Source organism: Caballeronia sordidicola (assembly GCF_000729995.1).
Classification (GTDB): Bacteria; Pseudomonadota; Gammaproteobacteria; order Burkholderiales; family Burkholderiaceae; genus Caballeronia; species Caballeronia sordidicola_A.
In genome coordinates this window covers 173,015-288,357 of the sequence record NZ_JNFG01000214.1, presented here as the reverse complement: position 1 = coordinate 288,357, position 115,343 = coordinate 173,015, and the positions used below count along the sequence as shown (strand labels likewise).

Genomic DNA, 115,343 nt, shown 5'->3' with positions numbered 1-115,343 from the left:
GCATAACCGTGCCTACATCCATGAATGCCGTTGGAAAATCCGAGGACTAGGCCACTCGTAGATGAGAACGACTGCGACAGAGACTGCCCACCGCCAATCTTAAAGTGGACGACGCGGCGGACTTTTCGGTCGATGATCATCACCGGTGTTTTGAGCCGTCGCGTTTGCAATTCCCGATGTAGCTCTTGCGGAATCCAGACGCTTCGGGCTAAACCACCTTTGCCCACAGTGCGATACACAACGCCATCGCTTAGTCCTGCGAATAAGTCGCTGCGCCAAGGACGATTTGCTTCTCGTTGAAGTTCGTCGGCTTCCCGCAATTCATAGAGCTCGGCGGCCCTTAACCCGGCGCGAAAGGCGAGGCGGGTCCCGAGCGCATTTTGAGGTGCCTGACGACTTGCGATCAACTCCATTTCCTGTTGGGAGTATGCGCGACCGGCAGTGATCGTCGGGACCTCTGCCTCAAAATGCGTCAACATCACGCAGAAAATCAGACTCAGCGCTTGGCGATGCTGGTCGACGGTCTTCTGGCGCCAGCGTGCGCTTTCCTGCAGCAGATATTCGTCCAGTTCTGCACGAATTACTGGGGCATCGATGCCTGTGCCTTTGTCGACCCGCCACCTGAGGAACTCAAGCAGGCATTGCTGGAAGCTACGTAAGGTGCCCACCGAGACAATCACGTGTCGAACGAGGGTGCCGAGCGCCGCTTTCGACTGTCCGAGAGCGAGCACCGGCGAGATCAACGCATGCGCCTTCGCTTCAATCGTAAAGGATCTTTTGGTCATTTCGTCTTCTTCCAAGCGAAATCAAGTCCGAGTGTTTTGAGGAAGCGCCACAGGGTCGATTTGTGACCTTTGATCTGAAAGCGGGCCTGAATTTTGTCGGTGAGGAGTTGAAGTGAATAGGCCCGCTTGTCGGCTGCTTTCAACCGAGCGACGGCGAAGCGGCGGATCAAATGAATGATCCTCGGGTGATTCAGCTTTGAGGGTTTGTTGCGTGTGCACACAGTGACCTCCGAATTGGGAGCGCTACATCCACAAGGGGGGGATGCAACCCGCGCGGCCAGAACCGCCGCCGCCCGCGTGGGACGACGGGTCAGATACCTTTGCGGGTTGATGCGGTGCGAGCCCTGACCAGGGGCTACAACTGCGGCGCGGGAGCCATTTCTTGAAAGAGCAGAGCGCTCAAGCATGTCCGTAGACGGATTACGGTCGTCGGGGAAGTCGTGCGGGCGCCAGCGTACAGGCGATGCGACTAAAAGTGCTAGCCCGGACGATTGCTAGCCGGCCACGCCCCAATGCAGTCGCGATGTGTTCGGCGACGCTATGGACTTTAGTGGAGGGCTAGCCCAGACATTCGATCGGATCACGCGTGCAATCTATCTTCGTGGACGAGAACGCTCGCGCCGCTTGAACAAGCAGATGGTCTGCTCGCTCAAGTTGCTTATCCACACGGCAGAGCAGTTGTTGCGTGTTAATGCGAAGCTAAATCTAATGCCCGAAGGGGGCCATCATGCCACGCGGGGTGGCGCTAGTTATATTACATGAAACACTGACGATTGTGTGATTTCGGGTCCAATGTTGGAAGAATATGACAAATTAATTATAAAGGAATACTAAGCATAAAATTAGAAAGCTGCGGCGATGGATAGAGAATGTCACTAAGCAGCGCTTGCGCATCACACCTGGTCTGGGCGTCTGCCTAAGGCGGGGTCATTATCACTGTCCTGCGATGACGAAGTCATGAATCCTGCGAGCGCATTGTCAAAAAATTCAGATCCCAGATCCGCATCAAGCAATCTCCCTTCGTGTGCCGAACCGTTGATGCGGATCGGCGGGCTGGAAGTGGCAAGCGATCCTGTCGTCAGGTTAGTCAGTCCCATTTTCTCTAGCATGGCCCCCAGTTCGGCTAGCCGCTTGATGATGTTTGCTCGCCGCTTCGCGGACGGCTCGACTTGGAGGTATGCGCTCAGGTTGGGTTGCTCGAGTGCGTTGGTCGTGACCTGGATCTTGTGGCTTTTCATCAGCGCGCCCGACAAGCAGATTGTCCTGCGAGCAAAAAGCCGACAGCGTTCGCGAACCGAGGTTGCTCCAGTAGTTTGACATCGCATCCCAAGGTTTTGCAGAGTGCAGGTAAGTAGTAGTGTCCAGCACCACCCGTTGCAAAAATTGTGAGATCCTCGGGCGTGCGGATAATGTTTAGCACCGACCGCGCAATCGGGACGGTAATGTGGAGAGATTCTTCCACAAATGGCCTGAGATCAATCTCTTTGCTGCCGTGCTGCAGGGCGGTGCCGAGCACTATCGCGCGGTCGATGCGGTCCAAATTATTGAAACGGCCCTTGTACTGACGTTGCAGAAGTGCGGCGATTTCCCTCAGCACAACAGCCGCACCACCCGAGAGGCCGCCACAGCGTTGACGATCGATCTTGAACGTGGGCGAAGCGACCAGGACGTCCGTCGTGCCCCAACCCGAATCGACGATCGCGCAGGATGTGCCATTCGAAAAGGCGCTGGGATTCGTCGAGCGAAGGGCTACATAGGCGCCCAAAGGCTGGGGCAACACCGACACGTTGTTGATCGTAACGCGGCCGTATCCAAAGTCGTGGATGCCGCGAAGCCTGCTGATAAGCTGAGAGGCGTAAACCTCGAACGTAAGCAGCGGCAGACCCAAAACCAGTTGGTCGATGTGTCGCAAGCCGCACTTGACCAAGGCCGCACAGATGAGAGCGTAATGCTCGTCGGTAATAGGGAAATCATCATTTTCGGTCCGGATGACGCTTGATTCGACAACGTCGCTATCCGAAGTATCCACGATAAATGAGACGCCATTCACGAGAACCTTAACATCACTCTCGCGTACGCCAAGACCTCCCATGCCGGATATGAAATCAGCTCGGCTCGCGCGCGCGGCGACGGAAGGAAAACTCCTGGTCACGATCGCTCCGTTGTCCACGTGAGCGCTCTTGGTACTTGAAAAACCGACATCGAGACCCAGCGCTACCGGCTCCTTAACAACAAAACTAGGTTCTATAAGCATGTGATCTCCTTGGTTAAGCTGAAAATCGAAAGAGTACTGATGACTCGCCTGAGAGTTGTCATTGGACTAGTCACTGACGTCCCCGTCGTGAACGACTGGCAGGTACCTTGTCCGCCTGTAATTCTCAAGTTGCTTCTGATCTCTGGCCTGCAAGCTGGCTGGCCACGCAACCTCCGAAACTGATACATCTTCATCTCCTGAACGTTGGTCCAGTGGATGCCCCGCAAACTGCCTTGATTGATAGATGGTCGGCTTGACGCCGATGCGCGCCCCCGCAGGGGATGCGACTTGCCGCAACACCGCTTTTCTTTGGAAAGCATCACGCGCGCGGCCTGCGTGCGGGGCTTCAACAGCAATTGGAATTTCGAGGAGGTGTTTTAGTCGCTGCACGGCGGCAGCGGCGTGACGAGCGGAATGCAAAGAGGCTGCATCGCGTCAGAACAGTCGGCGTACACGGATAAGTGTAATCACGCGAGCCGTTACTTTTGGGATTCAGGGCTTCTCTTGGGAGGCACGACGCTCTCTTGTCGAGACGAGGAGCTGTACGCCGGTGGACCGCGCGTGCATTGCGTGGATCGCATCCCGTGCGGGTGTGCGATCAGACGACGATTGCTCTCAGATCGCAGGAACAATCTGGAGGTTCTTAGCTTGATATGAGCGCCACGGCGCTCTTACAACGGTTCTCGATCTGTCGATCGAAAGTCATGCCGGAAACCGGCGGTGTTTCGAGGAGAGAGACTAGCCGATGTTAGCGCGCCATGCAAGCGCGGCAAACACGGGTTTCGGTTGATGTCTCCTATTCGATACATCCGGATGAGGTCCTTGGTTCGCCTTTCGAGCCGGATTCCCAAGAGCAGGTCGGTTTGGCCCATTCCGGCTCCAGTCGCGCGACAACGGATTGCGTCGCGTATAAGTGCGGCGAGGACGTGGCAAGCATCCACATGAGGTCCGGTAGGAAAGGACGTCCCGGTGGCGTTAGGACGGTAGCGTATGCCTGACACAGCCGTTTCTTTAGGCGTCGAGCAGACGTCTGGTCTGGGCTTGTCGATGTTTGACCTTGGGTCAAACATGGATGCGTTGCCGCTCGTTCGCTCTTTATCGTTGCGGCGACGATAGCTAAGTGGCACATAAGTCGTATATGACGCTTTCATCGGCAGGTTTTTTGGGCTTCTATTGGCTCAGGTAATACTTAAGTGGCACTTCCTCGATGGTTATTAGGAAGGCGGCCGAAACGAGGTACCGCCACGGATTCGTGCGTCATCTTTGTCTTGAGCCGCCCTGAGCAGACACGTTTGCACGATACGCCTGAATCCACAGGACCATCCTGCGGCGAATGACACTGCGGGCCGTCCTGGTCAATGGGGCTGATTGACGTTCGTTAATCGCAGCGAGGTATCCATATTCTCCTCTGCGTCGAGTTCACGATCCTTGAGATTTAAGGGAGGCGTGCGTCAGGATGATCACTCAAGACTTGTCATTGCCGTTGCGTCTAAGGACTGCAGTGACACGATCCAGATACCCTCGAAAGGCTTGCTGGATATGGCCGGGCAGCTTCCGACCGCAGTGCAAAACTAGCCCTGACACAGCCGTACCTCTGGACCGAAAATTCATAATTCGAACGGCGACTGGAGCGTTGCTGCAACGCGGACGTAAATCGCCGCGAACCGGTAGAACGATACTCGACGTTCGGAGCCGCTCGGCCACCAACAAGTGAAGAGCTGTTATCTGCGGCTCAGCGTGCCCGGTCCAGCCTCAGGGGTTCAGTCCAACTTTTAGCTCAACTGGGTCAGATTTGCGTCGCTATCAACAGCCACAATTTAGGCAGTTGCGAGCATCTTGCACGCCGACATCACATAGTCGCGAACGCAGTATCCGAAGTCTGTGCTGTTCGCTGTCGGCACCCTCTGCCGGGCAAGCTCGTCCCGTGTGATTAGCGCCGGCCGCGCCCCTGTGGTCAACGGACCGAAAAGCGCGTTTCGTCTCCGACAGCGTCCCGGATGCGTGCGACAACAGCATCAGGTGTCTCATGATCGTAGTACTCGTTCTGTGTCACATTTTTGTGGTCGGACCACTTGGCGAGGTCAAGTTGGCTCAGAAGTACCCGGACATGCCACCCCTGCTGATGATTGACTGACTGCCCTGGGTCGCGCCATTTAAGATCGAAAGGCGGCTTGTTTCGACGCGCACTCGGCGAAAAAGGACAGCAGGTTTCTGGGACTATCCACTATGTTGGCGCCAGTCGCTCGGCGGTCATGTCCTGGAACAAGCGCTGTTGGCGGGGCTCAGATCGAGGCGCCACCAACTGCTCCTTTTTCATGGCACTGAGCCACGGCTCTTCCGCCTCCGCTGAAAGCGCTCGTGCAGGACATGTCGGGCTATCGACAGAGGTTTTGTCGCTCAGTTGGACAAACTGCTATTGATTTATAAGGAAGTTTCTTGTTCGTGCCATTCCGTTCCTTCCAAGGGTCGTAGGGCAAGGGGGTTTGGTCGGGCGATGTCCATATGAAGTTTGCGACAGCCATATCGCTGGCGCTTGATATTCACGAAAGACATTCTGTGGCCGCGATTTGCGTGACGGGTGCCAATCATTCAGGGCGGTTAACCGTCCGGCGTACTTGTTCCTGGAGCACGCCCCTGAGTTCTGATCGCCTTCGCGAGGAACGCCTTTGCTGCAGGCACATCTCGCCTAGCGCTGAGCCGGAAATCAACCGTCCTTCCCGCCCGGTCAACCGCGCGGTAAAGATAAGCCCATTTGCCACGGGTCCTCACGTAGGTCTCATCGATGCGCTATGACTGTCCGGCTGCCATGGCCAGGCGATTCCAGCGTTTGACGAACTCCGGCGTGAAATGCTGCACCCAGCGCATAATCGGAGTGTGCGCCAGCGACAGACCGCGCTCGGCCGTCATTTCAGTGAGGTCTCGGAAGCTGAACTTGTAACGCAGCTACCAACGCACGCAAAGGACGATAATTTCGCGGTCGAAGTGGCGCCCGTTGAACGATTCGTCGATGCCTTTCAACTTACCCATTGGCCCGAGCCCCTCAAAGGCTTGAGCGTAACAGACCGATCATCCGAATTGCACCACAACCCACCAAAGCCCCGAGCGGACTCGCCTGAGCCTCCCAGCTTTTGCACGCTCTCATCCGAGCGTCAGTTCAGATTGCACGGGAGCAAGTCGCCTCTCTTGAGGTTACGCAGGATTGCAAATCAACTAGCGCCCGGAGCGACGCCGCGTCGGCGGCAAGCCTTGCGGGCAGATGGTCGCGCAAGAACTCTATCCACGTACGGATTTTCGCATCCAGATATTGACGCGACGGATATAGCGCGTACACATTCAGGTTCTGCATCGTGTAATTGGGCAACACTCGCACAAGCGTGCCTGCCTGCAGATACGAAAGCGCAGAGGAAGTTGGAAGCACACCGATCCCCATGTTTTCGCGAATCGCTACCGCCATCGCTTCTGCCACGTTTACAGAGAACGGCGATGGTTTCAGATCGAATGTCTCCGGTCCATCGGGTCCGTCGAATACCCACTGGTCGGGCCGCGAAACCGTTGTTATCAACCGAAGGGAAACATGATGAGCCAGATCCGAAGGGTCCTGAGGCATGCCATGTTTTTCGACATAGACCGGAGACGCGCAAGCGATACTAAATGCACTGCCGAGGCGCTGTGACATCAGCCCCGAATCAGGTAGGTCCGGCGCGAGTACGATGGAAACGTCATATCCTTCGTCGAGTAGATCCGGCACTCGCTGCGCGAGCGTCAGATCGACTTGCACAGTTGGATATTGCTGTTGATAACGCGAAATCATTGGCATGACGTAATGCTGCCCGAAACCCGACACCGAATGGACTTTCAGTTTGCCTGACGGCCTGGCGTGCGCGTCGCCAGCTTCCGCTTCCGCTTGATCAACATAAGCCAAAATCTCAAGGCAGCGTCGTAGATAACGTTCACCGGCTTCTGTCAACGCTATGCGACGTGTTGTTCGATTCAGGAGCCGAGCGCGTAAATGTGTTTCGAGTTCAGAGACGGCCCGCGACATTGACGCCGTAGTAGCGTTGAGGTGCCGAGCGGCGGCTGTAAAACTGCCGGCTTCTACGACCCGGCTGAAAATTCGCATGTGTTGTAACGTGTCCATTTCACTTCCAGATAGGTTGGCTGTATTGAGCAAGGAGCGGCATGGCAAGGAGTGAGACACAAGTGCCTGCGAATGAATTTGGCATGTCCCCAAACTTCGCGCTGCACTTTGCTTTTGAGGCCGCCGTGCAAAAGGCAGGCATATAGGGTCTTTAGCGGCCGCGCCGGCAAAGTTATCGGGCGCAATTCGCCTCTCTATGCACCTGGCTAGCGTCAGTAACGGCTGGCGACAGCCCTGGCGTCAGCGGCCAAGTTGGAAACTCGAAACATGCGAATATCAACTGCGTCGCGTAAGACACCGGCCTGCATTCGCTGCGCACACTGCCCTGATAAGTACCGGATCCAGTTGTTGGGTCCGGCATTGAACAGGCCCCGTCAGTGCGGATTGAGGCCATGCGAATGCATGCCTGTTCAGCGTCGATGCAGAACCCTATGGCTATCACGCGGGCGCTCAGCGCACGGCGAGATTTGTACGGGCAAAATGGCGCGCGGCCTGCTATGACGCGTTGCTCAGCGCCTTCCATACAACCTTCGTCGCGGTGCGAAACGCCACGGGGTCGGGAGCGTTTCGACCTGAGCGCCGCAGAAAAACGATCAGACCTTGCCAGTGGGAATAGATGAGAGCGCCGCGCAGACGGCACTCGTCGGGTGCAAGAGCGGGATTGATCTCTGCCACTAGCTTGCTGAAAATCACCTGGAATTCACCACTGACCTTGACCATCAGATCACGTATGGACGGTTGATGCTCGGCGAGACACCAGACCTCGAGTGCGAACGGGCTGACTACGTTGTCGGGGCCAGTCAAGGCCGCAAACGTCTCATCGAGCAACGTCTCGAGTCGCGCCTCTGGAGACTGACGCGCATCATCGGCGAGTAGTTGGAAGCGTCCAATGTACCGCTTGCCCATTTCCTCGATGGTTGACTGCAGCAGTGACTCCCTGCTGCCGAAGTAGTGCTGCAAGGTACTCAATCGAACGCCTGCATCCGCGGCGACTCGCCGCTGTGTAAATCCGGTGTTGCCTTCCGACGCGAATACATGGATCGCGACCTCAAGAATTTCAGGAACCCGGGTCGTCCTGTTGCCACGCTGCTTCGGCGTTCCCTTCGACTCTTTCCCGCTGATTTCATCAGACGTGATGTTCATGATTTCCATCTGTGCCGTCCCTGATTAGTGACTGATCGCGTTGATCTGACCGGATGCGCTTTGGCGCGCGGGTTCGATTAGAAAATTGGTCACGGAACCTATTATATAGGTTAAAAAAGAGCTCATTGCCGAATTGGAGTCGATCGAGGGGAAGTACCGCCCATGGGTATTCACGTAAAGTGTATACCCCGATCGTTGTTGACTTGATAATTGGTCAAGTGACCATTATTATTTGGTCATAGGACCTATAAAGTTGTTCACTCACTACCGGATCCTGTTCGGCACAAACGACGACGAACGGCTTGGGTCTCGGCGCACAAGGAGTTTGGCAATGATCAGCGACGCAACTACATTGCATGGCCTGGTTGATAAGTGGCTTGGGCCGACCGAATCGGCCCCTGCCCGGGTCGTGCGACTGAGCAGCAAGGGCGCGAACCTGACGCGATGCGTTTGCGTCGAAGTGCGCCGGCCTTCGGGTCTGCTTTCGGTTTTGTTCTTTCGCCACAGGGATGGGTCCTGGTGCGTGTTTCCTCCCGCGCAGAACCGGCCGTCGATGAGTGTGGGCCGGTTTGCGGCATGAGCGGCAAGACAACAGCTTCATGGAAATTATTGAGCACGCCTGCTCGCGAGGCGTAGCTTGCCTCGATTGAATACGAGGTCACTAATTGGTAATCCGAAGTAAATATTCGGAGAGTTGTTCCGCCGGTCAGATTTTCAAGTCAGGAGTTGGTACGGGCGTTCTGTAGGAGTCGCATGCCGAGGTAGTGTTGCACCAGCTCCTCATCGCCTGTGAACCCCACGCAACTGCCCATGTGGCATGCCGCGGAGCAGAAAACCAGCGCGTCGAACCACTCACGCTCGATCACTCGGACACCATGCTGTATTGCGGCTTTGATGCGAATGCTGGGTGATTGACCTTGATCGCCGGTGTTCATGATTTCCTCTGTTCGCTCACGCCATGTAGACGCATCGTTTGACTAACTTTGCACCGCAGTCGCTGTTCTAGCTGCCCGGATTTACCCGTCCTTGACAGTCGAATTCGAACGGAGCAGTATTGTGTCAAAGGTTCATCCAATGAAATTTAACAAATTCGACGGATCATTGGTTTGAATCGGGCAAGCAGCGCCAAGAAGACACGTGGAAAACAGGAGAGGTGACGATGAGCAGCGCACTTGAGGGCCTGAAGGTCCTCGACTTTACCCAGATGATGAACGGTCCTTTCGGCACCATGCTGCTTGCCGATTTCGGGGCGGATGTGATCAAAGTGGAGCCCCCGGCGGGAGACACCATGCGTCTGACCGGGGAAACGTTTCTCGGTGACGACGCCGTGTATTTCCTCACGCTGAACCGGAACAAGCGCAGTGTGGTGCTCGATCTGGCGACAGAGGAAGGTCAGCGCATGGCGCAGGAGATGGCGAAGCAGGTGGATATCGTCGTTGAGAATTTCCGGCCCGGCGTGGCCGAAAAGCTCGGCATCAGCTACGAGACACTTTCGTCGCTGAATCCACGGCTGATCTACTGCTCGACGTCCGCCTTTGGCCGCACCGGTCCTGACAGCATCCGGCCCGGCATGGACCCGGTCGTACAGGCCATGTCGGGCATCATGCAACTGACCGGCGACGATCAGACGGGACCATTGAAGACCGGCATGCCGTACGCGGATCTCATCACGCCCTTGCTTTCGACAATCGGCGTGCTGGCCGCAATCCAGGCGCGCAACACGACAGGCCGCGGCCAGCGTATCGACCTGTCGATGCTCGATGCGACCATCTTCAGCATGATTCCCCGCGACGCCTACTATTTCGCGACGGGCGAAACGCCGGGCCGCATAGGTAATGCTCACTGGCAAATCGTTCCGTACAACACGTACCGGACTTCCGATGACCGGCACGTGATGGTCATCGCGCACACCGACAAGTTCTGGCGCGTACTGGCGTCGGCAGTCGATGCACACGAGCTGCTTGCAGACGAGCGTCTCAAGACGAAGGACGGGCGCCTTGCGCATCGCGATATCGTCGATGCGGGTCTTTCCCAGGCGTTCGCCAAACAGCCGCTCGTCTACTGGAACGAGAAACTGCTGGAAGCGCAGGCGATGTTCTCGCCGGTCTTGAACTTCCAGGAAGTGTTCGAGGACCCGCGCGTACAGAAGGACCTCGTGGTGGAACTCGATCACCCGAATGCCGGCAAGTTCAAGGTCGTCACGAATCCAATTCGCCTGTCGGACACGCCGACATCGATATCCCGCCCGCCGCCCACGCTCGGACAACATACCGATGAAGTCCTGCGTGAGTTCGGCCTCGTGTCGCAAGTGTCGCAAGATGCCGCAGCCCTCGGAACCGAATGATGGCAGCCACGAACTCCGTTGCGTACACGCGGGCCGAGAGCGGATTGCCCGAACTCGGCGTACACGAACCGCCCTTGAAAGGCGTACGCGTGCTTGATTTGTCCCGGGTCCTCGCCGCACCGTTCTGCGCGATGATGCTCGCAGACCTGGGGGCCGAAGTGACCAAGGTCGAGCACCCGAAGGGCGGCGATCAGACACGGCACTGGGGCACGGCGATACAAGGCGGTGAGCGCACCTATTATCTGGCCATCAATCGCACCAAGCAGTCGATTGCAATCGACTTCTCGAAGCCCAAAGGCGCCGAGCTCATCAAGGCACTGGCCCGCGACAGCGACATCCTGGTCGAGAACTACCTGCTTGGCACGCTCGAGCGTTACGGGCTTGGCCCGGAGGCGCTGCGAGCGGAAAACCCGAAGCTGATCTACTGCTCCGTCAGCGGCTATGGCCGCACCGGCCCAAGCGCACAGCGGCCAGGCTACGACTCCGTGATCCAGGCAGAAAGCGGCCTGATGTCGATCACGGGCGAGCCCGACGGGGAGGCATCGAAGGCGGGCGTGCCGATCTGCGATATCACGGCGGGCATGTACGCGACCCAGGCGATCCTCGCCGCGTTCGTGCGCATGTTGCGCAATGGCCGCGGGGAGACGATCGACATCGCGCTGTTTGACTGCACGCTTGCCAATCATGTCTCGGTAGCCGCGAACGCGTTATTGCTCAACAAGGAGCCGGGGCGCTTCGGCAACAGTCACGCCGACATTATCCCGCAGGGCCTTTACCACGCGTCCGATGGCCCGATCATGTTTCACGTCGGCAGCGACGCGCAGTTTGCGCGCTTCTGCTCAGATGTCCTGGATATGCCGGGGCTCGCCTCGGACCCGCGCTTCGTCGACAACGACGCACGCCGTGCGAACCGCGACGCGCTTGACGAATTAATGTCCGCACGCCTTCGGACCCGTTCGCGTCACGAGTGGATACCGCTTTTCAGAGGCGCGGGCGTGCCTGCGGGCCTCGTCCAGAACGTGCTCGAGGCACTGAACTCGGCGGAGTCGAAAGCGCGCGGCATGGTGAGCGAAATCGACCACCCGACCGCGGGCCGGATCAGTCTCGTGAACTCGCCGCTGAAGATGCAGGAAAGCTCGCTCGCGCCACCGCTCGCGCCGCCGCTGCTCGGCGAGCACACGGACCGGATTCTGTCCGGGCGGCTCAACCTGGATGCTGCTGCCATTGCCCGCTTGCGGGTCCAAAACATCGTAGCTTGAAAGGAGACCTTTGATGGACGACCTTACCGCCGCTGCACCGGCCTTTCCAATGGGCCGTTGTCCGTTTGCCCCGCCGCCCGAATACGCCGAGATCCGCAAGAACGAGGGGCTTTCCAGGGTAACCATGCCTGACGGTTCGCTTGCGTGGATCGCGACCCGCTACGACGACGTGCGCGCGATTCTCGGCGACGGCCGCTTTTCCACGGTGCCGTCGACGCCGGGTTATCCGTTCATTGCGCCCGCTCGCGCGGCCTTGCTCAAGAACGAATTTCCGCCGACGATCATCCGCATGGACTCGCCCCAGCACACCAAGTACCGGCGGATGCTCTCAAAGGAGTTCATGGTCCATCACATCGAAGCGATGCGCCCTGAATTGCAGCAGACGGTCGATACCTTGCTGGACGAGTTCATCGCCAAGGGGTCACCTGCGGACCTCTTCGAGGATTTCGCGCTGACGGTGCCCACCACGGTCATATCGCGGATGCTGGGCGTGCCTTATGAGGATCGCGACTTCTTCCAGGAGCGCAGCAAGGCCAAGCTCGACCTCACGGCCGACCCGGAGGTGCCGATCAAGGCCGGCGCGGAAATGCGCGAATACCTGGACCGCCTGATCACCGAGAAGATGGCGCATCCGGGCAACCGCAGCGATCTCATCAGCCGCCTTGTGATGAGCCAGGTCGTGCCCGGACACATGACACGCGAAGAAGCGCTCGCGACCATCGAGCTGCTGCTGATGGGAGGTCATGAAACCACCGCCAACATGATCGCGCTCGGCACGCTGTCGCTGCTGACGAATCCCGATCAGAAGGACGCGCTCGTCGCCGACCCGTCACTCGTGCGCAATACGGTCGAGGAGATGCTGCGCTTTCACACGATCGTGCATTACAACGGGCCGCGCGTTGCTTTGGAGGATGTCGAAGTAGCCGGCACGCTTATCAGGAAGGGCGAGGGCGTGCTCGCGCTGATCACGGCGGCGAATCGGGACCCGAAGGCGTTTGATGAGCCTGACAAGTTCGACATTCGTCGCCCGGCGCTGCACCACGTGGCGTTCAGCTACGGCGTGCACCAGTGCCTCGGGCAGCCGCTCGCACGCGCCGAGTTGCAAATTGTCTTCTCGACGTTGTTCCAGCGTCTGCCGACATTGCGCCTCGCGGTCCCCGTCGAAGAAATCAAGTTCCGCTACGACGCGTTCGTCTACGGCGTGGACACATTGCCGGTCGAGTGGTGACCGAGTTGTGGCTGGATAAGCCCGCGCACCCCGTGCGAGCATGAAGAAAGCATCAGGAGACAGACATGAGAATCAAGGTTGACGCGACGAAATGCATCGGTGCCGGGTTGTGCGTGGTGGCCGCTCCGGAAGTCTTCAGCCAGAACGAGGATGACGGCCTTGTCATCGTTCTTCAGGAATATCCGCCGCAACACCTGCATGAGGCCTGCCGTGAAGCCGCGCGACTGTGCCCGGCGCTCGTGATTTCATTCGACGAGTGACACCCGTGATCCCGGCGCTCTTCACATGCGCCGGCGGCGTAACACGTTTGCAAAGGTCGTGACATGAAGGACGCGGGAATCTTGATTATCGGCGCGGGGCAGGCCGGCTATCAGCTGGCTGTGTCGCTGCGCGATGCCGGCTACGAGAAGCGCGTGCTGCTGATCGGTGACGAGCCGGATCTTCCGTATCAGCGCCCGCCGTTGTCGAAGGCGTTCCAGAGCGGCGACTGCGAGGCCGAGCAGCTTACGTTCCAGACGGAAGCCTTTTATGCGGGCCGCGATATTGAACTGATGCTCGGCGTGCGGATACCGCACATCGACCGGGAACGCCGCCAGGTGACGACGGGCGACGGCCGGTGCATTGACTATGAGCATCTCGTCCTGGCGACGGGCGCGCGCAACCGCCTCCTGCCGGGTTGGGACAGCTCGACCACTGGTTTGCTTAGCCTGCGTACGCTGCACGACGCGCGTGGCCTGCGCGAGGCGCTCAACCGCTCGCAGCAGGCCGTGATCGTCGGTGCGGGTTTTCTCGGGCTCGAGTTCGCCGCCGTGGCCGCGAAGCGCGGTGTCTCGGTGCGGGTGATCGAGGCGAGTTCGAATCTGATGAGCCGAGCCGTCAGTTCGCCCGTTGCCGACGCCTTTCGCCAACACCATGAGTCGCTCGGAACCACCTTCAGTTTCGATAGTGGCGTGACCAGCATCCACACGGAGGCGGGTCGGGTCGTGGGTGCACAGACGACCGACGGCACGCTGCATGAAGCCGACCTGCTCGTTGTGAGCATCGGCGTGATTCCGAATGTGGAACTCGCGAAAGAAGCGGGCCTTGAAATCGCGAACGGCATCGTCGTCGATTTGAACCTGGCGACAAGCGATCCGTCGATTTCCGCGCTCGGTGATTGCGCGGCGTTCCCGTCGCGCTTTGCATTCGGCAACTGCCGGATCGAATCGGTTCAGAACGCGGTCGACCAGGCGCGCTATCTCGCGCAACGGCTAACCGGGCACACGCATGGTTTCGAAGCCGTCCCGTGGTTCTGGAGCGATCAGGGCGGCGTGAAGTTGCAGATCGCCGGCGTCGCGATGGGCCGTGCCGACGAGGTGGTCCTGCGCGGCGACCGGGCCGGCCTGAAATTTTCAGCTTATGGCTTTTCGAAGGGACAACTCGTCGCGGTCGAGTCGGTCAACCGCCCAGCGGATCACATGGCCGCGCGGCGCCTGCTCGCCGCCGATGCGCCCGTGACCCCGGCACAAGCTGCCGACCTGCAGTTCGATCTGAAAACATTGCTCCAGCCCGCTGCGGCCCGAACAATCTAGGAGTCTTAAACGATGTCGACAATCTATGAAAGCCTGGGCGAACGAAGCGCGAACTTCATCCGTGGCACGCATCAACTGCTGATCGGTGGCCGCTGGGTCGCGGCGCTGTCGGGCAAAACCTTCGACGTCTTCGATCCGGGCACGGGCGAAATCGTGGCACGCGTTCCTGAAGGGGACGCGGAGGACATCGATCTGGCCGTGCGCGCCGCGCGCCGCGCCTTCGAGACCGGCGACTGGGCGAAGATGAAGCCCGCGGACCGCACGCGCGTGATGTTGCGGCTCGCGGACCTGATCGAACATCACGGAAACGAACTGGCCGAGATCGAAGCGGTCGACAACGGCAAGCCGCTTGCGGTTGCGCGGCGCGGCATTGCGGGCACGGCGGAGATGCTCCGCTACATGGCCGGCTGGGCGACCAAGATGAATGGCGAGTCGGTGAACGTTTCGGTGCCGGGCGAATGGCACGCGTACACCACGCGTGATCCCGTCGGCGTGGTCGGGCAGATCATTCCGTGGAATTTTCCATTGTCGATGGCGATCTGGAAGATCGCACCCGCGCTGGCGACCGGTTGCACTGTCGTGCTCAAGCCCGCTGAACAGACGCCGTTGAATGCGCTGCGGCTCGGGCAGATCATCCAGGAAGCGGGCATACCGGATGGCGTCGTGAATATTGTCACCGGTTTTGGCGCCACGGCGGGCGCCGCACTCGCCGCGCATCCCGATGTCGACAAGATCGCCTTCACGGGTTCGACGCAAACGGGCAAGCGCATCGTCCAGGCCGCGCTGGGCAATCTCAAGAAAGTGTCACTGGAACTGGGTGGGAAGTCGCCCGTATTCGTCTTTCCCGATGCCAACCTCGACCTCGCGACGACGGGTGCGGCGAACGCGATCTTCTTCAATAGCGGTCAAGTCTGCTCGGCCGGATCGCGGCTCTTCGTTCACAAGAAGGTGTTCGATCGAGTGGTCGAGGGCGTGATCGAGCACGGCGACAAGTTGAAAGTCGGTCACGGTCTCGCGCCCGATAGCCAGGTAGGTCCGCTGATTTCGAGCCAGCAGATGCAGCGTGTCAACGCCTATATCCGCCAGGGTGAGGAGGAGGGCGCACAACGCATGGGCAGCAGAGCCGCACCGGATGACGGCGGCTATTTCGTACGCCCTACGGTCTTCGTCGATACGTCGACCAGCATGTCGATCTATCGCGAAGAAATCTTCGGCCCCGTAGTCTGCGCGATGCCCTTTGACGACGAGGATCTCGAGGCCATCGCAGCGGAGGCGAACAACAGCGAGTTCGGCCTGTTCGCCGGGATCTGGACGCAGAACCTGAGCCTCGCGCACAAGCTCGCGCGGCGCATCAAGGCGGGTTCAGTCTCCGTGAACGCCCACATGGTCAATGATCCGGCATTGCCGTTCGGCGGCTACAAGCAGTCGGGATGGGGCCGCGAGCGTGGCCGCGAGGTGCTGGACCTGTACACGTCGGTGAAAAGTATCGCGATCAATCTCGACTGAATGCGCAGAGGGACCACAAGATCAATATGACGACATTCTTTGACTACATCATTGTCGGCGGCGGTTCGGCCGGTTCGGTGCTCGCCAATCGCCTCTCGGCGAATCCAGCCAAGCGGGTGCTGCTCTGCGAAGCGGGCGCCGACTTGCCGAACGACAAGCTGCCGGCGGCGATCCTGGACAGCTACCCGGGCACCGCCTACCTGAACCCGAACTACTTGTGGCCTGACCTGCGCGTGACGACCGTTGCGCCAACCGATGCAACCACGGCGCCGCGCAAATTGCGCAAGTATGAGCAAGCCCGCATCCTGGGCGGAGGCTCGTCGATCAACGGACAATTCTTCAACCGCGGCGCGCCCAGTGACTACGACGACTGGGAAGCGCGCGGCCTCAAGGGCTGGGGATGGGAGAGCGTGCTGCCGTATTTCAGGAAGATCGAGCGAGACATCGATTTCGACGGTCCATTGCACGGCAAATCAGGGCGCATTCCGGTGCGCCGAATTTTTCCCGACGCATGGCCGAAGCACGCCACGGCCATTGCCGCTGCGTTGAAGGAGTCGGGTTACAGCTACTTGCCGGACCAGAATGGCGAGTTCAGGGACGGCTACTTTCCCATTGCAATCTCGAACCTGGACGAACGGCGCGTGTCGGCGTCGATGGGCTATCTCGACGCGCAAACACGCGATCGCCCGAACCTGACGATCTGGACCGATACCGAAGTCGCCGGCCTGCTGTTTGAAGGCACGAGATGCTGCGGCATCCGTATTGAAGCGCCGGATCGGCCCGCCACCGTGCGGGCCGGCGAAGTCATTTTGTCGGCGGGCGCGCTGCAGTCGCCGGCCATTCTCATGCGCTCGGGCATAGGTCCCGCTGCGCATTTGCGCGAGCACGGGATTACGGTTGTCGCGGAGTCGCCCGGTGTCGGGCAGCATCTGATGGAGCATCCGTCGATTGCGCTGGCATCGTTCATACGCAAGGCCGCCCGTGTGAATGGATCAACCCGCAGGCACATCCTGCTCGGCTGGCGCTATTCCTCCGGCATGGGAGGCGCACCGGGCGGTGACATGTTCGTGTCCGTTGTCACGAAGACATCGTGGCATGCCGTCGGCGAGCGCATTGGCACCATGCTGATGTATGTGAACAAGCCGTTCTCCAACGTTGGCGAAGTCAAGCTCGCCTCGGCGGACTGGCGGGTGGCGCCCTCGATCGATTTCAACTTTCTCTCGGACGAGCGTGACCTCGACCGGCTGGTCGACGGCTTTCGCCGGATGGCGGCGGTGCAGGCGCTCGCGGCCGTAAAGGAAGTGACGGCCGATCCGTTTCCGGCGAGCTACAGCGAGAAGGTCAGACAGGTGGCGCTCCTGAGTCGCCGCAACAAGATGATCACCGACGTGCTGGCCGCCTTGCTCGATGGTCCACCACCGCTGCGGCGCTTGCTGATGACGCGAGTGATAGCCGGCGGCGCGACGCTCGCAGACCTCCTCGCCGACGACGCGGCACTGCGCGAGTTCGTGCGTGGCGCGTGCGTGGGCGTGTGGCATCCGTCGTGTACCTGCCGGATGGGCGCGGACGACGATCCGCTTGCCGTGACCGACCATCAGGCACGCGTGCGGGGCGTGCAGGGCTTGCGCGTTGTCGATGCATCGATCTTTCCGCATATTCCGAGCGGCAACATCAACTTCCCGACGATGATGGCCGCGGAGAAAGTTGCCGACATGATGGTCGGGCAGGTCACGGCCGCAGCGGCGCATATGGCCTGATCGCGCCGCTGTGTTTTTGCTGCGCTTACGTTGCGGCTTCCCCAGGAATCAGCACCGCGCGTCCGCGAATTTCGCCAGCCTGCAAAGCGTCGAAGGCGCTCATCGCGTCGCCAAGGGCAAAGCGCGTGACGAGGGGCCGGATCTCCCCGCGCTGTGCGAGCGCGATCACGGCTGCGAGGTCGCTGTAGGTTCCGCCATACGGGCACATGAGGGACACGCCGCGCGGCAACGAATTGCCGGCCGAGCGCGCGACGAACGGATAAGTGCCGCCCGAGAGCCCTACGACACGAATCGCGCCGTACCGGCCGACGAGTGAGGCCGCCAGCTGTAGCGTTGCATCAGTGCCGACGAAATCAAGCACGACATCAGCGCCGAAGCCTTCGGTCATCTCGACGATCCGCGCAGCCAGATCCGGCTGGTCCGAGCGCAGGGTGTCGTCGGCCCATGGTCGCGCCGCATCGATCGCCTCTTGCGAGATGTCCGTCGCCACGATTCGCGTCGCCGTCGTCGCACGAAGAATTTGCGCCGCGAGATTGCCGAGCCCGCCCAGCCCGATGATCACGGTGGTTGAGCCTGGATCTAAGAGGTCGCGGCAAGTCCGGATCGCGTGATAAGGCGTGAGTGCCGCGTCGGTCAGCGTGGCGGCGATTGCGGGATCGAGATCTCCGATTGCAACAAGCGCACTAGCCGGTGCGCTTACGTATTCGGCCATGCCCCCATTTTTTGTCACACCGGGAGTCGGCGGCGGGTTCAGCCTGCCGCCGGTGCGGCGGCAGGCGTTCTGCCGGCCGGCGAGACATGCGCTGCACGCGCCGCACGACCAGCACGGATGAACGACCACACGCTCGCCGCGGCGCCATTGCGTCACGCCTGCCCCGATGTCTTCCACCTCGCCCGCGATCTCATGTCCGAGCGTCGTGCCGTCGGGCGTGCGCGAGTCGGATGCGCTGCGGATGTGCAGGTCGGTCTGACACAGGCCCGCGGCCAGCACGCGCAGCACGACTTCGCCGGCAGCGGCTGCCGGAACGGGGAGCCGGGTAAGCACGACATTACCGGGATCCCGCAACTGCACGCCATGCATGGTGTGAGTGCATTGCATCTTCACGTTTGTCTCCTGATGTGAGCGCCGCCGAGGCATCGACGGCCGGTTTCGATTCTTCAAACAACTCTACAGACGAAGCCCGACGCGGACTATCCAAGGTTAAACCCCGAGCCGAGCTTTCTTGACACCGGGAATCTGACGACCCTATGATAAGCGCAAAGGTTCATCCAATGACAAATAAACCAAGGTCAAGCGATTGACCGAGCGAGTACCCGGAGAAGACATCCATGAACACGTCGAGATGCGCGACACGCTTGAGACCGAATTTGACACCGAAATCCGGCTGGACGAAGGTCGTGGGACTGATCGCAGTGGCGAGCGTCGCCACCGCCATCACGCTTCCTGCGTTCGCCGCCGATCCGATCCTGATTTGTTCGATCGATGACCGCAGTGGTGCGGCAGCGGATACGGGCACCCAGGGTTACCAGGGTGTGATGATGGCGGTCGACGAAGCCAATGCCGCGGGTGGAATCGGTGGTCACCCGTTGAAGGTGATTGCCTATGACGGCAAGACCGACCCGCAATTGACGGCGACCTTTGCCTCACGCTGCGCCGAAGACGACAAGGGGTTGGTGATCATCGGCGGAAATCCTTCGGCGCCGGCTGCGGCGATGATTCCCGTAGCGACAGAAAACAAGATCCCCTACTACATGCTGTCAGCCGGCACGGACACGCTGACTGATCCGCCCGCGACGTATAACTTCCGCTTCGGGCCGGCCAATCGCCAGGATGCGGCGGCGATTGCCGACCTGCTCGCGCAGCAGGGATTCAAGCGGCCGGCGATCATCAACAACTCGCTGCCGTTCGGCACCGACGGCGCCCGCGCGACGACCGCCGCGCTCAAGAAAAAGAACATCGCGGTGGTAGCGCAGCAGACTTACGACGTGAACGCGACGGACTTGTCGCCGCAACTCACGAACCTGCGTGACGCGAAGCCCGACGTGCTGCTCGTTTTCCCCTATCCCGCCGACGGCGCGCGCGTGCTGCGCACTGCGCACCAGCTCAACATTACGGCGCCGATAGTCGTGTCGCGCAGTGCGCTGCTCGACACGATGCGCAAGCTTGCAGGGTCGTCAAGCGACGGCGTGCTGATTCCGAATACCGTCGATCCGTCACGCCCCGACGTGCAGAAGTTCTTCACGGCCTTCAATGCGCGCTTCGGGCCGCACCAGCCGACGCTTTATCCGGTCATCGGCTATGACGCCGCCAAAGCGGCGCTGCAGGTCATCGCGACGCCAGCCGTGCTCAAGGCGATCGACGCCGGCAACATCGAAGAAGCGCGCAAGGCGTTCCGTGACGGCACCGAAAAGCTCACGCAGTTCAAGGGACTGCAGGGCGAGCAGAACGCGAGTTACCACTTTGGTCCGCAACAGCATCACGGCTCGCCTGATCAGAACTGGTACGTCTTCATTCTCGTCGCGGACAACGGGACGCGGCTCGTCAAGCCCGACCTGAGCAAGTTCAAGCCGCTTTAACCGCTTATGCGAGCCCGCAAGGGCCGCAGCGGCGCTTCGCTTTGCCCTCTAAACTGGCATACGCAAATGGATAAAATCAGTGTCTTACTGCTCGCTGGGCTAACCAACGGGAGCGTCTACGGTCTGATCGGACTGTCGCTATCGCTGATCTACGGCACGAATCGGGTCATCAATTTCGCGCAGGGCGATTTCGTGATGATCGGCGCGATGTCGGCGATCCTCTTCATGGTCACGTACAGCCTGCCCACGCCCGTCGCGCTGCTGGCCGTGATAGCAGTGGTACTCATCTGCGCGCTTGCGCTCGAATTCGCGGTGTATCGCCCGCTCGTGCGGCGCGGCGCACCGCCGCTCACGATCATGATCGGGACATTGGCAGCCGCGATCATCGCAAGCGGCATTGCGTTGCTGATCTGGGGTGCGAACCAGCTTTATGTGCCCAACATCCTGCCGCTCGATCCCATCACCCTCGGACCGCTGACGACCAATCTTCAGCAGCTCGCGATCGTGGGCGCTTTCGTCGTCTTTCTGCTTGTCACGTGGTTCTTGTTGTATCGCACGAGCTTTGGACTGTGCGTGCGCGCAACCGGAGCGAACCCGCGCGTCGCGCAGTTGATGGGCATTCGCTCGTCGCGCATTGTCCGCTTCGGGTTCATGTTCAGCGCATTCGTGAGCGGCATCTCAGGCGTGCTGATCGGGCCGCTCCTCGGCGGCCAGGTTTCAATGGGCGTGGCGCTGACGGTCAAGGGCTTCATGGCCGCGATACTCGGTGGCCTTGGCAGCCCGTTCGCGGCGGCGGCGGGCGGGCTCGTCATTGGTTTGCTGGAGACGTTCGTCGCCGGTTACGGCAGCAGCCTGTATGCGGAACCCATCATCTTCCTCCTCATTCTCCTGGTCCTTCTGATCCGTCCTTTCGGACTCCTGGGCGACTTGGAGGCGGTCCGGCGATGACCAACACATCTACCCGATCCCCCGCGTGGCAAGCACGGCTGCCGTTCGTCGCGTTCCTGGTGGTTGCACTTGCGGCGCCGGCGCTGCTTACCAGCGGCTTCCAGTTACGGCTGGTTTCACTGATCTGCATCTACGCAATCCTGAGCATGGGTTTCAATCTGCTCTACGGCTACGCGGGACAGATCGCCATGGGCCATCAGGGCTTCTTCGCTATCGCGGCGTATGCATACGCGCTGTTGCAGCTCAAGGCAGGTTTGCCGGTGCTTGCGGCGCTGCCCGTCAGCCTTGTGATCTGCGCGCTGGTCGCGGTGGTGATCGGCGTACCCCTGCTCAGGCTGCGCACGCACTACCTCGCAATGGCGACGCTCTGTTTCGGGCTCGTCATATCAGGGGTGGCCAATCGCTGGATCGACGTGACGGGCGGCACTGGCGGCCTGCTGATTCCGTCGATCACGATCGGCGATAAGACCGTGGACCGTGTGACGCTGTACTACCTGATCGTGGCCGCGACCGCGCTCGTGCTGGCCTTGCAGAACTTCATCGTATCGAGCCATCTTGGCCGCTCGCTGCAGGCGATCCGCGACGATGACAAGGCAGCAGCCGCGCTCGGTGTCAACGTGGCCGTACAGAAGCTGCGCGTGTTCGTGCTGAGCGCGGTTATCGCTGGATTGGCGGGCATCGGTTTCGCCGTTGTCAGCCGGCAGGTCAGCCCGAGCATGGGCGAATTTCCCGTGCTGGTATCGATGCTTACGATCGCCGTGGTCGGCGGCCTCGGCACGCGTTACGGGCCGATCCTGGGTTCGATCGTGGTCGTGATCGCGCCGCAGTTCCTGACGCGCTTTGGAGAAATGGAGACGCTCATGTACGGCCTGTGCCTGCTCCTGTTCCTGATCTTCATGCCGCATGGTTTGTCGGGGATGATCAAGTCGCTTGCCGGCACGCTCAGGGGCAGGCACGCGCGGCAGGCGCCGACGCGCCTTGCGCCCAAGCACGCCGTCAAGAAAGGAGTGGGACGATGAGGACGCAAACTGCATCGCGAACGCCTATCGAAGCGCCGCAGCTCATGTCGATCCGTGGTGGCATGAAGCGTTTTGGCGGACTAGTAGCCGTCGACGACGTGTCCTTCGATGTGCGGCAGGGGGAAGCCGTCGGGCTGATCGGGCCGAACGGCGCGGGCAAGTCAACGACCTTCAACCTCATCACGGGCGTCGACGGCCTGAGTGCCGGCGAGATCTTCTTCAAGCAGGAAAACATCACGAATACGCCGCTTCATCGTCGAAGCGCGATGGGCATGGCCCGTACCTTCCAGATCGTGCGCCTGTTCAGCGGACTCACGGTCCTCGAGAACGTGATGCTCGGATTTCATCCGCAACTTGTCGACGGTTTCATCCCGTCGCTGCTGCGCTTTCGCAAGGTCGCGGCCGACGAGCGCCGCTGTGCGCAACGCGCGATGGAACTGCTGCAGTTCGTCGGCCTTGCGCCGCGCGCGGACGACCTGATCGCGCATGTGCCGCACGGGCAGCAACGTCTCGTCGAAATCGCGCGTGCGCTTGCGAGCGAGCCCGGCATCCTGCTGCTCGACGAACCGGCCGCGGGTCTGAACGACGAAGAAACGGCGGGTCTCGGCCGCATGCTGCGCCTGCTCAACGACGATGGACTGACGATCCTGATCGTCGAGCACGATATCGGATTCATCATGGGGTTATGTCATCGCATCGTCGTGCTCGATCACGGCGCGAAGATTGCCGAAGGGGACGCCGCGGCGGTCCAGAGTGACCCGAAGGTGATCGAGGCGTATCTGGGAACCGGGGGCGCGCATGCTAAAGATTGAGGGATTGCGTGCCGGCTACAAGGGCACCGAGGCGTTGCACGGCATCTCGCTCGAAATACGCCAGGGAACCATTGTCGCCGCGGTCGGCGCCAACGGCGCAGGCAAGTCCACGCTCATCAACGCGTTGTCGCGGCTCGTCGATGTGAACGCTGGAGCCATCACCTTTGACGGGCAGAATATCGTCAGGATGTCAGCGCCGGAAGTGGTGGAACTCGGGATCGTTCAGGTGCCCGAGGGCCGTCAGCTTTTTTCCGCATTGACAGTCACGGAGAACCTGCGGCTCGGTTTCCACCGGTTGCGACAACGACGCGCTTCGGCGCTTTTTCGCGAGCGCCTCGACTACGTGTATGAGCTCTTTCCGAAACTCAAGGAGCGCGCCGATCAACGGGCCATCACGTTAAGCGGCGGAGAGCAGTCGATGGTGGCGATAGGGCGCGCGCTGATGGCCGATCCGAAGTTGTTGCTGCTGGACGAACCGTCGCTCGGCCTCGCGCCCATCGTGGTCGAGCGCATGTTCAACGTGCTGCAGGTGTTGCGGCGAAGCGGGCTGACCATTCTTCTCGTCGAACAACATGCCGACGAAGCGCTGGCGCTTTCCGACTACGGATACGTGCTCTCGGTCGGCAACATTGCGGCCGAAGGAACCGGCGAGTCGCTACGCAATCACGAATCGATCCAGCAAGCCTACCTCGGTTAAAACCGTATGGAGAACGCATGATGCCGAACGCGTCGCTGAGCGCAGATTTCGCAATCGTCGGAGGCGGACTTGCAGGGCTCGTCGCCGCCAATCGCGCGACGGAACTCGGATGTTCAGTCATCCTTCTGGAAGCGGGTCGAGAACCACTTTATCCTGCCAATTCGCGTTACGCGGGAGGGGTTTTTCATATCGCCTTTCGCGATATCGAGGCCGGGACGGAGGTCTTGCAACAAGCGATCGTCGAAGCGAGTGAGGGCTTGCGCGACGAAGCACTTGCGCACGCAATGGCGAAGGACGGCGCGCGTGTTGTCGACTGGCTGGCGCGGCGCGGCGCAGAGTTCGGGCGCGGCGGCGATTATCCGTTCATGGGCCACATGCTCATGCCGTTCAGCTTGCGGGAGACCGGCTTCCAAAATCACTGGCGAGGCAAGGGCGGTGATCTGCTGCTACAGCGGCTGGAAGCAGCGTTCGCGGCATCCGGCGGACGCTTCATCAGAGACGCGCGGGCGCGCGAGCTTCGAGTGACCGGCGGACGATGTTCGGGCGTGACTGCACAGACCGGGCAGGGTGAAGACCTGCTGATCGAAGCGCGCGCCGTGCTGCTAGCCGACGGCGGTTTCCAGGGTAATGCGGTCATGGTCCGCGAATACATTTCGCCGCGGCCGGAGCATCTGTGCAAGCGAGGTGCGGGAACGGGCATGGGAGACGGCATCCGCATGGCGCAGGCCGTCGGCGCCGCGGTGACGGGCATGGACAAGTTCTACGGGCACGTGCAATGTGCGGGCGCACTGAATGACGAATCGCTATGGCCTTATCCGGTGCTCGACATCGTCGCTTCGTCGGCCATTGTCGTGGACGGTGCGGGAAGACGTTTCACCGACGAGGGCCTGGGCGGCGTCGCGATCGCGAATGCGGTCGCCGCGCTCGATGAACCGCTGTCGTCCTTCGTCATTCTCGATGAAGCCATCTGGTCAGGACCGGGTGGGGCGTTCCTGCTGCCGCCGAATCCCGCCCTTGAGCGACTGGGTGCAACGATTCACCGGGCCAACGACATCGAAACGCTCGCGGCCAAACTCGGCATGCAAGCGCATACATTAAAGCGAACCTTGCGGGAATATAACGAGGCGCTCGCGGGCGGTCGCCTCGACACGCTTTCCCTGCGACGCACGGTCAAACCCGCGACGCTTGCCACCGGGCCGTGGCCGATCAACGGTCCTGGCTATCTCGCCATTGCGCTGTGCGCGGGAATGACCTACACGATGGGCGGGTTGGTTATTGATGCAGACGGGCAGGTGCTTGACGAAGGGCACCGGCCGATACCGGGCCTATATGCGGCCGGCGCGACGACAGGTGGAATCGAGGGGGGCGCTAACGCAGGGTATGTGGGCGGCCTTGCCAAGGCGGCCGTGTTCGGTCTGCGCTCCGCAGAGGCCGTGGCTCGCGGCCTTGAAGTGTCCGCATAGTTTTTTCGTCCAGCAGAAGCAGGCCAATCCAAAGCGCCTGGCCTGCGTCTGCCGAACGATTCAGCTCGCGCGCCTGACCTGCTTGATCTCCGTCTGCTGCAAAAGATAGTGCCGTTGGAGCGCCTTCAGATGCGTTTCCATCTCGGCGGCAGCCTTTTCTTCGTCACGGGCCGCGAGGTATTTGAGCAGGCGCCGGCGTGATGGCATGACCGCGCTGTCCGGCAGCGGCGACACCACTTCCAGCAACTGTTCGTGAATCTCGACGAGCGCATCGGTCAAGATGACCAGCACGGGGTTGCGTGCCGTGCGCGCGAGCAACCGATGGAAATCGAGATTGATCCGCACGCGTTCGTGAACATCACCTTCGGCCACCGCGAGTTCGCTTCGATGGAAATTTTCGCGTAGGGCTTCGAAGTCCGCCTCGGTCCCGCGCTGGCAGGCGAGGCGCGTTGCCGCCACGCTCACGATGAGCCGCGCTTCGGTAAGGTCCGCCGGACGAATTGCGCCAAGCCGGAAAAGGTCGGCGAACCCGGCGATCACGGCGTCGCCCTGGCCTTCGCGCACAAACGCGCCGCCGGTGGCGCCCTTGCGAAACTCCAGCACGCCAGCCATTTCGAGGGAACGCAAGGCCTCTCTGACCGTGTTGCGGCTCAGGCTGAACTGCTCGGCCAACTCGCGCTCGGGCGGCAGGCGATCGCCGGGCTGCAGCGCACCGCTTGCCAACTGGCCCCGGATCTGGTCCGCGACTGCCTCGAACGCACGACGCGTCTGCACAGGCGCGTAGGCGTGCACCGGACGCGCGCGCGGTGGCGCGGCGTCTTCGGAGGCAGCTTCAATCTTGGGCTTGGGCGCGCGGCTGCTGGTGTTGGAGGTTTTCAATGATTAATCCATTCATGTGTTGTCGCTTGATGCTACCTCCGCTCGTTCGATTCATCAAGTAAGCAATACGCAATCAGTCTCACGTAGTCAGTAATCCGCCGCGTACGGGTTCGACGTCCGTATTCAGCTTGCCTGGAAACCTCGCGCTTTCGAGACTTGACATCGCTGTGGATTTTGTAGAGTATGTTTCAAAGGTTCATCCAATGGACCAAAATTTAATTGCCGGATTTTTGTTTGATGCTGCTGGCTGAATGCGCCCGGTACATTGGCCCGCGCCATTGATTGATTCGGGCTGCACAACCCCAAGACCCAAGGACGAGCAATGAGTGACGATCTGAGAGACCTGGTTAAGTACGAAGCGAAAGAAGGCCGTGCCTACATCACGTTCTGCCGTGATGAAAAGCGCAACGCGCTGACTTACGAAATGTTCGACCGGCTGATGGAGCACGTAGAAACCGCCGAACGCGACGACGACGTGCGCGTGATCATCTTCCGCGGTGAGGGGCGGGACTTTTCGACGGGGCACGATCTCGCGCAGGTCGGCGGCGCGGAATATGGTTTTTCGAAAGACCCCGGAGCGCGCAGGCCAAGCCAACGCATCCGGTTGAGTTTCGACAAGCACCACGTAGAGCAGTTTCGCCAGATCCTGTATTGCACCAAGCCCACGCTTTCGCTGGTGCAGGGATATTGCGTCGGGGCGGGGCTGTACATCGTGGAAGCGAGCGATCTGGCGATCGCCGCCGAAGACGCGAAGATCGGTCACCCCGAACAAAAGATGGGCCTCGCGGGCGCTTCGTACATGACGAGCATCAACATTCTCACGATGGGTCCAAAGAAAGCGCGCGAAGTGCTGCTGCTCGGTGAAACGATGAATGGGACTGAGGCCGCGCGCCTTGGGCTTGTGAACAAGGCCGTGCCTGCGAGCGAACTCGCGGCCGCCGGCGAGGACTGGGCCGAACGGATCGTTCGTCTGCCACGTGACGCGATCGCGATCGGCAAGGCTGCCACGCATCTCGCGCTTGACTCGCTCGGCATGACCTCGCAGTTCGTGCACGGTTACGTCATGCATGCGCTCGGCACGAACATCCGTTACGAGCCGGATGAAAGCAACTTCATGAAAGAGCGCAAGAAAAAAGGGGTGACCGGTGCGGCGCATTCGCGCGAAACGCGCTACGGCGGCGAGACGAAAACGGATGAGTAATTCGCGCTCGCCGAGGACGCGAGCGATCGCTCGAATAAAACGGATCTAGAGAAAGGAACAGGAAACAACATGCTGACTGAACTTACCGGCTCATCGGCCGTGGTGCTGGGTGGCACAAAGGGAATCGGGCGGGCGGCGGTCAAGAAGCTCGCGCAAAGCGGCGCGAGCGTGGTGATCCAGGGACGCGACGAGGTCGCGGCGCAAGCGCTGATTGAAGAATGCAGCGCGTTTGCGGGCAAGCGCATTTTCGTGAACAGCGACCTGCTGACTTACGGCGGAATCGAGCGCGCGGTAGAGGAAGCCGTCACGCGATTTGGCAAGGTGGACATTGTGGTGGCGAGCGGTGGTCCGCGGGATCCGAAGCCCAAGTTGTTCGTCGACATGGCGCCTGATGAAGGCATCGCATGCTTGACGAGCCGCCTGATGCCACGCCTGAACGCCGTCCATGCGGCGACGAAATTCATGCGTGATCAGAAGTACGGAAAGATCGTGCTGATCACGACGGACGCCGCGCGCACGCCAACGCCGAGCGAGTCGATGATCGGCGCGGCCGGTGCATCGATCATGTTCCTCACGCGCGCACTCGGCGCGGAACTCGCGCATCTCGGCATTCGCATCAACTCGGTGGCGACCACGCTGACCACGGGTACGCCCGCTCATGATCGCTTTCTTGCCGCGAGGGATGCCGGGTCGCAGGAAGTCATCGTCAAGGCGTTCACGAAGGCCGAGCAACGCGTGAAGTTCAAGCTGAACACCGCCGAGGATCTCGCGGAATACATCCTGTATTTGTCGAGCAAGGAGTCAGATCAGGTTTCGGGATCGACCCTCAGCATCAATGGCGGTCTTTCCTTCCCGGGATATTGATTGTATCGATTGGCCGGGCAAAACAGCATCGACTGACGGAGTGAATATGCGTCTCAATGAAGAGCAGGTTTCGATCCAGGACTCGGTTCGCCGGATGGTCCAGAAGGACATCGTGCCGCTCGTGGCCGGCATGGAAGAGAGCGACCGCTTTCCGTCGGAACTGGTCCCGATCTTCGGTGACATGGGCCTCCTGCAGTTGTGGCTGCCGGAGGAGTACGGAGGACCGGGCGGAAACCTGAAGACCGTGTGTATCGTCAAGGAGGAGATCGCCAAGGTGTCGCTCGCCGCCGCAACCTTGTGCGGAAACAATTCAATCTCGTTCATCCTGCCGATCCTGCATTACGGCACCGAGGAACAGAAGCAGCGGTGGCTGCCGCTTGCAGCCGAAGGGCGTCTCGTCACGGCGATCGCGGTGACCGAGCCGCAGGCTGGTTCCGACGTGTCGTCCATCCGCACGCGAGCAGTGAAGGATGGCAATTCGTATGTCATCAATGGACAGAAGAACTGGATTACGTGGGGTGGATACGCGCATTACGTGCTGCTCTTCGCACGCACGTCGGAGGCGAGCGGATCGGACGGCATCAGCGCGTTTCTCGTTGATACGAAGACACCCGGTTTTCGCCTCGGCCGCCAGGAACACAAGATGGGACGCAACGGGGCGCCGAACCACGAACTCTTCTTCGACGACATGCGTGTCGACGCGGACTGCCTGCTCGGCGAGGAAGGACAGGGTTTCAAGGCCTGCATGAAAGTGCTGGACCTGAACCGCCCGACCATCGCGGCCACCTCACTAGGACTTGCCCAGGGTGCGCTTGACGTTTCTGTCGCGTATGCGAAGGAGCGCAAGCAGTTTGGACGCGCCATCGCGGAGTTCCAGGGCATGCAGTTCAAGCTCGCCGACATGGCGATCAAGATCGAGGCCGCGCGCAACCTGCTCTACAACTGCGCCGATGAAATCGACTCGGGCGATCACTCGCGGCTGAACATGATCTCGTCGATTACCAAGTGCTTCGTGACCGATATTGCAATGGAGGTCACGACCGAAGCGGTGCAGGTGCTGGGCAGCTACGGCTACTCGAAGGAGTTCCCGGTCGAGCGAATGATGCGGGATGCGAAGCTCAATCAGATCATTGAAGGCACCAACGAGATTCACCGGTTGATCGTCGCGCGCAGATTGCTGGAAAACTGATCGACTGGCGAAGTTGCCTCACGAAAGCGCCATACGACATGGAGAAACAACGATGAAAGTGGTGGTCGCCGTCAAGCGAGTGCTCGACTACAACGTCAAACCGCGCGTCAAAAGCGATGGCAGCGGACTCGACTTGGCCAACGCGAAAATGTCGATGAACCCCTTCGACGAAATCGCAATGGAGGAAGCGGTTCGTCTCAAGGAGGCAGGCGTCGCGACGGAAGTGATCGCGGTGTCATGCGGCACGACGCAATCACAGGAGACGCTGAGAACGGCGCTCGCGATGGGGGCGGACCGGGCCATTCTCGTGGAGACGAGCGCCGAGCTGCAACCGCTCGCGGTGGCGAAGCTGCTGAAGGCGATCGTCGACAGGGAGGCGCCGGGCCTGATTCTGCTGGGCAAGCAGGCTATCGACGACGATGCGAACCAGACCGGACAGATGCTCGCCGCACTCGCGGGCTTGCCGCAGGCGACGTTCGCCTCGAAGGTGTCGGTTGAAGGCGACCGGCTGATGGTCACGCGCGAAGTGGATGGCGGAGAGGAGACGCTGTCGCTGCCGATGCCGGCAGTCGTCACAAGCGACCTGCGGCTGAACGAGCCGCGCTATGTGAGCTTGCCCAACATCATGAAGGCAAAAAAGAAGCCGATGGAAACGGTGACTCCCGGCGCGCTGGGCGTCGATGTCGCGCCACACCTTCAGACCCTGCATGTCGAGGAATCGGCGGCGCGCAAGGCGGGCATCAAGGTGCCGGACGTGGCCGCGCTGCTCGGCGCGCTACGCGACCAAGCAAAAGTATTGTGAGGAAAACAGCATGGCCATTCTAGTTATAGCGGAGCATGACAACCGTGCGTTGTCCGCTGTCACGCTCAACGTCATTGCGGCAGCAAGCCGGATCGAAGCGACGCACATTCATGTGCTTGTCGCCGGTAGTGGCGCGCGTGCGGCAGCCGATGAAGCCTTGAAACTTGGCGGCGTGCACACGGTGCTGCTCGCTGACGCGCCACACCTCGAAGCCCAGATCGCGGAGCATGTTGAAGCGACCGTGCTGACCATCGCGAAATCGTATTCGCACGTTTTGCTTGCAGCGAGCAGCCAGGGCAAGAACCTGGCGCCGCGCATCGCCGCGAAGCTCGATGCCGCGCAGATCGGCGACATCGTCGACGTGGTTGATGCCAATACGTTCAAGCGCCCAGTCTATGCGGGCAACGCGATTGCGACGGTGAGATCGGTTGACCCGATCAAGGTTCTCACGGTGAGACCGACCGCCTTCGATGCGCTCGCGGCACAAGCTACAAGCCCGGATGCAAGCGCTCGGCTGGAGGAGATCGCCGCCGCGGCCGATGGCAACAGCGCGCAGCTTGTCAGCCGGACTCTGGCGTCGCGGGATCGCCCTGAACTGGGGCAAGCGGCGACGGTGGTATCCGGTGGCCGGGGACTCGGCAGCAGCCAGAACTTCAAGGACGTGCTCGAGCCGCTCGCCGACAAGCTCGGTGCCGCGCTCGGTGCATCGCGCGCGGCCGTCGATGCCGGGTTTGCCCCGAACGACGCTCAGGTGGGGCAGACCGGCAAGATCGTCGCGCCCCAACTGTATGTGGCGGTCGGCATCTCGGGTGCGATCCAGCATCTTGCGGGCATGAAGGATTCGAAAGTGATTGTCGCGATCAACAAGGACGCCGAGGCGCCGATCTTTTCGGTCGCTGACTATGGGCTGGTCGGCGACCTCTTCGAGATCGTGCCGGAAATGGTGGCAGGCGTCTGATGCGCGCGTGCAGCGCCACGCCATGCCCTTCGATCGTTGCCAATCTTATCGGGAGTCGCCATGAGTGAAACAGTAATGACTGACACGGCCCAACGCCAGGCGTTGGCCGAAGAACTGGATAGTTTTAACTGCCGCGTCGCGCAACCGACCGACGGCCCGCTATTCACGCGCGAACCGCAATCGACAATGCAGCCCGCGCACTGGAAGGCGAGGGACCTCGAACGGCTGCTGGAGAAAATCGGCGCGAAGCTGAAACTGGAAGCCGGCGGACAGCGCCGTACGTTGCGCCTCGCCAATCGCGGCTTGCCGTTCGGCACCACGCCCACGTTCTGGGCATCGATTCAATACATCTTGCCCGGCGAGATCGCGACCGCGCATCGACATGCGGCAAGCGCGCTGCGCTTCATCATGAAAGGCCGCGGCGCCGACACGATCGTCGACGGTGAGCGCTACGAGATGAACGAAGGCGATCTCGTGCTGACGCCCGCGTGGACGTGGCATGACCACGAGCACAAGGGTGACGAACCGATGATCTGGTTAGATGTGCTGGACATCTCGCTCGTCCGCTCGATGCATGCGACGTTTTTCGAAGGATCGGCGCAGCCACGGCAGGCGGTGTCCGACGTGCCCGACCGTTCGTATCGGCGCTATGGCAGCGGCATCATGAAGCCGCTGAACGACACCAGCACGCCTGAGCTGAATCCGCTCCTCGTCTATGGGGCTGAGCGCGCGCAGGAAGCCCTGCGGCTCGCCGCCGGGTTGCCGCCCGATCCGTTCGACGACACCGCGCTTGAGTATCTGAATCCCATCACGGGAGGCTCGGCTATGCCGACGATTGGCACGGTGCTGCAGTCGTTGCGGCCTGGCATTCACACGAAGGCGCATCGTCACACGGGGAGCATGGTCTATTACGTGATGAAGGGAACCGGCGCGACCATTGTCGACGGCACGACCTTCGAATGGGGGGCTGGCGACTTCATGGCGATTCCGCCATGGGCCGTGCACGAACACATCAACCGCTCGGACGACACGACGGCGATGCTGTTCCAGGTCAACGACATTCCAGCCCTGCGCAAGCTCGGTCTGTATCGGGAAGAAGCGGTCTAGCCACGGATTCAGGCCGCCGCTGCGCAGGACGAACACACACTCTTGGAGACTGCAGATGTACACACCTGTATTGATCGTGGGCGCGGGCCCGATTGGACTGGCGCTCGCCGGCGACCTTGGATTTCGCGGCGTGTCATGCATGCTGATTGAACGAAGCGATGGGAAGGTGATTCAGCCGAAGATGGACATGGTCGGCGTGCGGACGATGGAATATTGCCGACGCTGGGGCATCGTGCCATGGGTTCACGAGGCTGGCTATAACCGCGACTATCCGCAGGATTGCGCATGGGTTACGGGTCTCAATGGTTACGAGTTCGGCCGTGAAATCTTTCCGAGCCCGAGCGAAGAGAAGTGTCCACCGCAGAGCCCGCAAAAGCGCGAGCGGTGTCCGCAAAATTTCTTCGATCCGGTATTGCGCCGCTTCGCCCAACAAACGCCCGGTGTGACGCTCTCCTACAACTCGGAACTGGTCGAATTCCATGAGACGACGGATGGTGTGAGCGCGAAGGTGCGCGACACGCTGAGTGGCGAAGAGAGGGTCATTGAAGCCGGGTATCTCGTGGGTTCCGACGGCGGCGCGAGCGTCGTGCGTCAGGCGCTCGGCATCGGCATGACAGGCGAGCCGACCTTGACCTATACGACCAACGTCATTTTCCGGAGCGACAACCTCGAAGCGCTGCACGACAAGAAGCGCGCGTACCGATACATCTTCATCGGTCCGGAAGGCACGTGGGCCACGCTAGTTGCAATCAACGGACGCGATCAGTGGCGCTTTTCGCTGGTGGGAGACAGCAACCGCGAGACACACACCGAGGAGTACATGCGCAGCGCGATCGTGCGCGCGGTCGGCCGCGACTTCGAGTTCGAGATTCTTTCAATGCTGCCGTGGGTACGGCGCCAACTGGTTGCCGATCGTTACGGCACGAAGCGCATCTTCATCGCGGGGGATGCGGCGCATCTGACTTCCCCAACAGGCGGCTTCGGCATGAACACGGGTATCCAGGACGCGGTCAACCTCTCGTGGAAACTCGCGGCCAGACTGCAGGGGTGGGGCGGCGATCATCTTCTGGACACCTATGAATCGGAGCAGAGGCCGGTCGCAATCCGCAATGTTGCCGAAGCGACGGACAACCTGAAGCGGATGCTGTCGCCGCGCGTGCTGTCGCCCTCCAAGGCGATCTTCGAGGACGGTCCCGAGTCTGAAGCCGCGCGCATAGAGTTCGGCGATCAATACACGGCATTGATGAAGCGGGAATGGTTTTCGATCGGCATTCACCTCGGCTACATGTACGAGGGTTCTCCGATCATCGTGCCTGATGGCACGCCGCAGCCACCCGATGAAGTGTCCAGTTACGTCCAGACCGCGCGTCCTGGTTCACGTGCACCGCATGTGTGGCTCGCCGAAGGCAAGTCGACGCTCGACCTGTTCGGCAAGGAGTTCGTGCTCCTGTGCTTCGGGGCGGCGGGATCGAGCTCGAGCTTGAGCGTGAACGCGTTGAGCGAAGCGGCCGGGACGCGCAAGGTCCCGTTCAAGGCGGTAGATATCGACAATGAGGAGGCGCGCAAGCTGTACGAGCGCCGCCTTGTCCTCGTGCGTCCCGACGGACAGGTTGCGTGGCGCGGCGACGCTTTGCCGGAAGACGCGCTCGCGCTCATTGACACCGTGCGAGGCGCCGGGAACAACTGACCCGGACGTGAGGCTGAAGCGTCAAGGCAGGCGGAAGCAGAGCGCGAGGAGGGCACGGGCCACATGCCGTGCCTATTGTCGCTTCGTTGTTAGTCGCTGTTAAGTTGTTGGTGCGGCAGTGAGGAAGGCAATATGGACACGATCACGAAGGACTGGTGGAACGACCTGCGCACACGTGCTTGTACAATGGCGAGCCAGTTGAGTTGCGCGGTGCTGCTGTGCGCGCTCGCTTATGCGGGGAGTATTCCGGTTGGAGATCCGGTTGGGGAGTGAGCATGCGGCGCATGTTGATCTGCGCTCGTCTTGCTGGAAATTGTTTCAGCCGATGCCGATGCGCGCAAGCATCAAATCTCAATCAGCTCAGGCGATCAGACTGTCACCCAGGCCCGCATGGCGTTCGAGAAACGGCATGATTGCGCCGTTGAACGCATCGTTGCGATCGCCTGCAATCATGTGTCCCGCGCCCGGCACCGTACCCACCTCGAGTTGAGGCAACCGCGCCCGCAATTCATCGATACCCGCGGTCGTTACCACATCGCTTTGAGCGCCAAACACGAGTAATGATGGGATAGCAATATGCGGGCACATGTCGAGCAGCCGCTTTGCGCTCTTCTCACGCTGCTCGTCACTGCGCTCACGAAAGAAACGTGGGTCCCAGTGCCAGTGAAGACGGCCATCGTCGCGCAGTCGCAGGTTTTTCATCAGGCCACGCGGATTCTGCGGGCGCGGGCGGTGCGGGTTGTAGGCGGCCACGGCATCGGCTGCTTCCTCCAGATCCGCGAAACCGTCGCGATAGCCGTTGAGAAAGTCGTTCACGCGCTTCAACCCCTTTGGATCGACGCGCGGCGCGATATCCACGAGCACCATTGCACGCGCGAGCTCCGTGGGGTTGCGGCCAATCGCATGCATGGCAGTCATGCCGCCCATAGAGGCACCGATGATGACCGGAGCATCGCCCATTTTCGACGCAACGGTTTCCAGGTCGTCCGCCAGGCGGTCGTACGAATAATCCGGCTTCGCAGACCAGTCGCTGTCACCGTGACCACGCGCGTCGAAGGCGAGCGCATGGTAGCCGAGCGCGCCGAGCGACTGCACCGTACCCTGCCACGAATGACGGGTCTGACCGCCGCCATGCAGGAGGACGACCGCGGGCTGGCCGGGTTGCCCGCTGACGGTTGCGGCCAGCGCCACGCCATCGCTCATTGTCAGACGGCGGGAATGCAACGGAGCCTGGAGAGGCGGTTTCGATTGACTGGAATCCATGCGCTCGATATTCCTCGCTTAGTTGGACGGCTGAGTTAAACGACCTGGCTGAGCGGCTCAGTTGAGCGGCTTATCCCAGACGGGATGATTGCCGCCTTCGCTTTGCACGACATCGATCGACATTTTCCCGACCTTGCCGATTTCGATCACGACCTTGTCGCCACCGTGGATCGGGCCGACGCCGGCAGGTGTGCCCGTTGCAATGATGTCGCCCGGGTACAGCGTCATCACCGCGGACGCCATCCGGATCATCTCCGGAATATCGACGATAAGATCGCGCGTGCTGGCGCTCTGACGTGTCTCGCCGTTGACCGAGAGTTGCAGGTCGATTGAGTCGTAATTGGGCACCTCGTCGGCAGTCACGATGTAAGGTCCAACCGGACAGAAACTGTCATAGGACTTGCGCATCACGCGTTCTTCCTTGCCGCGCACAACGACATCGATCAGGCAGGCATAGCCGAACACATGACCGAGCGCGTCGTCGCGGCTGATCTCGCGGCCGCCTTTGCCGATGAAGATCGCGAGCTCGCACTCGTGATGGATCTGCCGGTTTGGAATGTTCGGCAGGACGATGGGGTCGTTTGGCCCGCTCAGGCTGGAGTTCGCCTTCAAGAAGAACCCTTGTCCGTCTGCCTTGAACGCCGAGATGAGACCGGTGCCGGTCTTCATCTCCTCGACATGGGCGTGATAGTTCGCAGGGAAGGCGATGACCTTGTTCGGCCACGCGACCGGTGTCTCGAGCCTCACCCCGGAGAGTTTCGTGCGCGCAGCCGTTTGCACGAAGTCCTCGATCTTGCCGCGCAGCGAGGCGAAGCGATCGATCACATGCAGCATGGCGACCGGCGGCCACGCGTTCGGCGTTGCGTTCAGCAGTTCCGAAACGTCCACGATGTCGTCGTCGATCACGACGCCGATCCGTCCTCCATTGAAGCTTGCGAGTTTCATGTCATTGTCCTGGGTTGATTGTGTGGATAGCCGCTTGCATATTTGGATAGGGAGCGCATGCCGGACGGTTAATTGCCGCCGATTTCCTTGTCGTGCTCGCCAATTCCAGGCGGCCCCGAGCGCGCCGCGAACATACGATCGTCAAAGGTGGCCGGGTAACGCACGGTCCGGATCGGGCCTACGGGAGAGTCCACGAAATCGAACACGCGGTTGTTCGCCACCTGGGGGTCGTTCAGGAATTCGTCGAGGGAAAATACAGGGGCGGCGGGGACGTCCAGTTCCTCGAAACGTGACAACCAGAACGCTGTGTTTTTCTCCTTCACCACCGCGCCCACGCGCCGGAAAAATTCGTCCGCCATGGCCACCGGGTCGCGCATCTGCTTGAACTCTTCCTTCCACTCGGGCCGATCCACCGCGTTAAGCGTCTTTGACATCTGCGCGCCGTTGGCGGGAGAGATGACAACGAATCCGTCAGACGTTTCGAGCACCTGCGACGCGGGTGGCTTCCACGCTGACGTGTCGCCTTCGAAGGTACGGTGCTGGAACATGTCGGGGAAGTTGAAATAGCCCATGACGTCAAGCATAGGCAATTTAATGTGTCCGCCTTTTCCCGTTTTCTCACGCTCGTAGAGGGCCGCGAGGACCGCCTGGGCGCCGAATGCTCCGGTCACCTTGTCGACCATGTTGAACGGAGTAACCGCTGGTTTGCCGTTGCGGCCTTCGGACGCCACGATGCCGGTGCGGCCCTGGATCAGCGAATCGAACGCCGGTGCATTGGCGAGCGCGCCGGTGTCGCCGAAGCCGTTGATCGACAGGCGAATGAGGCGCGGGTAAAGCGCCTGCAGCACATCCTGACCGAGACCGAGCGAGGCGGCAACGCGTGGCCGCCAGTTCTCGACAAGGATGTCCGCGGTAGCGAGCAGGTTCTTCAGGCGGCGCGTTCCCTCATCCGTCTTCAGATCAATCACCACGCTGCGCTTGCCTCGATTCGCATTCGTCCATGAGGCCCCGAAGCCCTCACGGTTGTGCCCGAACTTGCGGAACCCGTCGCCGCCCGGCGGCTCGACCTTGATGACGTCGGCGCCGAGGTCGGCAAGCATCATCGCCGTGAACGGCCCTGTCAGGAAACTTGAGGTCTCCACGACGACAATGCCATCGAGCGGGCGCTTGGGCCGCTCCCCGTCAATGCCAGGAGCGGACGGGCTAGCGGGAGACTGATCGGACGACAAACCAATTTCGGCTTCAGACATCTGGCTTCTCTCTCAAAAGCAACTCGGTAATTCATACACAATTTGATCCAAATATCAATGGATCAACCATAGATATATAATGCGACAGCGGTCGGGCGGTGTCAAGAGACCGTCGACTTTCCAGTTGGCGCGACGGCCGAGTTTTCGGGTCAGAGACGCGAACCAAAGTGCGACGTGCAGCAGGCTTGAGCCGAAAGCTCAAAGTAACGTTCCGCTACCTGGCAGGGTTGAAAGTATTCAGATTGGCTGGCACCAGGCGTGTCCCTTTTTCGGCCACCTGGGTGTACACGTACCAGTTGTTTCCCTCCGGTCCCTGGTGATTGCGAGCAGTGAACCGATACGTTGCGCCCTTGCGCCCCTGCACCCCTTCAAATGTTCCGATTCGTTCCACCTCGTCGCGGAAATTTTGCCGCGCAGCCGCGATGTCGCCCGCTTCCAGACGCTGGAGGACATCTGGCTGACTGGCAATGGCGAGTGAGACACGTGCCGCGTCGTACGAGATGACCGAGTAGAGCGTTGGCTGGTGTGGCCCATATCGCGTGTCCAGATGGCTGAAGAGAAGTTTTACGTCAGCCCGGCTGGTGTCGACCGTATTGGGCGTGACGACGCCGTCCGACGCATCGCCCGCGAGTTTGCGTAACGTGTCCATCAGCACGGTGCGTACAACCACCGTCGGCAAGTTCATGCCGAGCTGCTGGGCCGTACGCAGGACGCGCGCGCCATCGGCAGGATAGGGAATCACGACCACGACGTCTGGCTTTGCATTGCGAACGTTAGCCATTTGCGGTGACAGGTCAACGGCGTTGATGTCATAGGTTTGTTCGATGACGATCGGGATATTTCTTTTTTCAAGCGCCGTGGTAATCGCGCGTAGATAGTCGATCCCGGAGGTCGCGGAGCACGCAACAAGGGCCACTCGCTTGAATTGCTGCGTGGCTAGCAGATCAGCCACGGCCTGCGCTTCCTGGGTGCTATCCGGTCCGAATCGAAACACATAGGGCATGACCGGCTGGGTCAGGCGGTCGGCGGTTGCTGCCAGGATGAATAGGGGGATGCGATTGTCCTCGGCGATCGGAATCATTGCCGCTGCCGGTGCGGTAGGATCGCCACCAAGAATCAGGAGTGCGTGATCGTCCTCGGCACAGCGCTGGGCATAAGTCGCGGAGAGCTGAGGGTCGGTTTTTCCGTCGTAAGCGATCAACTGCGCGGTGTGGCCCTTCGCCCCTCCCACCGTATTGAATTGGTCGATTGCAAGTTCAATACCCTCGAGGCTGAGCTTGCCCGTGTCCGCTGCTGCACCGCTGCGATCATCGACAAAGCAGATCTTGATGGGGACGGCCGCAGCGGCACCGTGGGGAACAAAAGACATTGCGGCCAGCGCAAGAAGAGGTGCGGTCCGCAAGGTTCGCGCAGTTGGCCGAAATCGTGCGCGAAGGTCGATCTGATTCATGTTGTTCCTTGGCTATTTGCGCTCTGTCAGGGCTTGAGCAAAGGCTGGCGGCAGCACGTCGGCTTCGATCTGCCACAAGGGAGTGTGCAAACGCCTGGCGACACGCCATCCGTCCATGTGCCGGACCAGACGGTCCTGATACCGCAGTCCTCTCAGGAGAGCCTTTCCGCGCACGATGACATGAGCGACCGCGAAAGTGTTTGAATTGGCTATGTCCGACGTAATATCGACGACGAAGTTGGAGACGCTGTGGTTGGACGAGGTGAACTGGCTGCAATGGGCATAGACGTCTCGCGCGATCGCAAGCCCTCCGGACACAATCTTGTGCTCCGGGGTTGTCACGTGGTATTCGGCGCTTGCATCGTCGATAAAACAACTGATGAGTGCGCCTTCGTCTTGCGCGTCGACTCCGAAGAAATAACGCTCGATGGTTTCACGCACGCGAAGCCTCTCGCTCAAAAGAATGTCACTCTGCATAAGCTGATCTCCTGAAAATGAATCGCACATAGCAAAACCAGGATGATTGCCATCGCGAGGTGATTGCCGCCGACTGCGACAAGCGCTGTGCATAGCGCGCCGAAAGCCATTTGGATGAACCCGTACAATCCGCAAGCAGACCCGGTGAACGTCGCGTTGGAGTTGATCGCGCCTGACATTACGAAGGGATGGGCGAGTCCCGTGCCTAAGACCAACAGGACCAGGCCTGGAATGCGGGAATAGCGTTTGACGGGAGTGCTGAGATGACCCATTGCCTGATCCGGTTTTTAGTCGAGTGTGATGATCACTCAAACAAAACGATCTGCATTGCTAATTTAATCAGCAAGATATTGTCTGAAAACGAACTGCCAGACCTGGGATCTGGCAGCCAGGAACATGTCAACGGAGCGAGCCACGAGCCGACGAGATTTTTCCTACTGACCCACTTCCCGAACAGTCAAATCGTTCTTGACGGACGTAACGCCCGCTACCCCCTGGGCGACTGTGCCTGCCTTCTCGATTTGTGTGGCATCGGGAACGGAGCCCGACAGCGCGATGCTGTCGCCTCTGGCGCGAATTGCAATTGACGTGATGTCAAGCCCCTTGGTTTTCGACAACGCGGTACGGACTTTTTTCGCGAGTTGCCGGTTCGCGATCCGCGTGGATTTCGCGGTGGGCGTGGCGCTTGATGTAGTCGGTGCGGCCGCACTGGCATCACTTGGCTGAGCGCCGGCACTGACGCACTGAGAGGCCACCAGAACACAGCACACCAACCTGAGTATTGTCTTCGCATTCATTTTGATTCTCCTTTTCAAGACGTTGAAGTCTTCGTCCGAGGCTCTTCAACCGTGACATCGTACAGCGATATCAATGGCTTCCGCTCGGGAAAACTCACGGCGATTGGCAGGCGCACCCAAAGCAATTTGCTTATTTAACTTGCGCTAACGGCTCGCGCAGTGCGTTTCACGACGCGACGACCCATGCTCTCGTAAAGACAATCAGGATCGGTGGCCGTGTAGTTAAAAGAAGCATGAATCCATGCTCGCGGGTCAAAACTTGTGACGGATACCGATTCGTGCGACGACCTGGCTGGACGTGTTCGACGGTGTCAGCGTCACAAGATAGGGCACCGCTGCCTGCCCGGTTGAATCCACGCCGGACGCTTTCATGTAAGCGGTGGCTATGTAGACGTCTGTACGCTTGGAAAGGAAGTAGTCGATGGCGCCGTTGAGCGTTTGATACGCAGCACTATCTTTCCCAGCAATAGCGCCACCTCTCAGGTAGTTGTAAGACAGGCCGAGCTGCAGTGCCGGCGTAACCCAATAACCTGCGTAGACGTTGTAGTTGTTGAATGACGCATTGCCCTTATACCCGAAGGGGTTGGTGAGACTAAGCGTGCCGGAAGCGGGATCGTTCAGGTCCTGGAAGCGGATGTTGGAATAGCCTATGCCCGCAATGAGAGAGCCGATGGTGTACTGGGCGGCGCCCGAAAAAATCTGCATGCGGCCGGCTGAAGCAAATCCGCCGTAGATTGGATTCGTCTGCACACCGCTTACAGCTCCCAGGTTATTGGCAGTCGTGGAGCCGGTTGAGTTGTTGCCGTAAAACGACTGGTTCGGATTGTCGATATGCATATAGCCCGCGGCCACGGCGAACGGTCCCATGGCGAAACGCGCGCCTATGGAATAGATGGTGTCCTTCCCGAACGAGCCTGCGACACCGCCGAAACTATACAGCCCGGTCACGGTCACTCCGCCGTATGTCGGACTCGTGTACTTGATCGCGTTGTTGATGCGCTGGGAGTCAGCTACGTTGTCGATATCACCCGGGTGGTCGGCATAGGCTCCCCCGGCGTAACTGCCGGCTTGCATGGGTCCTATGACGTCGACAATTGAATCGTATTGCCGGCCAAGGGTGATGCTGCCGTATGGGCTGGTTATGCCCACATAGGACTGCCGGCCAAAGAAGGTGCCGCCCTGTTGAAATTTCCCGGTGCCGACGTCAAAGCCGTCTTCGAGCACAAAAATAGCTTGATAGTGATTGCCCAGGTCTTCCGTGCCTCGCATTCCCCAACGCGACGCCTGCATCAGTCCGGTGGACATCTGGTACAGAGGCGCGCCGGTTCTTCCGTGAGGCGCGCCAGCTTGCGCGGTCTGGACGTTGTTCACGTAGTTGATGCCTTCGTCAAGCAAGCCATACAGCGTTACGCTGCTCTGCGCGAAGACCGGTCCTCCTACCGCGAGCGTCAGCGCCCCAACCAAGGTTTTTGCAAGCTTCACGTTTATCTCCTAGATCGCGCCCCGTGGGCGAACGACGAAATCGTTTTTATGGGTCGGCTACTGGTTCTGGCTATTGGATGAACCATTGATACAATCATAGAGAAGCCGTAATTCGTGTCAAACAGAGCAAACCCTAATTTGAGGCTGGATTCAATGAGTTGTCGGCATAAAGGGTAGGCTTTGTGGGTACGCTCTTGGTCGAATCAAGGCGTGCACGACCGGGGACTAGGCAACGGAACGTCGCTCCACTGGAGCACCAGGGCGGGGTACTGCGTTGAACGAGAGCCAGGCAATGGCGGCTGATACAAGCAGAGCACCTATCATCGAGATGGTCGGATCGTTGGGCGACAGACCGACTGCCGCTGTGCATAGCGAGCCGTATCCCATTTGCAGACAGCCATAAAGTCCCGCCGCCGCGCCGACCACTGACTGATCGACATCAAGTGCGCTGCTGATGGCAAATGGACTCGCGAGCCCGGTGGCGAAGAACATCACGATCATCGGCGCCATCACCGACACAATAGACAGCGAATTGCAAATATAGGAGACGAGCAGGCTCAGGGATGCCGCAACCATGATCAGGCTGGCGACAATGAGAGCGGTTCGTGCAGAAACGCTGCCCGCGAGTCGCTTGGCCGTCGTCTGGCCGCTTGCGAGTCCTACGACGAGGGCGCAGTACGCGAAACCGAACGCGCGCGCTGACAGTCCGAGCCGCGACTCGAGAATAAACGGAGAGGCTGAGAGGAACGCATAGATACCGGTGGTAGCGCTGGCACCGCCAAGGCTGTGAGCAATGAATGTCGGCGATCGAAGCAGCGTCAGATAACTCTTGAGATAGCGGCTCACCTTGAAGTCACGCGACGCCGGATGGGTCTCGGCGACCATGGCCCAGGCGGCAAGGAGAACCAGGACATTCACGATGCTCAGCGCGACGAAGATTGAGCGCCAGCCGAAATGCTCCACTATCTGAGCGCCGATTATCGGGGCAACGGCGGTTGCGATCGCCATGGCGATGCTCAGTGTGGCAAGGCGCCGGATCAAGCTTGTCGATCCAGAACTGTCGCGAGCGATCGCTCTTCCGAGCACGAGGCCCGAGCATCCGCCGAGCGCCTGGGCCACACGGGCCAATTCGAGTGTTCCCAGCGTCGGTGCGAAGGCCGCCGCGACGCTGGCAAGCGCAAACAGCAGCAACCCCGACAACAGGACGGGACGTCGTCCGTAGCGATCCGACAATGGCCCGTAGATAAGCTGCCCGATAGATAGTCCGACGATATAGAGGGTAATCGTCAGTCCGATTCCGGATGTTGATGCCCGCAGGTCGCGCGCGGCCGAGGGTAGCGCAGGAATAAACACATGAAGCGGAAATGTGCCGGACAGCGTGACGCAGACCAAAATAAAAAGCGCGGGTGCGCGAGGAAAGCTCGGCGTGGGAGATTCGGATTCACTCATGGCGGCATGGCTCGCAGAGGATGCTCAAACGTTGAAGGGCGGCACCTGATGTTCGTCGATCTCCGCCTCAGAAGAAAAAGCTGGCTTTGAAGGCGCTTGCCGCATGCGATGTCGCGAGTTGCCTGGATTGACGGTTCGTTCAGTGACGCGCTGAATGCCATCGTGCACCGTGCACGCGCGTTACATTTCGGTGATGGTCGGAGCCGTGATCAGTACGCAGCGGGAAGTTCAAAAATATCATTGGATGAACCATTAATGTATGCATGTATAAGATTCCTGTCAATCCAAGGGTGCATCAACCGCGGCTCTGAATTTTCGGCAGTTCGCACCGCTCGGGACGGTCAGGTGTGGACCTGGCGGCGCAAGGGTATACTTCAGTTGCGCGAATTATCCAATGGATGAACCATTGCATAATGAGTATCTTTGCATTTGACGCCGACGTCGGGCAGCGCGATCCTGGCCGGGCGCACGCCGCTTCACGAGGCCCGGCGCTTACGACGGTTGACGAAAAAAGAACGAGACACCATGCCCTATCGACGAAACAGCCCGGAGACGACTCGATGAAATCTGACAATCGGCTGGCAGCGGGCCAGCTATTGCCGGCCGCCATGCGCGAGGCAACTGACGGTGGATTCCGCTGGGTCATCTTGCTGGTCATCTGGTCAGCGTTCACGGTGAGTTGCGTGGACCGGTTTGCGTGGGCGAGTATCGCGGCGCCCGTGGGACATGCGCTCGGGTTCAAGCTCGCGCTGCTGGGCTCGCTCACCACGGCGTTTTACGTCGGCTATACCGTTTCGTGTCCGCTTGGCGGGATCATGGCGGACAAACTGGGCAGCCGCGCGACGCTGGCAATCTCGATGTTCCCGCTGGCGATACTCACTTTCTGTTTCAGCTACGTGCATACGTTCTGGGCGGCCATTGCGCTGCATTTGTTGATGGGGTTTGCCGCCGGGGCGGAATACGGCGCCACCATCAAGATATTGACTGTCTGGTTCGTCAGGGACAAAGGCCGGGCGTTTGGAATATGGGCCACCGGGACGTCGGTATCGGTCGTCCTGGCGAACGCCACCGTGCCTCGGTTTGCCGCCGCGTATGGCTGGCAGGCCGCTTATCAGATTCTCGGTATCGCGACACTGGTCTTCTCGGCTATCTGCGTGCTCGTTGTCAAGAACTCGCCGGTCAGGCAAGCCGTACCGAGGATCAGCGGCACGCAGATCGCCGCGTTGATGAGAAACCGCAATCTCGTCCTGGTTGCGCTTGGAGGGGCGGGCGCGCTCTTCGGCACGCTTGGTTTCGTCGCCTGGGCGAGCGCCATGTTGACCGTAGCACATGGGTTGTCGCCGGTGGCTGCCGGTTCGATCCTGATGTGGTTTGGCGTGGGCGCATTCTTGTCGAAGCCGCTGTTCGGGCGGCTCTATGACACGTTGAACCGCTACGCCCGGCTCGTCGCCGTGGTGGACCTGATCGTTTTCATCGTGTTGCTCGTAGCGTTCGGAAATTGTTCGTCAACCTTGGGGTACTACCTGATCGCGCCGTTGTTGGGAGCCGCCGCATACGGCTACACGCCACTATTGATCGGGCTCTACACGCAAGCGTCAGGGCCGCGCCTTGCAGGCGCCGCCGCTGGCTTTGTCAACACAATATGGTCGGTTGGTAGTTTCATCTCGCCGTTGGTGGCGGGCTACGTGTTCGCGCATGGACGCTCGATCAATATGACGCTCAGCGTCATCGCGGCCGGACCCCTGGCGGGTGCAATATTTCTATGTTTTTTGCGGCAGGCAGCGGATTTCAAATCATCCTGATGCCGGCCGCGCCATCGCTTGCCGGTCGATACTTCCCGGCATTCCTAGTGGGTTGAATCAGCCATCGAACGAGCCAAAACCGCAAGACTGTCGGCTAGCCGCGCAATCGGGCCTGCATCCAGCGTCAAGATGACATCGATGACATCTTCTGCCGCATTCTTCAGCGCTAAGTGCCGATCGTCATTGCCACCTTCGTCGAGCCCGACCATCACTTTGAACTTGCTGGTGATCTGCTCATCCGAGAAGAGAGTCGACGCCGTCCACGGATCTCCAAGCGAGTAGTCGGCCGTGGCGCTGAAGACTTGCCCCCGTGCGTGAATATCGACTCCGCCCGGCACGCCGCGCCATTGACCGCCGGTCATCCACTCCGCAATATTGGAAGACGTCGGCTCCGGCATCACGGTAACGCGTTCCCGGAAAGCCTTGATGCGCTCGTCGTTCATCGTTTGCCTTTCATACCATCGGGGCCCGGCCGGTACGTCATAGGCAACGACTGCCATCGCGTGGGCGTGACTGAATTCCGCGCTGAGAGGGTCCCCCGGATGTTGTTCCCGGAATATGGATGTCAGCGCAAACGGATTGGCACGCACAACGACCCGTTCGATTTCTTCAGGGCGAAGTTCATGCCGGGCGAGTAGTTGGGTGAAAGCCGTGAGCGGATGGTGAATCCATCGGCAGCAGGGCCAGGGCTTGTAGGTCGTGTTAAGGATCTGCCAATCGGTGCCGAGGCCGGCCATCAACGCCTGATCGTCGTGACCGGGTGAGCCGTAGAACTTCCAGAACGCGTTTTCCCCATCGAGGATATCTTTGAAACCGGTGCTGCCCAACCGGGCAAGTAAAGCCGACGAGACGCCGATCTCCGCGCACCAACCTGCGTCGGCGTACTTGTACATAGGCTGCTCGACCGATTCCGCCCACTTGCGCAGTGTGGGTTGCGGCGAGTTGCTGCCGCCAATACCAAAGGCATGATTAGCCTGATCCGTATCGAGGCCGGCGATGCTCGTCGATGCGCCGATCGCTGCCCAGGTGATCGTCGCGGCCGGACCGCCCAGTTCATTCCAACCGATCACCTTGCCGTCCTTGATCTGCATGGGTGCGCCCATCCAGCTTCCGATCCGCGCACCGACGTCGAAGCCGACCGCGATGGCCGTTAGCAAGTCGCGTCCGCTGCGGGCATCCAACTCTGCCAGCGCCAACGCTGAAAAGACTGTCGCATTGCCGAAGTGAGTCGAGGTGGGGAAAGTGTCGTCCGCATCCAGGACGTTGGCCAAGCGTGCGTTGGCGTAAGCGGCGGCGGTCACGGAACTGCGCTGCGGCGCTCCAAGAACAGTAGCATCGGGATTGCCTCCCAGGGCGCCGACATACTCGAGTGCAATGCGCCCGCTTTCCGTGCGGATCGCACCAAGAGCACAGCCGATCGTGTCGAGAAGGAGCCGTCGGCATTCGGCTACCGCCGGCGGTGGCAGATCTTCAAAGCGCGTCTGCGCGACAAAATGGGCAAGTGTTTGCGTAAGCCTCGTCATGCCGGTTTTCCTCCTGCTAAGGTTATTGCAGTGTCAGCCTGATAGCTTGTCTTGGGACAAGTGGAGACAATCAGGGTGGTTACGTTAATTGCTCTACGGGTATGCCCATCGACGCTTCTTCGATCACCCCCGTGTCTGCCGCGGCAAGCTCGGCGCGGGCTGCTTCTTCTCCTTTCAGCAGCGAGCGGCTCGCAACGAGCAGCGAGAAAATGGAGACTGGCAGGACAGCTATCCCGCACAGGATTGCAAGGCGCAAGTCCCCGGTTGCATCGCTGATCAGACCCACGCAGTAGGGGCCAAGACCCAATCCAAAAATATTCGGACCGAGGGAAAATGCTGCGAATGCCGTTCCGCGCAGACGCGGGATGACCAGGTCTTGCGTGGTCGCCTGCAGTGGGCCAAACCACATCGGCACAAACAGAGTTGCGACCGCGTAGGCGCAGTAGAAGACTGTGATGCTATGGGTCAGGTATTGAATGACGCTCGCACCGGTGAATACGGAAGCGGTGAAGCACACGAAATACAGGCGGCCAAACGGGTGTTTGCGCTTGGCGTAGTCGCACAGGTAACCACTGACAGCGATACCCGCGCCACCCGCGATGATTGCGATGATGCCGAGATGCAAACCGGCTTGCGCAGTCAGTCCGAGCGTACGGCTGGCATACACAAATACGAAGCCGTTGACTGCATTCATTGCAAAGGCGAGAAACGCGCCCGCCACCGTTACCGCAACAAAGGACCTGGAGCCAGTGATAAGACGGTGTGCGGACGCGTCACCAAGACGTGTGGCCTGGAACCAGTTCGAGCAGACATAGACTGCAACGGCGATGGCTATCCATTGGACCAGGTTGCTGGTGATCGACAGACCGAACACCGATCCAATTTCGGCTTTACGACCCGTGGACAGGACGTGATTTGTTCCCCAGGTTGCGAATATGACCAGGAGTACGGCGAACAAAAGATACGTCCAGTTGCGCACATATTCACGCCTTGACGCGCCCAGGGCCTTGAGGTGCATCCAACTCCACGGAGGGATCATCGCGCCGAGACTGCGCATCGCGCTGCCGAACGGATGGGGATCCTTTTTTGCGGCGACCGCGTCGAGTCGTCCGCGCACCGGCTCTTTGATCGTGAGCAGCACAATCAGGGCGAAGAGCAGGCCAGGCAAGCCCACGCCGATAAACGTGGCTTGCCAGCCCACCAGGCCGAAGGGCGCTACGCCGTGGCCTTTCCCGTATGCATGTTCCCATGTCGAGAGGATGGAGCCGCCGACGATCAGCGAAGCTCCCGCGCCGACATACACGCCGACTGAATACAAAGCCAGCACCGTTCCGCGACGGGAACGCTCGAAATAGTCGCCCAATAACGATACCGCGGCCGGGGTCGCACTCGCTTCGCCGACGCCCACCCCGATGCGGGCAACGCCCAGCTGAGAAAAGCTGCGCGCCAGGCCCGAAAGAGCCGTCATGAGAGACCAGAACGACAGTCCCAGCGCCAGTGTTCGCACGCGGCTCCAGCCATCGGCGAGGCGGGCCAGCGGAATGCCGAAAACGCAGTAGAACAACGCGAACGACGTACCGTAGAGCAGGCCCAGTTGCGCGTCGGAAATTCCCATATCCTTCTTCAGGTAGGGAGCGAGAATGGTAACGATCTGGCGATCGACATAGCTGAACGCGTAGATCAGCGTCAAGATGAACAGCACATACCAGCGATACCAGGGACGTTCATAAGTCATCTTTCTGTACCCGTAGTAAAAGTGTCATCACGACACTTAAGTCAAGAAATCGTTTGCACGACCATGCTTGCGGAATCTCTGATCGCTGACCGACGTTGTCGCTGAACAGGGTTCGCGAGCGCCATGCGTGGCTTTCATGCTTGTCTTTCTAAAGCGGTGACGCGGTCGATGCCCCGTCGCATACGTATTCGCCACCCGAGCAGAAGGAAGCGGCATCCGAGGCCAGGAACAGGACCAGGTTCGCTATTTCAAGCGGTTCAGCGGCGCGCCCAAATGGCGTTGCGCTCGCACGAGCAGCTTGTTTTTCGGGGCTGAAGCGCTGCGTCATCGGAGTGTCGGTGAGGCCGGGGTGCACTGAATTGACCCGGATACGATCTCGGGCCAACTCCAGCGCAGCCACCTTGGTCATGCCTCGAACCGCGTACTTACTGGCAACGTATGCGGTCATTCCATGAAGACCGCCAAGACCCGCCGTCGACGACATATTCACAATCGATCCACTGCCCAGGCGTTTCATTTCAGGTATGACCGAGCGCATTCCCAAAAACGGACCAATCTGATTGATCCGGATGACACGCTCATAGGCCTCATATGAGGTTTGCTCCAGCGGCATTTCATATTGGATGGCGGCATTGTTGACAAGCACATCCACGCGGCCAAACTTTTCGATTACCCAATGGACTACCTGGATCCAACTCGCCTCGCTCGCCACGTCATGCGATCTGAAATGGATGTTGTACGCGCCGGACTGCAGAAGTGCGCCTTCTTCCTCATTGATATCCAGCGCTATGACTGTCGCTCCTTCACGTGCAAAAAGCTCCGCGGTCGCCTTGCCGATACCCCGGGCGGCGCCGGTAATCATGGTGACCTTCCCCGCTAGCTGAGCGCGTCCTTCGTTCATTTTCCACTCCTGACCACGTGTACTGGGAGCATCGGGTTTATCAACTGGATTTCCACCATCAAGAGCCGATTGCTGTCCAGGCTGGCGGCCGTTGCAGACAGACGTCTCCCCCTGCAGAGCGGATTCATCTGAGGGAAATCGGGAGGTTCCGGGACAAGCTCGAAGAGCCGATGCCGAATACATCGAGCGCGCGGATTGCGCCGGGCGGGTGCATGAGATGTCTCCTTGAGTCTTATCGTTCTTGTGTGCCGGCTACCGTCGTGCCGACTACCTGATCATCAGGATAGCCACATGCATGCCACAGACGCCAATACGATTTTCCGATCTATTTAGAGGAAGAACATTGGCGTTAGACGAGAGGAATATCCTCTCAAAGTATCCACAAACAGTATTGGTCGCATTAAGCGTTTGCTCGGTAGAGTAGCTCCAGATCGCGGCATCGCAGGCTCAGTCCGGGTCGGTGTATCGCACATTCGAATCAGCATGTGATGAATGATGGAGCTTCCAGCTATGGCGCAAACCAGTTCAGTTCAACAGGCCCCCGTGGTCATCGTGGGTGCAGGTCCGGTAGGCCTCGCATTAGCCGGAGATCTCGGATGGCGAGGCGTTTCATGCGTGCTCATCGAGAGGGGCGACGGCCAGGTGTTCCAGCCCAAGATGGATATGGTCGGTATTCGCACCATGGAGTTTTGCCGCCGCTGGGGCATTGCGGATGACGTTGAGAATGCCGGTTATAACCGCGACTATTCCCAGGACTATGCCTGGGTCTCGCAACTTTATGGCGGCTATGAGTTCGGCCGCGAATCGTTTCCGACCGTGCGGGACGAACCCAAACCTGAGCAGAGCCCGCAAAAGCGCGAACGATGTCCGCAGAATTTCTTTGACCCGGTACTGACGCGTTTCGCGGGCAAGACGGGCAATGTCCAGATTCGCTACTGCACCGAGTATGTCTCGCATCAGGAGAACGGCGACGGGGTGACTGTGCGGGTTCGCGACCTCAGGTCTGGCGAAGAGCGGGAGATGGCGTGTCAATACCTCGTCGGTTGCGACGGCGGGGCAAGCCGGGTCAAGGAGAGCCTTGGTATCAGGATGACCGGCACGCCCGCGCTCACCTACACGACCAACGCCATCATCGAGTGCAACGGCCTTGAGCAGTTACACGACAAGAAGCCCGGGTACCGCTATATCTTCATCGGTCCGGAAGGCACCTGGAGCACGCTGGTCGCGATCAACGGGCGAGACTTGTGGCGCCTGTCCATTGTCGGCGACGGGACCATGCGCACGCTTTCCGAGGAAGACGTTTCCCAGGCGTTTCGCCGGGCCGTGGGCCGTGACGATTTCGAGTTCAAGATCATCTCGTTGATGCCCTGGATTCGCCGCCAGCTCGTGGCCGACAACTATGGCACCCCGCGGGTGAAGATTGCGGGAGACGCAGCACACCTGACCTCTCCGACGGGCGGCTTCGGCATGAACATGGGCATCCAGGACGCAGTCGATCTCGGCTGGAAACTGCAGGCCATGGTCGAGGGCTGGGGCGGCGAGCACTTGCTTGAAACCTACGAATTCGAGCGTCGGCCCGTCGCGATTCGCAATGTGAACGAGGCGACCAACAACCTCAAGCTGATGCTCACGCCGCGCGAGAGCCTGAGCCAGACGGTGTTTGAACCAGGCCCCGACGGGGATCGAGCGCGACAGGTCTTCGGTGACGCTTATACGAAGATGATGAAGCGCGAGTGGTACACGATCGGCATTCACCTCGGCTTCCGTTATGAAGGCTCCTCCATCGTCGCGGCTGACGGCACGCCGGCGCCTGAGGACACCGTCAACACCTACGTCCAGACCGCGCGGCCAGGCCATCGCGCGCCGCATGTCTGGCTCAGCCCGGAACTATCGACGCTGGATTTCTTCGGCCGCGACTTCGTGCTGATGCGCTTTGACAAGGGTCTGGCCGTCGACGCATTGCGCGACGCTGCTGAGCGCGCCGGTGTGCCGCTGACCGTGGTCGATATCGACCACGAGGGGGCTCACGTGTTGTACGGGCGCAAGCTTGTGCTGGTGCGTCCCGACGGACATGTGGCCTGGGGCGACGATGTCGTGCCCGAGGATTCGAATGCGCTGGTCGATGTCATCAGGGGCGTGCAGCCCCTGGGCGTTACCAATCGCGCTCTGGCCGAAGAGACCGCGCGATGAAGAGTGTCTCGGGTGATCGTCATTGTATTCACGGGGTGGCACGCCGCTCCGGTCAAGTGTGAGTGTAGGGGAACAGTGTGAAATTCAGCGAAGAACAAGAGATGCTGCGGGACATGGTTCGCAGAGTTGCCGATGAGCGGGTTCGGCCGCTCGTCGCGAGCATGGAGGAAACCAAGCGCTTTCCCGAAGAGCTCGTCGAAGTGTTCGGTGACCTGGGCCTGTTGCAGATGTGGGTGCCTGAAGCCTACGGCGGACCCGGCGGTGACCTGACGTCGGTGTGCATCGCCAAGGAGGAAATCGGCAAGGTATCCCTGGCCGCGTCCACGTTGTGCGCCAACAATTCGATCGGGCTGATCCTGCCGCTGCTTCACTTCGGCAGCGAAGCACAGCAACAACGCTACCTGCCCGAAGCGGCGAAGGGCCGCACGATCTCGGCGGTGGCGATCACCGAGCCCGAAGCGGGTTCCGATGTCTCGGCTATCCGTACAACGGCTCGCCGCGACGGCAGCTCTTACGTGATCAACGGGCAGAAGAGCTGGATCACATGGGCCGCGCAAGCTCACTACATGTTGCTGTTTGCCAGGACGGCAGAAGGACGCGGTCATGACGGGATCAGCGTGTTTCTCGTCGATACGAAATCGCCAGGACTCAAGATCGGGCGCAAAGAGACCAAGATGGGGCGGCACGGCTCGCCAACCTATCAGGTCTTCTTCGAGAACATGCGGATTGATGCGGATTGTTTGCTGGGCGAAGAGGGCAACGGCTTCAAGGCATGCATGAAGATCCTTGACCTTAACCGGCCATCGGTCGCGGCGTCGTCGCTCGGTCTGGCACAGGCGGCAATGGACGAGTCGATCAGCTATGCGAAGGATCGCCGGCAGTTTGGAAAACGCATCGGCGACTTCCAGGCGATCCAGTTCAAGCTCGCCGACATGGCGATGAAAGTCGAGGCAGCCCGAACGTTGCTTTACACCAGCACGCAGGAGATAGACGCCGGCGACACAGGCCGGCTAACGTTGCTTTCGTCGATGGTGAAATGCTACGTCACTGACGTGGCGATGGACGTCGCGCTCGAGGCGGTGCAGGTGCATGGCTCTTACGGTTATTCGACTGAGTATCCCGTCGAGCGCTTCATGCGTGACGCGAAGCTGAACCAGATCCTTGAAGGCACCAACGAAATTCATCGGCTCATCATCGCCCGGCAATTGCTGGGGAGATGACCATGCCCGGTTTTCCCCGTGAAATTGGAAGGAATTGATATGACAACACGTTTTCATCCAGGCTTGGGTGAAGCCGCGCGAGGCCTTCTCTCGCGACAGCATCAACTGTTGATTGGCGGTCGCATGGTCGAGTCGGATTCCGGGTTGCGCACCGACATCCTGGATCCGGCCACGGGAGATGTCATCGCTACAGCTGCCGAAGGATCGGCGTCGGATGTCGATCGTGCCGTCGAGGCGGCACGTCGCGCGTTCGAGGGACCCTGGAGCAAGACCACGCCTTCTGAAAGAACCCGGATGATGTTGCGGTTCGCCACGCTGATCGAGTCCAATGCCGACGAACTGGCCGAGCTTGAATGTATCAACAGTGGCAAGCCGCTCATGTTTTGCCGCAATGGCGACGTGGTGGGGATTGCCGAAATGCTGCGCTATATGGCGGGCTGGACCACCAAGATGGGCGGCCAAACGCCTAACGTTTCTCTGCCAGGCGAGTGGCATGCCTATACCTTGCGCGAGCCGGTGGGCGTGGTCGGGCAGATCATCCCATGGAATTTTCCGCTCAACATGGCGATGTGGAAAATTGCGCCGGCTCTGGCAACGGGATGTACGGTCGTGCTCAAGCCTTCCGAGCAGACCCCGCTGACCGCGTTGCGCCTCGGTGAACTTGCGCTGGAAGCCGGCATCCCGCCCGGCGTGCTTAATATCGTCACGGGTTTCGGCGATCCTGTAGGCGCCGCTATCGCTGCGCACCCTGGGGTCGACAAGGTAGCCTTTACGGGCTCGGGCGTGACGGGGCGGCGCATCGTACAGGCAGCAAGCGGCAACCTCAAGCGAGTGTCGCTTGAGCTCGGCGGCAAATCGCCGGTTATCGTGTTTCCGGATGCGAACCTCGAAGCCGCGGCCGCAGGCGTGTGCTCGTCGATCTTTTTCCACGCCGGCCAGATATGCGCGGCGGGCTCCAGACTCTATGTGCATGAACGGGTGTACGACCAGGTGCTCGACGCCATTGCGGGACGGGCTAAGGGCATCAAGCTTGGTCACGGCATGGAGAGCGGCACTGAAATGGGGCCGGTAATTTCCCGCCGTCAACTCGAGCGCGTGACGGGTTATATCCGCCGTGGCCAGGAGGAAGGCGCGACGCTTTTCGCCGGTGGGGGCACAGTAGGCGAGCGCGGATTTTTCGTTCAACCAACGGTACTGACGAATGTGAAGCCGGGCATGGCGGTTCACGACGAAGAGATTTTTGGACCGGTGCTGTGTGCAATGTCATTCAACGACAACGACCTCGACCGCATCAGTGCCACCGCCAACGAGACGACCTATGGTCTGGCCGCAAGCGTCTGGACGAGCAACGTGGGCTTCGCGCACAAGATGGCCCGGCGGCTTCAGGCGGGCATCGTGAATGTCAACGCGCTATCGTCGCCCGACGCAGCGTTGCCCTACGGCGGCTACAAGCAATCGGGCTGGGGCCGCGAACGCGGCTACGACGCGATAGAGATGTACACCGAGGTCAAGGCCGTGGCGATCAATCTCAACGTTTAACCGTTGCGGCTGCGATCAAGCCGCAGCAGGAATTCGCGGCTTGAACATTTCACTATCAGGCAGGCGCTCGACGTGAGAAGAGCGCGAAGGAGACAGGACATGACGGGCAGCATCGATTACCTGGCGAAAGATGGGCGGGCGTACATCACTATCAATCGCCCCGAGAAAAAGAACGCAATGACCAATGCAATGTTGGATCAGTTGATGGAAGGCTACGATCTCGCCGAGGCCGATGATGACGTTCGCGTGGTTGTCCTGCAGGGCGCGGGTGAAGACTTCACCACCGGGCATGACCTGGCCGAAGTGGGTAACGAGTACGGCGAGACCACCTATGACGACAAGGGCCGTCCGCGCAAACCCAGCCAGCGTGCGCGCCTTCTTCACGACAAACGTTATCTCGAGCGCTTTGAGCGCGTATTCAAATTTCTCAAACCAACGCTCTCGCTGGTCAAGGGCTATTGTCTCGGCGGTGGGTTATATCTTGCCGAAGCCTCGGATCTCGTGATCGCAGCCGATACGGCGAAGATGGGTCATCCCGAGCAAAAACTCGGGCTATCCGGCGCGGCCTATTTTGCCGCCTGGGAAATGATGGCGATGGGGCCGCGCAAGGCCCGCGAGCTGCTGTTGATGGCTGATGTCTGGGATGCACAGACATGCCTCGCCAACGGCCTTGTCAACAAGGTGGTCCCGCGTGCTTCCCTCTCCGACGCCGGCGAGGAGTGGGCCGAGCGCATCGTGCGTCTGCCGCGCGACGGCATTGTCATGGGCAAGGCGGCCACCAATCTCGCGATGGAGTCACTGGGCATCACGAGCCAGTTCTCGTATGGACACATGCTGCACACGCTTGCCACCAACGTGCGCTACGAGGCTGACGAATACAACTTCATGAAGCAGCGCCGCGACAAGGGCGTGCGCGCGTCAAACCATGATCGCGAAGCGTTCTACGTGAAGAAGGAAGAAGAATGAGCACGGCGCTGCAGGGACTGAAGATTCTCGACTTCACGCAGATGATGACGGGGCCGTTCGCGACAATGCTGCTCGGTGATTCGGGCGCCGACGTGATCAAGGTCGAGCAACCGGAGGGCGATCCATTTCGTCGCTCGGGCGAAACCACACTAGGTGGCGACGGTGCGTTTTTTCTTGGTGTCAACCGGAACAAACGCGGCATCGTGCTGGATCTCAAGAGCGAAGAGGGGCGAGCTGCTGCGCTCGAGCTGGCCGCGCAAGCCGACGTGCTGGTCGAAAACTTTCGTCCGGGTCTGACCGATAAAGCGGGCCTGGGTTATGACGATCTGCGCAAGATCAATCCACGCCTCGTCTATTGTTCGATCTCCGGATTTGGGCGCACGGGACCGGATAAGAACCGGCCAGCGCTGGACATGATCATCCAGGCCGTCTCGGGTGTGATGCAGGTGACCGGTACGCAGGAGTCCGGGCCGCTCAAGACCGGATTTCCATTCTCCGACCTGGTGACCGCGCTCATTGCGACCATCGGGATTCTGGTCGCGTTGCAAGCGCGAGAACGCACGGGTGAAGGGCAGCGTGTTGACCTGTCGATGCTCGATGCGAGCATCTTCAGTCAGGTGCCGCGCGATGTGTACTTCGATCTGACAGGAAAAACGCCCGTGCGCATGGGCAACCAGCATTGGGATATTGTGCCCAACAATACCTACGCGAGCGCAGACGGCCGGGACATCATGATCATCACGATCAACGACAAGTTCTGGCACATCCTGTGCGACGCCATTGGCGCGGGTGAGCTCAAGACCGACCCGCGTTTTGCAACCAAGGAGGACCGCCTCGCGAACCGCGACGCCGTGGACGCTCGCCTGTCGGAGATCTTCGCCAGCCGTGATCTGGCTCAGTGGGAGCAGGCGTTGTCGGCTGCTGGCGCGATCTACGGAGCGGTCAGGACCTGGCCGGAAGTGTTCAGCGACCAGCACGTCGTGGACACGCTGCTCAAGACCCTGCATCACCCCAAGGGCGGTGCATTCAAAGTCATCAACAACCCGCTCCAGTTTTCCGCAACGCCTACGCATATCTTGCGTTCGCCGCCGATGCTGGGTGAGCACAACGGCGAAGTGCTGACGGCGAAAGGCGCGAGTTGGCCGTCAATAGCTGGGCAGGACCGGTAAATAGTCAGCCCACGCATTCGTTGAACCGGCAGAGCGGGTCAGACGGAAGGAGGATCATCCCATGCACGAGACGTGCATCATCATCGGCGCGAGTCATGCAGCCGCTCAGTTGGCTCCCAGTTTGCGCCAGGAGGGATGGCCGGGTCCGATCCTGGTTATCGGTCAAGAGTCCTGTCTTCCGTATCACCGGCCGCCACTTTCAAAGGCGTACCTGTCAGGAGAAAAGACCGCGCACGATCTGCTGATTCGCTCAGCGGATGCGTATACGCGGTTCGGCATTGAATTCCGCCTGGGCGAGCTCGTCGAGTCGATCAATCGGAGCAGGAAAACCATCACCTTACGTGGCGGCGAAGAGCTCGCCTATGGAAAACTGGCGATCTGTACCGGTACGCGGGTGCAGACCGTCACCCTGCCAGGATCGACTCTGGCCGGTGTCCACTATCTTCGCAATATTGAGGACATCAATCGCATCAAGGCGGACGTACGGCCCGATGGCCGCGCCGTTATTGTGGGTGGTGGTTATATCGGTCTAGAGACGACCGCAGTACTGAACAAACTCGGCATGCATGTCACGGTGCTGGAAATGGCGCCCCGAGTGTTGGCACGAGTCACGGCACAACAGGTTTCCGAGTTTTTTCAACGCGTGCATGGCGAAGAGGGCGTCGACATTCGTACCAGCATGGCGGTTAGCGGGTTCGAAGGAGACTCCCGCGTTGAGAGGGTCGTCTGCGTTGACGGTACCCACTTTCCCGTGGACCTGGTGATTATTGGCGTCGGCGTTACGCCCAATGTTGAACTGGCGACTACAGCGGAGCTAGCCACCGACAACGGAATCCTGGTGGACGCGTTTGCTCGTACGTCAGACCCGGATATTGTCGCGGCCGGTGACTGCACGATGCATCCGTCTCCGTTCTATGGCTATATCCGGCTCGAGTCGGTACCCAACGCAACGGAGCAGGCAAAAAGCGCCGCCGCCACGTTATGCGGCAAGGAGAAACCTTACGCCGCGTTACCGTGGTTCTGGTCAGATCAATACGATATCAAGCTACAAATTGCCGGATTGAACCAGGGCTACGATCAGGTGGTGGTGAGAGGTGACCGTTCAGTAGGGCGAAGCTTTAGTGCCTTCTACCTGAAAATGGGAAAGCTGCTTGCCGCAGATTGTGTGAATCGTCCTCAGGAGTTCATGGTCAGCAAAAAGCTGATCTCGGAGGGCATCGAGGTTACGCCCGAGCAGTTGGCCAACGAGAGCATCGCACTGAAGGCGTTGCTCGACGGCGCCCGGAGCGATGTGTCTACCTGACTATGCAATGAGAGGAATCTGCAATGCCCGTAATCAACTATCTCCATTCCAACGGTAAAACTTTCGAGGTGGAGGTTCCCGTCGGAAGCTCCGTCATGCAGGGAGCGGTGGACAATATGATTGAAGGCATCGCGGCTGAGTGCGGCGGCGCGTGTAGTTGTGCCACCTGCGAGGTCTATGTCGATGAGGCCTGGATAGGTGTCGTTGGCGAGGCCTGCGATATCGAGAAGGACATGCTGGAGGCCTCCAGCGCTTGGCGTACTAACCGCCGCCTGAGTTGCCAGATCGAAGTCACCCCTGATTTGAACGGCTTGGTCGTGACGATTCCTGCTGCTTGACTGCTGCTTGAGCGCGGGCGAGGAAGTGTTTCCACGATGACGATAGGAATTAGGTCTCAGGTTCTCGTTAAATAATATTGGACCTGCGTGGGCATTGGACGGAATCTTGAGGCTGGGTCCTCCTGCAAGAGGAGAGACATGAAGATGTGTTCCAAAACCATATTGTGAGAAGAGGTGATGCATGACCAGCAAGGTAGCGGTTGTCACTGGATCCAATGGCCTGACCGGGCAAGCGATTTGCAAGAATCTGACCGAGCGTGGCTATACGGTCATTGGGTTCGATATTGCGGATTCCGGCAAAGGCGACTACGCGTATCGCAAGTGTGATGTAACGGACTACGAACAGATCAGGGCGTCAGTTGAAGCGATCGACGCCGAATACGGAACGATTCGTGTGCTGGTCAACAATGCCGGCGTATGGCACGGCAAGACCTTCTTCGACATCGCACCGTCGGACTATGACTTCACGTATGGCGTGAATACTCGCGCGCCATTTTTCCTTAGCCAGGAAGTCGCCAAGCGCCTGGTCAAGAAGGGCGGTGGTGGCGTGATCGTCAACCTCGCGTCGATTGTCGCGACGGTTGGCAGTGGCATCCCCGATTACGGCGGATCGAAAGCCGCGATCGTCAATCTCACCAAGAGCCTGGCCAAACCCTTGGGGCCCCATGGTATTCGTGTCGCCGCAGTCTCGCCGGGCACGATCAACACAGCCATGGGCGAAAAGGTACCGAAGGAAATTCGTGACAAGCTGATTGCCGGATCGGGACTGCAGCGTGCAGCCGAACCTGAAGAAATTGCTGCGGCAGTGGGATTCCTCGTTAGCGACGACGCCAGCTACATCACCGGGGCAACGCTGGATGTCAACGGCGGCCTCTGAGACGCCCGCCGGTAAATGTCTATTTGAGCCCTTCGATCGCGGGCGTGCCTTTCTTGCGCACCGTCCTGGTTCGAAGCGGCAAGCGTTCAACGAGAACGGAGGAAAAATGTCGGGATGCCCTATGAACAAGCCCTCGTTTCCGATGCCGAGGCAGTGCCCTTTTCTTCCGCCGCGAGAATACAGGGATTTCCAGCAGCAACCGGGGCTGGTCCAGGTGCAGATGTGGGATGGAACCAGCGCCTGGCTGTGCACTCGCTACGATGATGTTCGCGCGGTGCTGGGCGACAACCGCTTCAGCGGTAACCCGAGCGAAGCCGGTTTCCCCAGTCTCTCGGCGGCGCGCAACGCAGTGCTCGATCTGGAGCCCGCGTTTATTCGCATGGACCCTCCGCAGCACGGCCACTTCCGCCGCATGTTGACCAAGGAGTTCATGATCAAGCGGGTGAGCGCGATGCGCCCGAAGATTGGAGCGATTTTTGACCGGTTGCTGGACGAAGTGCTCCGTAAAGGGCCTCCCTCCAATCTGGTTGAGGATCTCTTCCTGCCGTTCACCTCGGAAGTCATCGCCTGGATACTCGATGTTCCTGCCGGGGATCATGGTTTTTTCCAGGAGCAAAGCCGGTTGAAGGTCCTGCTGGATGTCGACCCCTCGGTTCCTAAAGCCGCGTCCGCGCGTATCTTGAGCTATTTGGACAATCTCATCACCGAGCGCACAAAGGATCCTGAAAACAGGGAGGATCTGCTGAGCCGCTTGATCATCGAGCAGGTCCGGCCGGGGCATCTGAGCCACCGGGAACTGGTCGTCATGGCCGAGTTGCTGTTGATGGCGGGGCACGAAACAACCGCGAACCAGATGGCGCTTGGCGTGTACAGCTTCCTGAGCAATCCGGACCAGCTGCACCTTCTGCGCGATGATCCTTCGCTATTGCGCAACGCCGTCGAAGAGATGCTGCGCCTTCATACCATCGTGCACTACAACGCATTTCGCGTCGCGCTTGAGGACGTTGAGGTTGCAGGCCAGGTGATTCGCAAAGGCGAAGGGATCATCGCGTTGATTTCCGGTGCTAACCACGATGCCACCGCGTTCGAGAATCCGGAGAAATTCGATATCACTCGAAAGGCCGACCATCACGTCGCGTTCAGTTACGGGATTCACCAGTGTCTGGGCCAGCCGTTGGCTCGCGTCGAACTACAGGTTGTTTTCGCTTCGCTTTTCGAGCGTATTCCTACCTTGAGATTTGCCATGCCTCAAGACCAGATCCGCGGCAAAGGGGACCATTTTGTCCAGGGATTGGAGACATTGCCCGTCACCTGGTGATGAATGCTGCATGGGCAAGAACACGAATCAGGAGACTACGGCATGTCGAAATACAATTTCAAATTGCGCATCACGGTTGATGAGGACGTCTGCGTGGGCGCCGGATTGTGTGTGTTGTCGTCGAGTGACGTATTCGATCAACGCGATGAAGACGGTGTGGTCAAGCTGCTGCAGGTTTATCCGGATCAGGATCTCTACGAGAAGGTGCTGGGCGCGTCGCGTAAATGCCCGTCCCACGCCATCAAGGTCGAACAGCTTGCGGACGATGCCCCGGTCCCGGAGAGCAGCGGTCAGTGAGTCTTGCGTCAGTGCCGTGGCCGTGACGGAGCCGCAGCGGTTTAAGGCCATGGGCAATGCCGAGCGATCGCATGCTCATGTTTCCTGCTCCACTACCTGTTGCCGCGAAGTGTCCAGAAAGAGCTGCGGATGTTTTTCAATCAACTTGGCGGCATTGGCGCGGGCGGCTTCACGCCAGGGACCGAGCAAGGCGGGAACGCGGTCCTTGTGCCATGCGAGAGATAGCGAGACGCCTGGCGTCTGCGCATTTAGCGGCCGATAGGCGACACCGAGCGGCTGCATAAGCTGCATGATTGCCGGCACCACGGCAACGCCCATCCCCGCGGCGACCAGACACGCGGACGTATGCATGTCATGTGCTTCCTTGGCAATGGTGGGCTTGCAGTTTTCATCTTCGAACATGTCCAGGATCCTGTCGCCATAACCTCGCTCCGTGGCGGTGCCGCGTGCTACGGCGATGAGTGGCCAGGTCGCGAGTTCCTTGAGTTCCACCGCATCAGGCACGTCATACTCGCTTCCGGCGGGGACGGCCACCACCAGCAACTCGCGATAGAGCAATTCGGTAACGATGCTGTGGTCGTAGATATGTCCGCGTACCAACCCGACTTCGATCGCACCTTCCTTCAGCGCGTTGATCTGCTGCGAGATGGTCATTTCCTGCAAGCTGACATCTGAATGCGGGGCCAGCTCTTTGAACAGGCGCAACGTATTGGGTAGGAAACAATAGATCGCGGTGTAAATGGACCCGACCATCAGGTGTGCTTGCGCGCCGCGTCCGGAGGCACGAACTGCCGCCATCGCTGCCGAGGCGGTGTTCAACACACGTTGTGCGTGTTCCACCAGGATCTCACCGGCAGGCGTAAGCAAAACCTTGCGTTTCTCGCGGGTGAAAAGCGCTGTGCCCAGTTCCTCTTCCAGGGAAATAATCTGGGCACTCAAGGCAGGCTGCGCGATGTTTACCCGCTCGGAAGCGCGAGTGAAATTCAATTCAGCAGCCACTGCCAGGAAATATTGAAGCTGGCGGATATTCATTTCCACATTCCTTCGTCGGCTTTCCGGGCTTTGGCTTTGATGAAAAGACTCAAGCGGAATCCAGGCAAGCGTTGCCGAGGAAGTTCGCACTTCGGGGCAGGGCCGTTCGCATACTCGGAAACAAGCTCTGGATCGTAGGCGCCGTGAACCGGATCGACCATGTAAAGCGCAAGACCGACGTATCGGACAAACCAACCCAGTCTGGAGGTTGCGGTTTGTGGCGAGCCGAGGGTTGGCCGGGTCGATACGCCCGATTTGCTGTGGATGCTTTTTCGCATCGAGGTCATCACGCCAGCGAGCGTGTTTTTTAGTTGTCTCATCTGTCTCCACCATGCTTCAAAGGCCTCTTGCGGGCCGTGTGCAGCGTCCGACTTATGCCTTTTCCGTCCGGATGGCAAACGAGTCGAGGCTTGCGGACGTTCGATTGACTACTGAGTAAGCTATCGAAATGCGCAGAGATGATCAATAATTGATCATCTCGGAAACATTACGGATCGTCTCAATTGGATGTTCTGAACGACATCGTCAGGTTGATGCGCCCACAGGCGGTGCTCTGGAAAACCGTCGAGGCTCAAGGTCGCTGGGGAATGACTATTCCGCCGCGGGACGAGCCTCGTTTCTGCCTCGTAGTGGCCGGGCACTGCTGGTTCCTGCCCGACACAGGGCCCGCGCTCCTGATGCGGCAGGGCGACTACCTGTTGCTGGCCGCGAAGCCTCGCTACAGCCTGGCGAGTGACCCGGACGTTGGGCCACGCCTGGCCGCGCTCGCGGACAAGGCAAGCGAAGGGGACTACGTCCGCTGGAACGACGGGGCGGGCGGCGAGGCAATGCGGCTCATCGGCGGCTATTTCCAGATCGAACCCGAACATGCCGCGCTGCTTTCGGGGTTGTTGCCCGATCTTATCTACATCCGTTCGTCTGACGAAGAGGCGGGCCGCCTGACGCGCGTGCTGGAACTCATCGGCGAGGAGGCGATGTGCGAATTGCCGGGCCGGGAGCTGGTGATGAGCCGGCTGGTAGAGGTCATGCTGGTCGAAGTGCTGCGCAGGCCCGTACAGCAGTTGCAGGGACAACGCACGGGATGGTTTAGCGGCATGGCCGATCCGCATATTGCATTGGCGCTACAGAAGATGCATGCCGATGTCGCTTGTCACTGGACGGTGGCGACGCTTGCGAAACAGGTTGGAATGTCACGTGCCGTCTTCGCACGCAGGTTCGCTGAACGCGTGGGCGTCGCGCCCGCAACCTACCTTTCGAACTGGCGAATCGCGCTCGCCAAGGACGCGCTGCTGCACAGCGAGCGCTCCATCAATGATATTGCGCTGTCGGTTGGCTATCTTTCCGATAGTGCCTTCAGTACGGCATTCAGCCGCATCGTCGGATACGCTCCGGCGTCTTATCGAAGGGCGGGGCGAAAAGGCGGTGACGGCGCGTCAGCCTGAAACAGCTATAGGCGGATCTGCTTGAACCATCGTTTTTTAATATTTGCTCCATCGTCCCGCGGCGGCTTATCTTCTGCACATCATGGTGTCTTGTAGGAATCCGTAGTTTTGAATTGAAAGACGGAATCAGCGCGAGGCATTTCTCAAATGGTTTGCAAGAGGTTTGCAAGAGAGCGCGATATGCTGAAGGTGTGTATTTTTGGGGGCGGCGCGATTGGGGGGTACATCGCGGGTCATCTCGCCCGGTCCAAGCAATGCGAAGTAAGCGTGATCGCGCGCGGCAAGACGCTGGACGCCATTCGCGCACGAGGCATCAGGATCGTCACTCCGTCGGAAGACTTTGCCGTCAGCGTCAACGCGTGCTCGGACCCTGGTGAACTGGGTGTGCAGGACTATATCCTGGTCACGCTCAAAGCCCATCAAGTCGATGAAGCGCTAGGCCAGATAGCGACCCTGATGGATAGCCACACCGTCGTGCTGCCGCCTACCACAGGCATTCCCTACTATTTTTTCCATGGCTCGCAGGGCGCGCTCAAGGGCCGGCAAATGCCCCGCATTGACCCTGACGGTCGTCAGTGGCGCGCGCTTCCCGCCTCCCAGGTGCTCGGCTGCGTGTACTGGATAGGTGCTCATTCAATCGAGCCGGGCGTGATTGCCCAGGACGGCGCAAAGGCAGGTTGCCCGATTGGCGAGCTGGACGGTACTCATTCGAAGAGAGCAAGCGACCTCAGCGAACTCCTGACGGCAAGTGGTATTCCCTCAAGGGTCAGCGACGACATACGCGCGGCGATCTGGGTCAAATTCGTCAACAGCTTGTGCTGGAACCCGGCGGCGGTGCTCACCCAAGGCTCGCTGGGCGAGATGCGCGACGCGGGCGATGTCGTTCCTGTCGTCAAGGCCATGATGCTGGAAGTGGATGCGATAGCGTCGCAAATCGGCATCCGCGTCGGACCGGACGCGGACAAGCGCATTGCAATGACCTTAAGCGCGGCGCATCACAAGATGTCCATGCTGCAGGATCTCGAAGCCGGCCGTCCTTTTGAACTTGAAGCGCTGGAGAGCTCATTGCAGGCGGTGCGCGAGCTGACAGACGTGCGCACGCCAATGTTGGACACGGTCCTGGCCCTGGCGCGGCTTCGGGCGCGAACCGCGGCACGCGCGAGTGCAGGGCACGCGCATTGAAGTGAAATATCGACGGCGTGCTCCCGAACAAGGCGGAGCGTGCAGGCATCCCCATTCAACAGATCTGAGGAGCGGTACCGATGACACCCAGCTCAGCTTCGTTAGCAACCGGATTGAACGACGACTTCCGGCGTCCCCTTGAAGGCTGCAAGGTCGTGGAAGCATGCAGCTACATTTCCGGGCCGTTCTGCGCGCAGATGTTGTCCGACCTGGGCGCCGACGTCATCAAGGTCGAGCCTCCGTCCGGCGATCCTTACCGGAATTTTGGCCATAGCTGGGAGGGTGTCGGTACGGTCTGGACCAATTCGAACCGGGGCAAGAGAAGCGTTGTGCTGGACCTCAAGTCGCCAGAAGATCTATCGCGATTCAAGGAGCTCTTGAGCGACGCGGATATCTATATCGAGAACTGGCGTCCTCATGTTTCGGCATCGCTCGGCCTGGGCTTCGACCAGTTGAGTCAACTGAATCCGCGGCTCGTACAACTGTCCATTACCGGCTACGGCCCGGACGGCGAACTCGCGAAAGAGCCCGCATTTGACGCGCTGATCCAGGGGCGTACCGGCTTGCTGAGTTACGAAGCCGCGGGAGGTACGCCGCGGGCGACGAACACGTTTCTCGCCGACAAGGTAGCCGCTGTGTTTGCTGCGCAAATGGCGCTTTCAGGGATTATTGCGCGCGACAAATCACAGAAGGCCGTTCATCTCGAGACATCGATGCTGGACATCATGTCGTATTACAACTTCCCGGACATGTTCCATAACCGGACTTTTATCGATGACGATGCCCCGGTGACGCTCGCACCTCAGCCAGTGCTTGCGACAAGTGATGGTTACCTGGTGCTCTCCCCAGTGTCCGGCAAGCAGCTCAGCAGAACGCTGGATGCTGTCGGGCATCCGGAATGGAAAGATGAAATCAAGAAGATCACTGACCGCAAGGAAATGACGCACGCGTTCTTCCAGCGAGTCGCGGGGCCGCTCAAGGAGAAGACTACCGCGGAGTGGCTCGAGCGCTTTCGCGAACTGGACGTTCCCGCCGGACCGGTGAATGAACCGGGCGTGCATCTGAACGACCCACAGGTCATCCACAACGAGCTGTACTCGCAGTTGCAAACGTCGACCGGCACGGTCAGAGCTGTCCGTTATCCGGCCCGCTTCAACGGGCATTTGCTGAAACCGCGCCGGCCGGCACCCGTACTTGGAGATAGTAACGGGGAGTCGTTCGAAGGCTAAGGCGATGCGCAAATCCGATCAGACTTCGATCAAGGTGGTCCACATGCATTTGCAAATCAGATACCAATGCGATAACGGATGCGTCTTTTGTGCAATCAGTTCATTTGCAATCCTGATGATGTCTGACGGGGACGGCGGGAAAGGTCGCAACGCAATCGCTCTGTGCGCGCCGGTCTCCCGTTCGGCTCGCCGGTGCGTTAAAAGGCGGGTCTTGATAGTCCCTCGGACTCGCAACGGGGCGCACACCAATAACGGGAGAACAACGTGCCGATACTGCTGAGGGGTATTGAGGGAATCAAGGCCTATGCAGGCTTTAACCTGGGCAAGAGCAGTTGGGTTGAAATCAGTAAGGACATGATCAACGGGTTCGCGTCCGCAACCGATGACTGGGACTGGATATCCGTTGACGAAGAAAAGGCTGCGCAGGGGCCGTTCGGCGGAGCCATCGCCCAAAGTTATCTTGTCATGAGCCTGCTGATTCCGCTGCTGTCCGATATCTATCTGCTCGAAGATATCGGGCTGGGTTTGCAGTGCGGGATCAATCGGCTACGGTTCCTGGCGCCGGTGCCGGTGAACTCGAGTATTCGACTGGATGCAACCCTGAAGTCAGTCGATGCGGTGGGTGAAGGCGCACAGTTGGTACTGGAGTGCGTCATCGAGTGCGATGCCACCAGGGAGCCCGCCCTCGAGGCTGAGATTGTTTATAGAGTCTGGCCATCGACGCTTACTTCGACGCGAACAATCTGCGCTTGCGGGAGCTGAATTATTCGGTTCGGCAATCAATGGCACAGATGGTCTCAGCAACGATTCGACTCGCCGGATGGTGACGGCGGCTGCCCATGTCATCAAAGATGGAGAAAAGGCCGCTGTCAGCAGATGGATCGCATGACGTCGTTGACTCTGGCGGAGTCAAGCCCGAGGCGCACCTTGAGGAGGCCGTCCCGCCCCCTTGCGCATCGATGCCAGCCGCCGCACGATCGACGCGCCTTTCTGCAACACGAACGCGGTACGGTGGCTTTTCATTGAGCGGCATGTACAGGCTCGGTGGCGTGGCCGGCGATGCCACCCGCAGCCAGACGTGGTCAGTCGGCATGGGTTACAACCGCGGTCCACCGGTCCTCGGCGCCGGTTACATGAACGTGCGCAATTCGGAACTGACCAGAGCGACGTAAAAGCCGTCGTCGCAGCGCTACCGGTGTTTCTTTTGTTCTGGCCAATATTCGGCCGCAAGCAACTACCGGCCCAATGCGGAGGTTTGGTCTGCGGCAAATTAAAGACCTCGGGTCAACCCGAATTGCGGGACGGCATCTATCCGCCTATCTTCTCTACATCATACGTATGATCTAGAGAGCGAAACATGGCGACACTACACCGGCAGGTCCTGAATCAGATGGGCGAGCAGATTTGCTCGGGCAAGTTTGCGCCCGGGGATATTCTTCCGGCCGAGCCGGTGCTCGCCGAGCAGATGCAGGTAAGCCGCATCACCATCCGCGAGACGATGAAATCGCTTTCAGCCAAGGGCATGCTCGAAGTGCGCCGGCGTTACGGCACGATCGTGCTGCCCCGCTCGCAATGGCAGTTGTTCGATCCGGACGTGATCACCTGGCGCGCGCGGGCGGGCGCGATCGACGAGGGCCTGATCCAGGATTTGATGGAGCTGCGGCTGATCATCGAGCCGAATGCGGCCAAGCTCGCTGCCAAACGCGCGAGCGCGGAGGATCGCGTCGCGGTGCGGCGTACCTTCAAGGCGATGGAGCGCGCCGTCGCCGGCCACGGCGAATACGTTCCCGCCGACCTTGCGTTCCACGGTGCGATCCTCACCGCCTGCCACAACCAGTTCATCCAGCAGATGCAGAACGCGCTGTCAGCGATCCTGCGCACGAGCTTCGAACTCAGCTCCGAAATAGCCGGTGGTCCGGCCCGCTCGCTGCCGATGCACGAAGCGCTTTGCGTCGCAATCGAGACAGGCGACCCGGTGGGAGCGGAAGAGGCGGTTCTCACGCTCATCAAGCGCGCGGAGAAGGACTTCGAAGACCGCGCCACGCTGAATCACGTCGCCAACGACACGCCCATCTGACGCTTTAACCAGCGGATCTGACATCAACGTTATCGCGACCGGCGTGCCGGTCGCGAAGGGCGCACTCGCGTCTCGTACTTGCACACCCGAAGAAGGAACAGCGCATGACACAGCTATTCGACTTGAGCGGCCGCACGGCGCTCGTAACAGGCTCCGCGCGAGGCATTGGCTTCGCACTCGCCGAGGGACTCGCCACGGCAGGCGCCAGGGTGATCCTGAACGGCACGCGTGCTGACACGGTCGCCGAAGCGGCCGCCCGGCTAAAAAGCAAGGGGCTCAACGCCCAAGGCCATGCCTTCGACGTGACCGACGAACAGGCCGTCGCCGATGCGTTCGCGCAATGGGACAAGGACGGAGTGCAGGTCGACATTGTCATCAACAACGCTGGCATCCAGTTTCGCAAGCCGCTTGTCGAACTAGAGCTGAGCGACTGGCAGCGCGTGATCGACACCAATCTGACGAGCGCGTTCATCGTCTCCAAGCAGGCGGCGCGACGCATGATCGCGCGCGGCACGGGCGGCAAGATAATCAATATCGGCTCGCTCACGAGCGAAGCCGGGCGTGCGACGGTGGGTGCCTATACGGCGGCCAAGGGCGGCATCAAGATGCTGACCCGAGCGATGAGCGCCGAGTGGGGCGCGTCAGATATCCAGGCGAACGCGATCGGTCCGGGCTACATCCTGACCGACATGAACAAGCCGCTCGTTGAGAACGCGGCGTTCGATGCCTGGGTGAAAAGCAGCAATCCTTCGCAACGCTGGGGCAGGCCGGAGGAACTCGTCGGCACGGCCGTATACCTATCGTCCGCCGCATCGAGTTATGTGAACGGCCAGATCATCTACGTCGATGGAGGCTGGCTGGCCGTGCTTTAAATGCAAGTCCGCGCGGGAGCACGAGAACAAAAAGAATGACCCGCACTAACCGAACTGTGTGTACGCCGTACCGATCCGGAGACATCATGGAAAGCGTTAAACCCGTTGCACCCCAAAGATGGTGGTATCTGATGCCCATCATCTTCATCACTTACAGTCTCGCGTATCTGGACCGCGCGAACTACGGCTTCGCCGCGGCGGCTGGGATCAACAGAGATCTCGGCATCTCGCAAGGCACCTCGTCGCTGATCGGTTCGTTGTTCTTTCTCGGCTACTGCTTGTTCCAAGTGCCCGGCGCGATCTACGCTCAGCGCAATAGCGTCAAGAAGCTGATTTTCTTCAGCCTCGTCCTGTGGGGCCTGTGCGCTGCGGCGACCGGCATGGTCAGCAATATTCCGATGCTCATGGTGCTGCGCTTCGTGCTGGGGGTCGTGGAAGCCGCCGTGATGCCGTCGATGCTGATGTACATCAGCCGGTGGTTCACACGCACTGAACGCTCACGCGCCAATACGTTCCTGATTCTCGGCAATCCGGTGACGGTGCTGTGGATGTCGGTCGTGTCCGGGTATCTGGTCCACAGCTTCGGCTGGCGCGAGATGTTCGTCTTCGAAGGCATCCCGGCGCTCATCTGGGCGGGGGTCTGGTGGTTCACCGTGCAGGATCGCCCGGCTGAAGTGACCTGGATGAGCGACGCCGAAAAGCTCGAATTCAGCGCCCGCCTGAAGGCTGAGCAAGCGGACATCGCGCCGGTGCGCGACTACAAGGCGGCGTTCCGTTCGTCGATCGTCTGGAAATGCTGCGCGATTCATGCGCTGTGGAGCATTGGCGTGTACGGCTTCATCATGTGGCTGCCGTCGATTCTTAAAGCTGCATCGACCATCGACATCGTGTCGGTCGGCTGGCTTGCCGCCGTGCCCTATCTCGCGGCGATCATCCTGATGCTGCTCGCGTCGTGGCTCTCGGACAAGACCCGTAACCGCAAGCTGTTCGTGTGGCCGCTGCTCCTCGTGGGGACCATTGCATTCGTAGCTTCGTATCTGGTCGGCGGATCGCACTTCTGGATCTCGTTCGCACTGCTGGTGGTAGCGGGCGCTTCGATGTACGCGCCATACGGTCCTTTCTTCGCCCTGATACCGGAACTGATTCCGGGCAACGTGCTGGGCGGTGCAATCGGCCTGGTCAACGCGTGCGGAGCGCTCGGCGCGTTTGCCGGCTCGTATATCGTCGGCTACCTGAACGGCGCGACCGGCAGTCCCGCGGCCTCGTATATCTTCATGGCGGCCGGTCTGCTCCTCGCGGTCATCCTGATGATCACCGTACCGGCGCATTCCGGGCAACGCGTGAAGCGTGAAGAGCCGCTCTCGCTGCGCCGCACGTAACGCGGTAGGTAAGTAAGCGCGCGATGCGGCTCCGCTTTATTGATTCGATTCTGGCAGATTAAAAAATGGCAACCCTGATTACCGATGTAAAAGTCATCCTGACCGCGCCGGAAGGCATCAACCTGATTGTCGTGAAACTTGAGACCAACCAGGATGGCTTGTATGGACTCGGCTGCGCGACCTTTGCTTACCGGCATGTCGCGGTCAAATGTCTGATCGAGGAGTATCTCAGGCCGCTCCTGATCGGTAGGGATGCCGAAGCGATCGAAGAACTCTGGCAATTAATGCATCAGAACGCTTACTGGCGCAATGGTCCGATCGAGAACAACGCGATCTCCGGCATCGATATGGCCTTGTGGGACATCAAGGGCAAGATGGCGAATATGCCGCTCTTCCAACTCTTTGGCGGCAAGTGTCGCGAAGGCGTGCCCATCTATCGGCATGCCGATGGCCGCGATCTGAATGAGTTGTGCGAGAACATCCAGAAGTACCGCGAGCAGGGCATCACGCACATTCGCTGTCAGAGCGGCGGCTACGGTGGAGGCGGCTATGGCCGTGCGCCGTCGAGTGCACCGCAGGGTGCTGCAGACGGTGTCTATCTCGACAGCAGAAAGTACATGCGCGAAACGCTCAAGCTGTTCGACGGTATTCGCAGCCGGGTTGGCTTTGATGTCGCTTTGTGCCACGACGTGCATGGACGGCTCAAACCCGTCGAAGCCATCAAGTTCGCGTGCGAACTTGAACAGTACGACCTGTTCTTTCTCGAAGATGCGATCGCTTTGGAAGAAGGCGAATGGATTCGTCAGTTGCGCTCGAAAACCACGACGCCTTTGGCCCAGGGCGAGCTCTTCAACAATCCTTCCGAGTGGCGGTTCCTGATCACCGAGCGGTTGATCGATTACATCCGGGTTCACCTTAGTCAGATCGGTGGCATCACGGCGGGACGCAAGCTGCAGATCTTTGCCGAGCAATTCGGTGTAAGGACGGCGTGGCACGGTCCGGGGGACATGTCTCCGCTCGCCCATGCGGCGAACATCCACATCGACCTTGTGGCGCGCAATTTCGGCGTGCAGGAGTGGTCAGGCACCGAGCCGCCGAACTTCGTGATCCAGGAACTCAAGGGGCCGAGAGCGGCTTTGCTGGATGTCTTTCCCGGTCTTCCCGAGTTCAGGGATGGACACGTTTATGCCAACGACAAGCCGGGTCTTGGCGTCGACATCGACGAAGTCGAGGCAGCGAAATATCCGTGTGAAAACACCGTGACGACATGGACGCAGACCCGGCTAAAGGATGGAGCCCTGCAGACTCCATAAGCGAGCAAAGCGAGTTTCAGTCAGCCTCCTTCAGAGACGACGAGGCTTCAATTTGCACACCTGATTCAAAGCCGGACATTCGCACGTCGTCCCCGAAGGGCAAATACTGTTTGGTCTACTTGAGGCATTCGCTGTGCGCAATAGCGGCCGCTCGGTGGATACCGATCACAGACCACCTGATGCAGTCCTTGGATCGATAGTCATCTTGCTACCAGTTGAGTCGCAGTCCGGCCTCTGTTGCACGATGCCGATCGTCGTCGTCCGCATGCAGATACTGGCTGGTGCTCGAGATCGATTCATGCCCCAGGTTGTCCCGGACGTATCGCAGATCGACTTGGCCATCCATCATGTGCGAACCCCCGGTGTGTCGCAACCAATGGGCGGACGCCTGGCGCAATCGTTCGGTTGCACGTTCCTGCGCTCTATGACTGGCGTCAGGAGCGTCTTGCTTTCAGCCGGCACGTCCAGTTCATCTTCCAGGATCCGTTGGCATCGCTAAGCCGTCGACAAACGATCTTGCAATCTCTTGAAGAGCCCTTGAAAATCTACGGTTTGGGACCCGCCTCTCAGCGCCGCGAACGAGTGCTGCAACTGCTTCAACTTGTGAGCTTGCCAGAGTCATGCCCGGACTGGCTGCCTCGCGCTTTGTCGGGTGGTCAGCGCCAGCGCGTGGCCATTGCCCGCGCACTGGCCCTCGATCCTCGCATTCTCATCTGCGACGAGCCGTTGAGCGCCCTTGATGTTTCGATTCGGGCGCACATTCTCAACCTCTTCGCGGATTTGCAGTAAAAGCTAGATCTTTCGATTGTCTTGATCGCGCATGATCTGGCAATCGTCCGTCTGGTTTGCACGCGAGTGAGCGTGATGTATCTGGGCAAGATCGTTGAGACGGGCCCTACGTCCGAGCTCTTTGCGCGGCCGCGCCATCCCTATACGCGTGCTCTGCTGGATGCTGCTCCGTCGGCCGACCCGGAAATTGAACGTTCGCGCCGTATGTCATTCCTTGTGGGTGACCCGCCGAGCCCCAGCTCACCGCCTCCGGGCTGCCGATTTCACACACGCTGCCCCATTTCGGAGCAGGTCTGTGAAATCGCAGAGCCAATGCTGAGGCTGGTTGATGAACGAAGCCAAGTGGCCTGTCACCTAGCTTAATCACTTCCCCGATACCCCTAGGTTCAGCTTAGAGCAACAAGTCGTTCGGCAGCTTTGCGATGATCCAAAGCACCTTGGCCGGCTGATCAGTGGGGTTCAACTGGTTGCTAGTTTTTCGAGGTCATCGAATTTGTCTGTGATCCGCGCCGGGACTGGATTTGTGATCGGCGAAGGCAGATCGGTTAGAGTCCAGATGTTTGGACTCAGCGAATGACGGGTAACCCATGCTGGCAAGCGATTCCGACGAAATTGAGCGAAGCGCAGTTCGAAGAATTTGTCTTGCCACACCTGAGTCGTGGCCGACGCGGACCGGCACCCACGCTGTCGTTGCACAAAATCTTCAACTACATCCTGCAAATACTGTACATGGGCTGCCAATGGAAGATGCTGCCGATCGAAAGGAATGCAAAAGGTCTGCCTGAAATCCACCACACGCGTATATACAGGATGATGCGGCGCTGGCAGGCTGATGGCAGCATCGACCGGATCTTTACGGGCACGGTACATAAACTTCATCAGGACCAGATCCTGGACCTTTCAGTCATCCACGGCGACGGCACGACGACTGCAGCGAAGAAAGGCGGCGACAACCTCGGGTATAGCGGACACAAGCATCTCAAGGGCTGCAAGGTCGTCGCCTTCTGCGATCGCGACTGCAACATCATCGCGCCGTTCGTAACGGCCCCAGGCAACCGCAACGAATCACCGCTGTTGCGCGACTCGCTGCCCAGACTAACCGAAATGGCCCGCGCCATTGGCGCAGACCTGCAAGGTTCAACCCTGAGTCTGGATGGCGTCTACGATTGCCGGCCCAACCGCAAGGCGATCTTCAATCGCGGCATGACCCAGAACATCCCCGAGAACCCGCGTGGGCGTAAAACACCGAAGCGGGGCCGCAAGCAGCGCTTTGATCCGGCGATCTTCGAGGAGCGCTTCAGGACCATCGAACGCGTCTTTGCCTGGGAAGATAAGTTCCGCCGTCTGCTGCTGCGCTTCGAACGCATCAGTGACGTGCACTACGCGTTAAAGACGCTCGCCTATGCGATGATCAATCTGCGGCACTACTGCCGAAACTGATCTCATGCCCAGGCCTTGCGTAGCATCGTCGGCGCTCTTCTCAGCTTCGCGATCGCGCTCGACCTCTTGATACCTTCATCTTCGCATACCGAAACATATCATCGCATCTTCAGCATGCCGTACCCGATATGGATTTGCGCCTCGGATTTGTTCGACCGCTCTGTACAAAATCAGCGTCGAAACTAGCAACCAGTTGCATGAGTGAAATTCTTACACGTAGGCGTTCGTGCAAGCTGCTGAAATCACAGAACGCGTTGAAATGTCGGCACCGTCCTCATCAAGGGCGATTCCAGCATCCCAACGCGTCTTCGGGATCAACGGTTGCTTGTTAGCGTCTCGAATCGAAACGACGCGATACACTGGTTTAGCTGTCGGCCCTGATCTTCGAGCGAGTTCGCCGCCGCTGCGGCTTCCTCTACCAGCGCGGCGTTCTGCTGCGTCACTTCGTCCATCTGGGTGATGGCATGGCTGACCTGTTCGATGCCCTTGCTCTGCTCGGTCGATGCAGCAGCGATTTCACCCATGATGTTGGTCACGCGAGCGACCGCTTGAGTCACTTCTGCCATGGTTGTGCCTGCTTCGTTCGCGAGGGTCTCTCCCTGCCGAACCTTATGGACCGATGTACTTATCAGCTCTTTGATCTCTTTCGCAGCACTAGACGAACGCTGCGCAAGGTTACGCACTTCGCTCGCGACTACCGCAAAGCCGCGTCCCTGTTCACCCGCTCGTGCAGCTTCCACGGCGGCGTTAAGCGCTAGAATGTTCGTCTGGAAAGCGATACCTTCAATAATGCTCGTGATGTCCGCGATCTTTGCCGAGTTCGCGCTGATATCTCCCATTGTGTCGACAACACGACCGACCACGCCCCTGCCTTTGAGCGCGACTTCCGATGCGTTCGCAGACAACGTACTTGCCTGCTGTGCATTCTCGGCGTTCTGTTTCACGGTAGAGGTAAGCTCTTCCATGCTCGATGCCGTTTCCTGCAACGAGGCCGCCTGCTGCTCGGTGCGAGAAGAGAGGTCGGTGTTACCCGTGGCGATCTGACTGGAGCCGGTCGCAATGCTGTCTGCGGCGGTTCGTACGCGGCCGATCAGGTTCACAAGACTAATCTGCATTTCACCCATTGACGCAAGCACGCTTCCCACGGGGGCGTTCGTGGCGCCCGCGACCGGGCTAAGATCGCCCGCGGCGACGCGCTGTGTCACATAGGCGAGATCGGTCGGCTCCGCACCGAGCGCGCGCATCAAGCTACGCGTAATGACCACACCAGCTAGTACTGCCATCGCGATCGCCGCAAGACATATTGCGATGAGCAAGTTGCGTTGGCTGGAAAATTTATCCTCGGCTTCCTGAACCATGTTCGTGGCGCGCTGGTGCGTCACGTCCGCGTAGTCGTTGGACGCCTTGATCAGCGATGTAAGCAAGGGCCTGCATTTCGTCGTGATCTCCTCGATTGCCGCTTCGCGTTGGTTGCTCGACGCAAGGCGATTGATATCCAGAGCGACCGGGCGATACAGCGCTTCAACGCGGGATATTTCCGCGGCGAGGCTACGCGCTTGATCACTCATGTCGTGAGCACCCGCCACCATGGCGTTAAATTTTTCCAGCCGACTCTCGACCCTTTGTTCCGCATCGACAACTGCGGCTTTCTCGATCTCCACATCAGCTGGCTTGCTCACGAGCACCAGGTTGCGGACTGCCACGGCGCGTTCATCCACGGCGGTGCGGATGGACTCGGCCATTTCTGCCCGCGCGTTGATGCCATTGACGAAGCCGTAGAAGCGGTCGTTGGCGTCGTTCAGTGACTTGAGCGACATTCCCGATACGATCAGCACAACAACGGCGAGCAAGCCAAATGCGATCGAAAGTCTACCCCTCACTGTCAGTCTTTTTGAATTCATCTCTCAACCCCAAATATTGTTATCGCAGAAAGTGTGTATTAAGCGGCTTTCTTGCTGTGGATGCAGAGCACCGATGACGGACGAAACGATGACCGCTGCCATTGGTAACGGCATCGACTTGTAATCGCGCAGGGTGGACATCCCTTGGTCATGCTTGCGCAAAGGTTTGCGTGGAATTTATTTTTAGGGATGGTTGCAGATCTAGCGAGTAGGGAGAAACATGTGCGCAATTAATCTGAATGGTTACTGCAAGTACTCGCGCTTTCGCCTTAGGCGTTATCCCTCGCGGTTTCGCTTCCATTCGCTTGCTATGGATAACTCACGAGAGGATTTGAGTCTCCAAGATCGCACTCCTGCAGGGGGTGCAATCTTGCTACGAGCTATGCTGTGGGCCGAACTCCGTTGTATTGATCAGCATAGAGACCGATAGCGATGAAAAGAATGTTCGTGATTGTCTCGGCGATCCTAATGGCAGCATGTGCCTCACCGGCCGTGTTCAAAGATCCGAAAACAGGCCAGGTCGCTCAATGCAACGCATCGACACCTGGCCTCTTTCCGATTATCGCGCAGCACGAAATCGACACCTGCTCTGACGCATACGCTCGCATGGGCTGGGTGAAACAATGAGCCGCAAGATTTACGAACACATGTGGTTACTTATCATAGGCAGGCGTTTAGCTGTCATCGAGCGCCGCGAAGCCTTCCGCCAGTAACATACTCTGATGGGCAAAGCGGGTCGCGTCGCGTGTCCTAAGCTTGCCAAGATTCTCCATCTTCCAGCGGATTGCCGGTAGGTCGCGTAGATGGTCGTATGGCATCAGTGACCAGTCTGGCTCGAGTCTCACGAGCGAGGCGAGAAATTCGCGGTGCTCCGCGGTCAACGCCCGAGGAAGGTCATGGTGGAGTCGGGATTGGACAGCCTCCAGTGCAGCCAGATCGACCTGATCAACGGTCATGCCGACAAAGCCGGCCTCGTATTCGTCCTCAAGTGATCGCGGCTTCGCAAAGAGTACCTCGTGGACGGGGCGGTTATGACCCGCCAGATAGCCGACAAAAGCCGTCACGACGTCCTGGCGCAGACCATAAGTGTCATACATGTGCTGCACATCAAAAATATCGCTCGGATGCTGCCGGTCCAGTGCCGCAACGAGTTTGCTGCCGTATAGCTCGGCATCGGCAAGCGTCGGCACTTCGAAGTCGACGCGGAACATAGCCTGTGCGCGCGGCACGACACTGCGCGTCACCGTCGGCGTTAATGTGCCGCGAAAAACATAGTTCACCTCGACCTTGACCTGGGCTTCAGCGGACGAGACGGTCAGTTTCACGTCGTCGCCTTTGTTTCTGCCACTGGCGGCCGCCACGGTAACCATGTGTCCCTGTCGCTCGATGGCCTGTCGCGCGCGAGCGAGTTCGTCATGGATGATTGCAAGAGCGTCGTCGCGGCCCGGCTCATGTGAACACATGACCACGTCAATATCGACGGACAGGCGGGGCAGATCCTGAACAAACATGTTGATGGCGGTGCCGCCTTTCATCGCGAAGTGGGGCGTGTCAAAAACATCTGACGCAATCGCCAGCATGAGGCGAACCGTACTGAGGTATTGATCGTTCATTGAGAGGACGTTGAGCCTTAAGGGGCCGTGCAGGTCAGGCCTTCAGGGAGAGGCGGGGGCCGCCCTTGCGGCTACTCGTCCAGCGTCGGCCGGGCCCGAGCCGGTCGACGTGCCGCTGGAGGTCGTGGCCCCAGGGAAATCCGCCTGCCTCACCAAGGTCGCGCACAAGCTTGACGACCTTGACGCGCGTGCAGTGCGAGAGGAGGGTGTCCAGGACCGTTGTCCGGAGATTGCGAAGCGAGGACGCGAGGCTCATGGCCTCCTCGAGCGATTGCCCCTTCGCACGTCGTTTGCCTACATCGCTGGCGAGTTCAAGCAGCGCGCGCTCGGGCTCGGAAACGAGCAGGGAGGGATCGCGGTTCGGCAGCGGTGACAGCGCGGTGTTTTCCGGCATGCTCTGGTCGAACAGGCAGGTGGTCTGCAGGGTATAGGGCATATGTTCGCCCACCCAGTCCGGCATGACGTAAGGGCGTCCAGCCCACAGCACGACGCGCTCGCGAAAGCTCAGGTTGTGACGCACCCCCTGCCAGTCCAGGGCTGTTCTGCCGCCGACGTGAAGGCCCGGTATCCGCTGGGCCAGATAGGCCAGTATTCCATCCCGGGTGGGCGTGTCGCCAGCGAGCAGATAGGCGCCCTTGGACAGGCGTTGCAGCCATCCGGCATTGACCAGATAGGTTGTCTGCTGGGCGCTCACGCCGCAGTCGCGAAGCATTTGCGGCGTGAGCGGTTGCCCGCGCGGCGCGCTTGCCATGAGCCGTTGAAGTGTCTTGCTGGCCATTCCGTCGATAAAGCATGATTTTTTATAGCATACACCCATTTAATTTGAAGTTACAAAGAATAAATCATGCAACGTGCGCACGCTTAGGACAGGCGACGACGAGGAGCGTGGTTCGCAGCAAGGGGATTTTCAGGCTCACACAGTATGATTTATTCTCCGGAAATACTAATTTCGCCGTATTTTGAGAGAATAATGTATGCATTCACGATGCTGCCGTGCGCTGCTCGACGTTTGACGTCGAGCAGCGCACGTGGCCGGGAGTCTGTGACGTCAACAACTGGCAAAAAGACTACTGAGGCAGCCTGCACACGGTAAATCAGCATCGAACTGGGTTTAAGAATGGCTGAAGAGGCGCTTTCCGTTGCACGCTTTGCGGCGTCAGCAAATGCAGGTCTGCTAATAACGGTTATCACACCTGAAACCTGATTGAAAGCCGGGTTCAGTCATCCAAATAGCCGGGCAGGGCGGCGTCTGGCGTGATCGTCAACCGAGATCGGTGTGATGAACCGGGGAGGCAGCGGGATACAGCACCACGCTTCTAGTGCATGTTTGATCGCGTGCGGAAACGCTGAAGTGCAACGGAGGATCCCACCGTTCCGATGGATCCGCCGGCCCTACCGCGTTCGTGCAGAGAGATGGGCGAAGCAGCGTCAATTCGCGCGCCCGCGGGATGGCTTTTCAACCGCGTCGCGCCAGGGAAGGTTTAGACGAAGGGTATGAATTAGGGCTATCAGACCATTCAGTTCGTGACATCCAGTTTGGTGGCCGGCATCGCAGCCTCCCGCACCGCTGGCACGTGCGCTATCGGGCCGCGTCCAAGCCGAAATCGCGGTCAGTTCTGCTCGCAGGCACTGGAATGCAGCCTCACCGAGGGAAACTCTCTGCCCAGAAAGCAGCCTGGTGATCGAAAGGAAGCGCTTATCAAGCCGACAATTTCAGTCGCTCATTTTCCAAAGACGAAGTGGAAGGGCAGATCGCCTTCTGCTTTTGCTCCCTTCGCGCCCCGCGCCCACCGTTCCGCGGCGTACGGCGCGCAAAGCCGCCGGTACGCGCGCTCAAATTCCGCATTCATGCTTACTCCAGTTATCAGATGTGGCGATTTTGGATTCGGGCGCGCGATGTGACGGGTTTACGGCTGGGATGGTGTCCGTCGGGCAGGGAGGTCGGGACTTCGCGCAACCGGAGCGTGGGTGGGGCAAAGCGCGCCGGCAACGACATGGCCCTGTCGGTGTCCGTGTTGAACTCGCAACTGCGCGTCGCGGCAGGTCTGCCGGTTTGCGTCGGAGCGCCCCGGTGCGGTAGGGTGTGGCTTGTATGGGCTGGCGCAGGGTGGTCGGCCCTTCAACACGAGGTCTGGAGACTCATGAACAAGCAGGAACTTATCGATGCAATCAGCTCGACCACGGGCGCGAGCAAGGCGGCGACCGGCGCCACGCTCGACGCCATCCTCCACGCGGTGACAGAGACGGTGACCCAGGGCGAAGTGGTCCAGCTGATCGGGTTCGGCACCTTTGCGACCGGCGCGCGCGCCGCACGCACTGGACGGAACCCCGCCACCGGCGCGGAAATCCAGATCGCGGCGGCGAAGACGGTCAAGTTTTCTGCTGGCAAGGCATTCAAGGACGCGGTGAACGCGTGAAGTCGAGGCCCGTCACCGCGCCGGAGGGTTACGCTGAATTGCATGGCGAGATTGCCGGTGTGGTGGACGCCCGTCTGGCTGCTGCCCGCAGTGTCAACGCGTTGATGGTCGCGGCCTATTGGGAGGTCGGCCGGCGTATCGTCGAATTTGAACAGGGCGGTGAAGGCCGGGCCGGCTATGGCGAAGCGATGATCAAGCGGTTGGGCGAGGACCTGTCCCGGCGGTTCGGGCGCGGTTTCGGCTGGCGTAACTTGTCACAGATGCGGGCGTTTTACCTCACCTGGCCGGCCGAGCAAATTTTGCAGAGACTGTCTGCAAAATCACCACCGCCTGCGATTGTCCCGACACCGTCTGCAATTTCTCCAGTGAAGGAGAGTTCCCCGCCCCGTGCACGCTCTTTTCTTAGTCTGGCTACTTTGGCACAGGCTTTTCCGTTGCCGTGGTCGGCTTATGTGCGCCTGCTGTCACTCAAGAACCCCAACGCCCGCAGCTTCTACGAAGCAGAAGCGCTGCGCGGCGGATGGTCAGTGCGCGAATTGGACCGCCAGATCGGCAGCCAATTCTACGAGCGCATCGCGCTCTCGCACAACAAGGCGGAGATGCTTCAAAAGGCCGAGAAGTCAGGACTCGCAGATACGCTCACGCCTGAGCAGGCCATCAAGGATCCTTTCGTCCTGGAGTTTCTCGACCTCAAGGACGAATATTCCGAGTCCGAGTTGGAAGACGGTCTTATCCGCCATCTGACTGACTTCCTGCTTGAGCTGGGTGACGATTTCGCCTTTCTCGGTCGGCAGCGCCGGCTACGGATCGACGACACCTGGTTCAGGGTCGATCTGCTGTTTTTTTACCGGCGACTCCGATGCCTCGTCGTGATTGACCTGAAAGTGGGGCGATTCAGCTACGCGGATGCCGGACAGATGCACCTCCATTTGAATTACGCACGGGAGCACTGGATGAAGCCGGGCGAAAACCCGCCGGTAGGCCTGATTCTATGCACGGAGAAGGGCGCAGCCGAAACGCGTCAACCCACTGGCTGCGTCACAGCGCGGCCTCACATTAGGCCGACGCCGGCACCGACCTGCGCTTCATCCAGAAGAACCTGCGTCACGCGTCGATCGAGACCACCGGCATTTACTTGCACGCGGAAGATGACCGGCGGCACGCGCAAACGGTCAATGAACCGGACCCGCTCCGCCCGGCGCCCGCCGATGCGGCCCAAGCTCAGCCGACTTCACGGGGCTCCGCATGAAGCATTCTGACTTTTATATCGGCCTTGAATTCATGGGCATTGCCGGCTTCTGGTGGCGATGCACCGATGTCGGCACGCGTACCATCACTGCCATCCAGCTCGATCGCGACGATCCCAACTGGTATCGCGGGCCGCCCTATATCGCGAAAGAAGTGGTGTTCGACGAGCACGAAATCGCTGCCTGTCATCTGACGGAGGAAGAGGCGATCAGGGCAGCCCTCCACGAACATGAAACCTCCGGGCACCCGGGCTTCCCGCACGAGGTGGTCACGCACATGATGGACGAACGCTGGAAAAATCCTGAAGCCCGTTACCCGCACAAGGGCGTCCTGCGTTTCGACCGGCGTCGACCGGATGGCGAAATCCTGCATCCATACGCAGGGCGGAAAGACGGGGACGAGTGGATTATGGAACTGTACCTGCCGTTCCTGCAGACCTACGCAGGAATGCCGGAGCGCGAGTTCATCGCGTTGCCGACTGCGACGGCCGCCGATGTGCGAGCTCGCGCTGATCGGCAATCCACAGCGTGACGAATGGCACCAGCCCGACCGTCTTTGTCTGCGGAGTGCCTCTGGAAGCCCAACCTGGCGTGGGTTAGAGGAGGATTTTCAATTCTCGGGGGATAGACAAAAATAGCCAGGTAGGCCTTGCGGAACAGAGTGAGCAGCGGTTGCAGCGAGCGCTCGAAACCGCCTGCCATGACTTCACCTCTGAACTGGATAAGCTGCGTGCCGACGGCAAGCTGGAGCAGGAGCGGCTCAAAGCCGCCGAAACCCGGGCGCTATCGGAAATCGGCCGCGAGCGGCAGGTGGCCGGGCGCTTGCAGAAGGAGCTTGATACGGCTAACCGTAAAACGGAGCAGGGCAATGTCCGGCATCGACGACGTGCAGAAACTGCAGGCTCAAGTCGGTAATCTGCATCAACAAGTCGGTGTGCTCGAGGGCAAGCTGGATGCGCTGCGTACCGAGAACGCGCGTTATGCCGATGAAGGGTTGCAGGCGCGTGATCAACGCGACCAACGGGCGTTGTCGCTGACGGATGCCGCTGCCAAGCAAAAGGTGTTGACGGCGAAGCGGACAGCGAAATCGACAGGAGCCCCGGGCAAGAGCAGTGGCCCGGTGGGTAAATCGCCGCGGACGCGCAAAGCCTGAATTTGTTGGGGTGGATTCCGCGAGGACGACGCACGATTCAGCGTTAGAGCATCATGCACGCGGTATAAGCCGATGAGTTCAAGCAATCAGCGCCTTCGGACCCGTAGCGCCCGTTACGTCGCCGGATCAGCTAACCTTATGCCCAAGGCTCCTTCTGGACCGACTGCAACACATCCTTCTTATATCGTTCCGTGACAAGCAATGACTGACATCGTATTAAGCAGCGCGGACTACAAGGGCATTCACGGCGATATCGTCGCCATCCTGGAAAGCAGCCGCCGAGCCGCTGCCCGCAGCGTGAACGCGCTGATGACCGCGACTTATTGGGAAGTCGGCCGGCGGGTTGTGGAGTTCGAACAAGGCGGGGAAAACCGGGCAGCCTACGGTCAAGCGTTGCTGGTGCGACTATCTGGCGATCTGACTAAACGATTCGGCCGCGGTTTTGGGGTAGACAACCTCGAACTGATGCGACTGTTTTACCAGACGTATCCGCCTGCGGCGATTTCCGAATCACTGATTCGGAAATCTGCTGATTCGAGCGCAGCCCCGAATTCCGAATTGGTGATTCGGAATTTTGACCTCGAGCGGTTGGCAACTGTTTTCCCCCTCTCGTGGACGCACTACGTACACTTGATGCGTCGCACCCGCTCGACTGACGAGCGCACGTTCTATGAGGCCGAAGCGCTTCGAGGCGGATGGAGCGTGCGTCAGCTCGACCGGCAAATTAGTTCCCAGTTTCACACCCGCGCCATGCTGTCCAAAAACAAGCGGGCAATGCTGGAAAAAGGGAGCAATGCGCACCCGAGTGACTTCGTCACGCCAGAGGAAGCGATCAAGGACCCCTATGTTTTGGAGTTTCTTGATCTGAAGGACGAATACTCCGAATCCCAATTGGAGGATGCGCTCGTTCATCGGCTGGAAGATTTCCTGCTTGAGCTGGGCGGCGATTTTGCGTTCGTTGGACGTCAGCGCCGCTTGCGCATCGGTGAGAGTTGGTTTCGGGTCGATCTATTGTTTTTTCACCGACGCCTTCGATGCCTGGTCATCATCGATCTGAAATTGACAGAACTAAACCACGCTGACGTAGGGCAAATGCACATGTATTGCAACTACGCACGCGAGCACTGGACCTTACCTGGGGAAAATCCGCCTGTCGGATTGATCTTGTGCGCCCGCACGAATGCAGCCGTCGCGCGGTACGCGCTGGAAGGACTTCCAAACAAGGTGCTCGCCGCCGAATATCACACAGTTTTGCCGGATGAGAAGCTGCTCGCAGAGGAACTCGCAAAGGCGCGCCACGAATGGGAAGCTCGGCGTGTGAACGAACTCGTCAACCTAAAAACTGGCGTTTAAAAATTACTTCGTGATTTCTCCGTTCGTCGCCGATCTGACTATGTGAATGCAAAGCACACTCGGCGCGGACTCGAACAATATGCGATAGACGCTCACCGTGGACTGAGCGCGGTTAAATGCAAGGAACTACGTTATCGCAAGTTGCGGGCTGACAGATCCGTCGCAGCGCTTCAGAGTGCAGGTCACACTCGGAAATAGTCACGGTCGGCGTCGCCTGCCTAAGGTGCAAGAGAGTACCCGTCCCTGGACAGCCTCGGCCTGCTAAGCGTATCTGCTCTCGCAGCGCGCTACGCATTAAATTCGCGATACACAATGCCACCCTGTACTTGAACGTGTCTCGCAACAAAATATCTGGACTGCTAATTGTTATTATCAGACAAGCGTTTAATGCCTAAAATAGCGGTATTTTGATTTACAGCGCTGACTTGCTCGTAATCATCTGCTTTAAGGCCGTTTTCTGACCAAAGGAGGGTGCCATCGCCAATCGTGAGCAGCAGCTCGAACTGCCGACTCCGCGCACCTACACGCGCACCGACTTCACCGCGTTGCGCGCCTTCGTGCAACGCATCGACGCAGGCGTCATCGCCCGCCGTTACTACGATCCGGACACGACCCGGCACGCGGCGACGCCGGAGACGCTCGCGCGCTATCTGCGCACCATGCTCGATGACCTGGTGCAGCTCGCGCTGCGCAACGGCTCCGCCGCGCTCGCGTCGCACCTGAAAGCGTCGATCAAACAGCACGGCAGTGCGAAGCTGACTGCGGTGACCTTGCGTATGGTCGAGCAGGCGTCGACCCTGGCGGTCGCTGCCCCGTCGCTCGATCACCAGGTGGGTCTGTGGTTCCGGCCGCTGGTGACCAAACGACTGGTCGGGGAGGGGATCGATACCCTCGGTGACCTGGTCGAATTCTGCAATTCGCACGGCGGCAGTTGGTGGCGCTCGATGCCACGCATCGGTGCGCATCGCGCGCGGGTGCTCGTTGCCTGGCTGCGCCGACACGAGAGCGATCTTGGCAAGCGCATCGATGCGGATGTCGATACCCAACCGCTGGTGCCGGCCGTGGGTCTAGGTAATGTGGTGGTGATCGGCGGGTCGATTGATGCACCGCAGTTGGCCCCGTTCGAGCGGCTCGCGATTCCAACTGCGCTCTCTGGTGAACATGGCACCCACCGCGGGCGGGACTTTGCATTCATTCGGGCGGAACACGATCTGGCGGCGGTGCACGCCTATTTGAATCGCTATCGCGACCGGCCACCGACCTTGCGCGTCTACACGCGCGAGCTCGAGCGACTGGTGCTGTGGCTCGTGATCGTGCGGGGCGTGGCCCTCTCGTCGATGACGGTAGAAGACTGCGAGGCGTACAAGGATTTCCTGAAGGCGCCGCTCGCGAGTTTTGTGGGACCGAAGCGGCCGCGCGCGAGTGGCCGGTGGCGGCCGTTCACCCCCGAAGGACTATCGCCCGACAGCCAGGCGTACGCGGTGCGCGCAATTCGTGCGGCGTTCGCGTGGCTGACGACCGTTCGGTATCTCGCCGGCAACCCGTGGAGCGCGGTGACGGATCCGGCGACGATCACGCGCGAGGTCGAGGTGCAGGTCGAGCGGGCGCTGTCCGCCGATCTGTGGACAACGCTGCGGGCGGAACTCGACGCTCGGTGTGACGGAGCAGAGCTCGGCGGATTGACACCGACCGAGGAAGAAGCGCGCCAGTGGCGCACCGCGCGGGCGGCGATTTTATTGATGGGCGACTCGGGGGTGCGGCGCGACGAAGCGACCCACGCCCGTCGCGAAAATCTGAGCGTGGCCGTCGTGACGTCGGGCGGGCCTGCCAAACCTTCCGCCAAGGGGTTGACCAGGTTGTCCCCGAAAGCCGCGGCCAGTGAGGCAGCGAGTGAGGCGGCACCCGCACAAACAGGCACAACAGTTTGGGCCTTGACCATCGTCGGCAAACGCCGCAAGCAGCGCACGGTTCCGGTGAGCGCAGCGGCAGTTGCCGCGTTGCGCGCGCACTGGGCTGATCGGGAAAAAGACTTCGATGCGCCGGCGCTCGCGGCTCCCCTGATCGCGCCGGTCGTGATCAACGGCACCGAGGCGTCGCTCGCCAAGCATGATGGCGGCACGGACGGCAACAGCGAGGCGCCCGATCAGCCCTACGCGGCGGACGCGCTCGCGCGCCTCGTGCGCGAAGCGGTGCGACGCATCGCCGGTGATCTGCTGCGCGAGGGCGCGCTGTCCTACGATGCGCACGCAAAATTACTCGCGACCTCGGCTCACGCGTTTCGACACACTTTTGGCACTCGGGCCGTTGCCCGGGACATGCCCATCGACGTGGTTCAGCGCATCCTCGGTCACGCCTCGTTGCAGACCACGTCGATCTACGTCCACGCGGAACGCCAGCGCATGCTCGATGCCGCGGCACAATATTATTCAGAAGACAGCGGCTAGCCGCTGTCAGTCGACTCCAATGGAGAGGCAAGGCGCTGTCGCTGTGATACCAGCGCCAGCCCGCGCCAACCGGGCATGCTCGGTGCGGTATCCTCCGGGCTGGCACGCATACAGGCTGTCAGTTAGCTTAAATGGAGAGCACAAACATGAATAAGCAGGACCTTATCGATGCAGTGGCAAGCGAAGTGGGCATCGCGAAATCCGCCGCAGCAGAAACGATCGACGCATTTTTGGCGACCGTGACGAACGCGGTGGTCAAGGGCGACCCAGTTCAACTCATCGGGTTTGGATCTTTCAGCACGGGAGCGCGCGCGGCCCGAGCGGGTCGCAACCCGAAGACCGGCGAAGCACTCCAGATCGCCGCGTCAAAGACCGTCAAGTTTACGGCCGGCAAAGCGTTCAAGGACGCAGTGAACCAGTAGGGCGTTGAACGCGGTGTCCGCCTGCGCGGGTCGCAGGCGGTCGCAACGAGCTCGGCTTGATACCGGCGGGCTCACGCTAGAACAATTGATCGTCGAGCAATTTGAGGGTTTTTCCATTTCACCGCGCTGCGTCGCTTAACACCATCGGCGTGCAGCGAGCGGATCATGGCGCGCTCGCCGCGCGCGCCCGACACCTCGGCGATTCGATTGTCATACCGGACCAGCGCACCGTGCTTGGGACGCGCCTTTGGCTATGGCTTGGTCGATTTCAAATCCGACCAAGTGACGTCAAACTTTTACTGGAAACGCAGCAAAAGGGAAGGCCCATCGATGGGTCTTCGAAGGGGATATAAGGGGGTACCGAAACGGTGCAGGGGCGTACTGATTTGGTAACGGGTGGGCACGGCGCCTGCTCATACCTTATTCCGTCCTTACCAAGAGCGAAACTATGAAAAAGATCGCCATGGCCATCGTAGTCGCTGTCACGGCATTCTCCGCCGCAGTCCCTGCATTCGCCTATTACCATCACGATCGCTATTACCATCATTGCCATCGAGTCTGGCATCACCATCACTGGGAGCGGATCTGCCGATGAACCCCCGAATTTTCGGGCGGTTGCCTTGTCATGGCAGCGGCCAAACAGAAAAGCCCGCTGGAGCGGGGGGCTTTTCGTTTTGTTCCTGCCATGCGCGTATCGAAGCAACGTTCAGAAAAATTTGGGTCAGCCTGCTGTCGACATCTGAGCTCGCTGTCGCTGTTGGTGCACGAGGTCGGTGTCGAACCGGCACCCGCGGATGATGAGCCCACCGCGCTTCTGACCAAGTTTGGGCTATAGGCCCTATCGCGAGTCGCATTTTAGCGCAACAGGGCGCGCGACCACCCGACGCGGAAGGGCAGTGAGCGGCCGAGGCCGTGTCAAAACTCAAAATCACCAGGTTTTAGAAGGGGGTCGCTTTACCCCTCCTGAGCTGCCGCCAAGCCGGTATAGAGCGTTCTGACAAGCCGAATTTTGCACTGAGCGAAAGCGGCGTGCGTTTTGACACGGCCTGGGCCATGAAGCGCCGCTCCGGCGCACTTTGATTCAACTCTTGGAATGTCGGCTCCCGTCCTGACTCCAGACCTTCCGTCCTCAGTCTGGCCATGGTCTGGTGTCGCATGCCCCATCGCCATAAGCATTCTGGCAACTTTTCCGATGCTACCGACGCCGCTTCGCTCAAAACGTGTACGTCCGCCGGAACAAATCGGTCCTTTCGGCGAGAGCCGATTGGCGTCGAGGTTTTTTTGTTTCGACAAAGATCCGGTTTGACGCGCTTCTCAGCGTCCAACCGCCTTGAATACCCGATTCTTGTCGAGCATGGCTGGATCGAGCACAGCCTCACCGCCTTCCGCAGGCAACGCGGGGACGGCGTCTTCCAGCGCGAGCCCGGTATAGCGGCTTCGTGGCCGTATGACCTTGCCCACCCGGAGTTGCTCAATACAATGCGCGAGCAGACCCACGCTCCGCGCTGTTGCGAACACCGCGAACGACGCATCGCGCGGCAACGCCAGCTGAGCCACCAGGGCAGCAAGCGCAACGTCGATATTCGGCATGAGCCCAGTCAGCTCAACCACCTTGTTGATGAACGACATGAGCTCTTGAGGCGGATTCAGCACTTCGAGCAACGCGGCCGCCCTCGGATCGCCGTCTGGATAAAGATGATGTCCAAACCCAGGGATCGGAATGGCCGACTGCAAGTGATGAGCAACCACGTGCTCCGCACCGAGTCTTCCGACGTCGTCGAACACGGCCCGCACGCGGCCTGACGCATCGCCATGCAGCGGGCCGGAGAAAGTCGCGAGTCCCGTGAGCAGGCATCCCGGCAGCGACGCGCCGGTTGAGGCGGTAATCCTGGCGGCGAACGCCGAACTCGTAATCTCATGGTCGGCCACGAGGACTAAGGCACGGCGGATGAGTTCGGCGCCATCGAGGTCCTGGCCCCAACCGAGCGCGAATCGTTCATGCATGCTTTGTGCATTCGCGTCACAGCGCGCGCCGAATGCTTGCGCGATGAGCGCCACGAGCCGACCGGCTTCGACATGCAGCGCGCTGTCCGTGCGACCGAGGGTAGAGAGCCCGCTAGCCGCGAGCGCCGCCAGCGATGTGAACGCGCATTGCCTGCCTCGTTCGTCACCCTGTAGCGGCATGTCACCGGTTTCGAAGGAAACGGGCTCGCGCGCATTCCAGAGAATGGCCGCCACGTCCTCGAGCGTCGCCGTGTCCGAAAGCCGGATGCTATCCCGTCCCCTGTAATACGGCCGACCCTTTGAGAAGGTGGTGATACCACTGTAAATGCAGGGCTCGGCACCGAATATAGTCCCAGCGGCGAGCGCCTCGCGCTTGCGTCCCACCTGTTTTTTGCGGCACAAACCGGCGATGTCCTCCGCACGATACAGGCTCTTGCGCGGATCATGTGGATCCGGCATGACCGCGATAGTGCCTCGACTGACGTACGCATAGACAGTTTGCGCTTGCACTCCAAGTTGTCGAGCCGCTTCAGTCAGAGTGATCCAGTTTCGCATGGGATGGCCAAGCAAGGTGATGCAGCGGAACGGGGCAACAGCGGAGTGACGACGCGGATCGCGTCTTCCATTCGAGCACGACCGATCTAGCGTCAATATTGACGTTTTTTCAGGTAAAAGTCATCTCGGCGGGTCGCCGCTCCAGGACCTCGACGAGAATGTCACCCGGCGACCGCACGAAGCAGGCCCTGACGCCGGGGCGAACCTGTTTGATCGGCTCGACGATTTCCGCCTCGCAGCGCAACAGATGCTCGAACGCGGCGTCGATATCGTTCACGACCACGCCGAAATGATCGATTCCCTGCTGCCGCTCGCCATGAGGGCGGCCACTTTGGGCGCTCGCCAGCGACGTGATGAAAAGATTGATGCTGCCGATGCGCAAATCCACCCGCCCCGGGCGACGCACGATCTCGGCGTTCAGGCAGCGCGCAAACCAGGCGGCGGTGACTTCGGCGTCCGCCGAGCACAGTTGCAGATGGTCCCACTTGAATTCAATCATTCGTTTTTCGCCGTCTAGTCAAAAGCGTCACAGTTCGATGCGGGAAAGCTTCCCCAGAAGCACAGAGTACGAGAGCGTGCCGAGCAGGCATATCGCGCCCATCAGGTTTAGTGCCCAATAGAAGTGGCCGGTGTGGTGGGTGATGTAGCCGATCATGAGCGGGGTGGTGACGGCCGCGATGTTGGCCGCGAGGCTGGTGATGCTGCTGGTCAGTCCCACGTACTGTCGAGGCGCGATTTCGGAGACGGCCGCCCACGACATCGACCCGACGCCCTGCGCGAAGAACGCGATAGTCAGGATGGCGATCACCCCCTCGTTCGACTCGACGAAATTGACGAGTACGATAGACGCGCCGAGCAGCGTGCCGATAATGAGCGGCGCCTTGCGCGCAGTGGAAATCGACACTCCGCGCCGGATGAAAAAGTCCGAGAGGAAGCCAGCAAGAAGAATGCCGACCGTCGCGCCGATAAATGGAAGTGCCTGGAAAATCCCCACCTTGATCATCGACATGTGACGCGCCTCGATCAGATAGGTCATGAACCACGTGGTGAAGAAGACCAGCAAGGTGTTGTTGCAAAACTTGCCGATGCAGATGGCGAGAATCTGCCGGTAGCCGAGTAGCTTGAGCGCCATGCGCCAATCGAACTTCTCGCGAGGCTTGCGCGCCACCGTAGCGCCTTCATTGATGTATTGCAGCTCGGCGGCATTCACACCCGCGTGCCGGTGCGGATCGCGGTAGACCCCGTACCATAGAAGACTGAACAGAATACCGACGCCTCCCGTTACGAAAAAGACCGAACGCCAACCGTACGCGGCGGAGATCCACAGCAACAAGCCAGTGAACAAGGGCGTCCCGATGTATTGCCCCATGACATACACGCTGGTCGCGAAACCACGCTCCCGGGCGGGAAACCACAACGTCACGGCGCGCGCGTTCGAGGGGAACGCCGGCGCCTCCATTGCGCCGATTGCGAGCCGCGATCCAAGCAACATGTGATAGCCGGTCGCGAACCCCTGCGTCAACGTGGCGAATGACCAGCCGAGGAGCGACAGCCCATAGGCGAGGCGCGAGCCGAGAACATCGGTCAGCACGCCGCCGGGCACGAGAGCAATGGAATAGGCCAAGCCGAATCCGGCAAACAGTTCGCCCATCTCCATCCGGTTGAGCGCGAGGCCCTTCGAGAGGCCCGGCGCAACGATGCCCAGCGCCGACCGGTCCACGTAATTGAGGATGGTCGCCGCGAGCAACATCGAGAGCACGACGTACCGCACCCTGGAGCGTTTCGTGGTATCCGCGTAAGCCGGGTTTCGGCCCGGCAATGTGTGTTCCTCTACGGCTTTCATCGGTGTCTCCAGAACATTTTCGCCAGTTGTTTTTTTTATAGTTGGCGCAAGGGTGATTTATCCGCGGCCGACGAACGGCATGGTGGTCGCCATGATGGTCATGTTGAGAATATTGGCTTCGAGCGGAAGACTGGCCATGTGCGCGACCGCATTCGCCACGTGCGTCACATCCATTCTTGCTTCAGGCGCCATGCTTCCATCCGCTTGCAGTACACCGCGGTTCATACGTTCCGTGAGCGATGTCGCCGCGTTGCCGATATCGATCTGGCTGCAGGCGATATTGAATGCGCGTCCGTCCAGCGCGATCGATTTGGTGATGCCGGTGACCGCATGTTTCGTTGCCGTATAGGCGATGGTATGCGGCCTCGGCGCGTGGGCTGAGATCGATCCATTGTTGATGATTCGTCCGCCTTGAGGGGACTGTGCTTTCATCAGGCGATAAGCGGCCCGAGCGCACAGAAAGACGCCGGTCAGATTGGTGGCCACGACATCGTTCCAGAAATCGACCTCGTAGTCTTCCAGGGGGACGGCCCCCGCGTTGCGGCCCGCGTTGTTGAAGAGCACGTCGAGCCGGCCGAATGTCTTTGCGATCTGCGAAAACGCGTGCTCGACCGATGCAGCGTCGGCAACGTTGGCCTGGAATACATGCGCTTCTCCGCCGGCAACGCCGACTGCCTCCTTCGTTTCCAGCAACGGCTCGACTCTGCGCCCGATCAGCGCAACGGCGAATCCAGCGTTGGCGAGCGCCACGGCGGCGCTACGGCCGATGCCGGAGCCGGCCCCCGTAACGGCTGCGAACTTCTTCGATGCAGGCATTTGACTTCCTCTTAACAATTCAATTGAACACGTGAAAGAGAGTTGCATTCGCGAGACGCGGTGAGCAATCTTGATTCATTGAATCAACATCTGAGGCCCTCGCCATTGGGATCGCATCAGGGTTTTCCTGATGCGCGTGTTGCCGCGAGCGAGATGGAAGAGGGGCAAGACGGAAGCGAATCGCAACGCGCAGGCGCCGTGAACAATAAGGGGGCAATCATCACCGAGGAGTTGATTCATCCAATCAACATTGACGGTCCGGTCTGCGGTTTCGTAGTCTCTCGACGTCTGCCTACCAAAGGAAAAACCATGTCGGAAGATAAACGCACCAGCCTGTTGATTGCGCGAAAGGTTCCCACGGCCGTGGCGAATCGCGCCGTGGCCGAATTTCATGCCTTCGTGACCGAGTCCGATATGGACTCGTGGTCTGTCGTCGACTTCTGCAAGAAGCACGACGTGCCGGCCGTACTCATCGGGAAAAAATCCGGCCTGCAGGCGGAACACATTGCCGCGCTGCCCTCGACGGTCAAGATCATTGCGAACGCGAGCGCGGGCTTCGATCACATGGATGTTGCGGCGGCCCGTGAAAGGGGAATCATCGTCACGAACGCGCCCGATGCGTTGACCGAGTGCACGGCCGATTTCTCCATGCTGCTCTTGCTGGCTGCGTCCCGTCGTGCTTCGGAATACGAACGGATCATGCGCAACGGATGGGGCAAATCGTTCGGCATGACCGAGATGTTGGGTATGCGAGTGAATGGCAAGACGCTCGGCATCGTCGGATTCGGGCGTATTGGGCGCGCAGTCGCTAAGCGCGCGCAGGGATTCGGCATGCGCGTGATCTACACGGACATGCACCGTGCGGCCCCGTTGCTGGAAAATGGCGCGACCTTCTTTGCCACTCTCGACGAAATGCTGCCGCACTGCCAGGTGCTCACGCTGCACGTGCCAGGTGGAAGCGTCCCGCTCATGAAGAAAAGAGAGTTTGGACTCCTCCCCGCCGGCGCGATTTTTATCAACGCGGCGCGTGGCGGCCTGGTGGACGAAGATGCGCTTTATGACGCCCTGACTTCGGGTCATCTGTTCGGCGCGGGTCTGGACGTGTACCGGAACGAGCCCAATGTCGACAAGCGCTTCGGTGAACTCGACAATGTGTTCCTGACGCCCCATATGGCTAGCGCAACGATCGAGACCCGCGACCAGATGGGCTTTGCGGCGCTCGACAATGTTGCCGCCGTGCTGGAAGGGCGGCCCGCCTCCAGTCCGGTCTAAGGCTCGACCTCATCGGGACAGTACCGTTGCGACGCCGGTCGACAATCCGAGCGGTGGCGAAGACCTGACCGCCCGTCTCCCGATAAAAATCCACCAACGGCCGCCTCGGCAAGCAGCCGTTGGTTTCGCACCGTGCCGAAGGGCCGGAGTGGGTCGGCAAGAAGCGTTCGATTGTCGATTTCTGATCGCTGAAAAAAGCTGAAAGGACCGCCGATTTACCTTAACTGCGGAGGCGGTCCTCTCCCTCCCATGGGCTCGAACGGTTGAGCCTAAATCTGTTTTTTCTGCCTGCTGGAGAAGCGAGGGAGACACAGGGACCGAAGCTGCGCGATGCGACGGACATTTCAAGCCGGGCGCGCGAGTGACGCTTACTGCCCATCTCTTGACGGGTAACGATTTAGGGCGACTGCACTGAATTCTCTTTAATTCCGCTGTATATCAGCGACCAACTCCTTCAAAGCTTCGATGCCAGCGGTCGTGAATGCGGTCACTGCAACCAGTTCATCACCTTCGGCGTTCATGTGGTCAATCACGCCTAGGCAACCATCCTCCGGCTCCAGATTCATAAGCGCCAATTCTTCCAGCCACGCCTGCGGTTCGCCCAACATCTTCGCGACATATGAGATCGTATAAACGTAGGTTGTTGCGCCCATCTGACTTGCTCCTAAGTCGATTCTGCGAACATCACGGCGTTCGTTTCGCATACATGGCGGTTGCGGGGTGAACAATTAGCCATCCAGACTTACATGATTGGTCCGCCGTTTTACGGTACAGCGCGACAGAATTTTCTGCCAACCGTTTCGCGCTCTAACAGCCTCGGCGAGAATATCAAGATATTCGCTGTGATCGACCCTGTCGTCGCTTGGAAGTCCATGCTCCGCGTGCTGTTTAAGCAGGGCTTCTCTATCGCTACGACTACGTGCTATCGAACTTATTCGGCTCCAGGCTTCGCATGCCCATGCAAAGGTCTCACGCATGCGAAAGTCGATATCGAGAAGATAGTCGCTGCGAGGCCGGTGGCCTAAACCGGCGGTGGACCTTCTGCAATTATGAAAAACATGCGCTGCCTCGTGAACGACGAAGTCAGCGAAAGGGTCGCTCTCCCGGAAGTACGCCATCGAAACGTAGCAGGTCGTCTCCTGGCTCAAACCGACGATGTTGCACGCCTGCAAAGAGAGCGTTGGTAGCTCCAGGCTCTCCAAGTATATGTTCGCCACATCCCACGCTGTAGATAGCCAGCGCTCAGTCTGGAGGGCCTTTAGTGTGGTTGTAGGCGTGAGGAACACAATGCTATTTGCCAGCAGGTGTAGGACGGCTGCGCGCTCGTTTGCATCGAATAGTCCATACACCATCGGCCGCAATCTGTAGCTGCTCCATGCATACAGGTCATTTGGAACACAGGGCGAAAACTGAACGCCGGCTGAACGGCCCATAGTTTCCGACAAGAGAGCCCTCCGCAGCCGTTGGGTAGCCTGTGTGGCGGCGTCAACAAAATCCGAGCCAGGCCACCCGCCGAAAAAGGCGTCATATTCGCCTGTAAGCAGGTAGCGCTCGACCTCGCCGTCTATCCACCGTGACGTACCAACCTGCAACGATTCAGGTAGTTTTGCTCTGGAAGTGCATTTCATGCTTACCTAACCCCTCGGTAGAGACGTAGCATTTGCGCTTTATCGTATCATCCGGCTCGGAGCTGGTTTGATCACAGGATCGAACCGGCTGCTTGTGGCCACGAATAAGCCTCATCGATCATTCCGGACTGCAAGAGGATCGCCTCAGAGGCTTTCGCGACCGCGCCAAGTGGCACATTGGATTCCTATGAAGCCGGTGCATAGCGGAGTGCTTCGGCTGGCAGGCCTTGCGCCATCAACGCATCGACTCTGCAGCGACGATAGTGCCACCAGTTGAAGCGCGCGCTGTCCACCAGTCGGATCAATTCGTCGTAGCGTTGAGCGCCGTAGAGCGCGCTCAGGCAAGCAGTCGTGCCGGTAAAGAACTCGCCGTAGCCATCAGGGCCTAACACGCGTGTGGTGGTCCCCAAAAGCCGCTCTGCCCAAGCCGAGGCGATTGACGGTGTCACGCATAACTGGCTCCAAAGGTCGCCTAAGTGTCCGATGTACGGCATCCGATCTTCTTGCAGCGCATCGAATAACCGCTCAAGCCATGCTTCGCGCAGAGATCCTGTCACGTCTGGCGCGGCGATGATCGGGACGAGTACGTCGATGGCGCGATTCACCGCGCTTCCCAGTGCGCCGGAGGAGCTATTGACTTGCTCCAGCGCGGGCGAGAGCTTTTCGAGAAGCAGAACAGCGCCGTCGGCCGCAAGAAGAGGGTCCGTGCGCGCCGCGCGCTTGATTTCTGTTCCCGCTTCCTTCAGACGTTGAATCGGCAGCGCTGAGCGCCAACTGAAAGCCTGACGTCGAAAGTGGGAGGCGAATGCCCACTTGCGGGGGCTACTTCCGATCGTGGGAGTTTTCAATCAGCGAGTGCTCATGTAGGACAAGTAGAGCGAGGCGTGCAAGCCCTGAAGCCTCTTGCGGTAATCCAAAACGTCGTAGTGGCGGCCTTGTCGCTCAAGGTTGAGCAATTCAAGCAGCAGTCGCATCGCGCGTTCCGGACTCGCCTGCGTTGAGGGCTGCGTCGCGATCAGAAGGCGCGCAAGAGCGGGTTTCTCGATCAAAACCCAGGCGGGGAACCAAGCGATATCCGTGATATCACCGGCGCCTTCAAAGCTCGCGTAGAACTTCTTGAGCAACGAATCCAACGGCTTGTCACAAATTCGTTCGACAAGCCCGGTACAGCGATCCGGCGCGAGCCATGCGAGTTCCGCCAGGAGGGGCCAGGTTTGCTCCAGCGCGTCGAGCCGGTAGGAGGCTTCGGCCATCCATGCTAGCGGAGCAGGAATGCGACGCCATGATTCGATAGTAAGGATCGCGTCGCGCGCATCCGACCAACCGCCTGCCTTGAGCCATAGCGCTGCTGCATGGGTGTCGATCGAATCGGCTCGGAAGGGCAGCGAACTCGCGCGCTTCGCCAGTTCCCGCCATAGGGGCAGAAGCCATCTGCTGCCCGCATGCTCGCCCCACATGCGCAGGGCGGCCGGCGTAGTTTTTTCAACGAGAGCACACCGTGCTTCAGCCGCGACTTGATGATTGGAGAGCGCGACGGTTGACCGCAGATCGAGCGCGTCGGCCAGTACGGTCAGTTGGGGAACGCTGTCGTCATCGGGGTACTCGTCACTCAGCCGCCGAAGGGTCTGCTGTGTCTCGTGCGCGTCGTAGCGTTGCAGCGCGCTCAGGACATCGTTGCGCAGCATCACATCGCGGCTGTCAGCAAAAATATCGAGTTGCATGCTTGAAATCGGGAGCCGGCGGCTGTTCAAGTGAAAACCAATTATGCCATCGACGCCTACCGTCCGGGATTGATTGGACGGAGCGACGCCGGCCGTCAAGGATCGGCGTAATCGAGCAGGGGATGATCGGCCTAATAAGGCCACCGAACGAGGTCTCGACACGGAATTGCGGAGGCTGGTTTTGATCGAATCCAGAGGTGTCACGCAGGGTGCGATGATGGACCAGACAATACGTGAATGCCGCAAACTGGAACAATGTCGCGTGAAATCCAGACTCAGCGCAAGATTGTCAGAGGTGTAAAGATGAACTGGCGGAATCGAGTATGACTTCGTGGCTGCTCCTCAAACATATTGCGCTTTGAAGATCGGCGGGGAACCTTCAGGGTTCTCACGAGATTGGGGACTTCGACGGAATAGGGGAAAGCGCAGATCAATGGGACGTTTGCAGTGGTCGGGCGCAATGCCGACAGCACTTCCGTGTGTTGCTGCTAGCTTAGACGGTGAAGCGTCAGAAACGTCGAAAGTCGGGACCACGCGGACTCGAACGGATAGGTTCAGGCGCATCGCGGTGTAGTTGGGCTGAGCGGCCATCGTTGGTGGGGCGAGCAAGTCCCCACTGCCGAAGAAAATTTAGACACTGCTTCGATGAAAGGATTGGCGCCGGATCTTTTTTTCACGCCAATAAGACGTCGTGTTCTTCGTTCGCCCGGCGTGGCAAGCAGTCGCTGGTCAAACCGGGCGATCACATTCAGGTCGTTGAGCCGACACTAGTTTCGACAACTGCCGACGGGCCGCTCACGGCCTTGCTCTTTGGCGGCGTCTTTTTCGTCGACGCCTTTTTTGCGGGTGCCTTCTGCGTCGCATTCACCACAATTCTCTTACTCACAGTCTTCGCCGTCATAGCCTTCTTCGCAGCTGGCTTCGAAGCTACCGCTTTCTTCGCAGCTACCTTCCTGGCCGGAGTGTTTTTGCGAGCAAGCTTCGCGCTACCCGATTCCGCTGAACTGCTGTTGGCACCGTCAACGAGAAACCTCGTTCGGTCCTTCGCTGCTGCAAGCCACGAGGGCGCCGGACCACGTCCGCTCCATGTGGCTCCTGTCTTCGGGTCGAGGTATTTTGCCGGCTGCGGTCCTTTACGCTGTCCCTTGGAAGCTGGTGCGCCTGCAGCTACTGAGGCTTTCTTGGTCTTGCGCACAGGGCTCACGCTCGCCGCGCGAACGGCGTCCGTACCACTCACAATCAGGAACTTGGTGCGGTCTTTTGCATCCGCAATCCACGCCGGCGCGCGACCGTGGCCGGTCCAGGTGGCGCCTGTCTTAGGATGTTGATACTTCGGGGGGGTGCCGCCTTTTAGACTACGGGCAACCTTCGCCTTGATGTTTGGCGTGCTCCCATTCGCCGCTTTGGCTTCGCGCTTCGCCTTTGCTTTAACTTCGATGTCGACGGTGGTCAACCCGTGCGTCAGCATAATTTTTCGAATTTGGTCGACCGCTGCTTGTGCCTTTCTTGCAATCAACGTATCCGCTTGCGCCTGCAATTTCTTCATCTTTCCTTGGATCTGTTCGAGGGTGGGCATTGAGAGCTCCTTAATGGATATGGCCGCACTATGCCATGAGCGTTGGCTGTGTGAAAGCACTGATAGGGTTTTCGCGTTACGCAGGTGCAACCAACGATGACGGTTGGACCGGTGACGGTCCTTTGCGATTTGAGGCTTTTGCCGTCGTTTGTGCACGCCCGATAACGCCGCCTCCATGCGAGAAGAGGCGCTGTTTTTCGCAAAGCAGCAACCGTCCGAGAGTAGGGCCGTCTTTCGATTCGATCGTGTTTGAGCATGCCCGGAGCCCGATTGGAGAAGGGTTTTACTGAAAGCGCCTCCATGAAGCGAGGTACAGGTCACCGTTTTCGTGACTTTCATGCAAAAAACCCCTTGAATAAAGGTCTAGGACGTTGCGTCTTCATGTCGGGGTTGTTACGCTGGCGCCCAACCCGAGAATTTGTACCTTTGCGTTAGTCGGTGACGGCGCAAAGGCAAAGGCCTTGGGCAACCTTTGACTAGAAGAGAGGCATTCATGGCAACAACCGCTACGAAGAAAACTGCTGCTCCCGCTACCAAGAAAGCGGCAGCGCCCGCTACGAAAAAAGCACCGGCTGTCAGCAAGAAAGCTGCGCCAGTAGCGAAAAAGGCAACTGCACCTGCAGTAAAGAAGCCAGATGCGGCGGCTCCCTTGAAACCGATCAAGGATACGTTCACGAAAGCGTCGCTGACCATTCACCTGGCCGAGCGCTCGGGCGTGGAGCCGAAGGCAGCCAAGGCATTGTTGGCGGCCCTCGAAGAAACGGTGCTCGCATCGATTCACAAGAAGGGCGCGCAGGAGTTCACTCTGCCGGGATTGCTGAAGGTGGTCGCGCAAGATGTGCCGGCCAAGAAGAAGCGCTTCGGCAAGGATCCGTTCACGGGTGAAGACAAATGGTTTGCGGCGAAGCCGGCTTCGGTGCGGCTCAAGGTGCGTCCGTTGAAGAAGCTGAAGGACGCCGCGCTTTAAGCAAAAGTTCTCTGAAGTGATAACGCCCCTCGCGACGAAAATCCGAGGGGCTTTTTTCATTCACCGTCGTTGTCGAAGACATCGGCTCGGCGATGGGATTGCCGAAAAAATGGTTGATGGCAGCGAGCGAACTGGGATCAACGCCCTCGGGTCACGACCACGCGCTCACTTGCAAACCACATGACATCGGCTCGTCTCAATTGCAACGGCAGCAACTGCTCGCGTTGCTACACCCAGGCGCCGGCGACTGACGCAATGGCCATCCACGAATTTGGCGGAAACCACTCGCGCACGAGAGCGTCATCTTTAAGGATGCGAAGACGTCCGGTCTGTGCTCAGTACTCGGCGCACATCTCTGTGTCTGCTAACTGCGCGGTAACTCGAAGGCTACGGATTCGCAGCATGGGTCTTTCCAATGTGATGAGCCGGTGACCGTGATGGTGCGCCTGTACGTCGTGGAACATTGCCTGATTTTATGAGGCGATTGTAGCGGGCGACGCCGACGCAGCAGCTTTCTACGCCCAGCGGCACATTCGGTGAGTTCAACGCGAATTCGCGCCAAAATAGCTCAACCCGGTCCGAAGTTTTCGGTATCAGTCTGCCGATGATTGCTTCGGCAGAAGTGGCTGTGCCGCGTCATCGCATCCCGCACAGTTCTCGAAGAGCAAATTAACCTACGATTCGCAGTTGAAATGTACGCCGGTTCGGCGATCTCGCATGCAGCACGATGGCTACCACCGTAGGAACTGAGCAACTCCGGTGATTGTCGCAACTCGCCGATTGTGTTTCTGTGCGCGTCTAAACGCCAGTTTAGCCGGTCCTGCCGCAACGACGCGAGGCCGAAATCGGAGGGCGTATCATTGGCGGCGAATTCGTTTAAGAGCGACCTGCCATGGCTGAAGTTAGTTGGTTCAACCAGATAGACCGCGAGTGGGCGGCACTGACTCGGCACGACCCGGGGCTCGACATCGAGAAGTTTTATCGACACGTGTTATCAGCCTATAAGGCTGGATTTGCGCCTTTAGAATCCATTGCCTCCACTGCAAACGCATTACTCGTGTCGGCGCTCCCTGGCGCGGCGTATCTCGGGCGCAAGATGCTGGACCAGGTGGGCGTCGACAAACACCCAGCCCTACGGGTCGCGTACGCGATATCGTTGCTCAGCGGGACTGGTGGAGAGGCCGACTACGCGTTGGGTCACCGCGTGCTGAGGGATGTGCTGAAGGACGAGCACGCCCCGGACAAGCTCAAAGGCCTATCTGCCGTCGCTCTTGGCGACAGCGTGCGGTTGGGGCGTGGAGAAGAGGTGGACCTCGAGCTTGCCAAAGCTCAGTACGAGATAGCGTTCGAACTTGGCATGCGAGATGCGGCCCATACCCTCGGGCTTTACTGGGAAAACTGTTGGAGCGGCGCGGCGCCTGGGGACGTTCTACCGGACCGGCCCCGCGCACTGCAGTGGTATAAACGTGGCGGCCCAGCTAGCCCGAGGTGCATGGCGCGGCTCGACGCCCTAACCACCAAGTAGTGCGGCAGGCCCGGCAATCGGGCCTGCCTTGCAGCTGTGCAGTTTTTGCATGGCAAATGATGAACGGCCTGTACTTTCATGACTTCAGCAAGTCTGATATTAAGCATCCGATGCGATATGCCTCTTATTCGCGACGCGCCAGCGCACAGTCCACGGGCCGGATGGCGATATCCAAGGTCGCGAAAATGAACGTGTTCAACCCTCCTTGGCGCGGCGCTTCTATGCGAACATCAACGGGGGCCTACACCCGAGCACGACCTTCAATGGGTTTCGTAATTCCGCTGCCTGACGCAGGCGAATCCATCTTTCCCTTTTTCATTTGCTTTGGCGAGCTGCCTGCCGTGGTCCCGATGGCGCTCGAACCAGACGCGCCGGGAGTTGAGCCCGTGATGCCGCTTACATTCGGCGTCCCCATCCCGTTCCCACCCGGTCCAGCACCGTTGCCTTCCGCGGTACCACCAGCACCGCCGCCCGCACCCTGCGCGTAAACTGCGCCGGAAAAAATCGAAACGAATGCCGAAATCAACAATCTCTTTGTCGAGGCTCGCATGGCAGTCTCGTTTCTTCGGGAATCAGAGAGTCGCGCGTCGGGTCCATCTGCGCTCTGAATCAATCGCAATCACCGCGCCGCAACGGTGGAAAACGCGTCGGCTAGCCTGCTGGCGCGGCACAACGGCTATTGCTTTCGGACAGACACTTTTCAACTACGGAATGATTTTTGCTAGTTCTCGGTGACTCCCTCTCGAACGGTTTGCTGCCATGGCCGTCGCCTTTCCATTTAACGAGTCTCATCGATTGCGCACGCTTAAAACGTTCGGGATTCTCGACACCCCAGCGGAGGAGCATTTCGACTCCATTACCCGGGTCGCTGCAAGTCTGTTGAAGGCACCGATTGCATTGCTCAACTTCATCGACGAAACCCGAGAGTGGTGTAAGTCCGCGTGGGGCATGGAGCCCCAGTCGACCAAGCGGGAAGAGTCGCTTTGCGCGCAGGCCCTCCTGACTAACGATTTTCTCGTTATTCCAGATGCGACCGCCGATGAAGAATTCAGGACGCATCCTCAGGTGGTCGGTGAGCGCAACGTCGTTTTCTATGTGGGCGCCGTATTGAAGGCGTCGGACGGCATGGCCCTCGGAACGCTATGCGTAATTGCTCATGAGCCCCGGAATCTCAGTGAGTCCGAGAGAGCGACACTGAAAACTCTGGCGGAACACGCCGAGCTGCATCTCGAAAAACGGCAGGCATCGGCAGAATTGCTGGAAATGCGACGTCGCCTCGACGAGGCTGAGCAGCACCAGGAAGAATTTCTCGCAATGCTTGCGCACGAGCTTCGCGCGCCGATGGCACCCATTCAAACGGGCATCGCAATTCTCGACCGACTTGAAGCCACGGACGCAGACCGCGCCTGGGCGCGAGAGATTGCCCGCCGCTATGTCGGACAGATGGGCCATATCGTCGACGACCTGCTATCGACCTCGCTGGCCGTCACTGGCGTCATGCAACTCAATCCGGAACCCGTCGCCGTGACGGATTTGATTGAGAACGCCCTGGAGCTTACCAACGCGGCAATCGTCCAGTGGGGTCACACGGTTTCGACCTCCGTCGGCGCTTCACTCTATGCGTCCGCCGACTCGACTCAATGCTCAATTGTCATAGCGAACATGATCGAGAACGCTGCCATCTACACGCCGGCCAACGGGCGAATACACCTATCGGCTGAAAGCGACGACTTGAACGTTTTCATACGAGTGGCTGACAACGGCATTGGAATCGCACACGAGGACATTGACGCCATATTTCAGCTTTTTAAGCAGGGGAAGCGGCCACTCGCCCGGTCCGTGGGAGGAATGGGGCTGGGTTTGACACTCGCCCGAAAACTGGCCGAGTTGCACGGCGGGGCGCTCGTTGCTCGCAGTGAGGGCATCGGGCGCGGAAGCGAGTTCACGCTAACCCTTCCCCTTGGGACCCCTCAAGACATACCCGCCATCGGGCGCGTCGAGGTTGCGGCGTCGACCCTGCCCATGTCCATTTTGATTGCCGAAGACAATCACGATACGGCGGACGCGCTTGCGCTCTACTTGCAGCTCTCGGGCAATACTGCGCGCGTGGCTTATAGCGCGACCGAAGCGCTCACCATCGCCAAGGCGTGGCGACCTGAGGTTGTGCTCAGCGACATAGGGCTTCCGGACATGGACGGCTACGCGCTCATAAGGGCAATGCGTGGCCTTGACTGTCTGGCGAACACTACATTCGTTGCCATTACTGGCTATGCATCCGACTCGGACAAGATAGCTGCGATGGAAGCAGGCTTTGACGCTCACATGACGAAACCGGTGGATGCCACAAGTCTAGAAGCGCTTTTGCGACGTGCTCGGGCCTCGAACAAGCCAGCTCACTAGCGCGGCGCCGCGGCAGCGCTTGCCTGCCGACCGTGTTTCAGCAACAGTTCATTTAAGGTCTTTTTGGTTGAGGCATCATTGGTTTTCCAACAGTTGGACCACCACCTCGCGCGCAACTGTGAAGAACGTTACGCAGATTGGCGCAGGCATTACTTCCTAATATGCGCGTCGTATTGGGATTTTTACTGGGCGAAGCGTGCGTCACCCCGCCGCGCAAACGCTACTTCATAGCGATATCTTGTGACTGACATCCGCCCGTTCCGACTGCTTGCCAATCATCTTCGTCGAGAGAAAGACAGTGTCGTCGCGCGCTGGATGAAAATCGTCAGCGGCGATGCCGACGTCGAGAAATCAGATGCACTCAGCCGTATGCAACTGGCTGACCATCTCCCCGCCATATTTGAAGAAATTTGCGCGGCGCTGGAGCACCAAGACTTGGACGTCGCACAAGTTGCCGTTGAAGGAGACGCCAGGGAACACGGGCAATGGCGCTGGCGCCAGGGTTATTGCTTGGACGAGCTCGTGCGCGAGCTCGATTTGTTTCGACAGGTGCTCACGGATGCCGTTGAGCCATACGCCGCGACTGACGACCAGTTTAAGGTTTCGGACCAACGAAGAGCCCGATATGTTGTCGATGAAGTCATTAGCTACGTTACGCTCGGTTCCATCCGCGAGGTGCTCCGCGAGCGCGACAACAAAATCGACGAGTACACGGGTCAGCTGGAGCGAGCGAACGACGAACTGGGTCGCAGCAAACGCCGCATAGATAAGCTTTATGAGATGCGTCTGCAAGTCACGCGGCGCGTGACGCACGACCTGCGAAATTTTCTTAACATCTTCTCGAACGCGCTTCAGCTCGCCGAGAAAGTCCCCTCGAAAATGGTGACGGCGCTTGCGCTTGCCAATCGACAGGTGTCGGACATGAAGTTGCTCACCGACGAGATGGTCGACTATGCAGGCGTACTAAGTAGCCGCGACCCCGGCACGCTCGAGACGTTCGAACTCCGGGAGCTATACGACGACCTCGTCGCGGCGATACAACCTGTGGTCGAAGATAAAGGCCTGAAGTTCAATACCACGTTCGACCCGCTCCTCGGCGCGACGACATCGAATCGCCTCAAAACCAAACAAATCTCTCTGAACCTGCTAGGCAACGCTGCCAAGTACACAGCGACCGGAGAGGTTGGACTTTTCATGACAATTGTAGGCAAGCACCATTTTCGGATTAGGGTGACTGATACGGGCATGGGAATCGCCGAAGAAGACAAGGAACGCGTGTTCGAGGAATTCGAACGGGCCGCCGGCGACGACTTTCCTGGAACGGGGCTGGGGTTGGCGATAGTCCGAGAATTGGTCGCATCGCTCGGGGGTGAAATAGACTTCCGTTCGCAAGAGAGCGCTGGATGCGTGTTCGAGGTAGTGTTGCCCAGCAGGCTCGGGCGATTCCGCCGTCAATCGCTATAGATGATTTCGCAGCAATGCTGTATGCGAACATGTCCGTCGATCGAGTGTTTTCATGGAAAGCGGGCGCGACACCATATCAAGTCGGTATCGACGACACTGCGGTATTCGAGACCGCGTTGGTCTCCGATCGGAACCTAACGCTGAAGCGCGCAAGGCACAGTCACTGTTCGACCAAAGGGACATCCGCAGCGACCTCCCGTCAACGGACGTTAGCGCGATTTCCGCGACGCTATGATAGAAACCTTGCGCCGCAACGGCGGGGAAACGACCCCCGTGCGTTGCGACATCCATCACGCAGTTTCACTCTCCGAGCTTCGACTCGACGCAGCCGGTGCTGGTGCACTCGCGTTCGCGTTCCTGCAGGAATGCCATGCGTTTCTGCGTCATGTCGACCGCGCAGTCAAGATTGACGAAGAAGCCGGTCGGCTTCTCTTCGCTGCATTGGTCATCGCGCTGCTTGATCCAGGTGAGCTGGCCATTCTTCAACGAGCTCTGTTGCGTTGGATTGAGATGCTTGCGCAGGCCCGTGTATTCCTGATTCAGATCGCGGTCCGCCTGCGAGAACAAGTTGCCCGCACAGTAGACCTGATCGAACGCGTTACGGGGCTTGGCACAGCCCGCGGCGTGTGCGCCGAGGGGGAAAACGACCGCCATCAGGACTATTGCAATTTTCTTCATCTTCGCGCTCACTTCTCTTGGTTGAAATTCTTGGCTGAGCAGAGATATTCCTGCGCGTCACGGCTGACAAGCCACGACCCCTTCCGAAATTGCATTTGCGATCTTCGCAATCGTTGCGGGGTTCTGCAGGCGTGGTTCCTCGTCGGGATTGGCGATGACACCCGCTTCAACGAGCACAGCCGGCATCGGAGCCGTCTTGAGCACGATCAGATCGTCGAAACGGTGAATACCGAGTCGCCGGTCAATGAGCGGCCGATTTTCGCCTTTGATCGGTGTGGCATGGTAAAGAGAGGGCGTTTCGCCAGCCGCGAGCAGCCTTTCGCCAATTGACTTCGCGCAGGCGAGGCTTTGTTGATAATGCGGGTTCAGCATGGACACAAAAATCGAATAGCCCTTGAACTCGCGACGTCGTCCCGCGTCGATCCACGCCTGCTGGAGCGAGTCATGATGAATCGAAACGAACAGGTTCGCGCCCGGTTCGGCATTAGGTCTGTCGGCTAGTGCGATTTCGCGATTGTCCGCACCCGTGCGTGTAACGCGATCACCGTCGGCCTGAAGCTCGCGCGCAACTGCCGCGCTCAGATCCAGGTTGTAAAGATGCTCGACCCTGCCGCTTGCCCCCGTTGCACCCGGATGAGCAGGTGTATGACCCGCATCGACGATGACCCAGTCTGCATAGCAAGTCGAGGCGCACAGCACGAAAGCAAACGGGATCATCCTCGAAGTGAGCACTCTGAGCATTGTATTTTGCCGGCGGCGTTGGTTGATAGAACGTCATCAAGCAGAGCGCAGATGCGAATCCAAAATGCATTGCGCCTGAATGTTGCTGACATTTTGGCATGCAGTGTAGCGAAATCCGGCCTTTGAGGCAAAATTAGGAAACCGCATAACAGTCCGCGGAAATCCCGCCTATACAGCCTCAGAGAAAGTCGCGTGCTTAATGGCACCACTGACGTTGCAGTCGGCCGATTCGATTGCTTAGCTCTGCAAGAGAGCCCAGAGCAACAGAATCGGCCGCACACCCGATACGGTGGAATGTGCAGTGGGAACGTCCGCTATCGGCACTGCTGATCGTCTCAGCTGGGTCGGACGGCGACCGTCCAAAGACGTGCGCGCGCGTGCCATGAAACACTCAGCTCGCTGCGATATCGCGGCGCTGGCTCTTAGGCGAACACGGCGCGGCGCGGCGCCGAAGCCGGCGCGAACGGTACGCCGCCGCTAAGGTCGGCGTCGTCCACCTGGAAGGCCGCGGCCGCGCGTTGCAGGCTCATCGCCTGCTCTTTCAGTGACTGCGCCGCGGCCGCGGCCTGTTCGACGAGTGCCGCGTTCTGCTGCGTCATGCTGTCCATCTGTGTGACCGCGAGATTCACCTGGTCAATTCCCGCACTCTGCTCTGCCGCCGCCGCGGCGATCTCCTGCACGACGCCAGTTACTCGCATGATCGCGTCGCGCGCTTCGTCGATCGTCGATCCGGTGTTCTCGACCAGCGTCGCGCCGCTGCCTACGCCGTTCACTGCATGACTAATCAGCTCGCGGATTTCTTTCGCCGCGGTCGCGCTACGCTGCGCGAGGCTGCGCACCTCGCTCGCGACGACCGCGAAGCCGCGACCCTGCTCGCCCGCGCGTGCCGCTTCGACAGCCGCATTGAGCGCGAGGATGTTGGTCTGGAACGCGATGCCCTCAATCGTCGCGATGATCTCGACCATGCGGCCCGATTCGCTCGAGATGCCCTTCATCGCTGCAACGGCCTGCGTGATCATGTCGCTGCCGCGGTTCGCGATATTCGCGGCGCCGGCCGCAAGCTCGCTCGCGGTGCGTGCGTTGTCCGCAGTCTGGCGGACCATCGCCGTCATCTGCTCCATGCTCGACGCCGTTTCCTGCAACGCCGCCGCCTGGCTCTCGGTGCGCGACGACAGGTCGGCATTGCCGTTCGCGATCTCGCTCGCGCCGCACGAGACGTTGTCGGACGCGTGCTTGATCTGGCAGATGGTGCCGGTCAGCGCATCGCGCATTCGCTGCATCACGTGCAGCAGGCTCGACATATCGCCGTCGCGCGTGTGGATCGCCACCGTCAGGTTGCCCGATGCGATTGCGTCCGCCACGCTGACCGCGTAGGCCGGATCGCCGCCGACCGTGCGCACGATGCTGCGGTTCGTCACCGTGACGAGTGCCACGAGTACCACCGACACCGCCACGAAGATCGCGCCGATCAGCCACAGCGACGCCATGAACGCAGCGTCGATGTCGTCGACGTAGGCGCCGGTCGCGATGATCCAGTCCCACGGCGCATAGCGAACCACGTAGCCGATCTTGCCGACCGCCTGAGCCGACGCCGCTCCCGGATGCGGGAACACGTAGTCGACGAAGCCACCGTCCGGCGCCTGTGCAACCGACGCGAACGTCACGTAGTGGTGACGGCCGTCGGCATCGACGCTGGCCGCGAGATCCTTACCCTCGAGTGCCGGCTTGATTGGATGCATTACCATCTGTGGCTTCGAGTTGATCACGAGAAAATAGCCGTCTTCCCCATAGCGGATGCCGCGCAGGCGTTCGAGCGCCTGCTTGCGGGCATCCGCCTCCGGCAGCGCGCCGCTCTGCGCCAGGGCCGCATACTCCGTCACGATGCTGAGCCCGACGTGCGCCACGTTCGTGAGGTCGTGCTTACGTTCCTCGATGCGCGTCTCGCGCGACTGCCACGCCGCCGACACCGAGACGATGAGCAACGCGGCGAGGCTGATGACTAGCGGTAGCCACAGCTTCTGCGTAAAACTGAGTTTGTGCATCCTGAGTCCTCTTGCAACCGAACGAAACTCGCGCGTGGATTCCGTGCGAAGCGGCACGTGAATGGATGCGCCGGATGGCGCCGGTCGACTGTTCGGCGTCCGGGCGGTTCCTGCTTGAGTTATCGGCAGATCCCAGCGAAAGTTTCATCCTGTGAAACCCTCGGTCATTCCCTTGCCGCTGCCGGCGAAAAATCGATGCCCGGCCAGCTTTCGTGTCTGCTGACTAAGACGAGCCTCCGATGCTTTCGGTTCCAATGCGTAACAAGAAAATTGAGGAATATACATCACTCTGTGACATATAGTTAAAATGAATCGATCGTCCATCAGTGGCAATGCTGGTGTCGATTCAGCCGTAGAGCAGGGATCCCTGACGGCGTTGTCGCCATGTTGGATGAGCTGTTGAAGATCTCCCGCCTCGCCGTTCGGTGAAGGTCGGCCTGGTCGTCATCGAGCATCACCGTATAGCCTGTTCGCGCGCTGGTGGACGATGGAAAAGTAGGGCAATTGTGGATGTCCCCATGGAGTCGGGGACGAAAGGAGATCACCGTGAATATCGACTTTTACTGGGTGCTGTTCTTGCTCTCATTGTTCGTCTTTGCCGCAATCGGTTTGGGCTGGCCGCGCTTTTTCCCGTGGAACGCACTATTGAACGGTCGCGTGTCGCGCACCGGGACAGACGTTATTGACGGAAACGGCAAAGCTAGTGGTTGTGCGTCAGTGGGCTAGGCCGTCCGGATCGAAAGGGCGACGAAGGCAGAGGTAACCAAGACGGAAACGGAGGCGGCAATGATGGATTTGCTAGTACAACTTGTTGTTGTGGCCGTAATACTTGCGATGCTGGTTCTTTTCATTTTGGCCCTGGATCGCAAGCCCCACCGACGGAATCAGGATTCCCAGACCGTACACCGCCGGCATCGGTGAGACCGGATGGAAAACGGACGTTGACGGATACGACGCCGGCTGCGTCGTTGTCGCTCCTTTCAGACACAGGGTAACGGCAGTTCGGCTATCACGCTGCGCAACTCGAGCTGCAGCTCTCCCGAGAGCCGCTCGCACCGCGGCGCATAGCCGGCTAAATCCGCGTTCGATCTTGAGATGTGCTTCATGTCGACGAATCCAGCAGATTGAGGCGATGAACATTAGCGCCAAGTGATAGCGTGGTCCCCTGTGATCGAGGCGTGCTGCAAATTAAAGTTCTCGTCAGAGGCCCCAAATGATGTCGGCATTTTGCTTATGTGCTTCACGCAGCATGTCGAGAAAAGGATAGGCCCGTTGAGATAGTCCTGCAGGATGTTCGTGATGACCGCCGTGCACCGAACGGTGGAGCTCATCGTGTTCAACCGCCGCCTTTTCGTCCTCCGAGATCGCGGTCTCAAGGCGCTCGATGACGTGCGGTAATTCGCCATGGGTGATGACGCCACGGGTGTTTAGCCGTTTGCCGACAATTCCCAGCAGATAGCTTGCGAGATCCTTGAGCATCAGGACATTGGGCGTGGCATTTGATTGAAATGTGATTAGCATGATCTTTATCCTCCTGTTTCCCATACCGCCTCGTGCCACGAGCCGTCGGAAGCTCTTGCGCAGGCACGTCAAGACAACGAACCGAGCAGCCGGGAACCGAAACCGTCTGTCCAGAATCCGCGGTGCGATCATCGGTCGTATGCGGAGTGAAAAGTCACTCCATGGTTCCGGACAGACACCATTTTATTTATATCATAACATGATGTAAATAGCAAAAATGCCGCTGTTTCGGTCGTTCGATTTCGTTAAACCGTATGCATCGAGGATCCTGGGATGGCTATGCAGCCAAGCGGCGCGGGACTCAGAGGCAGGGGCTGATTTAGAACGCCCGTTTAGATGTGCGCAACAGAACGATCGACCAACCAAAGTGTTGGATTCGACCTAGAGGAAAGCGGAACGGGGAACGCGGCGGCTCAGCTTTGTGCGAGCACGACATTGTAAAAGGGGCCCGGCGTTTCTGTCGGGCCCAAAGCGGATGGTCTGCATAGTCAAGTGGTGGAGGTTCCGCTGGCCACTTTCCTATCTGAGGCTGGGCCATCCGCGGGCCGCCACCGAGAGATGCCGGCCCAAGAGCGGCTCGCGACGCGAAGCGTGTGTACCCCTCACGTTCAGAATAGATTCGGTTACTTAAACCAGACTTAGTTCACAGGACCGCCGTGAAGCTCATCAAGACCGAGCGCGGCCTTGGTTATGTGCAATGCCAATGCCAACACCTATTCCGACTTTCCGAACGCGAGCAACGCATCGATTGCGTGGCGGACCTGGGATGTCGCATCAAGTGCCTCTTCCAGCGACTCATAGCGCAAACTGATGCTCGAGTCGACCTGGCCTTGCAGCTCGTCGATAGCCAACTTGTCGCCGCTCAGGTTTCGAATCGTGATCTCGAACGTTTGAGGAGCCAGCTCGCCGACGAAGATAGCGTAATCACGATATGTCTCACTGTGATGAATCGTCACGAGGTCCTCCGTTGCGACGGCGGTAGAAATCGTCCCAGAATTTGGTCCAACCTACGTCGACTGTTTTCTCGAATGCGAACGCGTTCGGCGTTACTTCGGCTCTGTCAATTAAGCGGCCTACGGTCTCGCTAAATGTATCACAATGTGAAACATAATTCAGATGGACGTCCGATTTCTTCAATCCGTACGAGACGTGTTATGCGTCGTGATCCAGCTGCAATTGAGGCACGGCGAAACCGCAATGTCGGTCGTGCGCGATGTATTCAAAGGAGATCCAAAATGGCCATGACCCCACGGCAGATCGAGATCATCAAGTCGAGCGCCGGCGTTCTCAGCGAGCACGGAATGACCGTAGTGACTCGGTTCTACTGCCGGCTCTTCGAACATCATCCCGAGTTGAGGAATCTCTTCAACCACGCCAACCAGAGATCAGGCGGACAGTCGGAAGCCCTTGCGCATGCGGTTTGGGCTTACGCCTCCAACATCGATAATCTCGCCGTGCTCGCGCCCACCGTCAGGCGCATCTCCCAGAAGCACGCAAGTCTGGGCGTTCAGCCCGAGCACTATCCCATCGTGGGCAAGCACTTGCTCGCAGCGATGAGCGAAACCCTGGGCGATGCCTTCGACGAGGAAACGCGCGACGCCTGGGCTGCCGCCTACCAGGAACTCGCTGACGTCATGATTGGCGCCGAAAGGGAGCTGTACGATCAGCGTGCGACGCAATCCGGTGGCTGGATCGGTTGGCGCCGCTTCGAGGTCATGCGCAAGGTTGACGAAAGCGAGGAGATTTCATCGTTCTATCTCGTGCCAACGGACGGCAAGGAACTTCCTCCCTTCGATCCGGGCCAGTTCGTTAGCATTAAGCGCTATGTCGGCGACCTCAGTCTCGAACAGCCGCGCCAATACAGCCTGTCGGATGCACCGCACGGAAAATGGCTGCGCATTTCCGTGAAGCGCGAGGCAGCCGACAACGGAGACATCACAAAACCGGCCGGTCAAATCTCCAACCTGTTGCATGACGAACTGCATGTTGGAGGACATGTCGAGGTCAGTGCGCCGTATGGCGATTTTGTCCTGGATCGCACGAAGCGAACACCGGTCGTGCTCGTGAGCGGCGGTGTCGGCATTACTCCGATGATCTCCATGCTTGCGACAATCGTCACGGATTCCGCCACGCGCCGCGTCAGTTTCCTCCACGCTTGTCGCAACCGTCGTGTGCACGCGTTTTGCGAATGGCTCGACGACGTTGTTGCGGATCATCCGAATGCGACGAAGGTCACCTTCTACGAAGAAGTCGACCCGAACGACGTGCCGGACAGAGACTTCGATTTCACCGGCCGCCTCGACTTTGCGAAGATTCGCGAAGCCGTTCTGCTTCGCGACGCGGACTACTATGTGTGCGGGCCGATGCCGTTCATGCGTGCGCAGGTCGACGCATTGAAGGCACTGCACATCGACATTTCGCGAATTCACACGGAGATTTTTGGAGTCGGCGACCTACGCTAGGCGTCGGACGACACGCGGAGTGAATGAGGTGGACTCGATCGGTCGACGCGACACCTCTGATGATTGCGGCGACCCCAGCCGCTGAAGGTCGCTATCGCTGCTAGCGATGTTAGTTAGTTATGTTGGCGCCCCGAGTCAATCGATTGATTCAGTGCTAATCTGAAGATCGGGATTTTCCCCAGTCTTGGGAGAACGTGATGCCATCAGACCCTACCGCAAATCCTACCGTGCCACCGGCGACGCGAGATAAGCCGGTCCCTGCGTCCACGCCGCAGACCGAACCGCCACGTCCAGACGCAGATAAAGCCGAACCGGCACCGCATGAGCGCCCGCCGGTCCGGTCAGACGACAACTGACTTTCCCTACGTGCGCCGCGCTAGCCAGTTCCTGCACGTGCGGCCGACCTAAACGGAGCGCTGGTACACGGTTTATCGCCCGTGCTCTGCAAATACGCGTCGCGGGGTTTAACTACGAACGATCCCTGCCCCCGGGGTGGAAATCCCTGCAGCCAGGATCGATCTGGATTCAAGCTCGGCATTCGTTGCTCCATGACGCGCCTACCCGTGCCTCGTCTCTTCGCTGATCTTCAATATGGACCGGGGCCGAGTTGACTCCAGGCCAAACAGGAGGAAAAACATCCAGACATTGAGCGGTCTGCTGCGATGCCTGATGGATATCGACAGGACGTCGACAGGACATCGACACGCACTGCCGAGCGTATCGTTTCGTTCGACACGGGTTACTCATGCAGCAACATGTGACTCGATGTGACTGAGCACCGGTGCGCCAGATTCAGGCCTTTTTCACGTAAGCGCTACACCATCCCTTTGCATAAACCAGCTTGCCGCCGTAGGTTGGACAGGGGCCCGTTGCGGAGCCGGCCTTGCCCTGATACAACTGACAATTGGCGCAAGTCTGCCCAGCTTGGTACCGGGCGAACTTTGGTTTGTCCACTTTGGTCGCGTCCATCTTGTAGCCAAGTGCCTGTGCGGTCGGATCGTTCTCGGCAAGCAACGGGGCGTCGGCACGCGACTCAGTGGAAAGAACCGCTGTCGATGCGACGGAGGCGGCAAGTATCATGAAATGCCGGCGGGAGAGTGACATGGCAGGAACTCCTATAGAAAATGGAGCAGACGGATGCGAGGCGTGCCGCCCTTTGTCCGGTCACGTTGACTGGATCCTGTCGGTCCATGAAAGACTGGTCAGCATATGCGATACCCACCGACTAGATAACCGGATGCCTGGCACTTCGCCTGCCTCGAAATCAGCATTTTGCGATTTCGTCGACAGCCCATCGATGATATTGATGGGCAGACGATTATATCATAACGCGATACATATGTTTGCGCGTGCTGAACAGATAGATTTGGGCGGCCTTCCTCGTCGCAGATTATGGTCCCGATCCGAACGGATCGCTTCTTTCGCCGTGCGTGACGCCGTTATGAAGCACGCGAACCCGCGCACCTCTCGACCAGTTGATATGAAAAAATGTCCGTCAGAACAGTGTGAACTTCGACCGGATCGACGATGCGCTGCTTGTACTACCCATGGACACAGGATCGGTGCGTAGGTCTTGCTTTGTTATATCATGTAGTGATATAAAATTAACGTGACAATAGCAAGGCCAATCTGCAACTGCCAATGGTGTGACAGCTGGAACGAGACAACTGATGGACCTTCGCACAGTGAACGTTCAGATCGGGGCCATAGTGGAGGGGGCGACGTGATGATCATCAATGATTTCGAAATCGGGTATATGGTGATCGTGTTTGCATTGCTCGGAGCTATTTTGCTTGGCGGCCTGCTCAGTGCATTGCATCTCGACCGATGGCATCCGCAAATGCTTGGTGCAGCGATGGGCGCGCTCTTGGGCGTCGCGTTGATCGAAGCTGTTGCGCTGATCACATAGAGACCTGTCGAGAGGCACACGGATCGCACTTGGACGGATGGCGGGCTGCCGCCGGTGCTCTCGCGACGGAGACGACGATTCCACCGTCTATGCGGGTTCCGCTGCATTACGGCGCAACGCCGGAAGGCAGGACTGCGCTACGCTGCGGCCCGTTACTCGCGAAGCGACTGGACGCTGAGAGCCACCTGGTTCCAGCTTTCGACTGCTTGTATTGGGCACGCGGGTACAACGTCATGTCCGCGATTAGCTTTGGTCTCGACGAATAAACTGCCCGATAAATCCTCCAAAATGGAGGCGCATATGGTCGATTTACTGGTGCCAATCGTTGTCGCGACGATGGCGTTCGCGTTGGTGGTTCTCCTGGTCATCGACCAATGGCGTCGACAATCTCTTCGTGAACGAATTGTCGCGCGAGCACGCAGTAGAGACGGCCGTGGTCGACCGCATGTACAATGCTGACGCTGAATGAGCAGAGCGGGGCGGTCCTCACACCGCGGGCCAAATGAAAATCACATGTTGGCCTGAATTTGAGGACGCCTTTGCTGCATTGCCGAGACAACGACCATGCGATACGGTGCTACCGCGAATCGGCCATCCGGTGCACACGATCGGACCGCTGGATGGCAAGTCTGGCAGGAGGCTGCCGTATGGTCCGGTAAGCGTTATTGAAGCCCCAGCCGCGAAGTGCGCAGCCTGCCTGACTGCGTGAGGTACGTGCCTGCTCGTCATCGGACGGTTGGAACCGGCGCAGCAGTCTGCACAGGAACTTGCCGTGCAGTCACGGATCGACATCACCTCATTCGCTGCACCCAGTCCCGGTCCGCTTAGCCCAAGGATGGTCAATGTGGTTGCGAAGAAACGCAATGGCGCCGAACGGTTCATCTCAAGCCTCTTTGAAAGTGTCAGCAACGCGAAAGCCGCTGAGGAGCCTTCATCACCGGTGCAAAGTCACGACGCGGTTCGCATCGTTTTCGCTCCCTTCCGATGCAAGATCACGTCAATCAGCGTCAATGGAGCGCAGCCCGAGCATCAGAACAGTCCGTAGGCTGCCCGGGACCCAAGGCGCGTCGGCGGTTAGATCCGTGCTCCTTCTCGAGACGTCCTTCACGTCGACGGATTGAGCAGATTGAGACGATGATCCATAGCGCGAAGCGATAACCTGATTTTCTATGATAATCCTGTCTGCCGTCGTGCCGTCGTGCCGTCTCAGTCTGGGCAGGTTGGCAAAGCCCCTTTGCCCGGTGGCCGATTCAGATAGCAAGGATGCTCATCGCCTGACGCTTCAGATCAAGGAAGGTAGCTTGCAGCGTCATTTCCCAGTCGCGCGGACGCGCTGGCGGGACACTGCTTGTCAAGGTCACTCGTCTAGGCCGATCGCTCACCACCAATTGTTCCCCAAGTAGAATCGCCTCGTCAATGTCGTGGGTGATGAACCCAACGGTTGCGTGGATGGGCTCCCACAGTTCGAGCGGGAATTACTCCATTGTCCGGCGCGTTTGCGCGTCCAGTGCGCCAAACGGTTCATCCATCAACAGAACACGTGCTCGCATGACCAATGCCCGGGCAATAGCCACGCGTTGCTGCATGCCGCCAGACAATTCGTAGGGGCGGTGTTTCTCGAACCCTTTGAGTCCGATGACGTCGATGACCTGGTCGACGCGCTTACAGTCGATGTGTCGCGCTTCGCGCATCTTCAGGCCGAATGCAATGTTGTCGCGCAGGGAGAACCATGAATACAGACCCCTTTGAAACACCAGCACCTGATCCGGTCCGGGCTTGACGATGCGTATGCCGTCCAGCATGAGTCGAGCAGAGCTCGGCGCGGTAAGACTTCACAGCATATTCAGCAGAGTCGATTTTCCGCACCCCGACGCACCGAGGATGGTCACGAACGTACCGTCCTCGACGGTAAAGGAAATGTCTTCGAGGGCATGAGTCGCTCCAAAATTCTTGCAGATACGTCCCATGCCTGAGCAGATAAAGGAGGGACGTTATACCCGTCACCGCTCCTTCGATCCTATTCGATTTGGCGAGACATCGGCTACGGGCCGTGACCCTTTCCCATGTTCCTGAATATCTGCTGCCGACGGTGTTCGCGACGATAGTGGCAAGCTACAAAAATCGCTGCGAACACGATCACGAATGAGCCCATCAAGACGGCTGCCGTAAATTCGGTCATCGCATTACCTTCACCTTAATGGCTTGCGCTTAGAGGTTAAGTGTGGCGAGCTAGCGAGGATCGTCCGCGGATTTCCGGTTGCACCGATCAGAGCTTTGCCATCCAGACATCGATCTATCTCGGTCTCCCATACTCAACCGCGTAGCGACAGGCCTCGTCTGGATTTGAGAAGCGCTTAGGTACTCCGGGCGCTCTTTGTGAGTGGTCAGGCTGCTCAACGATGACCATTGCGGTGTAGGCCCCTTCGCCGAACGCC

The 115,343-nt window shown here is 59.5% G+C and carries 100 protein-coding genes and 5 pseudogenes (1 of these 105 cut by a window edge); 62 read left to right on the top strand and 43 right to left on the bottom strand.

Annotated features, from left to right (window positions below; all coding sequences use genetic code 11):
• From FH08_RS0145900 to FH08_RS0145865, 7 genes and pseudogenes are all read right to left on the bottom strand, one after another.
• Positions 1-785, bottom strand: the 5' portion of a protein-coding gene (locus FH08_RS0145900) for a hypothetical protein (RefSeq protein ID WP_051889026.1). 127 nt of this gene lie to the left of the window's left edge; 785 of the gene's 912 nt are visible here — the first part of the coding sequence; its start codon is at positions 783-785; the stop codon falls past the left edge of the window.
• Positions 782-1,006 carry a hypothetical protein gene (locus tag FH08_RS0145895; RefSeq protein WP_031364812.1) on the bottom strand — a complete coding sequence of 75 codons (225 nt, stop codon included), beginning with the start codon at positions 1,004-1,006 and terminating at the stop codon, positions 782-784. Before FH08_RS0145895 ends, FH08_RS0145900 begins: the two co-directional genes overlap by 4 nt.
• Before the next feature lie 672 nt (positions 1,007-1,678).
• Positions 1,679-2,038, bottom strand: coding sequence for a hypothetical protein (locus tag FH08_RS0145890; RefSeq protein ID WP_031364811.1), 360 nt, complete (start codon positions 2,036-2,038; stop codon positions 1,679-1,681).
• The gene (locus FH08_RS0145885; RefSeq protein WP_031364810.1) at positions 2,023-3,039 is read right to left on the bottom strand and encodes a ParM/StbA family protein; all 1,017 of its coding nucleotides are present in this window, start codon (positions 3,037-3,039) and stop codon (positions 2,023-2,025) included. Before FH08_RS0145885 ends, FH08_RS0145890 begins: the two co-directional genes overlap by 16 nt.
• A gap of 2,601 nt (positions 3,040-5,640) precedes the next feature.
• Positions 5,641-6,066 (bottom strand): annotated as a pseudogene (locus tag FH08_RS51090) (IS6 family transposase); the annotation flags it as partial.
• Between the two features lie 127 nt (positions 6,067-6,193).
• Complete coding sequence (locus FH08_RS0145870) at positions 6,194-7,177, bottom strand: LysR family transcriptional regulator (protein ID WP_051889025.1); 984 nt, start codon at positions 7,175-7,177, stop codon at positions 6,194-6,196.
• A 495-nt stretch (positions 7,178-7,672) separates the two neighbouring features.
• Complete coding sequence (locus FH08_RS0145865; RefSeq protein ID WP_326929019.1) at positions 7,673-8,320, bottom strand: TetR/AcrR family transcriptional regulator; 648 nt, start codon at positions 8,318-8,320, stop codon at positions 7,673-7,675.
• A 331-nt stretch (positions 8,321-8,651) separates the two neighbouring features.
• On the opposite strand from FH08_RS0145865, the gene FH08_RS0145860 reads away from it, so the two are divergent.
• Entirely contained in the window at positions 8,652-8,900 is a 249-nt protein-coding gene (locus FH08_RS0145860) for a hypothetical protein (protein WP_031364807.1), read from the top strand.
• Positions 8,901-9,039: 139 nt separating this feature from the next.
• On the opposite strand, the gene FH08_RS0145855 is transcribed toward FH08_RS0145860, so the two are convergent.
• Positions 9,040-9,255, bottom strand: coding sequence for a hypothetical protein (locus FH08_RS0145855; protein ID WP_031364806.1), 216 nt, complete (start codon positions 9,253-9,255; stop codon positions 9,040-9,042).
• A gap of 224 nt (positions 9,256-9,479) precedes the next feature.
• Between FH08_RS0145855 and FH08_RS0145850 the strand changes: the two genes are divergently transcribed.
• The 7 genes from FH08_RS0145850 to FH08_RS0145820 all read left to right on the top strand — a co-directional run bounded on the left by FH08_RS0145850 (position 9,480) and on the right by FH08_RS0145820 (position 17,985).
• Positions 9,480-10,664 (top strand): CaiB/BaiF CoA transferase family protein, encoded by a 1,185-nt coding sequence (locus FH08_RS0145850; protein WP_031364805.1) that lies wholly within the window; start codon positions 9,480-9,482, stop codon positions 10,662-10,664.
• Positions 10,664-11,923, top strand: coding sequence for a CaiB/BaiF CoA transferase family protein (locus FH08_RS0145845; RefSeq protein WP_081889833.1), 1,260 nt, complete (start codon positions 10,664-10,666; stop codon positions 11,921-11,923). Before FH08_RS0145850 ends, FH08_RS0145845 begins: the two co-directional genes overlap by 1 nt.
• Positions 11,924-11,936: 13 nt before the next feature.
• Entirely contained in the window at positions 11,937-13,151 is a 1,215-nt protein-coding gene (locus tag FH08_RS0145840) for a cytochrome P450 (protein WP_031364803.1), read from the top strand.
• A 65-nt stretch (positions 13,152-13,216) separates the two neighbouring features.
• On the top strand, positions 13,217-13,411 hold the full coding sequence (locus tag FH08_RS0145835; RefSeq protein WP_031364802.1) for a ferredoxin: 195 nt from the start codon (positions 13,217-13,219) through the stop codon (positions 13,409-13,411).
• A gap of 63 nt (positions 13,412-13,474) precedes the next feature.
• On the top strand, positions 13,475-14,722 hold the full coding sequence (locus FH08_RS0145830) for an NAD(P)/FAD-dependent oxidoreductase (protein ID WP_031364801.1): 1,248 nt from the start codon (positions 13,475-13,477) through the stop codon (positions 14,720-14,722).
• 12 nt (positions 14,723-14,734) lie between these two features.
• Positions 14,735-16,228: an aldehyde dehydrogenase family protein gene (locus tag FH08_RS0145825; protein ID WP_031364800.1), complete on the top strand. Its 1,494-nt coding sequence runs from the start codon at positions 14,735-14,737 to the stop codon at positions 16,226-16,228.
• A 26-nt stretch (positions 16,229-16,254) separates the two neighbouring features.
• The gene (locus tag FH08_RS0145820; RefSeq protein WP_031364799.1) at positions 16,255-17,985 is read left to right on the top strand and encodes a GMC family oxidoreductase; all 1,731 of its coding nucleotides are present in this window, start codon (positions 16,255-16,257) and stop codon (positions 17,983-17,985) included.
• Between the two features lie 25 nt (positions 17,986-18,010).
• Here FH08_RS0145820 and FH08_RS0145815 read toward each other — a convergent pair whose 3' ends face one another.
• Positions 18,011-19,084: an alcohol dehydrogenase catalytic domain-containing protein gene (locus tag FH08_RS0145815; RefSeq protein ID WP_235210733.1), complete on the bottom strand. Its 1,074-nt coding sequence runs from the start codon at positions 19,082-19,084 to the stop codon at positions 18,011-18,013.
• 230 nt (positions 19,085-19,314) lie between these two features.
• Between FH08_RS0145815 and FH08_RS0145810 the strand changes: the two genes are divergently transcribed.
• The 6 genes from FH08_RS0145810 to FH08_RS0145785 all read left to right on the top strand — a co-directional run bounded on the left by FH08_RS0145810 (position 19,315) and on the right by FH08_RS0145785 (position 25,501).
• Positions 19,315-20,562: an ABC transporter substrate-binding protein gene (locus FH08_RS0145810; RefSeq protein ID WP_031364797.1), complete on the top strand. Its 1,248-nt coding sequence runs from the start codon at positions 19,315-19,317 to the stop codon at positions 20,560-20,562.
• A gap of 66 nt (positions 20,563-20,628) precedes the next feature.
• Positions 20,629-21,510, top strand: a complete 882-nt coding sequence (locus FH08_RS0145805; RefSeq protein WP_031364796.1) for a branched-chain amino acid ABC transporter permease — start codon at positions 20,629-20,631, stop codon at positions 21,508-21,510.
• On the top strand, positions 21,507-22,529 hold the full coding sequence (locus FH08_RS0145800; RefSeq protein WP_031364795.1) for a branched-chain amino acid ABC transporter permease: 1,023 nt from the start codon (positions 21,507-21,509) through the stop codon (positions 22,527-22,529). The genes FH08_RS0145805 and FH08_RS0145800 overlap by 4 nt, the downstream gene beginning before the upstream one ends.
• Positions 22,526-23,341 (top strand): ABC transporter ATP-binding protein, encoded by an 816-nt coding sequence (locus FH08_RS0145795; protein ID WP_051889024.1) that lies wholly within the window; start codon positions 22,526-22,528, stop codon positions 23,339-23,341. The genes FH08_RS0145800 and FH08_RS0145795 overlap by 4 nt, the downstream gene beginning before the upstream one ends.
• The gene (locus tag FH08_RS0145790) at positions 23,328-24,038 is read left to right on the top strand and encodes an ABC transporter ATP-binding protein (protein WP_031364793.1); all 711 of its coding nucleotides are present in this window, start codon (positions 23,328-23,330) and stop codon (positions 24,036-24,038) included. Before FH08_RS0145795 ends, FH08_RS0145790 begins: the two co-directional genes overlap by 14 nt.
• Before the next feature lie 17 nt (positions 24,039-24,055).
• Entirely contained in the window at positions 24,056-25,501 is a 1,446-nt protein-coding gene (locus tag FH08_RS0145785; RefSeq protein ID WP_031364792.1) for an FAD-dependent oxidoreductase, read from the top strand.
• 60 nt (positions 25,502-25,561) lie between these two features.
• Here FH08_RS0145785 and FH08_RS0145780 read toward each other — a convergent pair whose 3' ends face one another.
• Positions 25,562-26,380 (bottom strand): FadR/GntR family transcriptional regulator, encoded by an 819-nt coding sequence (locus FH08_RS0145780; protein WP_081889831.1) that lies wholly within the window; start codon positions 26,378-26,380, stop codon positions 25,562-25,564.
• 322 nt (positions 26,381-26,702) lie between these two features.
• Here FH08_RS0145780 and FH08_RS0145775 point away from each other — a divergent pair, with 322 nt between their 5' ends.
• The 8 genes from FH08_RS0145775 (at position 26,703) to FH08_RS52845 (ending at position 34,461) form a co-directional block, all read left to right on the top strand.
• Positions 26,703-27,581 (top strand): enoyl-CoA hydratase/isomerase family protein, encoded by an 879-nt coding sequence (locus FH08_RS0145775; RefSeq protein ID WP_031364790.1) that lies wholly within the window; start codon positions 26,703-26,705, stop codon positions 27,579-27,581.
• Positions 27,582-27,650: 69 nt separating this feature from the next.
• Complete coding sequence (locus FH08_RS0145770; protein WP_031364789.1) at positions 27,651-28,445, top strand: SDR family NAD(P)-dependent oxidoreductase; 795 nt, start codon at positions 27,651-27,653, stop codon at positions 28,443-28,445.
• Positions 28,446-28,491: 46 nt separating this feature from the next.
• Positions 28,492-29,634 carry an acyl-CoA dehydrogenase family protein gene (locus FH08_RS0145765; protein ID WP_031364788.1) on the top strand — a complete coding sequence of 381 codons (1,143 nt, stop codon included), beginning with the start codon at positions 28,492-28,494 and terminating at the stop codon, positions 29,632-29,634.
• Positions 29,635-29,686: 52 nt separating this feature from the next.
• Complete coding sequence (locus FH08_RS0145760; protein ID WP_031364787.1) at positions 29,687-30,436, top strand: electron transfer flavoprotein subunit beta/FixA family protein; 750 nt, start codon at positions 29,687-29,689, stop codon at positions 30,434-30,436.
• Between the two features lie 10 nt (positions 30,437-30,446).
• On the top strand, positions 30,447-31,394 hold the full coding sequence (locus FH08_RS0145755) for an electron transfer flavoprotein subunit alpha/FixB family protein (RefSeq protein WP_031364786.1): 948 nt from the start codon (positions 30,447-30,449) through the stop codon (positions 31,392-31,394).
• Between the two features lie 60 nt (positions 31,395-31,454).
• Positions 31,455-32,501 carry a cupin domain-containing protein gene (locus FH08_RS0145750; RefSeq protein ID WP_031364785.1) on the top strand — a complete coding sequence of 349 codons (1,047 nt, stop codon included), beginning with the start codon at positions 31,455-31,457 and terminating at the stop codon, positions 32,499-32,501.
• A 55-nt stretch (positions 32,502-32,556) separates the two neighbouring features.
• Positions 32,557-34,188: an FAD-dependent oxidoreductase gene (locus FH08_RS0145745; RefSeq protein WP_031364784.1), complete on the top strand. Its 1,632-nt coding sequence runs from the start codon at positions 32,557-32,559 to the stop codon at positions 34,186-34,188.
• A 132-nt stretch (positions 34,189-34,320) separates the two neighbouring features.
• A complete protein-coding gene (locus tag FH08_RS52845) occupies positions 34,321-34,461 on the top strand; it encodes a hypothetical protein (protein WP_160172569.1) in 141 nt (46 codons plus the stop codon).
• 87 nt (positions 34,462-34,548) lie between these two features.
• Here FH08_RS52845 and FH08_RS0145740 read toward each other — a convergent pair whose 3' ends face one another.
• The 8 genes from FH08_RS0145740 to FH08_RS0145700 all read right to left on the bottom strand — a co-directional run bounded on the left by FH08_RS0145740 (position 34,549) and on the right by FH08_RS0145700 (position 43,301).
• Complete coding sequence (locus FH08_RS0145740; RefSeq protein WP_035568918.1) at positions 34,549-35,451, bottom strand: alpha/beta fold hydrolase; 903 nt, start codon at positions 35,449-35,451, stop codon at positions 34,549-34,551.
• A 57-nt stretch (positions 35,452-35,508) separates the two neighbouring features.
• The gene (locus FH08_RS0145735; protein WP_031364782.1) at positions 35,509-36,396 is read right to left on the bottom strand and encodes a fumarylacetoacetate hydrolase family protein; all 888 of its coding nucleotides are present in this window, start codon (positions 36,394-36,396) and stop codon (positions 35,509-35,511) included.
• Between the two features lie 68 nt (positions 36,397-36,464).
• Complete coding sequence (locus FH08_RS0145730) at positions 36,465-37,646, bottom strand: CaiB/BaiF CoA transferase family protein (protein WP_081889830.1); 1,182 nt, start codon at positions 37,644-37,646, stop codon at positions 36,465-36,467.
• Positions 37,647-37,860: 214 nt separating this feature from the next.
• Positions 37,861-39,015 (bottom strand): ABC transporter substrate-binding protein, encoded by a 1,155-nt coding sequence (locus FH08_RS0145725; RefSeq protein ID WP_075583473.1) that lies wholly within the window; start codon positions 39,013-39,015, stop codon positions 37,861-37,863.
• Positions 39,016-39,108: 93 nt separating this feature from the next.
• On the bottom strand, positions 39,109-39,573 hold the full coding sequence (locus FH08_RS0145720; RefSeq protein WP_081889829.1) for a nuclear transport factor 2 family protein: 465 nt from the start codon (positions 39,571-39,573) through the stop codon (positions 39,109-39,111).
• A gap of 434 nt (positions 39,574-40,007) precedes the next feature.
• The gene (locus FH08_RS0145710; protein ID WP_031364777.1) at positions 40,008-40,370 is read right to left on the bottom strand and encodes a BON domain-containing protein; all 363 of its coding nucleotides are present in this window, start codon (positions 40,368-40,370) and stop codon (positions 40,008-40,010) included.
• Between the two features lie 252 nt (positions 40,371-40,622).
• Positions 40,623-41,852: a porin gene (locus FH08_RS0145705; protein WP_051889023.1), complete on the bottom strand. Its 1,230-nt coding sequence runs from the start codon at positions 41,850-41,852 to the stop codon at positions 40,623-40,625.
• Positions 41,853-42,077: 225 nt separating this feature from the next.
• Positions 42,078-43,301 (bottom strand): multidrug effflux MFS transporter, encoded by a 1,224-nt coding sequence (locus FH08_RS0145700; protein ID WP_051889022.1) that lies wholly within the window; start codon positions 43,299-43,301, stop codon positions 42,078-42,080.
• Positions 43,302-43,861: 560 nt separating this feature from the next.
• Between FH08_RS0145700 and FH08_RS0145695 the strand changes: the two genes are divergently transcribed.
• Positions 43,862-45,103: an MFS transporter gene (locus FH08_RS0145695; protein WP_035568915.1), complete on the top strand. Its 1,242-nt coding sequence runs from the start codon at positions 43,862-43,864 to the stop codon at positions 45,101-45,103.
• 44 nt (positions 45,104-45,147) lie between these two features.
• On the opposite strand, the gene FH08_RS0145690 is transcribed toward FH08_RS0145695, so the two are convergent.
• From FH08_RS0145690 to FH08_RS0145680, 3 genes are all read right to left on the bottom strand, one after another.
• On the bottom strand, positions 45,148-46,626 hold the full coding sequence (locus tag FH08_RS0145690) for an MmgE/PrpD family protein (protein WP_031364773.1): 1,479 nt from the start codon (positions 46,624-46,626) through the stop codon (positions 45,148-45,150).
• Positions 46,627-46,705: 79 nt separating this feature from the next.
• Positions 46,706-48,361, bottom strand: coding sequence for an MFS transporter (locus FH08_RS0145685; protein WP_035568912.1), 1,656 nt, complete (start codon positions 48,359-48,361; stop codon positions 46,706-46,708).
• A 148-nt stretch (positions 48,362-48,509) separates the two neighbouring features.
• Entirely contained in the window at positions 48,510-49,445 is a 936-nt protein-coding gene (locus tag FH08_RS0145680; protein WP_235210719.1) for an SDR family NAD(P)-dependent oxidoreductase, read from the bottom strand.
• A gap of 327 nt (positions 49,446-49,772) precedes the next feature.
• Here FH08_RS0145680 and FH08_RS0145675 point away from each other — a divergent pair, with 327 nt between their 5' ends.
• From FH08_RS0145675 to FH08_RS0145630, 10 genes are all read left to right on the top strand, one after another.
• A complete protein-coding gene (locus FH08_RS0145675) occupies positions 49,773-51,452 on the top strand; it encodes an FAD-dependent oxidoreductase (RefSeq protein ID WP_031364770.1) in 1,680 nt (559 codons plus the stop codon).
• A gap of 77 nt (positions 51,453-51,529) precedes the next feature.
• Positions 51,530-52,672: an acyl-CoA dehydrogenase family protein gene (locus FH08_RS0145670; RefSeq protein ID WP_031364769.1), complete on the top strand. Its 1,143-nt coding sequence runs from the start codon at positions 51,530-51,532 to the stop codon at positions 52,670-52,672.
• Between the two features lie 39 nt (positions 52,673-52,711).
• A complete protein-coding gene (locus FH08_RS0145665; RefSeq protein ID WP_031364768.1) occupies positions 52,712-54,211 on the top strand; it encodes an aldehyde dehydrogenase family protein in 1,500 nt (499 codons plus the stop codon).
• A 99-nt stretch (positions 54,212-54,310) separates the two neighbouring features.
• The gene (locus FH08_RS0145660) at positions 54,311-55,177 is read left to right on the top strand and encodes an enoyl-CoA hydratase-related protein (RefSeq protein ID WP_031364767.1); all 867 of its coding nucleotides are present in this window, start codon (positions 54,311-54,313) and stop codon (positions 55,175-55,177) included.
• On the top strand, positions 55,174-56,346 hold the full coding sequence (locus tag FH08_RS0145655) for a CaiB/BaiF CoA transferase family protein (protein ID WP_031364766.1): 1,173 nt from the start codon (positions 55,174-55,176) through the stop codon (positions 56,344-56,346). The genes FH08_RS0145660 and FH08_RS0145655 overlap by 4 nt, the downstream gene beginning before the upstream one ends.
• A 61-nt stretch (positions 56,347-56,407) precedes the next feature.
• Positions 56,408-57,649, top strand: coding sequence for an NAD(P)/FAD-dependent oxidoreductase (locus tag FH08_RS0145650; protein WP_031364765.1), 1,242 nt, complete (start codon positions 56,408-56,410; stop codon positions 57,647-57,649).
• Between the two features lie 23 nt (positions 57,650-57,672).
• The gene (locus FH08_RS0145645; RefSeq protein WP_031364764.1) at positions 57,673-57,987 is read left to right on the top strand and encodes a 2Fe-2S iron-sulfur cluster-binding protein; all 315 of its coding nucleotides are present in this window, start codon (positions 57,673-57,675) and stop codon (positions 57,985-57,987) included.
• 181 nt (positions 57,988-58,168) lie between these two features.
• A complete protein-coding gene (locus FH08_RS0145640; RefSeq protein ID WP_031364763.1) occupies positions 58,169-58,864 on the top strand; it encodes an SDR family NAD(P)-dependent oxidoreductase in 696 nt (231 codons plus the stop codon).
• 121 nt (positions 58,865-58,985) lie between these two features.
• Positions 58,986-60,182, top strand: coding sequence for a cytochrome P450 (locus FH08_RS0145635; protein WP_235210718.1), 1,197 nt, complete (start codon positions 58,986-58,988; stop codon positions 60,180-60,182).
• A gap of 42 nt (positions 60,183-60,224) precedes the next feature.
• A complete protein-coding gene (locus FH08_RS0145630; protein ID WP_031364761.1) occupies positions 60,225-60,479 on the top strand; it encodes a ferredoxin in 255 nt (84 codons plus the stop codon).
• Between the two features lie 75 nt (positions 60,480-60,554).
• On the opposite strand, the gene FH08_RS0145625 is transcribed toward FH08_RS0145630, so the two are convergent.
• The gene (locus tag FH08_RS0145625) at positions 60,555-61,844 is read right to left on the bottom strand and encodes a LysR substrate-binding domain-containing protein (RefSeq protein WP_235210717.1); all 1,290 of its coding nucleotides are present in this window, start codon (positions 61,842-61,844) and stop codon (positions 60,555-60,557) included.
• A gap of 170 nt (positions 61,845-62,014) precedes the next feature.
• On the opposite strand from FH08_RS0145625, the gene FH08_RS0145615 reads away from it, so the two are divergent.
• The 9 genes from FH08_RS0145615 to FH08_RS0145575 all read left to right on the top strand — a co-directional run bounded on the left by FH08_RS0145615 (position 62,015) and on the right by FH08_RS0145575 (position 71,005).
• Positions 62,015-62,953, top strand: a complete 939-nt coding sequence (locus FH08_RS0145615; RefSeq protein ID WP_031364758.1) for an AraC family transcriptional regulator — start codon at positions 62,015-62,017, stop codon at positions 62,951-62,953.
• A gap of 180 nt (positions 62,954-63,133) precedes the next feature.
• Entirely contained in the window at positions 63,134-64,135 is a 1,002-nt protein-coding gene (locus FH08_RS0145610) for a ketopantoate reductase family protein (protein WP_031364757.1), read from the top strand.
• Between the two features lie 80 nt (positions 64,136-64,215).
• Positions 64,216-65,364 (top strand): CaiB/BaiF CoA transferase family protein, encoded by a 1,149-nt coding sequence (locus tag FH08_RS0145605; protein ID WP_031364756.1) that lies wholly within the window; start codon positions 64,216-64,218, stop codon positions 65,362-65,364.
• A gap of 264 nt (positions 65,365-65,628) precedes the next feature.
• Positions 65,629-66,126, top strand: a complete 498-nt coding sequence (locus FH08_RS0145600; RefSeq protein WP_051889021.1) for a MaoC family dehydratase — start codon at positions 65,629-65,631, stop codon at positions 66,124-66,126.
• 269 nt (positions 66,127-66,395) lie between these two features.
• Positions 66,396-66,536, top strand: coding sequence for a hypothetical protein (locus tag FH08_RS52365; protein WP_419178060.1), 141 nt, complete (start codon positions 66,396-66,398; stop codon positions 66,534-66,536).
• Positions 66,537-66,721: 185 nt separating this feature from the next.
• Positions 66,722-67,441 carry a FadR/GntR family transcriptional regulator gene (locus tag FH08_RS0145590; protein WP_031364754.1) on the top strand — a complete coding sequence of 240 codons (720 nt, stop codon included), beginning with the start codon at positions 66,722-66,724 and terminating at the stop codon, positions 67,439-67,441.
• A 104-nt stretch (positions 67,442-67,545) separates the two neighbouring features.
• Positions 67,546-68,313, top strand: a complete 768-nt coding sequence (locus tag FH08_RS0145585; RefSeq protein WP_031364753.1) for an SDR family oxidoreductase — start codon at positions 67,546-67,548, stop codon at positions 68,311-68,313.
• A gap of 86 nt (positions 68,314-68,399) precedes the next feature.
• Positions 68,400-69,692 carry an MFS transporter gene (locus tag FH08_RS0145580; protein WP_031364752.1) on the top strand — a complete coding sequence of 431 codons (1,293 nt, stop codon included), beginning with the start codon at positions 68,400-68,402 and terminating at the stop codon, positions 69,690-69,692.
• Between the two features lie 65 nt (positions 69,693-69,757).
• A complete protein-coding gene (locus tag FH08_RS0145575) occupies positions 69,758-71,005 on the top strand; it encodes an enolase C-terminal domain-like protein (protein WP_031364751.1) in 1,248 nt (415 codons plus the stop codon).
• 208 nt (positions 71,006-71,213) lie between these two features.
• Here the strand turns inward: FH08_RS0145575 and FH08_RS52360 are convergent.
• A pseudogene (locus FH08_RS52360) lies at positions 71,214-71,405 on the bottom strand (tyrosine-type recombinase/integrase); the annotation flags it as partial.
• Positions 71,406-71,410: 5 nt separating this feature from the next.
• On the opposite strand from FH08_RS52360, the gene FH08_RS53905 reads away from it, so the two are divergent.
• From FH08_RS53905 to FH08_RS0145560, 3 genes are all read left to right on the top strand, one after another.
• The gene (locus tag FH08_RS53905) at positions 71,411-71,794 is read left to right on the top strand and encodes an ATP-binding cassette domain-containing protein (protein WP_268810847.1); all 384 of its coding nucleotides are present in this window, start codon (positions 71,411-71,413) and stop codon (positions 71,792-71,794) included.
• 75 nt (positions 71,795-71,869) lie between these two features.
• Positions 71,870-72,157, top strand: a complete 288-nt coding sequence (locus FH08_RS53900; RefSeq protein ID WP_235210715.1) for an oligopeptide/dipeptide ABC transporter ATP-binding protein — start codon at positions 71,870-71,872, stop codon at positions 72,155-72,157.
• A 210-nt stretch (positions 72,158-72,367) separates the two neighbouring features.
• Positions 72,368-73,234, top strand: a complete 867-nt coding sequence (locus FH08_RS0145560) for an IS5 family transposase (RefSeq protein WP_075583467.1) — start codon at positions 72,368-72,370, stop codon at positions 73,232-73,234.
• A gap of 314 nt (positions 73,235-73,548) precedes the next feature.
• Here the strand turns inward: FH08_RS0145560 and FH08_RS0145550 are convergent, their stop codons facing one another.
• From FH08_RS0145550 to FH08_RS0145535, 3 genes are all read right to left on the bottom strand, one after another.
• Positions 73,549-75,135 carry a methyl-accepting chemotaxis protein gene (locus FH08_RS0145550; RefSeq protein WP_031364750.1) on the bottom strand — a complete coding sequence of 529 codons (1,587 nt, stop codon included), beginning with the start codon at positions 75,133-75,135 and terminating at the stop codon, positions 73,549-73,551.
• 674 nt (positions 75,136-75,809) lie between these two features.
• Positions 75,810-76,748 carry a nucleotidyl transferase AbiEii/AbiGii toxin family protein gene (locus tag FH08_RS0145540; RefSeq protein WP_031364748.1) on the bottom strand — a complete coding sequence of 313 codons (939 nt, stop codon included), beginning with the start codon at positions 76,746-76,748 and terminating at the stop codon, positions 75,810-75,812.
• A 34-nt stretch (positions 76,749-76,782) separates the two neighbouring features.
• Complete coding sequence (locus tag FH08_RS0145535) at positions 76,783-77,526, bottom strand: type IV toxin-antitoxin system AbiEi family antitoxin domain-containing protein (protein ID WP_031364747.1); 744 nt, start codon at positions 77,524-77,526, stop codon at positions 76,783-76,785.
• 1,363 nt (positions 77,527-78,889) lie between these two features.
• On the opposite strand from FH08_RS0145535, the gene FH08_RS0145525 reads away from it, so the two are divergent.
• The 8 genes from FH08_RS0145525 (at position 78,890) to FH08_RS0145495 (ending at position 85,784) form a co-directional block, all read left to right on the top strand.
• Entirely contained in the window at positions 78,890-79,165 is a 276-nt protein-coding gene (locus FH08_RS0145525; RefSeq protein WP_031364746.1) for an HU family DNA-binding protein, read from the top strand.
• 62 nt (positions 79,166-79,227) lie between these two features.
• A complete protein-coding gene (locus FH08_RS0145520) occupies positions 79,228-80,424 on the top strand; it encodes a PDDEXK nuclease domain-containing protein (protein WP_235210714.1) in 1,197 nt (398 codons plus the stop codon).
• Positions 80,411-80,944 (top strand): hypothetical protein, encoded by a 534-nt coding sequence (locus FH08_RS0145515; protein ID WP_031364744.1) that lies wholly within the window; start codon positions 80,411-80,413, stop codon positions 80,942-80,944. Before FH08_RS0145520 ends, FH08_RS0145515 begins: the two co-directional genes overlap by 14 nt.
• A 140-nt stretch (positions 80,945-81,084) precedes the next feature.
• A complete protein-coding gene (locus tag FH08_RS52840) occupies positions 81,085-81,327 on the top strand; it encodes a hypothetical protein (protein WP_160172568.1) in 243 nt (80 codons plus the stop codon).
• Complete coding sequence (locus FH08_RS0145510; protein WP_031364743.1) at positions 81,281-81,565, top strand: hypothetical protein; 285 nt, start codon at positions 81,281-81,283, stop codon at positions 81,563-81,565. The genes FH08_RS52840 and FH08_RS0145510 overlap by 47 nt, the downstream gene beginning before the upstream one ends.
• Before the next feature lie 201 nt (positions 81,566-81,766).
• Entirely contained in the window at positions 81,767-82,918 is a 1,152-nt protein-coding gene (locus tag FH08_RS0145505; RefSeq protein WP_031364742.1) for a PDDEXK nuclease domain-containing protein, read from the top strand.
• Positions 82,919-83,475: 557 nt separating this feature from the next.
• A complete protein-coding gene (locus tag FH08_RS0145500; protein WP_326929018.1) occupies positions 83,476-85,362 on the top strand; it encodes a site-specific integrase in 1,887 nt (628 codons plus the stop codon).
• 146 nt (positions 85,363-85,508) lie between these two features.
• Complete coding sequence (locus FH08_RS0145495) at positions 85,509-85,784, top strand: HU family DNA-binding protein (protein ID WP_031364740.1); 276 nt, start codon at positions 85,509-85,511, stop codon at positions 85,782-85,784.
• A gap of 1,314 nt (positions 85,785-87,098) precedes the next feature.
• Here FH08_RS0145495 and FH08_RS0145480 read toward each other — a convergent pair.
• The 4 genes from FH08_RS0145480 to FH08_RS0145465 form a co-directional block, all read right to left on the bottom strand.
• Positions 87,099-88,343 carry a citrate/2-methylcitrate synthase gene (locus FH08_RS0145480; protein ID WP_031364737.1) on the bottom strand — a complete coding sequence of 415 codons (1,245 nt, stop codon included), beginning with the start codon at positions 88,341-88,343 and terminating at the stop codon, positions 87,099-87,101.
• A gap of 109 nt (positions 88,344-88,452) precedes the next feature.
• Positions 88,453-88,842 (bottom strand): VOC family protein, encoded by a 390-nt coding sequence (locus tag FH08_RS0145475; protein ID WP_031364736.1) that lies wholly within the window; start codon positions 88,840-88,842, stop codon positions 88,453-88,455.
• 27 nt (positions 88,843-88,869) lie between these two features.
• Positions 88,870-90,186, bottom strand: a complete 1,317-nt coding sequence (locus FH08_RS0145470; RefSeq protein ID WP_031364735.1) for an MFS transporter — start codon at positions 90,184-90,186, stop codon at positions 88,870-88,872.
• Between the two features lie 57 nt (positions 90,187-90,243).
• A complete protein-coding gene (locus tag FH08_RS0145465) occupies positions 90,244-91,002 on the bottom strand; it encodes an SDR family oxidoreductase (protein WP_031364734.1) in 759 nt (252 codons plus the stop codon).
• Between the two features lie 309 nt (positions 91,003-91,311).
• Between FH08_RS0145465 and FH08_RS0145460 the strand changes: the two genes are divergently transcribed.
• Positions 91,312-92,274 carry a 2-hydroxyacid dehydrogenase gene (locus FH08_RS0145460; protein ID WP_031364733.1) on the top strand — a complete coding sequence of 321 codons (963 nt, stop codon included), beginning with the start codon at positions 91,312-91,314 and terminating at the stop codon, positions 92,272-92,274.
• Between the two features lie 422 nt (positions 92,275-92,696).
• Here FH08_RS0145460 and FH08_RS0145455 read toward each other — a convergent pair whose 3' ends face one another.
• The 5 genes from FH08_RS0145455 to FH08_RS0145435 form a co-directional block, all read right to left on the bottom strand.
• Positions 92,697-92,927 carry a hypothetical protein gene (locus FH08_RS0145455; RefSeq protein WP_031364732.1) on the bottom strand — a complete coding sequence of 77 codons (231 nt, stop codon included), beginning with the start codon at positions 92,925-92,927 and terminating at the stop codon, positions 92,697-92,699.
• A gap of 75 nt (positions 92,928-93,002) precedes the next feature.
• Positions 93,003-93,902, bottom strand: a complete 900-nt coding sequence (locus tag FH08_RS0145450) for a hypothetical protein (protein WP_031364731.1) — start codon at positions 93,900-93,902, stop codon at positions 93,003-93,005.
• 185 nt (positions 93,903-94,087) lie between these two features.
• On the bottom strand, positions 94,088-94,750 hold the full coding sequence (locus tag FH08_RS49120; RefSeq protein WP_051889020.1) for a hypothetical protein: 663 nt from the start codon (positions 94,748-94,750) through the stop codon (positions 94,088-94,090).
• Positions 94,751-95,623, bottom strand: coding sequence for a hypothetical protein (locus tag FH08_RS0145440; RefSeq protein ID WP_031364730.1), 873 nt, complete (start codon positions 95,621-95,623; stop codon positions 94,751-94,753).
• Positions 95,624-96,371: 748 nt separating this feature from the next.
• Positions 96,372-97,199 (bottom strand): H-NS family nucleoid-associated regulatory protein, encoded by an 828-nt coding sequence (locus FH08_RS0145435; protein WP_031364729.1) that lies wholly within the window; start codon positions 97,197-97,199, stop codon positions 96,372-96,374.
• 493 nt (positions 97,200-97,692) lie between these two features.
• On the opposite strand from FH08_RS0145435, the gene FH08_RS0145430 reads away from it, so the two are divergent.
• The 5 genes and pseudogenes from FH08_RS0145430 (at position 97,693) to FH08_RS0145410 (ending at position 103,555) form a co-directional block, all read left to right on the top strand.
• Positions 97,693-98,166: an HU family DNA-binding protein gene (locus FH08_RS0145430; protein ID WP_031364728.1), complete on the top strand. Its 474-nt coding sequence runs from the start codon at positions 97,693-97,695 to the stop codon at positions 98,164-98,166.
• Between the two features lie 440 nt (positions 98,167-98,606).
• A pseudogene (locus FH08_RS53895) lies at positions 98,607-98,706 on the top strand (GntR family transcriptional regulator); the annotation flags it as partial.
• A gap of 352 nt (positions 98,707-99,058) precedes the next feature.
• Positions 99,059-99,691 (top strand): hypothetical protein, encoded by a 633-nt coding sequence (locus FH08_RS0145425; RefSeq protein WP_031364727.1) that lies wholly within the window; start codon positions 99,059-99,061, stop codon positions 99,689-99,691.
• Positions 99,692-100,486: 795 nt separating this feature from the next.
• Positions 100,487-102,091: an ATP-binding protein gene (locus FH08_RS0145415; protein ID WP_160172567.1), complete on the top strand. Its 1,605-nt coding sequence runs from the start codon at positions 100,487-100,489 to the stop codon at positions 102,089-102,091.
• A 240-nt stretch (positions 102,092-102,331) separates the two neighbouring features.
• Complete coding sequence (locus FH08_RS0145410) at positions 102,332-103,555, top strand: sensor histidine kinase (RefSeq protein ID WP_035568905.1); 1,224 nt, start codon at positions 102,332-102,334, stop codon at positions 103,553-103,555.
• A gap of 300 nt (positions 103,556-103,855) precedes the next feature.
• Here the strand turns inward: FH08_RS0145410 and FH08_RS0145405 are convergent, their stop codons facing one another.
• The 3 genes from FH08_RS0145405 to FH08_RS0145395 form a co-directional block, all read right to left on the bottom strand.
• Positions 103,856-104,233, bottom strand: coding sequence for a lysozyme inhibitor LprI family protein (locus tag FH08_RS0145405; RefSeq protein ID WP_031364723.1), 378 nt, complete (start codon positions 104,231-104,233; stop codon positions 103,856-103,858).
• Positions 104,234-104,290: 57 nt separating this feature from the next.
• Positions 104,291-104,950 (bottom strand): N-acetylmuramoyl-L-alanine amidase family protein, encoded by a 660-nt coding sequence (locus FH08_RS0145400; protein WP_235210731.1) that lies wholly within the window; start codon positions 104,948-104,950, stop codon positions 104,291-104,293.
• A 446-nt stretch (positions 104,951-105,396) separates the two neighbouring features.
• The gene (locus FH08_RS0145395; protein ID WP_051889018.1) at positions 105,397-107,016 is read right to left on the bottom strand and encodes a methyl-accepting chemotaxis protein; all 1,620 of its coding nucleotides are present in this window, start codon (positions 107,014-107,016) and stop codon (positions 105,397-105,399) included.
• Between the two features lie 546 nt (positions 107,017-107,562).
• Between FH08_RS0145395 and FH08_RS0145385 the strand changes: the two genes are divergently transcribed.
• On the top strand, positions 107,563-107,742 hold the full coding sequence (locus tag FH08_RS0145385; RefSeq protein WP_031364720.1) for a hypothetical protein: 180 nt from the start codon (positions 107,563-107,565) through the stop codon (positions 107,740-107,742).
• A 474-nt stretch (positions 107,743-108,216) separates the two neighbouring features.
• Here FH08_RS0145385 and FH08_RS0145375 read toward each other — a convergent pair whose 3' ends face one another.
• Complete coding sequence (locus FH08_RS0145375) at positions 108,217-108,537, bottom strand: DUF1840 domain-containing protein (protein ID WP_031364718.1); 321 nt, start codon at positions 108,535-108,537, stop codon at positions 108,217-108,219.
• Positions 108,538-109,250: 713 nt separating this feature from the next.
• On the bottom strand, positions 109,251-109,493 hold the full coding sequence (locus FH08_RS0145370; protein ID WP_031364717.1) for a hypothetical protein: 243 nt from the start codon (positions 109,491-109,493) through the stop codon (positions 109,251-109,253).
• 132 nt (positions 109,494-109,625) lie between these two features.
• Here FH08_RS0145370 and hmpA point away from each other — a divergent pair, with 132 nt between their 5' ends.
• Positions 109,626-110,999 (top strand): NO-inducible flavohemoprotein, encoded by a 1,374-nt coding sequence (gene hmpA, locus FH08_RS0145365; protein WP_326929017.1) that lies wholly within the window; start codon positions 109,626-109,628, stop codon positions 110,997-110,999.
• 792 nt (positions 111,000-111,791) lie between these two features.
• Here hmpA and FH08_RS0145360 read toward each other — a convergent pair.
• Entirely contained in the window at positions 111,792-112,103 is a 312-nt protein-coding gene (locus FH08_RS0145360) for a high-potential iron-sulfur protein (RefSeq protein ID WP_031364715.1), read from the bottom strand.
• A 244-nt stretch (positions 112,104-112,347) separates the two neighbouring features.
• A pseudogene (locus FH08_RS53890) lies at positions 112,348-112,540 on the bottom strand (nitronate monooxygenase); the annotation flags it as partial.
• Between the two features lie 182 nt (positions 112,541-112,722).
• Between FH08_RS53890 and FH08_RS0145355 the strand changes: the two are divergent.
• Positions 112,723-112,908 (top strand): hypothetical protein, encoded by a 186-nt coding sequence (locus FH08_RS0145355; RefSeq protein ID WP_031364714.1) that lies wholly within the window; start codon positions 112,723-112,725, stop codon positions 112,906-112,908.
• 1,475 nt (positions 112,909-114,383) lie between these two features.
• Here FH08_RS0145355 and FH08_RS49115 read toward each other — a convergent pair.
• Positions 114,384-114,875, bottom strand: a pseudogene (locus FH08_RS49115) (ABC transporter ATP-binding protein).
• Positions 114,876-115,343: the final 468 nt, after the last annotated feature.

What these genes read in the sequence shown, in the direction of transcription:
- FH08_RS0145885 (WP_031364810.1), bottom strand. Translation starts at nt 3,039, where the DNA reads ATGCTTATAGAACCTAGTTTTGTTGTTAAGGAGCCGGTAGCGCTGGGT.
- FH08_RS0145870 (WP_051889025.1), bottom strand. Translation starts at nt 7,177, where the DNA reads ATGGACACGTTACAACACATGCGAATTTTCAGCCGGGTCGTAGAAGCC.
- FH08_RS0145865 (WP_326929019.1), bottom strand. Translation starts at nt 8,320, where the DNA reads ATGAACATCACGTCTGATGAAATCAGCGGGAAAGAGTCGAAGGGAACG.
- FH08_RS0145860 (WP_031364807.1), top strand. Translation starts at nt 8,652, where the DNA reads ATGATCAGCGACGCAACTACATTGCATGGCCTGGTTGATAAGTGGCTT.
- FH08_RS0145855 (WP_031364806.1), bottom strand. Translation starts at nt 9,255, where the DNA reads ATGAACACCGGCGATCAAGGTCAATCACCCAGCATTCGCATCAAAGCC.
- FH08_RS0145850 (WP_031364805.1), top strand. Translation starts at nt 9,480, where the DNA reads ATGAGCAGCGCACTTGAGGGCCTGAAGGTCCTCGACTTTACCCAGATG.
- FH08_RS0145845 (WP_081889833.1), top strand. Translation starts at nt 10,664, where the DNA reads ATGGCAGCCACGAACTCCGTTGCGTACACGCGGGCCGAGAGCGGATTG.
- FH08_RS0145840 (WP_031364803.1), top strand. Translation starts at nt 11,937, where the DNA reads ATGGACGACCTTACCGCCGCTGCACCGGCCTTTCCAATGGGCCGTTGT.
- FH08_RS0145835 (WP_031364802.1), top strand. Translation starts at nt 13,217, where the DNA reads ATGAGAATCAAGGTTGACGCGACGAAATGCATCGGTGCCGGGTTGTGC.
- FH08_RS0145830 (WP_031364801.1), top strand. Translation starts at nt 13,475, where the DNA reads ATGAAGGACGCGGGAATCTTGATTATCGGCGCGGGGCAGGCCGGCTAT.
- FH08_RS0145825 (WP_031364800.1), top strand. Translation starts at nt 14,735, where the DNA reads ATGTCGACAATCTATGAAAGCCTGGGCGAACGAAGCGCGAACTTCATC.
- FH08_RS0145820 (WP_031364799.1), top strand. Translation starts at nt 16,255, where the DNA reads ATGACGACATTCTTTGACTACATCATTGTCGGCGGCGGTTCGGCCGGT.
- FH08_RS0145815 (WP_235210733.1), bottom strand. Translation starts at nt 19,084, where the DNA reads ATGCAATGCACTCACACCATGCATGGCGTGCAGTTGCGGGATCCCGGT.
- FH08_RS0145810 (WP_031364797.1), top strand. Translation starts at nt 19,315, where the DNA reads ATGAACACGTCGAGATGCGCGACACGCTTGAGACCGAATTTGACACCG.
- FH08_RS0145805 (WP_031364796.1), top strand. Translation starts at nt 20,629, where the DNA reads ATGGATAAAATCAGTGTCTTACTGCTCGCTGGGCTAACCAACGGGAGC.
- FH08_RS0145800 (WP_031364795.1), top strand. Translation starts at nt 21,507, where the DNA reads ATGACCAACACATCTACCCGATCCCCCGCGTGGCAAGCACGGCTGCCG.
- FH08_RS0145795 (WP_051889024.1), top strand. Translation starts at nt 22,526, where the DNA reads ATGAGGACGCAAACTGCATCGCGAACGCCTATCGAAGCGCCGCAGCTC.
- FH08_RS0145790 (WP_031364793.1), top strand. Translation starts at nt 23,328, where the DNA reads ATGCTAAAGATTGAGGGATTGCGTGCCGGCTACAAGGGCACCGAGGCG.
- FH08_RS0145785 (WP_031364792.1), top strand. Translation starts at nt 24,056, where the DNA reads ATGATGCCGAACGCGTCGCTGAGCGCAGATTTCGCAATCGTCGGAGGC.
- FH08_RS0145775 (WP_031364790.1), top strand. Translation starts at nt 26,703, where the DNA reads ATGAGTGACGATCTGAGAGACCTGGTTAAGTACGAAGCGAAAGAAGGC.
- FH08_RS0145770 (WP_031364789.1), top strand. Translation starts at nt 27,651, where the DNA reads ATGCTGACTGAACTTACCGGCTCATCGGCCGTGGTGCTGGGTGGCACA.
- FH08_RS0145765 (WP_031364788.1), top strand. Translation starts at nt 28,492, where the DNA reads ATGCGTCTCAATGAAGAGCAGGTTTCGATCCAGGACTCGGTTCGCCGG.
- FH08_RS0145760 (WP_031364787.1), top strand. Translation starts at nt 29,687, where the DNA reads ATGAAAGTGGTGGTCGCCGTCAAGCGAGTGCTCGACTACAACGTCAAA.
- FH08_RS0145755 (WP_031364786.1), top strand. Translation starts at nt 30,447, where the DNA reads ATGGCCATTCTAGTTATAGCGGAGCATGACAACCGTGCGTTGTCCGCT.
- FH08_RS0145750 (WP_031364785.1), top strand. Translation starts at nt 31,455, where the DNA reads ATGAGTGAAACAGTAATGACTGACACGGCCCAACGCCAGGCGTTGGCC.
- FH08_RS0145745 (WP_031364784.1), top strand. Translation starts at nt 32,557, where the DNA reads ATGTACACACCTGTATTGATCGTGGGCGCGGGCCCGATTGGACTGGCG.
- FH08_RS52845 (WP_160172569.1), top strand. Translation starts at nt 34,321, where the DNA reads ATGGACACGATCACGAAGGACTGGTGGAACGACCTGCGCACACGTGCT.
- FH08_RS0145740 (WP_035568918.1), bottom strand. Translation starts at nt 35,451, where the DNA reads ATGGATTCCAGTCAATCGAAACCGCCTCTCCAGGCTCCGTTGCATTCC.
- FH08_RS0145735 (WP_031364782.1), bottom strand. Translation starts at nt 36,396, where the DNA reads ATGAAACTCGCAAGCTTCAATGGAGGACGGATCGGCGTCGTGATCGAC.
- FH08_RS0145730 (WP_081889830.1), bottom strand. Translation starts at nt 37,646, where the DNA reads ATGTCTGAAGCCGAAATTGGTTTGTCGTCCGATCAGTCTCCCGCTAGC.
- FH08_RS0145725 (WP_075583473.1), bottom strand. Translation starts at nt 39,015, where the DNA reads ATGTCTTTTGTTCCCCACGGTGCCGCTGCGGCCGTCCCCATCAAGATC.
- FH08_RS0145720 (WP_081889829.1), bottom strand. Translation starts at nt 39,573, where the DNA reads ATGCAGAGTGACATTCTTTTGAGCGAGAGGCTTCGCGTGCGTGAAACC.
- FH08_RS0145710 (WP_031364777.1), bottom strand. Translation starts at nt 40,370, where the DNA reads ATGAATGCGAAGACAATACTCAGGTTGGTGTGCTGTGTTCTGGTGGCC.
- FH08_RS0145700 (WP_051889022.1), bottom strand. Translation starts at nt 43,301, where the DNA reads ATGAGTGAATCCGAATCTCCCACGCCGAGCTTTCCTCGCGCACCCGCG.
- FH08_RS0145695 (WP_035568915.1), top strand. Translation starts at nt 43,862, where the DNA reads ATGAAATCTGACAATCGGCTGGCAGCGGGCCAGCTATTGCCGGCCGCC.
- FH08_RS0145690 (WP_031364773.1), bottom strand. Translation starts at nt 46,626, where the DNA reads ATGACGAGGCTTACGCAAACACTTGCCCATTTTGTCGCGCAGACGCGC.
- FH08_RS0145685 (WP_035568912.1), bottom strand. Translation starts at nt 48,361, where the DNA reads ATGACTTATGAACGTCCCTGGTATCGCTGGTATGTGCTGTTCATCTTG.
- FH08_RS0145680 (WP_235210719.1), bottom strand. Translation starts at nt 49,445, where the DNA reads ATGTATTCGGCATCGGCTCTTCGAGCTTGTCCCGGAACCTCCCGATTT.
- FH08_RS0145675 (WP_031364770.1), top strand. Translation starts at nt 49,773, where the DNA reads ATGGCGCAAACCAGTTCAGTTCAACAGGCCCCCGTGGTCATCGTGGGT.
- FH08_RS0145665 (WP_031364768.1), top strand. Translation starts at nt 52,712, where the DNA reads ATGACAACACGTTTTCATCCAGGCTTGGGTGAAGCCGCGCGAGGCCTT.
- FH08_RS0145660 (WP_031364767.1), top strand. Translation starts at nt 54,311, where the DNA reads ATGACGGGCAGCATCGATTACCTGGCGAAAGATGGGCGGGCGTACATC.
- FH08_RS0145655 (WP_031364766.1), top strand. Translation starts at nt 55,174, where the DNA reads ATGAGCACGGCGCTGCAGGGACTGAAGATTCTCGACTTCACGCAGATG.
- FH08_RS0145650 (WP_031364765.1), top strand. Translation starts at nt 56,408, where the DNA reads ATGCACGAGACGTGCATCATCATCGGCGCGAGTCATGCAGCCGCTCAG.
- FH08_RS0145645 (WP_031364764.1), top strand. Translation starts at nt 57,673, where the DNA reads ATGCCCGTAATCAACTATCTCCATTCCAACGGTAAAACTTTCGAGGTG.
- FH08_RS0145640 (WP_031364763.1), top strand. Translation starts at nt 58,169, where the DNA reads ATGACCAGCAAGGTAGCGGTTGTCACTGGATCCAATGGCCTGACCGGG.
- FH08_RS0145635 (WP_235210718.1), top strand. Translation starts at nt 58,986, where the DNA reads ATGAACAAGCCCTCGTTTCCGATGCCGAGGCAGTGCCCTTTTCTTCCG.
- FH08_RS0145630 (WP_031364761.1), top strand. Translation starts at nt 60,225, where the DNA reads ATGTCGAAATACAATTTCAAATTGCGCATCACGGTTGATGAGGACGTC.
- FH08_RS0145625 (WP_235210717.1), bottom strand. Translation starts at nt 61,844, where the DNA reads ATGGTGGAGACAGATGAGACAACTAAAAAACACGCTCGCTGGCGTGAT.
- FH08_RS0145610 (WP_031364757.1), top strand. Translation starts at nt 63,134, where the DNA reads ATGCTGAAGGTGTGTATTTTTGGGGGCGGCGCGATTGGGGGGTACATC.
- FH08_RS0145605 (WP_031364756.1), top strand. Translation starts at nt 64,216, where the DNA reads ATGACACCCAGCTCAGCTTCGTTAGCAACCGGATTGAACGACGACTTC.
- FH08_RS52365 (WP_419178060.1), top strand. Translation starts at nt 66,396, where the DNA reads ATGTACAGGCTCGGTGGCGTGGCCGGCGATGCCACCCGCAGCCAGACG.
- FH08_RS0145590 (WP_031364754.1), top strand. Translation starts at nt 66,722, where the DNA reads ATGGCGACACTACACCGGCAGGTCCTGAATCAGATGGGCGAGCAGATT.
- FH08_RS0145585 (WP_031364753.1), top strand. Translation starts at nt 67,546, where the DNA reads ATGACACAGCTATTCGACTTGAGCGGCCGCACGGCGCTCGTAACAGGC.
- FH08_RS0145580 (WP_031364752.1), top strand. Translation starts at nt 68,400, where the DNA reads ATGGAAAGCGTTAAACCCGTTGCACCCCAAAGATGGTGGTATCTGATG.
- FH08_RS0145575 (WP_031364751.1), top strand. Translation starts at nt 69,758, where the DNA reads ATGGCAACCCTGATTACCGATGTAAAAGTCATCCTGACCGCGCCGGAA.
- FH08_RS53900 (WP_235210715.1), top strand. Translation starts at nt 71,870, where the DNA reads ATGTATCTGGGCAAGATCGTTGAGACGGGCCCTACGTCCGAGCTCTTT.
- FH08_RS0145560 (WP_075583467.1), top strand. Translation starts at nt 72,368, where the DNA reads ATGACGGGTAACCCATGCTGGCAAGCGATTCCGACGAAATTGAGCGAA.
- FH08_RS0145550 (WP_031364750.1), bottom strand. Translation starts at nt 75,135, where the DNA reads ATGAATTCAAAAAGACTGACAGTGAGGGGTAGACTTTCGATCGCATTT.
- FH08_RS0145540 (WP_031364748.1), bottom strand. Translation starts at nt 76,748, where the DNA reads ATGAACGATCAATACCTCAGTACGGTTCGCCTCATGCTGGCGATTGCG.
- FH08_RS0145535 (WP_031364747.1), bottom strand. Translation starts at nt 77,526, where the DNA reads ATGGCCAGCAAGACACTTCAACGGCTCATGGCAAGCGCGCCGCGCGGG.
- FH08_RS0145525 (WP_031364746.1), top strand. Translation starts at nt 78,890, where the DNA reads ATGAACAAGCAGGAACTTATCGATGCAATCAGCTCGACCACGGGCGCG.
- FH08_RS0145515 (WP_031364744.1), top strand. Translation starts at nt 80,411, where the DNA reads ATGAAGCATTCTGACTTTTATATCGGCCTTGAATTCATGGGCATTGCC.
- FH08_RS0145510 (WP_031364743.1), top strand. Translation starts at nt 81,281, where the DNA reads ATGTCCGGCATCGACGACGTGCAGAAACTGCAGGCTCAAGTCGGTAAT.
- FH08_RS0145505 (WP_031364742.1), top strand. Translation starts at nt 81,767, where the DNA reads ATGACTGACATCGTATTAAGCAGCGCGGACTACAAGGGCATTCACGGC.
- FH08_RS0145495 (WP_031364740.1), top strand. Translation starts at nt 85,509, where the DNA reads ATGAATAAGCAGGACCTTATCGATGCAGTGGCAAGCGAAGTGGGCATC.
- FH08_RS0145480 (WP_031364737.1), bottom strand. Translation starts at nt 88,343, where the DNA reads ATGCGAAACTGGATCACTCTGACTGAAGCGGCTCGACAACTTGGAGTG.
- FH08_RS0145475 (WP_031364736.1), bottom strand. Translation starts at nt 88,842, where the DNA reads ATGATTGAATTCAAGTGGGACCATCTGCAACTGTGCTCGGCGGACGCC.
- FH08_RS0145470 (WP_031364735.1), bottom strand. Translation starts at nt 90,186, where the DNA reads ATGAAAGCCGTAGAGGAACACACATTGCCGGGCCGAAACCCGGCTTAC.
- FH08_RS0145465 (WP_031364734.1), bottom strand. Translation starts at nt 91,002, where the DNA reads ATGCCTGCATCGAAGAAGTTCGCAGCCGTTACGGGGGCCGGCTCCGGC.
- FH08_RS0145460 (WP_031364733.1), top strand. Translation starts at nt 91,312, where the DNA reads ATGTCGGAAGATAAACGCACCAGCCTGTTGATTGCGCGAAAGGTTCCC.
- FH08_RS0145455 (WP_031364732.1), bottom strand. Translation starts at nt 92,927, where the DNA reads ATGGGCGCAACAACCTACGTTTATACGATCTCATATGTCGCGAAGATG.
- FH08_RS0145450 (WP_031364731.1), bottom strand. Translation starts at nt 93,902, where the DNA reads ATGAAATGCACTTCCAGAGCAAAACTACCTGAATCGTTGCAGGTTGGT.
- FH08_RS0145440 (WP_031364730.1), bottom strand. Translation starts at nt 95,623, where the DNA reads ATGCAACTCGATATTTTTGCTGACAGCCGCGATGTGATGCTGCGCAAC.
- FH08_RS0145435 (WP_031364729.1), bottom strand. Translation starts at nt 97,199, where the DNA reads ATGCCCACCCTCGAACAGATCCAAGGAAAGATGAAGAAATTGCAGGCG.
- FH08_RS0145430 (WP_031364728.1), top strand. Translation starts at nt 97,693, where the DNA reads ATGGCAACAACCGCTACGAAGAAAACTGCTGCTCCCGCTACCAAGAAA.
- FH08_RS0145425 (WP_031364727.1), top strand. Translation starts at nt 99,059, where the DNA reads ATGGCTGAAGTTAGTTGGTTCAACCAGATAGACCGCGAGTGGGCGGCA.
- FH08_RS0145405 (WP_031364723.1), bottom strand. Translation starts at nt 104,233, where the DNA reads ATGAAGAAAATTGCAATAGTCCTGATGGCGGTCGTTTTCCCCCTCGGC.
- FH08_RS0145400 (WP_235210731.1), bottom strand. Translation starts at nt 104,950, where the DNA reads ATGATCCCGTTTGCTTTCGTGCTGTGCGCCTCGACTTGCTATGCAGAC.
- FH08_RS0145395 (WP_051889018.1), bottom strand. Translation starts at nt 107,016, where the DNA reads ATGCACAAACTCAGTTTTACGCAGAAGCTGTGGCTACCGCTAGTCATC.
- FH08_RS0145375 (WP_031364718.1), bottom strand. Translation starts at nt 108,537, where the DNA reads ATGCTAATCACATTTCAATCAAATGCCACGCCCAATGTCCTGATGCTC.
- hmpA (WP_326929017.1), top strand. Translation starts at nt 109,626, where the DNA reads ATGTATCACAATGTGAAACATAATTCAGATGGACGTCCGATTTCTTCA.
- FH08_RS0145360 (WP_031364715.1), bottom strand. Translation starts at nt 112,103, where the DNA reads ATGTCACTCTCCCGCCGGCATTTCATGATACTTGCCGCCTCCGTCGCA.